The sequence below is a fragment of the Halobaculum sp. CBA1158 genome (assembly GCF_021431925.1).
In the GTDB taxonomy this organism is placed as follows: Archaea; Halobacteriota; Halobacteria; order Halobacteriales; family Haloferacaceae; genus Halobaculum.
Map to the genome: position 1 here is coordinate 113114 of NZ_CP090372.1, position 112211 is coordinate 225324.

Annotated in this window: 107 protein-coding genes and 1 pseudogene (1 of these 108 cut by a window edge); 42 read left to right on the forward strand and 66 right to left on the reverse strand. The window is 68.5% G+C overall.

Annotated features, from left to right (window positions below):
- The 6 genes from Hbl1158_RS15450 to Hbl1158_RS15475 all read left to right on the forward strand — a co-directional run.
- Window positions 1-379: the 3' end of a polysaccharide deacetylase family protein gene (locus Hbl1158_RS15450; RefSeq protein ID WP_234299770.1), read on the forward strand. The gene continues 704 nt to the left of window position 1, outside the view; 379 of the gene's 1083 nt are visible here — the last part of the coding sequence; its start codon lies off the left edge, out of view; its stop codon occupies window positions 377-379.
- A gap of 65 nt (window positions 380-444) precedes the next feature.
- On the forward strand, window positions 445-1452 hold the full coding sequence (locus tag Hbl1158_RS15455; protein ID WP_234299771.1) for a GNAT family N-acetyltransferase: 1008 nt from the start codon (window positions 445-447) through the stop codon (window positions 1450-1452).
- Window positions 1453-1456: 4 nt separating this feature from the next.
- Window positions 1457-2425: a glycosyltransferase gene (locus Hbl1158_RS15460; RefSeq protein ID WP_234299772.1), complete on the forward strand. Its 969-nt coding sequence runs from the start codon at window positions 1457-1459 to the stop codon at window positions 2423-2425.
- A gap of 110 nt (window positions 2426-2535) precedes the next feature.
- Window positions 2536-4539 (forward strand): hypothetical protein, encoded by a 2004-nt coding sequence (locus tag Hbl1158_RS15465; protein ID WP_234299773.1) that lies wholly within the window; start codon window positions 2536-2538, stop codon window positions 4537-4539.
- A gap of 3 nt (window positions 4540-4542) precedes the next feature.
- Window positions 4543-6018: a flippase gene (locus tag Hbl1158_RS15470; protein ID WP_234299774.1), complete on the forward strand. Its 1476-nt coding sequence runs from the start codon at window positions 4543-4545 to the stop codon at window positions 6016-6018.
- Window positions 6019-6082: 64 nt separating this feature from the next.
- Window positions 6083-7120: an NAD-dependent epimerase/dehydratase family protein gene (locus Hbl1158_RS15475; protein WP_234299775.1), complete on the forward strand. Its 1038-nt coding sequence runs from the start codon at window positions 6083-6085 to the stop codon at window positions 7118-7120.
- Between the two features lie 271 nt (window positions 7121-7391).
- Here the strand turns inward: Hbl1158_RS15475 and Hbl1158_RS15480 are convergent, their stop codons facing one another.
- The 3 genes from Hbl1158_RS15480 to Hbl1158_RS15490 all read right to left on the reverse strand — a co-directional run bounded on the left by Hbl1158_RS15480 (window position 7392) and on the right by Hbl1158_RS15490 (window position 10506).
- Complete coding sequence (locus tag Hbl1158_RS15480; RefSeq protein WP_234299776.1) at window positions 7392-8216, reverse strand: hypothetical protein; 825 nt, start codon at window positions 8214-8216, stop codon at window positions 7392-7394.
- A 19-nt stretch (window positions 8217-8235) separates the two neighbouring features.
- On the reverse strand, window positions 8236-9375 hold the full coding sequence (locus tag Hbl1158_RS15485) for a Gfo/Idh/MocA family oxidoreductase (RefSeq protein ID WP_234299777.1): 1140 nt from the start codon (window positions 9373-9375) through the stop codon (window positions 8236-8238).
- Window positions 9376-9495: 120 nt separating this feature from the next.
- Window positions 9496-10506, reverse strand: a complete 1011-nt coding sequence (locus Hbl1158_RS15490; RefSeq protein WP_234299778.1) for a DUF1616 domain-containing protein — start codon at window positions 10504-10506, stop codon at window positions 9496-9498.
- A gap of 245 nt (window positions 10507-10751) precedes the next feature.
- On the opposite strand from Hbl1158_RS15490, the gene Hbl1158_RS15495 reads away from it, so the two are divergent.
- On the forward strand, window positions 10752-12389 hold the full coding sequence (locus Hbl1158_RS15495) for an alkaline phosphatase family protein (protein WP_234299779.1): 1638 nt from the start codon (window positions 10752-10754) through the stop codon (window positions 12387-12389).
- A 6-nt stretch (window positions 12390-12395) separates the two neighbouring features.
- Here the strand turns inward: Hbl1158_RS15495 and Hbl1158_RS15500 are convergent, their stop codons facing one another.
- On the reverse strand, window positions 12396-13007 hold the full coding sequence (locus Hbl1158_RS15500) for a metal-dependent hydrolase (RefSeq protein WP_234299780.1): 612 nt from the start codon (window positions 13005-13007) through the stop codon (window positions 12396-12398).
- 220 nt (window positions 13008-13227) lie between these two features.
- Between Hbl1158_RS15500 and Hbl1158_RS15505 the strand changes: the two genes are divergently transcribed.
- Window positions 13228-14604 carry a right-handed parallel beta-helix repeat-containing protein gene (locus Hbl1158_RS15505; protein ID WP_234299781.1) on the forward strand — a complete coding sequence of 459 codons (1377 nt, stop codon included), beginning with the start codon at window positions 13228-13230 and terminating at the stop codon, window positions 14602-14604.
- A gap of 60 nt (window positions 14605-14664) precedes the next feature.
- On the opposite strand, the gene Hbl1158_RS15510 is transcribed toward Hbl1158_RS15505, so the two are convergent.
- From Hbl1158_RS15510 to Hbl1158_RS15525, 4 genes are all read right to left on the reverse strand, one after another.
- Entirely contained in the window at window positions 14665-15105 is a 441-nt protein-coding gene (locus Hbl1158_RS15510; RefSeq protein WP_234299782.1) for a type IV pilin N-terminal domain-containing protein, read from the reverse strand.
- A 14-nt stretch (window positions 15106-15119) separates the two neighbouring features.
- A complete protein-coding gene (locus tag Hbl1158_RS15515) occupies window positions 15120-15530 on the reverse strand; it encodes a type IV pilin N-terminal domain-containing protein (RefSeq protein WP_234299788.1) in 411 nt (136 codons plus the stop codon).
- 2 nt (window positions 15531-15532) lie between these two features.
- Window positions 15533-15934: a type IV pilin N-terminal domain-containing protein gene (locus Hbl1158_RS15520; RefSeq protein WP_234299789.1), complete on the reverse strand. Its 402-nt coding sequence runs from the start codon at window positions 15932-15934 to the stop codon at window positions 15533-15535.
- A gap of 224 nt (window positions 15935-16158) precedes the next feature.
- Entirely contained in the window at window positions 16159-19530 is a 3372-nt protein-coding gene (locus Hbl1158_RS15525) for a PKD domain-containing protein (RefSeq protein ID WP_234299783.1), read from the reverse strand.
- A gap of 173 nt (window positions 19531-19703) precedes the next feature.
- Between Hbl1158_RS15525 and Hbl1158_RS15530 the strand changes: the two genes are divergently transcribed.
- The 3 genes from Hbl1158_RS15530 to Hbl1158_RS15540 all read left to right on the forward strand — a co-directional run bounded on the left by Hbl1158_RS15530 (window position 19704) and on the right by Hbl1158_RS15540 (window position 23661).
- Window positions 19704-21032 carry a glycosyltransferase family 2 protein gene (locus tag Hbl1158_RS15530; protein WP_321169953.1) on the forward strand — a complete coding sequence of 443 codons (1329 nt, stop codon included), beginning with the start codon at window positions 19704-19706 and terminating at the stop codon, window positions 21030-21032.
- Window positions 21033-21092: 60 nt separating this feature from the next.
- Window positions 21093-22499 (forward strand): phosphoglucosamine mutase, encoded by a 1407-nt coding sequence (gene glmM / locus Hbl1158_RS15535; protein ID WP_234299564.1) that lies wholly within the window; start codon window positions 21093-21095, stop codon window positions 22497-22499.
- A gap of 85 nt (window positions 22500-22584) precedes the next feature.
- Complete coding sequence (locus Hbl1158_RS15540; protein ID WP_234299565.1) at window positions 22585-23661, forward strand: sugar phosphate nucleotidyltransferase; 1077 nt, start codon at window positions 22585-22587, stop codon at window positions 23659-23661.
- A 250-nt stretch (window positions 23662-23911) separates the two neighbouring features.
- Here the strand turns inward: Hbl1158_RS15540 and Hbl1158_RS15545 are convergent, their stop codons facing one another.
- Together Hbl1158_RS15545 and Hbl1158_RS15550 are read right to left on the reverse strand one after the other, a co-directional pair.
- Window positions 23912-24580, reverse strand: coding sequence for a hypothetical protein (locus tag Hbl1158_RS15545; protein ID WP_234299566.1), 669 nt, complete (start codon window positions 24578-24580; stop codon window positions 23912-23914).
- Between the two features lie 137 nt (window positions 24581-24717).
- A complete protein-coding gene (locus Hbl1158_RS15550; protein ID WP_234299567.1) occupies window positions 24718-25872 on the reverse strand; it encodes a glucose-1-phosphate thymidylyltransferase in 1155 nt (384 codons plus the stop codon).
- A 333-nt stretch (window positions 25873-26205) separates the two neighbouring features.
- Between Hbl1158_RS15550 and glmS the strand changes: the two genes are divergently transcribed.
- The 3 genes from glmS to Hbl1158_RS15565 all read left to right on the forward strand — a co-directional run bounded on the left by glmS (window position 26206) and on the right by Hbl1158_RS15565 (window position 29110).
- Window positions 26206-28020 (forward strand): glutamine--fructose-6-phosphate transaminase (isomerizing), encoded by a 1815-nt coding sequence (glmS, locus tag Hbl1158_RS15555; protein WP_234299568.1) that lies wholly within the window; start codon window positions 26206-26208, stop codon window positions 28018-28020.
- A gap of 174 nt (window positions 28021-28194) precedes the next feature.
- A complete protein-coding gene (locus Hbl1158_RS15560) occupies window positions 28195-28713 on the forward strand; it encodes a hypothetical protein (protein ID WP_234299569.1) in 519 nt (172 codons plus the stop codon).
- Window positions 28714-28831: 118 nt separating this feature from the next.
- Window positions 28832-29110 carry a winged helix-turn-helix domain-containing protein gene (locus Hbl1158_RS15565; protein ID WP_234299570.1) on the forward strand — a complete coding sequence of 93 codons (279 nt, stop codon included), beginning with the start codon at window positions 28832-28834 and terminating at the stop codon, window positions 29108-29110.
- 287 nt (window positions 29111-29397) lie between these two features.
- Here the strand turns inward: Hbl1158_RS15565 and Hbl1158_RS15570 are convergent, their stop codons facing one another.
- Window positions 29398-29955: a hypothetical protein gene (locus Hbl1158_RS15570; protein ID WP_234299571.1), complete on the reverse strand. Its 558-nt coding sequence runs from the start codon at window positions 29953-29955 to the stop codon at window positions 29398-29400.
- Between the two features lie 182 nt (window positions 29956-30137).
- Here Hbl1158_RS15570 and Hbl1158_RS15575 point away from each other — a divergent pair, with 182 nt between their 5' ends.
- The 3 genes from Hbl1158_RS15575 (at window position 30138) to Hbl1158_RS15580 (ending at window position 31646) form a co-directional block, all read left to right on the forward strand.
- A complete protein-coding gene (locus Hbl1158_RS15575) occupies window positions 30138-30320 on the forward strand; it encodes a hypothetical protein (RefSeq protein WP_234299572.1) in 183 nt (60 codons plus the stop codon).
- 441 nt (window positions 30321-30761) lie between these two features.
- The gene (locus tag Hbl1158_RS17205) at window positions 30762-30896 is read left to right on the forward strand and encodes a hypothetical protein (RefSeq protein WP_255764234.1); all 135 of its coding nucleotides are present in this window, start codon (window positions 30762-30764) and stop codon (window positions 30894-30896) included.
- A gap of 378 nt (window positions 30897-31274) precedes the next feature.
- Complete coding sequence (locus tag Hbl1158_RS15580; protein ID WP_234299573.1) at window positions 31275-31646, forward strand: helix-turn-helix domain-containing protein; 372 nt, start codon at window positions 31275-31277, stop codon at window positions 31644-31646.
- Window positions 31647-31724: 78 nt separating this feature from the next.
- Here the strand turns inward: Hbl1158_RS15580 and fer are convergent, their stop codons facing one another.
- The 13 genes from fer to Hbl1158_RS15645 all read right to left on the reverse strand — a co-directional run bounded on the left by fer (window position 31725) and on the right by Hbl1158_RS15645 (window position 45037).
- A complete protein-coding gene (gene fer / locus Hbl1158_RS15585) occupies window positions 31725-32483 on the reverse strand; it encodes a ferredoxin Fer (protein WP_234299574.1) in 759 nt (252 codons plus the stop codon).
- Window positions 32484-32725: 242 nt separating this feature from the next.
- Window positions 32726-33352 carry an adenylyltransferase/cytidyltransferase family protein gene (locus Hbl1158_RS15590; protein WP_234299575.1) on the reverse strand — a complete coding sequence of 209 codons (627 nt, stop codon included), beginning with the start codon at window positions 33350-33352 and terminating at the stop codon, window positions 32726-32728.
- Complete coding sequence (locus Hbl1158_RS15595) at window positions 33345-34841, reverse strand: hypothetical protein (RefSeq protein WP_234299576.1); 1497 nt, start codon at window positions 34839-34841, stop codon at window positions 33345-33347. The genes Hbl1158_RS15590 and Hbl1158_RS15595 overlap by 8 nt, the downstream gene beginning before the upstream one ends.
- Window positions 34838-36127 (reverse strand): hypothetical protein, encoded by a 1290-nt coding sequence (locus Hbl1158_RS15600; protein WP_234299577.1) that lies wholly within the window; start codon window positions 36125-36127, stop codon window positions 34838-34840. Before Hbl1158_RS15600 ends, Hbl1158_RS15595 begins: the two co-directional genes overlap by 4 nt.
- The gene (locus tag Hbl1158_RS15605; RefSeq protein WP_234299578.1) at window positions 36127-37395 is read right to left on the reverse strand and encodes an acyl-CoA dehydrogenase family protein; all 1269 of its coding nucleotides are present in this window, start codon (window positions 37393-37395) and stop codon (window positions 36127-36129) included. Before Hbl1158_RS15605 ends, Hbl1158_RS15600 begins: the two co-directional genes overlap by 1 nt.
- A 100-nt stretch (window positions 37396-37495) precedes the next feature.
- Window positions 37496-38605 (reverse strand): 3-oxoacyl-ACP synthase, encoded by a 1110-nt coding sequence (locus tag Hbl1158_RS15610; RefSeq protein ID WP_234299579.1) that lies wholly within the window; start codon window positions 38603-38605, stop codon window positions 37496-37498.
- A complete protein-coding gene (locus Hbl1158_RS15615) occupies window positions 38598-39767 on the reverse strand; it encodes a branched-chain amino acid ABC transporter permease (RefSeq protein WP_234299790.1) in 1170 nt (389 codons plus the stop codon). Before Hbl1158_RS15615 ends, Hbl1158_RS15610 begins: the two co-directional genes overlap by 8 nt.
- Window positions 39768-39948: 181 nt before the next feature.
- Window positions 39949-41013, reverse strand: a complete 1065-nt coding sequence (locus tag Hbl1158_RS15620) for a branched-chain amino acid ABC transporter permease (RefSeq protein ID WP_234299580.1) — start codon at window positions 41011-41013, stop codon at window positions 39949-39951.
- Window positions 41010-41732 carry an ABC transporter ATP-binding protein gene (locus tag Hbl1158_RS15625; RefSeq protein WP_234299581.1) on the reverse strand — a complete coding sequence of 241 codons (723 nt, stop codon included), beginning with the start codon at window positions 41730-41732 and terminating at the stop codon, window positions 41010-41012. Before Hbl1158_RS15625 ends, Hbl1158_RS15620 begins: the two co-directional genes overlap by 4 nt.
- Complete coding sequence (locus Hbl1158_RS15630; protein WP_234299582.1) at window positions 41729-42604, reverse strand: ABC transporter ATP-binding protein; 876 nt, start codon at window positions 42602-42604, stop codon at window positions 41729-41731. The genes Hbl1158_RS15625 and Hbl1158_RS15630 overlap by 4 nt, the downstream gene beginning before the upstream one ends.
- A gap of 4 nt (window positions 42605-42608) precedes the next feature.
- Window positions 42609-44039, reverse strand: coding sequence for an ABC transporter substrate-binding protein (locus Hbl1158_RS15635; protein ID WP_234299583.1), 1431 nt, complete (start codon window positions 44037-44039; stop codon window positions 42609-42611).
- A 95-nt stretch (window positions 44040-44134) separates the two neighbouring features.
- Window positions 44135-44839 carry a helix-turn-helix domain-containing protein gene (locus Hbl1158_RS15640; RefSeq protein WP_234299584.1) on the reverse strand — a complete coding sequence of 235 codons (705 nt, stop codon included), beginning with the start codon at window positions 44837-44839 and terminating at the stop codon, window positions 44135-44137.
- 57 nt (window positions 44840-44896) lie between these two features.
- Window positions 44897-45037, reverse strand: coding sequence for a hypothetical protein (locus tag Hbl1158_RS15645; protein WP_234299585.1), 141 nt, complete (start codon window positions 45035-45037; stop codon window positions 44897-44899).
- Window positions 45038-45144: 107 nt separating this feature from the next.
- Here Hbl1158_RS15645 and Hbl1158_RS15650 point away from each other — a divergent pair, with 107 nt between their 5' ends.
- Together Hbl1158_RS15650 and Hbl1158_RS15655 are read left to right on the forward strand one after the other, a co-directional pair.
- Window positions 45145-45513: a hypothetical protein gene (locus Hbl1158_RS15650; RefSeq protein WP_234299586.1), complete on the forward strand. Its 369-nt coding sequence runs from the start codon at window positions 45145-45147 to the stop codon at window positions 45511-45513.
- Window positions 45510-46079, forward strand: a complete 570-nt coding sequence (locus Hbl1158_RS15655; RefSeq protein WP_234299587.1) for a hypothetical protein — start codon at window positions 45510-45512, stop codon at window positions 46077-46079. The genes Hbl1158_RS15650 and Hbl1158_RS15655 overlap by 4 nt, the downstream gene beginning before the upstream one ends.
- A 103-nt stretch (window positions 46080-46182) precedes the next feature.
- On the opposite strand, the gene Hbl1158_RS15660 is transcribed toward Hbl1158_RS15655, so the two are convergent.
- Both Hbl1158_RS15660 and Hbl1158_RS15665 read right to left on the reverse strand, forming a co-directional pair.
- Window positions 46183-47832 carry an AMP-binding protein gene (locus Hbl1158_RS15660; RefSeq protein WP_234299588.1) on the reverse strand — a complete coding sequence of 550 codons (1650 nt, stop codon included), beginning with the start codon at window positions 47830-47832 and terminating at the stop codon, window positions 46183-46185.
- Window positions 47825-48634, reverse strand: coding sequence for an alpha/beta hydrolase (locus Hbl1158_RS15665; protein ID WP_234299589.1), 810 nt, complete (start codon window positions 48632-48634; stop codon window positions 47825-47827). The genes Hbl1158_RS15660 and Hbl1158_RS15665 overlap by 8 nt, the downstream gene beginning before the upstream one ends.
- Window positions 48635-48721: 87 nt before the next feature.
- Here Hbl1158_RS15665 and Hbl1158_RS15670 point away from each other — a divergent pair, with 87 nt between their 5' ends.
- Window positions 48722-49123 (forward strand): MaoC family dehydratase, encoded by a 402-nt coding sequence (locus Hbl1158_RS15670; RefSeq protein ID WP_234299590.1) that lies wholly within the window; start codon window positions 48722-48724, stop codon window positions 49121-49123.
- A gap of 55 nt (window positions 49124-49178) precedes the next feature.
- Here Hbl1158_RS15670 and Hbl1158_RS15675 read toward each other — a convergent pair whose 3' ends face one another.
- The gene (locus tag Hbl1158_RS15675) at window positions 49179-49448 is read right to left on the reverse strand and encodes a hypothetical protein (protein ID WP_234299591.1); all 270 of its coding nucleotides are present in this window, start codon (window positions 49446-49448) and stop codon (window positions 49179-49181) included.
- A 124-nt stretch (window positions 49449-49572) separates the two neighbouring features.
- Between Hbl1158_RS15675 and Hbl1158_RS15680 the strand changes: the two genes are divergently transcribed.
- The 3 genes from Hbl1158_RS15680 to Hbl1158_RS15685 all read left to right on the forward strand — a co-directional run bounded on the left by Hbl1158_RS15680 (window position 49573) and on the right by Hbl1158_RS15685 (window position 51017).
- Window positions 49573-49779: a cold shock domain-containing protein gene (locus tag Hbl1158_RS15680; protein ID WP_008418277.1), complete on the forward strand. Its 207-nt coding sequence runs from the start codon at window positions 49573-49575 to the stop codon at window positions 49777-49779.
- A 131-nt stretch (window positions 49780-49910) separates the two neighbouring features.
- On the forward strand, window positions 49911-50045 hold the full coding sequence (locus tag Hbl1158_RS17210; protein ID WP_255764237.1) for a hypothetical protein: 135 nt from the start codon (window positions 49911-49913) through the stop codon (window positions 50043-50045).
- Window positions 50046-50093: 48 nt separating this feature from the next.
- Window positions 50094-51017, forward strand: a complete 924-nt coding sequence (locus Hbl1158_RS15685) for a twin-arginine translocation signal domain-containing protein (protein ID WP_234299592.1) — start codon at window positions 50094-50096, stop codon at window positions 51015-51017.
- Between the two features lie 63 nt (window positions 51018-51080).
- Here Hbl1158_RS15685 and Hbl1158_RS15690 read toward each other — a convergent pair whose 3' ends face one another.
- Window positions 51081-52541 (reverse strand): DUF4147 domain-containing protein, encoded by a 1461-nt coding sequence (locus Hbl1158_RS15690; protein WP_234299593.1) that lies wholly within the window; start codon window positions 52539-52541, stop codon window positions 51081-51083.
- A 187-nt stretch (window positions 52542-52728) separates the two neighbouring features.
- Here Hbl1158_RS15690 and Hbl1158_RS15695 point away from each other — a divergent pair, with 187 nt between their 5' ends.
- On the forward strand, window positions 52729-54558 hold the full coding sequence (locus tag Hbl1158_RS15695; RefSeq protein ID WP_234299594.1) for an acyl-CoA dehydrogenase family protein: 1830 nt from the start codon (window positions 52729-52731) through the stop codon (window positions 54556-54558).
- A gap of 654 nt (window positions 54559-55212) precedes the next feature.
- Here the strand turns inward: Hbl1158_RS15695 and Hbl1158_RS15700 are convergent.
- Window positions 55213-56091 carry an SDR family NAD(P)-dependent oxidoreductase gene (locus tag Hbl1158_RS15700; RefSeq protein ID WP_234299595.1) on the reverse strand — a complete coding sequence of 293 codons (879 nt, stop codon included), beginning with the start codon at window positions 56089-56091 and terminating at the stop codon, window positions 55213-55215.
- Window positions 56092-56163: 72 nt separating this feature from the next.
- Window positions 56164-56901 (reverse strand): hypothetical protein, encoded by a 738-nt coding sequence (locus tag Hbl1158_RS15705; RefSeq protein WP_234299596.1) that lies wholly within the window; start codon window positions 56899-56901, stop codon window positions 56164-56166.
- A gap of 133 nt (window positions 56902-57034) precedes the next feature.
- On the opposite strand from Hbl1158_RS15705, the gene Hbl1158_RS15710 reads away from it, so the two are divergent.
- Window positions 57035-57313 (forward strand): hypothetical protein, encoded by a 279-nt coding sequence (locus Hbl1158_RS15710; RefSeq protein ID WP_234299791.1) that lies wholly within the window; start codon window positions 57035-57037, stop codon window positions 57311-57313.
- Window positions 57314-57337: 24 nt separating this feature from the next.
- Here the strand turns inward: Hbl1158_RS15710 and Hbl1158_RS15715 are convergent, their stop codons facing one another.
- Entirely contained in the window at window positions 57338-57889 is a 552-nt protein-coding gene (locus tag Hbl1158_RS15715; protein WP_234299597.1) for a response regulator, read from the reverse strand.
- Between the two features lie 145 nt (window positions 57890-58034).
- On the opposite strand from Hbl1158_RS15715, the gene Hbl1158_RS15720 reads away from it, so the two are divergent.
- Both Hbl1158_RS15720 and Hbl1158_RS15725 read left to right on the forward strand, forming a co-directional pair.
- Entirely contained in the window at window positions 58035-58262 is a 228-nt protein-coding gene (locus Hbl1158_RS15720; protein ID WP_234299598.1) for a hypothetical protein, read from the forward strand.
- A gap of 101 nt (window positions 58263-58363) precedes the next feature.
- Entirely contained in the window at window positions 58364-59086 is a 723-nt protein-coding gene (locus Hbl1158_RS15725) for a hypothetical protein (RefSeq protein ID WP_234299599.1), read from the forward strand.
- Between the two features lie 30 nt (window positions 59087-59116).
- Here Hbl1158_RS15725 and Hbl1158_RS15730 read toward each other — a convergent pair whose 3' ends face one another.
- The 3 genes from Hbl1158_RS15730 to Hbl1158_RS15740 form a co-directional block, all read right to left on the reverse strand.
- Window positions 59117-60127, reverse strand: coding sequence for an aldo/keto reductase (locus tag Hbl1158_RS15730; RefSeq protein WP_234299600.1), 1011 nt, complete (start codon window positions 60125-60127; stop codon window positions 59117-59119).
- 100 nt (window positions 60128-60227) lie between these two features.
- The gene (locus Hbl1158_RS15735; RefSeq protein ID WP_234299601.1) at window positions 60228-61151 is read right to left on the reverse strand and encodes a TIGR03571 family LLM class oxidoreductase; all 924 of its coding nucleotides are present in this window, start codon (window positions 61149-61151) and stop codon (window positions 60228-60230) included.
- 53 nt (window positions 61152-61204) lie between these two features.
- A complete protein-coding gene (locus Hbl1158_RS15740) occupies window positions 61205-62215 on the reverse strand; it encodes an acetamidase/formamidase family protein (protein ID WP_234299602.1) in 1011 nt (336 codons plus the stop codon).
- Window positions 62216-62363: 148 nt separating this feature from the next.
- Here Hbl1158_RS15740 and Hbl1158_RS17275 point away from each other — a divergent pair, with 148 nt between their 5' ends.
- The 3 genes and pseudogenes from Hbl1158_RS17275 (at window position 62364) to Hbl1158_RS15755 (ending at window position 64852) form a co-directional block, all read left to right on the forward strand.
- Window positions 62364-62681 carry a DUF2249 domain-containing protein gene (locus Hbl1158_RS17275; RefSeq protein WP_321169954.1) on the forward strand — a complete coding sequence of 106 codons (318 nt, stop codon included), beginning with the start codon at window positions 62364-62366 and terminating at the stop codon, window positions 62679-62681.
- Window positions 62682-62888: 207 nt separating this feature from the next.
- Window positions 62889-63121, forward strand: a pseudogene (locus tag Hbl1158_RS15750) (DUF2249 domain-containing protein).
- A gap of 204 nt (window positions 63122-63325) precedes the next feature.
- Complete coding sequence (locus Hbl1158_RS15755; RefSeq protein WP_234299603.1) at window positions 63326-64852, forward strand: amidase; 1527 nt, start codon at window positions 63326-63328, stop codon at window positions 64850-64852.
- 185 nt (window positions 64853-65037) lie between these two features.
- Here Hbl1158_RS15755 and Hbl1158_RS15760 read toward each other — a convergent pair whose 3' ends face one another.
- The 14 genes from Hbl1158_RS15760 to Hbl1158_RS15825 all read right to left on the reverse strand — a co-directional run bounded on the left by Hbl1158_RS15760 (window position 65038) and on the right by Hbl1158_RS15825 (window position 80503).
- Window positions 65038-65418, reverse strand: a complete 381-nt coding sequence (locus Hbl1158_RS15760) for a metal-dependent transcriptional regulator (protein WP_234299604.1) — start codon at window positions 65416-65418, stop codon at window positions 65038-65040.
- Between the two features lie 157 nt (window positions 65419-65575).
- Window positions 65576-66364, reverse strand: a complete 789-nt coding sequence (locus Hbl1158_RS15765) for a hypothetical protein (RefSeq protein WP_234299605.1) — start codon at window positions 66362-66364, stop codon at window positions 65576-65578.
- A gap of 215 nt (window positions 66365-66579) precedes the next feature.
- Window positions 66580-67320 (reverse strand): FAD-dependent oxidoreductase, encoded by a 741-nt coding sequence (locus Hbl1158_RS15770; protein WP_234299606.1) that lies wholly within the window; start codon window positions 67318-67320, stop codon window positions 66580-66582.
- A complete protein-coding gene (locus Hbl1158_RS15775; protein ID WP_234299607.1) occupies window positions 67310-68233 on the reverse strand; it encodes an FAD-dependent oxidoreductase in 924 nt (307 codons plus the stop codon). Before Hbl1158_RS15775 ends, Hbl1158_RS15770 begins: the two co-directional genes overlap by 11 nt.
- 175 nt (window positions 68234-68408) lie before the next feature.
- Window positions 68409-69659: an ABC transporter substrate-binding protein gene (locus Hbl1158_RS15780; RefSeq protein ID WP_234299608.1), complete on the reverse strand. Its 1251-nt coding sequence runs from the start codon at window positions 69657-69659 to the stop codon at window positions 68409-68411.
- Window positions 69660-69661: 2 nt separating this feature from the next.
- A complete protein-coding gene (locus Hbl1158_RS15785) occupies window positions 69662-70849 on the reverse strand; it encodes an ABC transporter substrate-binding protein (protein WP_234299609.1) in 1188 nt (395 codons plus the stop codon).
- 54 nt (window positions 70850-70903) lie between these two features.
- Window positions 70904-72148: an ABC transporter substrate-binding protein gene (locus Hbl1158_RS15790; protein WP_234299610.1), complete on the reverse strand. Its 1245-nt coding sequence runs from the start codon at window positions 72146-72148 to the stop codon at window positions 70904-70906.
- A gap of 56 nt (window positions 72149-72204) precedes the next feature.
- Window positions 72205-74109, reverse strand: coding sequence for an ABC transporter ATP-binding protein (locus tag Hbl1158_RS15795; RefSeq protein ID WP_234299611.1), 1905 nt, complete (start codon window positions 74107-74109; stop codon window positions 72205-72207).
- Entirely contained in the window at window positions 74109-75038 is a 930-nt protein-coding gene (locus tag Hbl1158_RS15800; protein WP_234299612.1) for an ABC transporter ATP-binding protein, read from the reverse strand. Before Hbl1158_RS15800 ends, Hbl1158_RS15795 begins: the two co-directional genes overlap by 1 nt.
- On the reverse strand, window positions 75038-76153 hold the full coding sequence (locus Hbl1158_RS15805) for an iron ABC transporter permease (RefSeq protein ID WP_234299613.1): 1116 nt from the start codon (window positions 76151-76153) through the stop codon (window positions 75038-75040). Before Hbl1158_RS15805 ends, Hbl1158_RS15800 begins: the two co-directional genes overlap by 1 nt.
- Complete coding sequence (locus tag Hbl1158_RS15810; RefSeq protein WP_234299614.1) at window positions 76154-77023, reverse strand: NAD(P)/FAD-dependent oxidoreductase; 870 nt, start codon at window positions 77021-77023, stop codon at window positions 76154-76156. It lies immediately after the preceding gene.
- Entirely contained in the window at window positions 77010-77999 is a 990-nt protein-coding gene (locus Hbl1158_RS15815; protein WP_234299615.1) for an ABC transporter substrate-binding protein, read from the reverse strand. The genes Hbl1158_RS15810 and Hbl1158_RS15815 overlap by 14 nt, the downstream gene beginning before the upstream one ends.
- A gap of 212 nt (window positions 78000-78211) precedes the next feature.
- Window positions 78212-79381, reverse strand: a complete 1170-nt coding sequence (locus Hbl1158_RS15820; RefSeq protein WP_234299616.1) for an ABC transporter substrate-binding protein — start codon at window positions 79379-79381, stop codon at window positions 78212-78214.
- Between the two features lie 111 nt (window positions 79382-79492).
- Window positions 79493-80503 (reverse strand): hypothetical protein, encoded by a 1011-nt coding sequence (locus Hbl1158_RS15825; RefSeq protein WP_234299617.1) that lies wholly within the window; start codon window positions 80501-80503, stop codon window positions 79493-79495.
- Between the two features lie 305 nt (window positions 80504-80808).
- Between Hbl1158_RS15825 and Hbl1158_RS15830 the strand changes: the two genes are divergently transcribed.
- On the forward strand, window positions 80809-81972 hold the full coding sequence (locus Hbl1158_RS15830; protein ID WP_234299618.1) for a tyrosine-type recombinase/integrase: 1164 nt from the start codon (window positions 80809-80811) through the stop codon (window positions 81970-81972).
- Between the two features lie 43 nt (window positions 81973-82015).
- On the opposite strand, the gene Hbl1158_RS15835 is transcribed toward Hbl1158_RS15830, so the two are convergent.
- Both Hbl1158_RS15835 and Hbl1158_RS15840 read right to left on the reverse strand, forming a co-directional pair.
- A complete protein-coding gene (locus Hbl1158_RS15835) occupies window positions 82016-82333 on the reverse strand; it encodes an antibiotic biosynthesis monooxygenase (protein WP_234299619.1) in 318 nt (105 codons plus the stop codon).
- 249 nt (window positions 82334-82582) lie between these two features.
- Window positions 82583-83239: a lactate utilization protein gene (locus Hbl1158_RS15840; protein ID WP_234299620.1), complete on the reverse strand. Its 657-nt coding sequence runs from the start codon at window positions 83237-83239 to the stop codon at window positions 82583-82585.
- 183 nt (window positions 83240-83422) lie between these two features.
- Between Hbl1158_RS15840 and Hbl1158_RS15845 the strand changes: the two genes are divergently transcribed.
- A complete protein-coding gene (locus Hbl1158_RS15845; protein ID WP_234299621.1) occupies window positions 83423-86341 on the forward strand; it encodes a GAF domain-containing protein in 2919 nt (972 codons plus the stop codon).
- Between the two features lie 244 nt (window positions 86342-86585).
- On the opposite strand, the gene Hbl1158_RS15850 is transcribed toward Hbl1158_RS15845, so the two are convergent.
- The 3 genes from Hbl1158_RS15850 to Hbl1158_RS15860 all read right to left on the reverse strand — a co-directional run bounded on the left by Hbl1158_RS15850 (window position 86586) and on the right by Hbl1158_RS15860 (window position 88887).
- Window positions 86586-87521 (reverse strand): EamA family transporter, encoded by a 936-nt coding sequence (locus Hbl1158_RS15850; RefSeq protein ID WP_234299622.1) that lies wholly within the window; start codon window positions 87519-87521, stop codon window positions 86586-86588.
- Between the two features lie 55 nt (window positions 87522-87576).
- Window positions 87577-88008, reverse strand: a complete 432-nt coding sequence (locus Hbl1158_RS15855; protein WP_234299623.1) for a CBS domain-containing protein — start codon at window positions 88006-88008, stop codon at window positions 87577-87579.
- Between the two features lie 162 nt (window positions 88009-88170).
- Window positions 88171-88887: a hypothetical protein gene (locus Hbl1158_RS15860; RefSeq protein WP_234299793.1), complete on the reverse strand. Its 717-nt coding sequence runs from the start codon at window positions 88885-88887 to the stop codon at window positions 88171-88173.
- A gap of 189 nt (window positions 88888-89076) precedes the next feature.
- Here Hbl1158_RS15860 and Hbl1158_RS15865 point away from each other — a divergent pair, with 189 nt between their 5' ends.
- A complete protein-coding gene (locus tag Hbl1158_RS15865; RefSeq protein ID WP_234299624.1) occupies window positions 89077-89583 on the forward strand; it encodes a hypothetical protein in 507 nt (168 codons plus the stop codon).
- A gap of 57 nt (window positions 89584-89640) precedes the next feature.
- Window positions 89641-90414: a hypothetical protein gene (locus tag Hbl1158_RS15870; RefSeq protein WP_234299625.1), complete on the forward strand. Its 774-nt coding sequence runs from the start codon at window positions 89641-89643 to the stop codon at window positions 90412-90414.
- 43 nt (window positions 90415-90457) lie between these two features.
- Here Hbl1158_RS15870 and Hbl1158_RS15875 read toward each other — a convergent pair whose 3' ends face one another.
- The 4 genes from Hbl1158_RS15875 to Hbl1158_RS15890 all read right to left on the reverse strand — a co-directional run bounded on the left by Hbl1158_RS15875 (window position 90458) and on the right by Hbl1158_RS15890 (window position 92742).
- The gene (locus Hbl1158_RS15875; RefSeq protein ID WP_234299626.1) at window positions 90458-90733 is read right to left on the reverse strand and encodes a hypothetical protein; all 276 of its coding nucleotides are present in this window, start codon (window positions 90731-90733) and stop codon (window positions 90458-90460) included.
- A 53-nt stretch (window positions 90734-90786) separates the two neighbouring features.
- Entirely contained in the window at window positions 90787-91776 is a 990-nt protein-coding gene (locus Hbl1158_RS15880; protein ID WP_234299627.1) for a ring-cleaving dioxygenase, read from the reverse strand.
- A 136-nt stretch (window positions 91777-91912) separates the two neighbouring features.
- A complete protein-coding gene (locus Hbl1158_RS15885) occupies window positions 91913-92281 on the reverse strand; it encodes a HalOD1 output domain-containing protein (protein ID WP_234299628.1) in 369 nt (122 codons plus the stop codon).
- Window positions 92278-92742, reverse strand: coding sequence for a hypothetical protein (locus Hbl1158_RS15890; protein WP_234299629.1), 465 nt, complete (start codon window positions 92740-92742; stop codon window positions 92278-92280). The genes Hbl1158_RS15885 and Hbl1158_RS15890 overlap by 4 nt, the downstream gene beginning before the upstream one ends.
- A 517-nt stretch (window positions 92743-93259) precedes the next feature.
- Here Hbl1158_RS15890 and Hbl1158_RS15895 point away from each other — a divergent pair.
- Both Hbl1158_RS15895 and Hbl1158_RS15900 read left to right on the forward strand, forming a co-directional pair.
- Window positions 93260-93559, forward strand: a complete 300-nt coding sequence (locus tag Hbl1158_RS15895; protein WP_234299630.1) for a hypothetical protein — start codon at window positions 93260-93262, stop codon at window positions 93557-93559.
- 2 nt (window positions 93560-93561) lie between these two features.
- Window positions 93562-95265, forward strand: a complete 1704-nt coding sequence (locus tag Hbl1158_RS15900; protein ID WP_234299631.1) for an NAD+ synthase — start codon at window positions 93562-93564, stop codon at window positions 95263-95265.
- 114 nt (window positions 95266-95379) lie between these two features.
- Here the strand turns inward: Hbl1158_RS15900 and Hbl1158_RS15905 are convergent, their stop codons facing one another.
- Window positions 95380-95892, reverse strand: a complete 513-nt coding sequence (locus Hbl1158_RS15905) for a TrmB family transcriptional regulator (RefSeq protein ID WP_234299632.1) — start codon at window positions 95890-95892, stop codon at window positions 95380-95382.
- Window positions 95893-96123: 231 nt separating this feature from the next.
- On the opposite strand from Hbl1158_RS15905, the gene Hbl1158_RS15910 reads away from it, so the two are divergent.
- Both Hbl1158_RS15910 and katG read left to right on the forward strand, forming a co-directional pair.
- Complete coding sequence (locus tag Hbl1158_RS15910; RefSeq protein WP_234299633.1) at window positions 96124-97689, forward strand: FAD-binding domain-containing protein; 1566 nt, start codon at window positions 96124-96126, stop codon at window positions 97687-97689.
- A gap of 335 nt (window positions 97690-98024) precedes the next feature.
- Window positions 98025-100166: a catalase/peroxidase HPI gene (gene katG / locus Hbl1158_RS15915; RefSeq protein ID WP_234299634.1), complete on the forward strand. Its 2142-nt coding sequence runs from the start codon at window positions 98025-98027 to the stop codon at window positions 100164-100166.
- A gap of 148 nt (window positions 100167-100314) precedes the next feature.
- Here the strand turns inward: katG and nth are convergent, their stop codons facing one another.
- Window positions 100315-101016, reverse strand: coding sequence for an endonuclease III (nth, locus tag Hbl1158_RS15920; protein WP_234299635.1), 702 nt, complete (start codon window positions 101014-101016; stop codon window positions 100315-100317).
- Between the two features lie 197 nt (window positions 101017-101213).
- On the opposite strand from nth, the gene Hbl1158_RS15925 reads away from it, so the two are divergent.
- Window positions 101214-102578: an MFS transporter gene (locus Hbl1158_RS15925; RefSeq protein ID WP_234299636.1), complete on the forward strand. Its 1365-nt coding sequence runs from the start codon at window positions 101214-101216 to the stop codon at window positions 102576-102578.
- Window positions 102579-102821: 243 nt separating this feature from the next.
- On the opposite strand, the gene Hbl1158_RS15930 is transcribed toward Hbl1158_RS15925, so the two are convergent.
- The 4 genes from Hbl1158_RS15930 to Hbl1158_RS15945 form a co-directional block, all read right to left on the reverse strand.
- Window positions 102822-103757 carry an alpha/beta hydrolase gene (locus tag Hbl1158_RS15930; protein WP_234299637.1) on the reverse strand — a complete coding sequence of 312 codons (936 nt, stop codon included), beginning with the start codon at window positions 103755-103757 and terminating at the stop codon, window positions 102822-102824.
- A 48-nt stretch (window positions 103758-103805) separates the two neighbouring features.
- The gene (locus tag Hbl1158_RS15935) at window positions 103806-104243 is read right to left on the reverse strand and encodes a hypothetical protein (protein ID WP_234299638.1); all 438 of its coding nucleotides are present in this window, start codon (window positions 104241-104243) and stop codon (window positions 103806-103808) included.
- Window positions 104243-105142, reverse strand: coding sequence for a ParA family protein (locus Hbl1158_RS15940; RefSeq protein WP_234299639.1), 900 nt, complete (start codon window positions 105140-105142; stop codon window positions 104243-104245). Before Hbl1158_RS15940 ends, Hbl1158_RS15935 begins: the two co-directional genes overlap by 1 nt.
- A 502-nt stretch (window positions 105143-105644) precedes the next feature.
- Window positions 105645-106226, reverse strand: coding sequence for an FAD-dependent oxidoreductase (locus Hbl1158_RS15945; protein WP_234299640.1), 582 nt, complete (start codon window positions 106224-106226; stop codon window positions 105645-105647).
- A gap of 225 nt (window positions 106227-106451) precedes the next feature.
- Between Hbl1158_RS15945 and Hbl1158_RS15950 the strand changes: the two genes are divergently transcribed.
- The gene (locus Hbl1158_RS15950; RefSeq protein ID WP_321169955.1) at window positions 106452-106790 is read left to right on the forward strand and encodes a winged helix-turn-helix domain-containing protein; all 339 of its coding nucleotides are present in this window, start codon (window positions 106452-106454) and stop codon (window positions 106788-106790) included.
- Between the two features lie 21 nt (window positions 106791-106811).
- Here Hbl1158_RS15950 and Hbl1158_RS15955 read toward each other — a convergent pair whose 3' ends face one another.
- Together Hbl1158_RS15955 and Hbl1158_RS15960 are read right to left on the reverse strand one after the other, a co-directional pair.
- Complete coding sequence (locus tag Hbl1158_RS15955; RefSeq protein ID WP_234299641.1) at window positions 106812-107264, reverse strand: peroxiredoxin; 453 nt, start codon at window positions 107262-107264, stop codon at window positions 106812-106814.
- 51 nt (window positions 107265-107315) lie between these two features.
- Window positions 107316-107678: a hypothetical protein gene (locus tag Hbl1158_RS15960; RefSeq protein ID WP_234299642.1), complete on the reverse strand. Its 363-nt coding sequence runs from the start codon at window positions 107676-107678 to the stop codon at window positions 107316-107318.
- A 459-nt stretch (window positions 107679-108137) separates the two neighbouring features.
- Here Hbl1158_RS15960 and Hbl1158_RS15965 point away from each other — a divergent pair, with 459 nt between their 5' ends.
- Both Hbl1158_RS15965 and Hbl1158_RS15970 read left to right on the forward strand, forming a co-directional pair.
- Window positions 108138-108803, forward strand: a complete 666-nt coding sequence (locus Hbl1158_RS15965; protein WP_234299643.1) for a hypothetical protein — start codon at window positions 108138-108140, stop codon at window positions 108801-108803.
- An 8-nt stretch (window positions 108804-108811) separates the two neighbouring features.
- Window positions 108812-109276 (forward strand): Hsp20/alpha crystallin family protein, encoded by a 465-nt coding sequence (locus Hbl1158_RS15970; protein WP_234299644.1) that lies wholly within the window; start codon window positions 108812-108814, stop codon window positions 109274-109276.
- Between the two features lie 798 nt (window positions 109277-110074).
- On the opposite strand, the gene Hbl1158_RS15975 is transcribed toward Hbl1158_RS15970, so the two are convergent.
- The gene (locus Hbl1158_RS15975) at window positions 110075-111343 is read right to left on the reverse strand and encodes an orc1/cdc6 family replication initiation protein (protein ID WP_234299645.1); all 1269 of its coding nucleotides are present in this window, start codon (window positions 111341-111343) and stop codon (window positions 110075-110077) included.
- Between the last annotated feature and the right edge of the window lie 868 nt (window positions 111344-112211).

Here is a 112211-nt window from a genome sequence, read left to right on the forward strand (position 1 = left end):
CAGCGACGCGGCCGGGTTCGACCACGGCCACGGCATCAGACGCCCCTTCGGCGACGAGTTCGTCGTGTTCCCGCTGACGGTCATGGAGCAGTCGCTTCCCGACCCCGGCGAGAGCTTCGAGGCGGCGTGGGAGGTCTGCTCGAGGCTGCTCGCCGAGGCGCGCGAGGAGGGTGCCGTGATGAGCGTACTGTGGCACCCGCGGCTGTTCGCGCCCGCGGAGTTCCCGGGCCATACGCGACTGTATCGGACGCTGATCCGTCGGGCGCAGGAACTGGGCGCGTGGGTCGGCGCGCCCGGTCACTTCTACGACCTGATGGCCCTCGACGAGCCGTCGACGGACGCCGGCGACGACGCGGTCGACGCCGTCGACGCGGAGTGAGGACCGGCAGTCCGCGGGCGGTACGCGCCGTATAACAATTCAGGTCGCGGGCTCCTCTCTCGCCGATGGAGATCCGACGGCTCTCGGCCGAGGAATGGGAGGACGCGCTTCCGTCCGACGGCTTCGAGGTGTTTCACACCCCCGAGGCGCTGGACGTGCTCGACGTCCACGCCCGCGGCGAACTCAGGCGCTACGGCGGCTTCAAGGGCGACCGCCCGGTGGGGCTGGCCCCGGTGTTCGTCCGCGAGCAGCCGATCGGCACGACCGCGCTGTCGCCCCCGCCGGGGTTCGGCGTCCCGCGACTCGGGCCGCTGGTGACGCCGGCGAGCCCGAAACGGCGGAAACGCGAGCGCGTCAACGGCCGCTTCACCGAGGGGTTACTCGAGGAGTTGGACGTGTCGTCGTCGACGACGCTGTTCCGGATGGTGTGCCCCACCTCCCATCCGGACCCGCGCCCCTTCGGCTGGTCCGAGCTATCCATGGACCCGTCGTTCACCTACCACCTCCCCGTCGACGGCGACACCGACGCGATCATGGCGTCGTTCTCGAAGAGCCTGCGACGGGAGATCCGCGACGCCCGCGACCTCGACGTCTCCGTCGAGGTGGGCGGCCGTGACGCCGTGCGGCGCATCTACGAGCAGGCGCGCGACCGCTACGCCGAGCAGGACCGGGGGTTCACCCACACCTGGCCGTACGTGCGCGACCTGACGGAGGCGCTGTCGGCGGTCGACCGCTGCCGGCCGTACGTCGTCCGCGACGCCGACGGCTCCTTCTGCAGCGGCATCGTCGTGCTCTACTCCAACGACGCCGCGTACTTCTGGCTCGGCGGCGCTGTCGCCACCCGCGACGGGACGAGCGTCAACGGCCTCCTCCATTGGCGGATCATCGAGGACGTCGCCGCCGGCGAGCCGCGCGAGTCGGTCGACACCTACGACCTCATGGGCGCGAACACGGAGCGGCTGTGTCGCTACAAGAGCAAGTTCGGGGCCGACCTGGTGCCGTACTACACCGTCGAGTCCGAGGGCGCGGGGATGCGCGCGGCCAAGACCGCCTACCGGCTGATGAGCAGGTGAGCACGTGCGGGTGCTCAACCTCGTCCCGACCGAACAGTCGCGGTTCTTCACGCAACAGCGCGCGACGCTGCGCGAACTGGGCGTCGAGGAGACCACGCTCGCGGTCCCCGGCCGGCGGACGTACGACGACGGCGACACAGACGGCCGAGGCTTCAGCGATTACCTCCGATTCGTCCCGTCGGTGTTTCGCCACTCGCTGGGCGAGTACGACCTCGTGCACGCGAACTACGGGCTGACGGCTCCGCACGCGCTCGCGCAGGTCCGACTCCCGGTCGTCCTCTCGCTGTGGGGCAGCGACCTCATGGGCGACTACGGCTGGCTCACCCGGCGGTGCGCCCGCCACGCCGACGCCGTCGTCGTCATGTCCGAGCGCATGGCCGCCGAACTGGACACGGACTGTCACGTCATCCCCCACGGCGTCGACCTCGAGCTGTTCCGCCCGATGCCGGTCGACGCCGCCCGCGAGGCGCTCGGGTGGCGCGACGATCCCGACGCCCACCACGTGCTGTTCCCGTACCCGCCGGCGCGGGGAGTGAAGGACTACCCGCGGGCCGAGCGCGTCGTCGACCGCGTCGCGGACGCGGTCGACGGCGACGTGCGATTCCACACGGTCACCGGGGAGCCACACGAGCGCATGCCGCTGTACATGAACGCCGCGGACGTGCTGCTCGTCACCTCCGAGCGCGAGGGGTCGCCCAACGCCGTGAAAGAGGCGCTGGCGTGCGACCTCCCGGTCGTCTCGACGGACGTGGGCGACGTGCCCGAGCGCCTCGACGGCGTCGCCCACTCGCGGGTGTGCGGCTCCGACGCGGATCTCGTCGACGGAATCGTCGCCGCGTTGCGTGCCGACGGTCGGTCGAACGGCCGGGCCGCCGCCGAGGAGGTCGGGCTGGAGGCGACGACCGCACGGCTCCGAGCGGTGTACGAGTCGGTCGTCGGCGTCGCCCGCGAGCCGGCTCTCGCGGGGCGGTGACGTGTCGACGACCGCCGCCCGAATCGGAGAGAGTCAACCGGCCGCCCCGGCGTATCCGGGCCATAACAATCCCCGGACGGACCGGAGTGCGGCCAACTGGTGAGTCACGAATGGGAACCACGACGCGCCGCGTCGCCGGGGTCGGACTGCTCGTCGGCTATCTGGGGCTGTTCGCCGCGATCCTCGTCGCTCGGTCGGCCCCGGCGACGGGGTACGAACTCTCCGTGTACGCCGCCACGCCGACGGCGACGTGGATCGGCCTCGGCGTGGCTGCCGCCGCCGGACTCTGCGTCGCGTTCGCGACGACGCCCGCGGATCGCTTCCACGGCGGCGCGCCCCTGCTGGTGGGAGCTACCGGCGTCGTCGTGTCGGCGATGCCGACGCTCCGGGGGTATCGCTACTACGGCGCTGGCGACGGGCTGACACACCTCGGGTGGGCACGCGAGATGGCCGCCGGCGCGATCTCTCCGACGGAGGTGCTGTACCCGGGGATCCACTCGACGGCGGTGGCGTTCTCGGCGGTCATGGGCGTCCCGCTGACGCGGTCGATGCAGTACGTCGTCCTGCTCGCGTTTCCGCTGGTGTTCCTGCTGACCGTGCCGCTGGCGGTTCGCGTCGTCACCGACGCGCGCCGGGCGTACGCGGTCGCGGTCGCGGCCGCGGCGCTGTTCGTGCCGATCAACAACATCAGCGTCCACCCGACGGCCCACCCGACCAGTCAGGCCATCCTCCTGGTCCCGGCGGCGGCGTACCTCGCTCTGTCGTACGTGCTGGACCCCGCGGCAGACGCGCTCGAGGCGACGACGAACGCCGACGCCGGCGACGCGGACGCGTCTGCCGAGGCGAGCACCGATCCCGACGCCGACGACCCGTCGACGCCGCGGACCGTCACGGACGGCGGCGGCTCCGTCGGCGTCACCGGCGTCGGCGTCCTGCTCGCGCTGGTGTCGGCCGCGTTCGTGCTCGTCCACCCCCAGCAGGCGCTCAACCTCGCGCTCGTGTTCCTCGCGGTGGCGCTGCTCCAGGCCGCGCTCCGCCGCCGTGACGCCGACTCGTCGATCGCGAGCCACCGGTGGCTGGGCGTCCAGACCGGGGTGCTCGTCGGATTCTTCCTGCTGTGGACCCCCCGGTTCGAACGCGCCCGCGACACGGTGGCGTTCACCCTCGGGAGCATCCTCGGTGGCGACGCCTCGGCGGGCACAGTCGTCGCCGCGAAGGCGACCTCGCTGACGGCGCTGGGAGGGAGCCTCCCGTCGCTGTTCTTCAGGCTGTTCGTCGCCGGGACGGCGCTGTCGGTCGTCGCCGGCGGCCTCGTGCTCGCGACGCTCGCGGGCCGCGTCGCCGACGACCGAACCGACGCCGCCGTCCGCTACCTCGCGACGGCGCTGGTGCCGCTTGCGGGCGTGTTCCTCGTCGTCTTCGCCATCGGTGCCGGCGACATGTACTTCCGGTATCAGGGGTTCATGATGGCGTTCGTCACCGTCCTCGGGGCCGCCGGGCTCGCGCTCGCCGCCGACCGCATCGACCGCTCGCTTCCGACGGGAGCCGGTCCCGCCGTCGTGCTCGCCGTCCTGTTGGTCCTCGCGCCGATCGCGGCCGTCGGCTATCACGCCTCGCCGTTCATGTACCAGCCGACCCCGCACGTGACGGGGAGCCAACTCGACGGCCACGCCGCCGCCTTCGAGCACCGGGAGCCGGGAGTGCCGTTCACCGGGCTCCGGGGCGGGCCGCGCCGCTACGTCGACGCCTACTACGGCACCGAGTTCGCCCGCGGCGATCTCGAGTTCCCGGGGTACGACAGCGGGATCAACGACACCACATTCACCGGCGCGAGGTACGCCGGAGAGTTCGACGAGACGCGGTACGTCGCGATCACCGAGTCGAGCCGTCAGCGCGAGACCGCGCTCTACGACGGCTTCCGATACCCCGAGCGAGGGTTCAGGGAGCTGGAGACGACGCCGACGGTGAACCGCGTGCAGTCCAGCGACGGGCTCCGCGTGTACTACGTGCGGGCGACGAACGCGACTGTGACCGACGACGCCGCGACCGACCTCGACGGTGACCGTGTCGGCGTCGCCGCCGGCGACACCGAGGCCGACACGGCGGGTGAGTGAGCGGTGGCATCGTCGTTCGTCGAGCGGATCGCACGCGGCGTCAAGGCGACGTTCGCCGCCAACGTCGTCGACATGGCCGCCAACGCGGCGCTGGTGCTCCTGTTGACGCGGGTGCTTCTCACCCCCGACCAGTTCGGCACGCTCAACTTCGCGCTGGCGGCGATGAGCGTCGTCGCCATCCTCGCGACCCTCGGCATCCCCAAGTCGGCCGGTCGGTACGTCACCCAGTTCGTCGAGTCCGACCCCGGACTCGTCCCGCACGTCGTCCGGCGATCGCTGGCGTTCCTGCTGGCGTCGTCGGCGGTCGTCGCCGTCGGCGTCGTCGCGCTCGGCCGTCCGGTCGCGACGCTCGTCGGCCAGGAGTCGCTCGTCCCGTTTCTCGGGATCGGCGCGGCCTACGTCGTCGCGACGGCGCTCACCCAGTACGTCCGCGAGCTGCTCCGGGCGTTCGGACGCGTGGAGTGGAGCGGGATCGTCCGCGTCGTCACCGGCGTCGGCCGCGTCGCTGGCGTCGTCGCGCTCGTCGGGCTGGGGTTCGGCATCGCCGGCGCGCTCGCGGGCTACGTCGTCGGCTACGCCGTCGCGGCGCTGGTCGGCGGCGGGCTCCTCTACGTTCGGCTGTATCGGACGTACGATCCCGACCCCGACCCCGAGGCCGGGCTCTCCCGCCGGATCGCCGAGTACAGCGTCCCGCTGACGGCGACTCGGGGAGCGAACGTCCTCGACAAGCGAGTCGACGTGCTCCTCGTCGGCGCGCTGCTGGACATGACGGCCGTCGGCTTCTACACCGTCGCCAAGCAGGTGTCGGACTTCGTGTCGATGCCGGCGTCGTCGTTCGGCTTCACCGTGTCGCCGGCGCTGAGCGAACAGCGCGAGCGCGGCGAGACCGACCGCGCCGCCAGGGTGTACGAGCGGTCGCTGACGTACGTCCTCCTGGCGTACGTGCCCGCGGTGACGGGGCTCGCGCTCGTGGCCGGCCCGATGGTCCGGTACGTCTTCGGGGCCGACTACCTCGGCGCTGTGCCGGTCGTCCAGGTGTACGCCGGCTTCATCCTCGTGAACGCCGTGAACAAGGTGACGAGCGACGGCCTCGATTACCTCGGTCGGGCCCGCTCGCGGGCGGTGATCAAGTCCGCGATGGCCGTCGCCAACGCGGTCCTCAACCTCATTCTCATCCCGCGGCTTGGCGTCGTCGGCGCGGCGCTGGCGACCGTGATCACCTACACCGTGTACACCGGATCGAACGTCTACTTCATCCATCAGGAGCTGTCGTTCGAACCCGGCAGGGTCGTCCGCGCGCTCGCGACCGTGTGTCTGGTGACCGTCGGGATGGCGCTGTCCGTGTGGGTCGCCCTGCCGTACGTGTCCGGGATCGCGACCCTCCTCGCCACGGTCCTACTCGGCGTCGTCGTCTGGGCCGTTCTCTCGGTCGCCGGCGGCGTCCTCGACCCCGAGGAAGTCGCCGATATCTTGGGGTGACACTCGCCGCCCGCGACGCCGCAGGCGCTCTATAACAAACCGACGAGTCGGGCACCCGGCGTGCATGGAGACGCACGAGGACGCGGCCACGGGTGCAGCCGAAGCGACAACCCACTCCGGATCCGGAACCCGAACCGGACCCGGATCTGACGCGCTCGATCCGACCGCCGCCGACCACGACCTCGAGGGTGAAACGGTACTGATAACCGGTGGAGCCGGCTTCGTCGGCAGTCACCTCGCGAGCGCGCTCGTCGACGACGCGGAGGTGCGCGTGCTCGACGACCTCTCGAACGGCGACGCCGACGCGGTGCCCGACGGCGCGACGCTGCTCGAGGGCGACCTGCTCGACGGGGACCCCTTGGAGCGCGCGACCGACGGCGTCGACGTGATCTTCCACCAGGCGGGACTGGTCAGCGTCCCGCTGTCGATCGAGCGCCCCCGCGAGAGCAACCGCGTCAACGTCGCCGGCACGCTCGCGGTGTTGGAGGCCGCCCGCCGAGAGGACGCCCGCGTCGTCGTCGCCTCCAGCGTCGCCGTCTACGGGAACCCCGAGTCGGTGCCGATCGCCGAAAGCGACCCCAAGGAGCCGACCTCGCCGTACGCGACCGACAAGCTCGCGATCGACCACTACACCAGGATATACGCCGACCTGTACGGCCTGGAGACGGTAGCGCTCCGCTACTTCAACGTCTACGGTCCCGGGCAGTCGGCCGGGGAGTACGCCGGCGTCGTGAGCACGTTTCTCGAGCAGGCGCGCTCCGGTCAGCCGCTCACCGTCGAGGGCGACGGCTCGCAGACGCGCGATTTCGTCCACGTCGCCGACGTGGTCCGAGCCAACCTCGCGGCCGCCGCGACCGAACACACCGGCGAGGCGTTCAACGTCGCCACCGGCGAGAGCGTCTCGATCCGCGACCTGGCCGACGTCGTCGTCGACGTGACCGGCGCGAGCGCCGGCGTCGTCCACGTCGACGCCCGACCCGGGGACATCGAGCGCAGTCGCGGCGACACCGAAAAGGCACGCCGACTCCTCCGGTTCGAACCGCGCGTCGACCTCCGGACGGGACTCGCCGCCCTCGCGAGTCGCCCGGCTCCGGTCCGGTGAGACCGTTCGAACGGCGCAGATAGCGCGAAAGAGAGGCGAGAAGGGCAAGAGAGGCGAGAGAGGCGAGAAAGGAAAGAGAGGAGAGAAAGGCAAGAGAGGCGGAAGAGGTGAGAGAGGCAGAAGAGTTTGTGAGGAGAGAGGCGAGAAGCCTGGCCGTCCCACGCAGCCTCTGTAACATAGACGGACGGCCACAGTAGGTAAAATAGGTAGGTAAGGTACGTAAGATAGGTAGCTTAGATAGCTATTACATCTTGTCGACTCGACGATCGGTTCAGTCGACCACCGACCCGAACGACAGCGGCGCGAGATCCGGGTGGTCGTCGCGGTCAACGACGGCGGGGTCACCCCGGACGTACGCGTCGCGCACCGCCTGCCAGTCGGCGTGTCGTCGGAGCACGCGAACCGGGATCGAGTCCAGGTCGAGCAGTTTCGCGATCGAGAGGCGGTTGCGGCCGTCCTCGAACAGGACCTCGCCGTCGCGGCCGACGTGGACGGCTATCTCGTCTTTCAGGCGCTCGGTGAGCAGTCGCGACCGCCGGTCGGAGTCGATCGGGTCGCGGCCGCCCTCGACCAGTAGCTCCGCTTGACTGCGGTAGCCCTCGTCGCGGATCGTCTCGTACAGGTCGTCGAGCCGGCGGCAGCGGCGTCGGAACTCCGCCTCGGTGCGACAGCCCCAACGGACGAGACCGCCGTCGAGTTCGTCGACGATCCGGTCGTAGAACGTCGTCTCCTCCCAGGGGACGCCGTCCTCAAAGTGCGCCCGGTACGCCCGGAACACATCGAGGTCGGCGAAGCGCTCGCGCTCGCGGTCCCAGTCGCCGCCGGCGACGACGCCCGCCTCCGCGAACTTCGCGGCGTGGAGTTCGACGCACCGCTGGATGTCGGCGGGGTCGACGCGGATCAGCCGATACGGCTCGGGAGGGGCGGCGTAGCGCAGTCGGTTACGCAGCGTTCGGGCGGCGACGACCGCCCTCGCGTAGCGGTCGCGCGCGATCAACAGCGACGACTCGACGGAGGGAACGCCCTCGGCGAGTCGCCGACCCGCGCCGCGGAGTGTCTCGTCGAGCGTGCCGATCGGTCGGGGTCCGTATGCCATCGGAATCGGCGGGGGCGCGCTACTCTGCCTCCGTCGCAACGGCGGAATCGGTCGCCTCGCTGACGCCGTCGTCGCCGGGGTCGCGGCGCTCTCGGGCCGCCTCGCGGACCTCCGACATCAGCCGGATCATCCAGCGCGACTCCGACAGCGGGACGGGCATCGCCGCCTCGTCGCCGGCCGCCAGCGCGCGCGACTCGGCGTCGTTCTGGTAGTAGTGGGCGTTGAGCAGGCGCGCGGTGTCCCAGTCGTCCGAGCGGTTCCGACGGAGGAGCGCGCGAGCGTTCGCGACCGTGTCGCGGAGGCGGTCCAGCGCGTTGTCGAGGTTGTTCGACACCTTCCCCGCGGCCGAGCCCTTGTAGTCGCGGTCGTGTTCGACGAGCGTCTGTGAGATCAGGTCCGCCGTCAGCGACTTCTCCGACCCGTGGACGATCAGTTGACGGACGGCGCGAGTGCCGCCGAGCATCGTCGTCGTGCACAGCACGTCGTCGTCGGTGACGTACTGGAGGGTCGCCCCGTCGTAGTCGAAGTCCCGGTCGTAGCGGCCCCGCAGCGCCGTCGTCGCCGAGACGTCCGCGGCCGACCGCGGATAGCCGCCGGCGCGCAGCGTGATGTAGATCGGATGAGGGAGCCCCTCCTCGAACTCGCCGCCCGAGAGTTCGAAGTTCCACGGACCGCGGTTCGGGTCGTCCGGACGGCTACACCCCGAGTATATCACCTCGACGCCCCGGACCTCGCCGCACTCGCCCGCCTCCATCGCCCGGCGGACTCGGCGGACCACGGGGTCGAAGTTGTGGTTGTGTTTCTCGGAGACGACGACGTCGCGGTCGGTGGCGTACGCCGCCAGCTCCTCGAACTCCTCGTACGTCTCGGTGATCGGTTTCTCTATCTGCACGGGGACGCCGGCGTCGACGAGCGTCTTCGCCACCGGCAGGTGCGACTGGACCGGGGTGCACACGTGCGCCCAGTCGAGCGACTCGGCGGCGATCAGGTCGTCCAGATCGGTGTACGCCGTGATCCCGTACGCCTCGGCGCGCTCGCGCGCCACCTCCTCGTCGAGGTCGCAGACCGCGACCAACTCGGTTCGAGGGTTCCGCTCCAGTCCCGACAGGTGCACGTCAGAGACGGTTCCGCCGCCGACGACGGCTGTTCGAAGGGTCATCGTCGACACGTCGCCGAGTCGACCCATTGTTAATGAGGCGATAGCCCGCCGCCCCCGGTCACACCGACCCGTTCCTCGCGGAGTGCCGCCCAGTTCCTCTCGCGAGACACCGACCCGTTCTCACGCCACGTCGACCCAGAGGTAGAGGTGCTCGGTCGCCGTCTCGGCCGACGGCGACGACGGGGCCTCGCCGCGGTGGACGAACACGCTCAATCGGAGGTCCTCGCCGATCAGGTCGGGCGCGATCGAGACGTCGCGCTCGGTCCGTTCACCGTCGGCGAGCGAGAGGTCGAACCGCGTCAGCTCGCTGCGTTCGAGCACAGTCATCGTCTCGCCCGAGTCGTCGACCTCGACCCGATCGAGCACGAGCACCACCTCGTAGTCGGCCGCCTCGCCGAGGCGGTTCTCGACGGCAACGACGAGGTCGGTCGACTCACCGGCCGACAGCGAGGCGGGGTAGTCGCCGGCGACGGGACCGTCCGCGCCGGGGGTGAGCACGGCCGCCTCCGTGTACGACTCGCCGTCGACCGGCGCGGCCAGCCCCACAGCGAGGCCGCCAACCGCCAAAAGCGCCGCGACCGCGACCGCACCGCTCAGAACCCGGTCGGCCCGGTTCGGTCCGTCCCCCTCGCCGAACGGTCGTCCGAACGTCCCGGTTCCGCGCGTCGACGGGAGGTCGTACCTGCTGCTCGCCGGGAGCCGCAGTCGCCTGACCGCGCCGGCGACGGCTCCGGCGACCACGACGCCCACGAGCGTCGCCGTGATCGAGGGTGTCGCGAGCGGAGCGCCGACGACCGCGAGACCGACGACGATCAGGGGGAGAAGCACGAGGCTGGCGACCACGGACAGCGAGCAGCGCTCCGACCAGCCGAGCCCGTCTGTCAGCGGGAGTCGCCAGGGCGTCGGCCGGTCGGCGTCGGCGGGGCGATCGCCCGGAAACAACACCGACAGGAGGGCGTATCCGGGAAGCACTCCCACGAGCGGCGTGGCCAGTAGCACCCGAAGCGGGCCGTCGACGACGCCGAGCGCGATGACCGCACCGGCGACGATAGCATACCCGATCAGGATCGGCGTGTCGATCGGCAGCGACCGGATCGCTCCGTCGCCGTCGCCCGCGGGGTCCCGTCTCATGGCGTCGCCTTCCCCGGTTCGGGGGATTGTTATGCGGTTCGTTCCCCCGCCGCGGCCGCACGACGAGACCGATCGCGTCCGACAACCGCCAACGGCGACGATACTGTCCGTGGCCCAGTTCCGTCGCCGGACATCGGGGAGACAGTAGTTCAATTCGCCGCCTAACAAAGCCCCTCCCGTGTCGGCGTCCAGACGACACGATGACTGCAACTGCCAGATTCGATCAGCGTTCGGGGGGCGACGGAATGAAACCCGACGGGGAGGCCGCGTTCGTGCTGGGGTTCGACGGCGTTCCGTGGGACCTGCTCGCCGACTGGGTCGAACAGGGGGAACTTCCGGCGTTCGCGCGACTGTTCGAGGAGGGAGCCTCGGGACCGCTTCACAGCACCACGCCGGCGTCGACGCCGCTGGCGTGGCCGTCGATCGCGACCGGACGCAGGCCCGACGGCCACGGTGTCTACTGGTTTCGGCAGTTGCAGTCGGACTACTCGCATCGGGTCGCGACCAGCGACGACGTGACCGGCCCCCGTCTGTGGGACCTCCTCGCGCCCGCGACGGTCGCGAACGTCCCGATGACGTACCCCGCGCGCCCGATCGACGGCCACCTCGTGACCGGGATGATGACCCCGGGGTCGGGCGACGGGTTCACCCACCCGCCGACGCTCGCGGAGACGCTCGCCGACGAGGTGCCGGAGTACCGGATCGGGCTCGACTGGCAGCGGTTCGACGGCGACGAGGGCGCGTTCGTCGAGGAGATCGGGTCTGTTGTCGACTCGCGCGAGCGACTCCTGGAGTACCTCCTCGGAGAGACGACGTTTCGACTGGGGTTCGTGGTGTTCACCGCGCCCGACCGACTCCAGCACCTCGTGTGGGACGAATCGGTCCTGCTGGATCACTACCGCCGCCTCGACGAGGTGCTCGCGAGGGTGCACGAGCACGTCGAGGAACGAGACGGCACGCTGCTGGTGGTCTCCGATCACGGCTTCGGGCCGATCGAGCGCGTCGTCTCGCCCAACCGCGTGCTCGAACGGGCGGGGCTGCTCGCCCGCCGCGGGAACGACGCCGGCGTCCGCGGCGTGCTCGGTCGCCTCGGCGTCGACAAGACCGCGGTCCGCGGGTGGCTCGACCGCCTCGGCATCGACGACGAGGACGTCGTCGAGCGCCTCCCCCAGGGGCTCGTCGACATGGTGGCGATGCAGGTGCCCGGAGACAACGCCGTCTACGACATCGACTACCCCGAGTCCGACGCGTTCGTCCGCGGTGACGGCTGTCTGTACGTCAATCGGACCGACCGCTTCGACCACGGTACCGTCGAGCCGACCGCCGTTCCCGAGCTGAAGCGGCAGATTGCCGATCTGTTCGAGGGAGTGACCGATCCCGAGACGGGCGAGGACGTCCTCGTCGTCCACGACGGCGACGACTGCTTCCCCGACGATCCCGAGTCGCCGGACCTCGTCGTGGAGGGGATCGAGGGCTACGAGGTGCACACGCCCCTGACCGACGGTGCCGTGTTCGACGCACGGGAGACGGCCGCGAGCCACCGCCCGGAAGGTATCCTCCTCGCGACCGGTCCCGACATCGACCCCGGCGCGCGCCTCGACGACGCGAGCGTCGTCGACGTGTTCCCCACCGTCCTGCACGCGCTCGGGGAATCGATCCCGCCGGGCGTCGACGGTGACGTGCTGCGGTCGGCGTTCGCCGACGGCTCCGACCCGGCCGAGCGGGACCTCCGCGTCGCCGACGAAATGATCGGCGATGACGCCACGACAAGAGCCGACGAGACCGGCGACAACGCGGACGAGGGCGGGGCCGACGATACGGACGAGGGCGGGACCGACGAGGCGGTCGAGGCGCGGCTTCGAGGTCTCGGCTACATCGACTGAGACCGGTCACTCGCGACCGAGGAGTCGCCGCGGGAGTTCCGTCCCGGGCGCGCCGTCGGCGACCCACAGGCCGATAGCCGCCGCGATCAGCGCGGCGTCGGCGAGGAGGTACGCCGCGCCCGCCGGCGTGGCGACGTATCCGAGGAACGCCGCGAACAGCTCCGAGACGTGGCCGATCGCGTCGGTCGGCGGCGACGACGACGCGGCGGGAACGAGCGGCCACAGCATGAACCCGACGGCCAGGTCGCCGGAGACGACCAGCGGGTATGCCACGTCGCCGAGGAGGTGCGAGACCCAGCCGATCGCGACCGCCGTCCCGAGGCCGGAGATCCCTCTCAGGCGTCCGACTCCGGCCGCGAGTCCGGCCGCCGCGAGCGCTGTGAACAGCGAGTGCCCGAGCGACCGGCCGGACGGGAGCACGCCGAGCACCCACGCCAGCGGCTTGTCGATCAGATCCGGTGCCAGCGCCGCGGCGACGACGGCGACGGCCACCGCGGTCGACTGCGGTCCGCGACCACGGACTCGCACGTAGAGCGACCAACAGAGGTACGCCACGGCGACGTGGTCCCAGGGCCACACGGTCAGCCGACGCTCGCGGTCGCGGTTCGCTCGACCCACCGATCCTCGTCGCCGACGCGCATCTGTCGTCCAACTGGAACTCCACGTCGGTTAGTTAGCGTCCGAGTAGCCCGGTTGCGGCGGGATCGAGTGCGCGACTCGGCGACGGGTCGATTCGGCGGCGACCCGCTGACGACCCGCTGCCGGTCCGGGTCAGGTCGCCGAGTACCGGAAGCCGGACGCTTACAATGTGTCGTTACCACCCGAGTAGGATCAGAGTATGACCACGAAGAGGCGATCCGAGACGGGCGGACAAGCACGGACCAGGGGGACCGCGGCGGTCGCCGTGGTCGCGGCCGTAGTCGTCGTTTGGAGCGCATCCGCAGCGGTCGTCGCACCGGCGGCGGCCGCCGACCTCCCCGGACCCGGGTCGGTGACGTACGTGAGCGACTGCGGCGAACTCGACGAGTCGGGGATGTACGTGCTCGATCGGGACGTCGAGAACGCGACCGGGGACTGCTTCCGGGTGACGGCGGACGACGTGACGCTGCTTGGGACGGGACACACCGTCGCCTCGGCCGACGGGAACGGCTCGGCGGTCGTGGCCGACGGCGTCTCCGGGCTCCACGTCGAGGGGCTGGTCGCAGCCGGCTGGTGGCACGGCGTCGCGGTCGGCGACAGCGAGGACGTACAGATCCGGGCGGTGACGGTCCGCGACGCCGGGGGCAGCGGGATCCGACTCGACGCCGCCGCCGACGCCGTCGTCGCCGGCGGGAGCGTCGCGAACGCCTCCGGGCACGGGATCGTCGTCGCCGACGGCGAACGCGTCTCCATCGTCGGCACGGCGGTCCGGGCGAACGACGGCGACGGCGTCGCCGTCCGCGACTCACGCGCGACGAGCGTCCGCAACGCGACCGTCCTCGACAACGGCGGCGTCGGCGTTCGCGTCGGAACGGTCCCGGACGAGACGCGCGCGGACGCCGGGGTCCCCTCCTGGATGGTCTCGCTGCTCGGCGACACCAACACCGGGAAGCTGTCCGGACTGTTCGCGCCCCGGGAGGCCGGCGGACCCTCGCTGGTCGTCGCGGACAGCCGCATCGCGAACAACCGCTACGAGGGCGTCGCCGTCAGCGACGCCGCCGAGGTGCGGATAGCGAACAACACGATCGTCGGCGCGACCGACGGGATCAGGCTGCGCAACGTCTCGAGCTCGACGGTCGCCGACAACCGTGTGAACGGGAGCGTCGACGACGGGATGGCGTTCTCGTCGGTGACGGGGACGAACGTCACCGGTAACGTCCTCGCGGGCAACGGTGACGACGGCGTCTACCTCGTCGGCGACGGTAACACCCTCGCGGGCAACGACGCCCGCGACAACGGCGATGACGGCTTCGACCTGCACACAGGCGTCGACAACACCCTCGACTCGAACCGCGCGGTCGGAAACGGCGACGACGGGCTGTACATCCGCGACGCCGACGGCAACGCCGCGATAGCGAACGTCCTGCTCGACAACGGCGACGACGGCCTCGACGTCCGCGACGCGACCGCGAACGCCCTCCACAACAACACCGCCTGCGGCAACGACCACTACGACATCCAGATCCGACTCGGCGTCACCGGCAACGACGTCGAGGGGAACGACCGGAGCTGCTGAGGCGTCGCTCGCGGTCCGATTTTCGAAAGAAGTCCGCCCGGATCGGCCGTCGATTCGGCCTTACGAGGGCGTTTCGCCGGTCGCCAGCGCCTGTGAGGTCTCGCCGTTGGGCGAGGTCCAGAGGACGCGCACGGTCGTACTCGGCGGTACTGCACCGGCACCGCCAGTCCCGTTGATCGTCGCGGAGCTTCCGGCAGTCACCGGCAGGGAGAACGCCGTACTGCCGCCGGTGGTGGCGTTCAACGAGACGCTTCCCGAGTTATCGGAGTCCAGCGTCGTCCCGCCCTGGTGCGTCGCCGTGACGTTGTAGTCCGACCCCGAGCCCTGCTCGTAGTCGAAATTGAAGTTCGCGTTTGGCGTGGTCTGCTGGACGCTGTTGCCCAGGCCGAGCACGAACGAGCCGATGACGGCCGCGAGGATCACGGTGATTGCGACCATCAAAATGACCCCAATGACCGGCGAGACGGCACGGTCGTCGCCGATGAGTTCTTTGAAATTCATATCGTGTCTCTCAGCTAGGGTGCGGTGTCACTCGCGAGTACCTGCGAGTTCTCTCCATTCGCGTCTGTCCAGACAACCCGGACAGTATCATCATTTCCAGGCGTGTATGAGGTTGTGGCTTGTGACCCCGCTTCGAAAGGTCCGGAGCCGAAAGACTGCGCACTACCGCCATTGACTGTCAGCTCTAAGCTGTCCTCTGCTGGGATGGTGTCACCACCGGTGTGGGTTGCGGTAACGTCACTAGCACCACTATCGTAGTCGAAGTTGAAGTTCGCGTTCGGTGCGGTCTGCTGGACGCTGTTACCCAGTCCGAGCACGAACGAGCCGATGACGGCCGCAAGGATCACGGTGATTGCGACCATCAAAATGACCCCAATGACCGGACTGACTGCCCGGTCGTCACCGAGTAGGTCGCCGACGTTCATCGTCACGAGGGCACCTCACCCTGGGCGAGCGTCTGGGAGGTCTCGCCGTTCTCGGAGGTCCAGATGACCGCGACATCGTCGCCACCGGTGACGCTATTGTGTTCAAGAGAGTCACCAGCGCTCATTCCGTCAGTCGTTGAGGCCTCTTGGGTGCCTGCAACGTTTAGCGCGACTGTCTCACCCGACGGGATCGTATCGCCACCGGTGTGCGTGGCGGTGACGCCGGTGTCGTTGTAGCTCAGGTCGTAGTTCGCGTTCGGTGCCGTCTGTTGGACGCTGTTCCCCAGGCCGAGTACGAACGAACCGATGACGGCCGCGAGGATGACGGTGATCGCCACCATCAAGATCACGCCGATGACCGGACTGACTGCCCGGTCGTCGTTCAGGAGATGTCTGATATCCATGTGTATGGTTGCTCCCACAGCGTCGACGGGGATCGATCCCACGCGTTAGTGCTGTGTTAGTCGCGATAACGGCGCGCTACCGTTTAAGCGTGGGGGCTTTCGTATTCGGAAGAAAACATCGGATTTTCCCGGTGCTTTCTGTCGATTATATCCGAAAACGATCTCTCGATTGCATTTAAACCAGACACGTTCCGGGATCGGCAATCGAGGTCAGCCGTCGCCCGTCACTCGCGTCGACGGCGCGCGCCCGCGAGGGTCGCGACGAGCGCGGCCAGCCCGGCGAGTGCGGCGAGCACGCCGAAGCCGGGAGTGGTCGTCTCGGTCGCCGTGTCGTCGCCACCGGTGTCGCCGCCGGCGTCGGGCGTCGAGTCGCCCGCGACCGTGACCGTGACGGTGTGGTTCCCGACGACCGCCCGGAACTGCCCCGGCGCGGCGATCCGTCGGGTGAACTCGACGCGGGTCGTCGCCCCGGGCTCGACCCGAACCTCGCGCGTCGCCACGGTCTCGTTGAACAGCGAGAGCCGGACCGGGATCGTGCCGGCGGCCTCGCCGTCGTTGCGGACGCGCGCGGTGAACGTCACCGCCTCGCCGACGCCGACGTCCGAGTCGTTCGCCGTCAGTCCGACGACTGAGACGTTCGGCTCCGGGGGTCGGACCGCGACGCGGAACTCCTGAGTCGTGTCGACCTCGATCGTGTAGGTTCCGGGATCCGCGAACTCGCGGGTGAACCGGACCGTCCGGCTCTCGTTGGGCGAGAGGGTGAACCGACGGATGGCGACCTCTTCGTCGTCGATCTCCAGCTCGATCGTCTTGGTCCCGGAGGCGTTCCCCTCGTTGGTCACGCTCGCGGTGACGACGACCGACTCGCCCGCGACGATCGACTCGCTGTCGATCGACGCCGTCACCGCGGTGAGGTTCGGCTCCGGATCCGGGTCGGCGTCCGACTCCCCGTCAGCGTCGTCCGTCCCCCCGGTCGCGTCGTCGCTGGAGCCGCCGCCACCGCCTCCACCACCGCTCCCGCCTCCACCGCCTCCGCCGGCGGGTGCACCGGTGTCGTCGCTGCCGCCGTCCCCGGTGTCGTCGGTGTCGTCACCACCATCGTTGCTCGAATCGTTTGAGTCGTCGGAGTCGTCAGATCCGTCCCTGTCGTCATCATCGCTCCCGGTTCCGCCGTCGTTACTGCCGTCTCCGTCGTCACCGCTGCCGTCGCCATCATCGGCGTCGGTGACGGTCACCCGTGTGTCCGCGGAGGCGACGGACTCGTTCTCCACGAGGAGGTTCAGGGTGACCGTGTAGGTACCGTTCGTCTTGTAGGCGTGTTCGACGGCGTTTCCGGTGTCGTTCGCGCCGTCGCCGAAGTCCCACCTGAGGGAGTACGGCGCTCCGTCGTCGAAGCTCGGGACCGCATCGAACCCGACCGATGTGCCGACGCCGACCTGCGTCGCGTCCGCGTCGATCTCGGGATCGGGCCGGGTCACGTTCACCGTCTCGGTCGCGGTCGCGGTCCCGTTCTGCTCGTCCGTCACGGTGACCGTGGGATCGTACTCCTCCGGTTCGTCGTAGGTGACCGTCACGGTCGATCCCACGGTCCCGTTGCCGGCGTCTCCGCCGTCGAGGTCCCACTCGTACGTCGCGTTCTCGTCGATCCCGGTCGCGTCGGCGGTCAGCGTGACCGGCGTGCTCACGGTCGCCTCCGAGGGGACCGAGAGGTCGACGTCGACCGCCGGTTCGGACCCCTCGACGACGACCGTCGCGGTCGCCGTTCCGTTCGCGCCGGCGTCTCCCTCGTCGTCGAGGACCAGCGTCACGCGAGCGGGATACTCGCCGGCCGCCGAGTACTCGTGTTCGACGACCGGCGACTCCGTGGTTCGTTCGTCCTCGCCGTCGCCGTCGACGTCCCAGGCGAACGCCTCGACGTCTCCGGTGGACGCGCTGGCGTTCAGGGTCGCCGGCTCCCCCACCTCGACGGGGGTCGTCACCGTCAACCGCGCGACCGCCTCCTCATCATCGCCGTCGTCGTCTCCGCCATCACCGTCATCACCATCATCCCCGTCGTCACCGCCGGTCACGTCGATCGCGCCGGTCGCTGTGTCGGAGGCGTCTCGGGTGTCGTTCACGACGACGGACGGTTCGTACTGGCCGGACGCGTCGTACGCGTGCTCGACGGTCGGCGAGTCGGTGACGCGGTCGACATCGCCGTCGCCCTCGAAGTCCCACGCGTACGAGTCGATCCCGACATCGTCGACCGAGTCGCTCGCGTCGAGCGTCACCGTCTCGTTTACCGACGCCTCGGTCGGCACCGAGAGGATCGCAGTCGGGGGATCGTCGGCGACCGTGATCGTCGTGCTCGCGGTGTCGCTGGCATCGCTCCCCTCTTCGCCCGTGACGGTCACCGTCACGGTCGGTTCGTACTCGCCCGTGTCCTCGTACGCGATCGTGATACTCGGGTCGGCGGTGGTGTTCTCGACGGTTCCGTCGCCGTCGACGTCCCACGCGTACGAGCCGATCTCGTCGGTCGGCTCCGAGTCGCTCGCGTCCAGCGTCACCGTCTCGTTCGGCGGGACCGACTCGGGGGCCGACAGCGACGCCGTCGGCTCGACGGTCCCGTTCGCGTCCGCGACCTCGACGGTCACGCTCGCCGTGTCCCCGTTGCCGTACGTGTCGAGGGCGGTGACCGAGACTGAGCGGTTCCCGGCCGCCTCGAAGGCGTACTCGACGGTCGGCGAATCGGTGACCCGGTCGGTCTCGCCGTCGCCGTCGAGGTCCCACTCGTAGGCGGCGACCTCGTCGTCGGGGTCGGTGGTGTCGCCGGCGTCGAGCGTCACGGACTCGTCGACCGCGGCGGTTCCGGGGGCCGACAGGGCGGCCGAGGGCGGCGTCTCGACGCAGCCGCCGGGGTGAATGAACACCCTGCGATCCAGGTCGAGCGTGTGCTCGTCGCCGTCGGCGTCGAACACGGTCCAGTCGGTCACGCGGTACTCCGGCGTGCCCGAGTAGCCCCACTCGCCCCAGGCATCGGCGTCCTCGTTGTAGCTGGGGTCGATGACGATCGGTCCCTCCAACGAGTCGAGACCGCGGTAGGCACCTCCGTCGGTGCGGTTGATCGACCACTTCCAGTCGATGCTCGCGCGTCCGTCGCTCAGGTCCCACTCGTCGTCGCGGTTGGCGTAGATGTCGTCCTGGACGGCCCACTCGCCGTCCGGAAGCCCCTCGATGTCGTAGGTGGTGGTGCTGCCGCCGTCGCCGTCGCCGAGGCGGTCGTGGAGGACGACGAGGCTCGTGTCGTCCGGTCCGGCGTACAGCAGCAGCGAGCTCTCGCCGGTGCGCTGGAACTCGGTCGTTCCGTAGGAGCTGTACGTCGACGCCGACGGCGTCGTGTTCGGATTGCGGTAGTCGTAGAACGCGGAGACGGTCCGGTCGGCGTCCGCGTACGGGTCGACCTCGTAACACGACGAGCCCTGTGCGACCGCGAACGTTCGGTCGTCACCGGCGGCCGCGCTCGCTGTGCCGGCGAGACCGACGGTGATCGAGGAGAACACCAGCAGTCCCACGACCCCCACCACGAGCGGACGTGCCGACGCGGAGTACGCTCTCATTGCGACACCGTCGCCGCGAGTCGGGCTTTGTTATGGATCCGTTTCCTGATAGGTCTGCGTGTTCGGGGTGTTCGCCCCACGCAAGCGCCGTACCGGCGGGTCGGCCAGGAGAAGGGTAACAAAACCCGACGCGCCGAGACGGACGATACGCCAGCGTTTGGCCGGTCCCCACAATGTATCGAGGACACACAGTCGGGGTGGTTATCCCGGCGTACAACGAGGAGCCGTTCGTCAGAGAGACGATCGAGACCGTGCCCGCGTTCGTCGACCGCGTCTACGTGATCGACGACGCGTCGACCGACGGCACCTGGAGCGAGATCCGCGCGGCCGCAGCGGCGGAACGCGACCGTCACGACGACCACGCCCGCAACGGCGACGCCGCCGAGCCCTTCGGCGAACGGGTGGTCGCGATCCAACACGAACGAAACCGCGGCGTCGGCGGCGCGATCAAGACCGGATACCTCCGGGCGCGCGAGGACGAACTCGCCGCGACGGCTGTGATGGGCGGCGACGGGCAGATGGACCCCGACGTGCTCGGGACGCTGTTCGACCCGATCCTCGACGGGGACGCGGACTACGTGAAGGGCAACCGCTTCCTCGGAACCCGGGACTACGGCGACATGCCGCGGTTGCGATTCGTCGGCAACGCCGTGCTCGGCGCGCTCACGCGGATAGCGAGCGGCTACTGGGCCACCGGCGACCCACAGAGCGGCTACACCGCAATCTCCCGGCGCGCGCTCCACGAGGCGGACATCGAGGAGATGTACGAGTTCTACGGCTACTGCAACGACTTACTGGTGAAGCTCAACGTCGCCGGGCTCCGGGTGGTCGACCTCCCGAGCCCGATCGTCTACGGCGACGAGGAGAGCCACATCCGGTATCGCACCTACGTCCCCAGGGTGTCGTGGATGCTGCTTCGCAACTTCCTGTGGCGGGTGCGCGAGAACTACCTCGCGTACGACTTCCACCCGCTCGTCGTCGCGTACGTCGCCGGCGCGGCCGGGTCGGGCGTCGGACTCGCGGCGCTCGTGTGGGCGGTCGCCGCCGGCGGCGGGGCCACGTCGGTGATCGGCGGCCTGCTCGCGACGGCCGTGTTCATGCTCGGCCTCCTCTCGCTGGTCGGCGCGATGGCGATGGACAAACACGTCAACGATCACCTCAACGACGTCGTCCTCCCCGACCGCGGAACGCCGGCGGGTGAGGCCGTCGGCGACGACCGGGGCGGTCGCGGCGACCGCGGGGATCCCACCGACCGCGGCGACGCGGTCGCCGCCGGCCGAGGGTCCACGCGGCCCGCGATCCCCCGGTACGGGACCGAAACCTTCGAGTCCGGCAGCGGCCGGCTCGATGCCACCGCCCGGGGTGACGACTCCGAACGGCCCGATCGCGGCGATCGGCCCGACGACACCGGTCGCCCCGAGTCGAACGGCGCGAGCGCGGAGTCGAACGGCGCGGCGGCGGGGACGGACGCCGATTCGGACGCCGAGGCCGACGCTCGATAGCGTCCTCGTTCCCTCGATAGCCGGGCGATAACAAATCCCCGTCGGGGCGGCCGTCACCACATGTTCGGAACGAGCGGCATCAGGGGGCCGATCGGCGAGACAGTCACCGCGGAACTCGCCCTGGACGTGGGACGGGCCGTCGCCTCCGAGGGGGCCGACCGCGTCGTCGTGGGTCGCGATACCCGCGAGACTGGACCGGCGCTCGTCGACGCGCTCTCGGCGGGACTGCGCGAGTGCGGATCCGACGTGGTGTCGCTGGGCGAGGTGCCGACACCGACGGTCGCACGAGCCGTCGAGTGGTACGACGCGGACGCCGGCGTCACGGTCACGGCCTCACACAACCCCGCGAGTGACAACGGGCTGAAACTCTGGACCGACGACGGCGCGGCGTACGTCGGAACGCGACAGGAGGGCGTCGCCGACCGGATCCGACAGGGTCGCTACGACTTCGTCGCGTGGGACGAGTACGGCGACCGGACCCGCGGTCGCGACGCGCGAACGCGACACGTCCGAGCCGTCGTCGACGCCGTCGCAGCCGAGTACGTCGCGAACCGCGACGGAGCCGACCGGGGCGGTGGGACCGGTGCTGGCGGCGACGCGGTCGACCTGGGACTCGACGTGGTCGTCGACGCGGGCAACGGAAGCGGTCGGATCACCGCCCGCGCGCTGCGGCGACTGGGCTGCTCGGTCGAGACGATCGCCGCCGAGCCCGACGGGACGTTCCCGAGTCGTCCGAGCGAACCGACCGCCGAGAACTGCGAGACGCTCCGGCGGGTGGTCGCGGCGACGGACGCGGACCTAGGGATCGCCCACGACGGCGACGCCGACCGGATGCGAGCGGTCGACGGCCTCGGGGAGTTCCTCGCGGGCGACACCCTGCTGGCGCTGTTCGCCCGCGACGCCGCCGACGCCGGCGAGCGCGTCGCCGTCCCGATCGACACGAGCATCGCCGTCGACACGACGCTGGAGGCGATCGGCGCGTCGACGACCCACACCCGCGTCGGCGACGGCCACGTCGCAGAGCGCACCCGCGAGTCCGACGTGGTGTTCGGGGGCGAGCCCAGCGGGGCGTGGATCTGGCCCGACCTGACGCGGTGTCCCGACGGGACGCTCGCGGCCGCGAAGCTCGCCGAGTTAGTCGCCCGTCGCGGTCCCCTCGACCGCCTCGCGGCCGGCGTCGAGACGGTTCCCCTGCGGCGGACAAACGTCGAGACCGACGCCAAGCGCGAGGTCGTCGAACACGTCGCCGAGCGGGTCGGCGACCGGTACGCGAACGTGACGACCGTCGACGGCGTCCGCGTCGACGTCGACGCCGGCTGGTTCCTCGTACGCGCAAGCGGCACCCAGCCGCTCGTTCGCGTCACCGCCGAGGCGGGCGTCGACTCGGAGATGGAGTCGCTGTTCGAGACGGCGACCGGTCTCGTCGAGGAGGCGCGCGAGGCCGTCGCGCCCGCCGCCTCGGACTGACCCGGGCGTCGGTCGCCGGCTATCGGTCGGCTCGCGTGGTTGTCTGCTTATAACAAGGGGCGCGCCCGTGGTGTCGAAATTCGTCATGCACGCTGTGATACTCGCGGCCGGTCGCGGCTCGCGGATGCGCCCGCTGTCGGTCGTGACGCCGAAACCGATGCTCCCGGTCGGTGACCGACCGCTCGTCGCACACGTCGCCGACGCCGCCGTCGAGGCGGGGGCAGACGACCTCGTGTTCGTCGTCGGCGAGCGCGACGGCCACCTGAGTCAGTACTTCGGCGAGTCCTATCGCGGACTCCCGGTCACCTACGCCGTCCAGGAGACGCCCGCCGGCACAGCCGACGCCGTGCGCTGTGCGACGGAGCACGTCCACGGCCGCTTCGCCGTCCTCAACGGCGACAACCTCTTCGAGCCTGCGGCGATCGCACGGCTGTTCGACCGGCAGGCCGCCGTCCTCGCCCACCGCGTCGACGACCCGCACGAGTACGGAGTCCTCTCGACCGCGCCCGTGGAGAGCGACGCCGCCGACGACGCCCCCGTGGTGACGGGGATCGTCGAGAAGCCGGACGAGCCGCCGACGACGCTGGCGAACGCCGGCGCGTACGTGTTCCCGGCGTCGATGGGCGACGCCTTCGACGTGCCCGAGAGCAGTCGCGGCGAGCGCGAGATCACCGACGCCGTCGGGACGCTGATCGACCGCCACACGGTGCGGGCCGTCGAGACCGACCGCTGGCTCGACGTGGCGCGTCCGAGCGACTTCGTCAGGGCCAACGAACTGGTGCTGGAGGACGGCGACGCCATCGTCGACGGCGACGACTGGGGTGACGGCGTGTACGTCGCCCCCGGCGCGACCGTGGCCCCGGACGCGGCGGTGGAGGGACCGGCGATGATCGGGGCCGATGCGACCGTGGCCTCGGGCGCTGTGATCCGCGGCCCCGCAGTCATCGGCGGCGGCGCGACCGTCGGCGCTGGCGCGGAGCTGACCCGGTCGGTGCTGTTCCCAGGCGCGAGCGTCGGCCCGCGGGTGCTGCTGTTCGGGGTCGTGCTCGGTCCGCGGTGTGACCTCTCGACGGGCGCGTGCGTCACCGGCAGCGTCGACGCCGACGAGACCACCTCCGTCGTGGCAACCCACCGCGCGCTCGACCGACCGCTGGCGTACTGAGTCGTCGCCGCGATCCGGCGTCCAGCGTCGGTCGCGGACAGAAACCCGAAGGAGCTCTTGCGGAGTATCCGGCCGAGAAAACCGAGACGGCGAAACCGGGACGGCGAACCCTGAACGGAGTCGGGACTCCGACCGTCGAGCACAGACCGTCGAGTACAGACCATCAGGTCGTCTCGCGACGCGACTCGTCGGGAGAACGGTTCGGCCACCGTCGCCGAGTCGAGAAGCTACGACGCCGTTCGTCGGACGATCACTCGCCTTCGGTCTCGGCTTCTGTCGAGGTCGCCGTCGGCACGCTCATCCCGCGGCAGGTGTACAGAACGCCCGCGAGGAAGGTAAACACGACCAGGCTCGCGATCAGGTAGTAGCCGAGCAGTTGCGTCGTCGCGAACAGCGCGCCCATTCCCAGGGTCGCTCCGGCGTACGGCCGCGGATCGACCGACTCGGACTCGGTCGCGGTGTCGTCGCCGTCGACAGCATCCCCGTCGGCCGACTCGTCTTCCTCCTCCAGATACTCGAACAGCGGATCAGCCTCCGCCTGTAACTCCACCCGGCCCCTGTTGCGGTTGAAGTCGACGACGCTCGCGTCGTCCATCTTCGGGAGGTGACACTGGTACAGTCCGATGTACACGCGCTTGCGCTGTTGGGCACCCAGCTCCTGGACCGTGCAGTCGTTCTCGATGGCGGCGATGTGCTCGGCGAGTTCGCCGATGGTCGTCTCGCCGTCGACCGCGTCGAGATGGGAGAGAACGAGCCGGCGACGCTGGTTCTTCAGGATCTCGAAGGTGACGTCGAGCGGGAGCGGCTCGGGCTCGCGCTCCTCCGATGGCGTCTCAACGGTGTTCGGTTCGTCTGTCTCGTCGTCCGCGTTCGGCGGATCGGTACGTCCGGTCGTCTGTGCTTGGGTTGCCTTGGCCATGATGTGTCGTGTTGTACGTCTCGTTCAACTGCTGTTCTCCTCGTCCGTCGATACCCCGGCCCGTCCCGTCGCGTTCAGCCGTATCCGGCGTGATGTAGCGACATCGGCAACCCGACCGCATAGGTTCGTCCGACCGCTCACTCCCGCTCACCCCCGATATCCGTGAAGACCGTGCTCCCCGGTCGCGTCGTCGCCCCCGGTGCGACGACCGTCCCCACGTTGAGTCGCGTTCCGATGCCGAGTTTCGCCCCCTCGCCGACGACGACACCGAACTTCCGTCGCGCCGTCGACACCCGCGACCCGGCGTGTCCCAGCCGGACCGGACGCTCGTCGTGACGGAGGTTCGCCACCAGCGACCCCGCCCCTACGTTCGCGTCCGGCCCGACGACGCTGTCGCCCACGTAGCTCAGGTGCGGCAGCTTCGCGTTCGACAGTAGGATACTGTTTTTCACTTCCACGGCAGCCCCTATATTCACATCAATTGAAATATAACTGTTTCCCCGGACATAACAGTTCGGCCCTATATTCGCACCGGGCATAACGAGGGCCGGTCCCTCGACGACGGCACCGGGTCCGAGCGTCGCGCCCTCGCGGACCGCGACCGGTCCGGAGACCTCGGCGTCGGGGTGAACGTCGCCAGCGAGGTCGCGCTCGATCCCGTCGAAGCCGTCGTCGGGGTCGTCGGTGCCGGCGAGGAGCCACTCGGTCGCATCGAGCAGCTCCCAGGGCCGCCGCACGTCGGCGACTCGATCGCACTCGACGCGGTCGAGGCCGCCCTCGCCGGCGAGGTCGCGTGCGACCGCCAGCGCCGCCGTCGGCGGGCGACCGCGGAGGGCGTCAGCGGGGACCGCGACGGGTCTGGGCTCGGGCCCGTAGAGAGGGTCGAACGGCTCACTCGGCCGCGTCACCACGGCCGGTCGCCGGCGGACGGCCGCCTCCAACGCCGCGGGATCGACGACCGTCGTCGACGGGACACACACGATCCTGTCGTGATCTCCCGTCCGATCGCCGTCGGGAGCCTCGTCGGTGACCGTATCACCGGCATCGGCGACGACGGTATCGGCCGCGGCGTCGCCGTCAAGGCGGAGGCTACGGTCCGGATGTCGCCGCCGTAGGCCCCTCCGAACCGCGGGGGTGAGGCCGTCGCCGACCAGTTCGGTCGCGCCCGCGGCGATCAGCGCGTCGGCCGCGCGAACCGCACAAGCGACGCCCGCTACCGGTAGATCCGCCGCCGACATCGACGGCGCGTACGGCGCTTCGGCCCCATCGCGGTGTGTAAGTACCCCGAGCATACCCGACTCCATCTGGAGAACACGGAGACATTGTTATAGGGTTGATATGCGCGGTTAGGAGACGGTATCTGCCGTCGACCGTTCGATCCGCGTTCTCTCTCGTGTCGTATTTTCGCGTATGACGGCCGCTATCCTTCGATATCGCGATGTAACAGCCTAATAACAATGCCCGGATGGCGGGATTGGCGCACGTTACCCCGGACGCTATCCGTTCGGCTCAACCATGACCTGTACACGCCAGCACGCCGGACCGACGGCACGACGCGAGAGGGCCAGCACGTCGAATGATCGGAGAGACAGCAGACGAGATCGGCCGACTGCGGGTGGGTCCTGATGTGCGGTATCACCGCCTGCGCGGGCAGCGACGACGTTGTCGATGCCGTGCTTACCGGGCTGAAGAACCTGGAATACCGCGGTTACGACTCCGCCGGCGTCGCCACCCTAACCGAGGAGGGGATCGGCGTCCACAAGCGCGAGGGCGGCATCGACCGGCTCGTCGACGTCGTCGACGACTCGATCGCCGGACGACTCGGGATCGGCCACACCCGGTGGAGCACCCACGGCGCGCCGACCGACGAGAACGCCCACCCGCACACGGACTGCACCGGCTCGGTCGCGGTCGTCCACAACGGGATCATCGAGAACTACGACGAACTCCGCGGCGAACTGTCCGCCGCCGGACACCTGTTCACGAGCGAGACCGACACCGAGGTCGTCCCCCACCTCATCGAGGCCGAACTGGCCGCGGGCCACGAGCCCGAGGCCGCGTTCAGGCGTGCGATCGATCGACTGGAGGGGAGCTACGCCATCGCGGCGCTGATCGACGGGACCGACGCGATCCTCGCGACCCGGCGGGGCTCGCCGCTGGTGCTCGGCGTCGACGGCGACCGCCGGTTCCTCGCCAGCGACGTGCCGTCGTTCCTGGAGTTCACCTCGCGGGTCGTCTACCTGCACGACGGCGACGTCGTCCGGCTGGCCACCGACGGCCACGAGGTCACGGACGCCGACGGCGACCCCGTCGATCGAGGGATCGACACCGTCGACTGGGGCTCGGAGGACGCCGAGCGCGACGGCTACGACCATTACATGCGCAAGGAGATCAGCGAGCAGCCGGACGCGCTCGAACGCGCCGTCCGCGGCCGGATCGCCGACGACGACCGTGACGTGGTGCTCGAGGACTTCCCGCCGGGAACGTTCGACGGGATCTCGGAGGTCCACTTCCTGTCGTGCGGGACCTCCCACCACGCTTCGCTGTACGCACGCCAACTGCTCTGCGACAGGGGCGTTCCGGCCCACGCGTTCACCGCCGGGGAGTACGCCACCACGCCCGCCCCCGTCTCGGAGGAGACGCTCGTCGTGGCGGTGACCCAGAGCGGCGAGACCGCCGACACCCTGGCGTCGCTGCGTCACGCTGACGCCGCCGGCGCGCGCACGCTCGCTGTGACGAACGTGGTCGGCTCGACGGCCGCCCGGGAGGCCGACGACGCGCTGTTCATCCGGGCGGGCCCGGAGATCGGCGTCGCGGCGACCAAGACGTTCTCCTCGCAGGTGGCCGTGCTCGCGCTGCTGGTCGAGCGGCTGACCGAGGACGTCACCGGAACCCCGAGCGACGACCGCGAGGGGATGCTGTCGGCGCTCCGGGCGCTTCCCTCCCACGTGGGTCGGGTGCTCGAGGAGTCGACGGCCGCGTCGCTGGCGGGACGCTACGGCGAGGCCGACGGGCGCTTCTTCATCGGACGCGGCGTCGCCTACCCGGTCGCCCGCGAGGGCGCGCTGAAATTCAAGGAGATCACCTACGAGCACGCCGAGGGATTCGCCGCGGGAGAGCTGAAACACGGCCCGCTGGCGCTGGTCACCCGCGATACCCCGGTGTTCGCGGTGTTCTCCGGCCGCCACGACACGAAGACGCTGAACAACGTCGAGGAGGTCCGGTCGCGCGGCGCGCCCGTCGTCGCCGTCGCGAGCGAGCGCAACGACCGGGTGCTCGAGTCCGTCGACGAGTGCCTCGCGGTCCCGGAGACCCACCCGGACCTGCTGGGCGTGCTGGCGAACGTGCAGCTCCAGCTCGTGTCCTACCACGTCGCGGACCTGCTCGACCGGTCGATAGACAAGCCCCGGAACCTGGCAAAGAGCGTGACAGTAGAGTGATACTACTCGACCGCACTCTGCTGGCCTCCGACTCCCCGGATCGACGACGGAGCGGTCGCGCACGCCTTCGACCGCCGCCCCCCGGGCGACGGTCCTCCCGTGCGCGTCCGCTCCGTCCGGGTGCGATGGCCCCGGCTCACCCGGGGTGGTGAGTACGCGGAGTATCCCGAGCAGATGTCGACATCAGACCCACACACGCTGAGCAGGGACGAGGTATACGACATCCTGAGCAACGCACGACGACGGTTCGTCATCTACTACCTACGGGACCGGGGCGAGCCCGTGAAGCTCGGGGAGCTGTCCGACCGCGTGGCGGCATGGGAGAACGACGTTCCGGTGGAGGAGCTCACCGACCAGCAGGTCAAGCGAGTGTACGTCTCGCTGTACCAGACGCACATCCCGAAGCTCGAGGACACGGGCATCGTCGAGTACGACGCCGACACCGGCGTCGTCCGACTCACCTCGCAGGTGTCGGACCTCGACGCGTATCTCCCCGACGAGGACGAGGGGTCGATCCCCTGGCAGGGGATCTACCTCACGCTCGCGGTCGTCGGCCTCGCCGTCTACGGGGTCGCCACCGCCGCACAGGGGGCGATCCCGCAGTCGGTTCTCAACGCCGTCGGCCTCCTCGTGTTCGTCTCCTTCGGGGCGGTCGTGATCGCGCAGTACCTGTACGAACGGAGGAACCGATGACACGAACCGACCACACGAACCGCGGACCCGACGAGCGGAACGGGGGGAGCGCCGGGAGGCGAAACAGCGAGAACACCGGGTGGCGAGGCGACGGCAGCGCCGGGTCGGGTGATCGCGCGTGACGACCGACTGGGACGTGATCGGCTACGTCATCAGCTCCGACCACAGGGTCGCGGTCCTCGGACGGCTCGCCGAGGGCCCGGCGACACCGACCCGCGTCGCCGACGACGTGGAGCTGTCGGTGTCCCACGTCTCGCGGGCGATCGGCTCCCTCCGGGAGAAGGAACTCGTCGAACTGCTCGTCCCCGAGGACCGGCGCAAGGGTCGAGTCTACGGGATCACCTCGAAGGGCGAGGAGGTCTGGAACGACATCCGTGCGAAGGATCTCGCGGAGTGAGCGGACGAGGGGGACGGCGTGGTGACCGGGCGGCGCGCGCCGCCGTTCGGGTTCGCGTTTTTTGCTTAGACGCCGTGGGGACAGTCCCGTCGCTCGCGGTCGCGAAAACGGGGGAGGAGAGGAGCAGGTGTTGGATGCCAGGGGAATGGGAATGGGGCCGTGCTGTGTCTCCCCCGGGCGTCGCTACGCGCCGGTCCCCCTTTGTTAGTCTGTGTTCTTCCTGATACGTCGATCGCGCAATATCACCCTACCCGGACCGAGCGCCCGCGCTCGCGACGGTCGACGTGTCAGCTTCCTATTACTCCCGCGACGACGACGGCGTTGTGGACGGCGAACCCGAAGTTACAGGCACAGCCGACGCCGTAACAGGCGATCCGGCCGGCGTGTCGGTGGTCCGGGGACTCAGGGCTGTCCGAGCCGGCCGGGCGGTCGTCGACGGCGGGCGTGGAGAGCCGAACGCCGCCCTCGATGACCGCGGCCGTGACGGCGACCGTGAGCGCGCCGAGGACGACGAGCCCGGGAAGCGTGCCGAGTTCCGTCATCGCCGCGGCGGCGACGGGGTTGCGTTCGCGGATCGCGGGGTCGCTGGCGAGTCCGACGAGCGTCGTCGCAACGTCGGCGGTCTTGGCGAGCGCGAGCGCCACGACGCCGCCAACAGCGATGCCGTCGAGTCCGACGTCGACGACGCCGTCGCCGTCGGCGGCGCGGTCCGCGTGAGTCGGAGTATCGCCGGATCCGCCGGCGGCGACACCGCTCGGTTCGACGGCGGCGTCCGCCGATCCGACACCCGGAGCGTCCCTCGGATCGTCCGCTCGTACGGAGTCGCCGGCGTCTGCTGGCTGCATCGCTCTCGGACTCGGCCGGTCCGCGGTTCGTTATTCACGTCGTTCGCCTCGAGAAGGGGAGGGGAGTGGCCGCGGAAACGCGGTCTCGACAGGGCCCGCGAGGGGCGGTGATCGACGCGAAACGGGCGTCTGAGACCGGTTTGGAATTAACTAACAAAGGTGTCGGGGCTCCCGCTCCCGATATGGCCACGGCGAGCCGACCCGACTCGATCGACACGACCGCGGAAGCGGAGACGCTCGGAGCGTGTCCTTCCTGCGGGACGCGGATCCCGACGTACTGTCACCTGATCAGCTACCGGCAGCGCGGGTGGCCGACGATGTTCGCGGAGTGCGACGACTGCGGTGCGGTCGTTCACCCGCGGTAGTTCGGCGTCGACCGGGACTATCGACCGGATAACGATACGGACACGCGCCGCCGGTGCGATCGCAATGCGACGGAACATCCTCGTGTACGCAGTACTGGCGACGATCGCGCTCGGGATCGCGGGCGGACTCGAACGGTGGACCCGTCCCGACCTCGCGGACGAGTACGACGACTGAGACGACTTCGGCGGCCGATCGGCGATTCGAACCCGACCCCTCATTTTCCGGCGGCTCCGGACCGACGGCGCGGCGAGTTCGCGCTCGACCGCGCCACGGGTAAGCCGACGGTACGTGAGTCTCACGCGTTCGACGGCGTCGGCGCGTTCCAGTCGAGATGGAACCGGCGAATTCTCGACCGAGAGCCTCCAAAACGGCGATTTATTAGTATCCTACCCGATTGTATCCGCGATATTACTTTATCCGGCATCGGAGTATGGAGCGACGTGCCGAACTGGATCACAGACGAGGAGCAAGAACGGATACAGAAGTTCGCGGCGACGCCGCGATACAGGCGCGGACCGCACTTCCTCGAGCCGGACGAGGGCGAAACGGACGGGAACGACGACGACGAGTCGTAGACGCGGCGCTGAATCGGCGGCGGAGACGCCGTCGGATCCGGGGCCGAGCTGTCACCGCGATCGGCGGCCGACGCGGCGAGATCGCGATTTGTCGGACTCGGTTAGCAGCGATCCCGATCGGCAGCGATCCCGATCGACCGAAACCCCGGGAACGTATTCTCGCGAGGCCGTACCGACCAGCGACGACCGCGCGTCTATCGTCGGCCGACGAAAGCCGAACGGAACACACCGAAACCCCAGGGTACCGCGGTTGTACGGGTGTATAACTAACGGGCCTCTCGGCCGACTCCGTCGTATGTGGCACGCCACCGCGACGCCGCACCGCCACCCCACCGTTCCGGCTCCGATCGTCACGACCGCGACGCGGGGAGGTGGGGCATGACCCGCTCGACCGCCTCCGAACCGGCCGGGAGTATCGACGCCCCGGTCGTCAGCGCCACCCCAAGGGAGGCCGCACGCCTGTTCGACGCGCTCGACAGCGAGGCGTGTCGAACGGTCGTGCGCGCTCTCGAGGACGGGCCGATGACCGCGAAGGAACTCCAGCAGACCGGCGACATCCCCCTGTCGACGGTGTACCGCTGCGTCAACGAACTGGTCGACACGCCGCTGGTCGAGGAGACGACCCGGGTGAGCGAGGGAGGACACCACGCCAGCGAGTACTCCCGACCGGTCGAGGCGCTCGTCGTCGCGCTCGACGACGAGTCCGCGTTCCGCGGATCGGAGGAGTCGGTGCTCAGATTGACCCTTTGAGCGGGACGGAACGGCGTCGACCGGGGACCGAGTCGGGGATCGGAGTACTCGGACCGTGACGGGCGTCTGCCGGCGCGATCAGTCGTCGGCTCTCGCGCGCTCGAACCGGTCTGCGGGGAGTCGGAGGTCGTCGAGCCCCGGCAGGTGCTTGACGTTGTAGACGACGCGCATGTCGCCGGTCACGGGTCGACCGATACACGACAGCCGGAACCCGTCATCGACCATCTCCTCCGAGAGGATGTTGTCGACGGTGGCGTCGAGTTCGCCCTCGACGACCGCGACGGCGCAGTTCGCGCACGCGCCGCCGCGGCAGGCGTACGGCCACGCGTACCCGCGGTTCTCGGCGGCCTCGAGCAGCGTCTCTCCCGACTCCGCGAGGAACTTCCCGTAGTCGTCGGGGTGGAGGTCAGCGGCGGCGGCCTTCTCGAACAGGTCCGGATCGTCGATCGACCAGCCGTGGTCGGACAGCACCTCGTAGTTCAGGTACTCGATACGCGAGCCGCCGGGCGTGCGCGTCGCCGGGTCCGCGTCGTCGTCGCGACCGTCTCCGCCCGCTCCGCCGGGCGCGCGCGATCCGGGCGCATCGGCGTCGCCGCCGGCGGTCGGACCCTCGGGAGTGGCGGCGTCGGCACTCGGGGCGTCGCCGTCGGCGGCCTCCAGCGGAGGCGACGCCTCGCCCGCCAGTATCGCCTCGTAGGCCCCGCGGACGCGACGGAACTCCTCGACGGAGCCGCCGCGGTCGGGATGCGCCTCCTTCACCCGGCGACGGTAGGCCCGCTCGACCTCCGTATCGTCCGCGTCGGCGTCGACCCCCAGTACGTCGTACGGAGAAGCCACGAACGGTCGTAGGGGCGAGCGCGTTAAATGCCCTGTTGTCGGGGAAGGCTCGAGAACGCCGCGGGTGACGCGAGAACGCGACGGCCGAACGCTCGTTCGGATGCCCCCTCGTCGGAGCCGATGGCCGGACGATCTCGGGGGTGATCGAGGAGCCCGAGGGACTATCGAGGTGGTTGCGGGCTGTTCGGAGGACGCGTACCGGGGCGCGTTCACGACCGCTTCTGACTCCTCTCCGGGCGCGTTCACTCCTCGTACAGCGATCGGACGCGTGAGACGCCGTCGAGGTCGTCGATCACGGCGGCGACGGGGGCCGGAACCGACGTGCGCCACCCGTCACCCTCACCGGTATCATGGTCGTCGGCGCGTCCGCCGGCGGCCATCGCCTCCCGGATCGCGGTCCCGCTGACGGTCCGCTCGGCCGCGGTCGTGTGAACGGTCCGCCCGTGCTCGCGGAGGCGGTCCACCTTGATCTCGTGCCAGTCCTCGAGCACGCGCACGAGGTGGAGCGCGTCGACGGGGGCGTAGTGCTCCCACAGCTCCGGCCGGTTGATCGGGAACGGGAGGACGCGTACCGGAACCCCGAGGTCGACCGCCGACAGCGCCGCCGTCACCATCCGGTGGCGCTCGTGATAGCGGAAGGGGTTGTTCCGCGGGTCGTCGCGGTCCGGGTCCGCCGACTCGCTCCTGACGTGTGCGGGGTCGGCGTTGGTGACCCCGACGAGCAGTTCGTCGCACTCGCCCGCGGCCCACTCGCAGTACGCGAGGTGGCCGTCGTGGAACGGCTGGAACCGCCCGTGGACGTGGCCGACGACGCGGTCCACGTCGAGCCGGTCGGACGCGGCGTCCCCCGGGACCCCGCCCTCACGCATCCGCGTCACCACCGTCCGTTCCGACCGGGTCGATCGACGGCCACCGCGAAGCGGCCTCGACCGCCGCCGTGAGGTCCCCGGCGGTGGCGTCGACGACGGGCGCGTCGCCGGCGACGGGATCGCCGGTCGCGGCGGCGTCAACGACCGCGCCGATCCGACGGGGGTCGGCCCCCTCGACGGCGTGGAGTCGGTCGGCGACCCGATCGAGTACCCTCGGGGTCGCGACGACCGCCAGCGGGCCGTTCGTCTCGACGGTCGCGTCCGGGACCGTCCAGTCGGTCGCCGAGGCGGCACCGTCGAGCAGCGGGAGCCGATCGAGTCGCAGCGACCGCCCGGTCCCGGCGGCCAGCCGGCCGATCCCCGCGATCCCTTCGCCCGAAACGTCGGTGACGCGGGCGACGTGCTCGGCGGGATCGAACGACTCCCTTGGGGCCGGGCGAAACGCCGACAGCGCCGTCGCTTCCGGGCGGGTGTCGCGTCCGAGCCGCGTCAGCCCTCGCGCTTCGAGTCCCTCGTCGCCCCGGGCGACGCCGCGCGCGAAACACGCCAGGCCGCCGAGGGGCCGGGTCACGAGCACCTCACACCCCACCGGGAGCGAGCGACTGTTCCGCCCCGCGACGTCCGCCGGCCGGTCGCCCCGGGCGGAGGCGCTCGCGCCGAAGAACCACCCGTCGCCGTCGTGGGCCAGCACAGCCGCGGCCCGGACCGTCACGTCGCTCGGCAGGCCCGATCGGTACCACTCCCGCACGCGGTCCGGATCGGGCGTCTCGTCGCGGGGAGTCGCCACGAGCGGACGTACCGATCGGTCGGTCGTCGCGCCGACGGCGTGTGCGTCGTTGAGGGCGTTCAACGCCGCGATCCGGGCGGATTCCGCCGGGGAGATCCCGGGAAACGCGCGGACCGCGTCGACGTTCGCGGCGACGGCGGCGGCACCGTCACCGGCGGCCGATTCGACCGGGGACTCGGCGGCGACACCAGTGGCCGCGTCCCTCGCGATACCGTCCGCGGTCCCGCCCGCCTCGGCCCGGGCGCGGCGGTGTTCGAACCACACCGTCCCGCCGGTCGCCCCCGGCACCTGCACCGCGTGGCCCTTCCCGATCCGGACCGGGGGACCGTCGAGTCCGGCGTACGCCGTCGCCAGCGCGTCTCCCAGTCGGTCCGGGTCCGCCAGGTCGCCGCCGAGGAACGCGCACGCGACCGTCGTCACCGGGCGCTCGCGGTCGTCGCCGCCGAAGGGCGTCCGCGGCCGCGTGCCGTCGAGCGCGACCGCGTCCGTCTCGCGCTCGAACGCCGTCGCCGGCGGGGTGGCAGAGGCGGGGATCACGGCCGCGTCGGCGTCGGGGCCCAGCGAGACGGTGGTGTCCGCGAGCGCGTCAGCGACCCGCGCTCGTGCGGGCAACACCACCCGTTCCAGCGGCGTCTTCCCCGCGCACCCGCACCGCGCCGGGTCGACGCCGTCGCGTCCGTCGACACCGTCGACCGTCGTCACGGCTCCTCACCCCACAGCGGTCGCACGTCCGTCACGGGGTAGTCCCGGACCGCCGGCGTTCGGCGCAGGCCGTCGAGCACGACCCGGTCGGCGGCCGCGCGTGCGACCCGAAGGAGGTCGCGTCCGCCGACGCCGCGGAGCGCCCCGGTCGCCGCCGGGCGCTCGCCGACGGCCTCCACGTCGTCCGTGCGGACGGAGTCGGCGACCATCGTCACGGGCACGGGCTCGCCCGAGTGAACCACGTCCTCGGTGCTCGGCGTGGTGTGGTCGGCGGTGACGACCGTGACGAGTTCGTCGTCCGCGAGCGCCCGGTCGACGACGGCCGTCAGCGAGTCGTCGATCGCTTCGATCTCGTCGCGCTTGGCGGCGGGGCCGGCCGCGTGCGACACCTCGTCTGGCTCCGGGTAGTGGACGTGGAGGAACTCCCGCTCCGCGAGGGCGTCGAGCGCGCGTTCGGCGCGCGCCGGGTAGCCGTCGGGGGGCGACTCGTGGGCCAGACCGACCGTGCGCGCCAGCCCCGTCAACACCGGCTTGGGCGTCACGCTCGCGCCGTCGAGGCCGTGACGCTCCGCGAACGGCTCCGGGTCCGTCGGCGTCGCCGCCCACTTCGAGAGCACCACGTCCGCCGGACCGGGGTCGTCGGCCAGCGCCTCGCGCGTGTGACGCGTGTAGCGGCGTAACGCGGTCGCGGTCCGCTTCGCGGCCGCCGGGTCCGTCGCGTCCGCGACCGGTTCGCTCGCGATGACCGGAAGCCCCTCGGCGAACGGGTCCACGTCCGTCACGGCGGGCGACACCACCTCGTCCGCAGTAATCGTGACTAACGCCCGGTTCTTCCAGGTGTATTCGACCGATACGGATCCGGAACCGATCGCCGGTACCGAGACCGATTCCACGCCGGGAGCCGCCGCGAGTGTGGCGTAGTCGGCGGCGGCCTCGGAGAGGTGCCGGTCCGCGACCGTCCCGTCCGCGTGCAGCGACGCGAACGAGGCCGAGCAGACGACGCTCCCGGGGTCGGGATCGAGTCCGAACCCGCGCGCCTCCAGCACCCCCCGACCCGGGAGTTCGTCGGGGTCGTACCCGAACAGCCTGGCGTGTGCGAGGTCGCTGGAGAGGGGGACGCCCGGCTCGGCGACGTGCATCGTCCCGTTGATCCCGGCGCTCGCGAGTCGGTCGAGGTTGGGCGTGTCGGCCGCCTCCAGAGGAGTTCGGCCTCCGAGCGCCGGCGCGGGCCGATCGGCCGCGCCGTCGAGCAGCAACAGGAGGATCCGGCGGTCCGTCCCGCGCATCACTCCAGGCCGAGCGTCTTCGCGATGGTCCGCTTCTGCACCTCCGTCGTCCCCGCGGGGATCCGGAGGTTCCTGGCGACCCGGAACACGCGCTCGACCCCGCCGGCGCGCATCAGCCCGTAGCCGCCCAACACCTGGATCGCGCGGTCCGCCCAGTCGAACAGCAGGTCCTCGGGGTAGTACTTCAGCATCGAGAGCTTCCGGCGAGCGGTTTCCGGCTGGTCGAGGTCCGAGAGGTTCGCCTCGGCGTCGTACGCCCCCAGCAGCGAGGTCCCGAACTCGCGCAGGGCGTGTATCTCGGTCGCGGTCTCGACGATCGGCCATTGCACCGCCTGATTGGTGCCGATCGGCTCGCCGAACGTCTCGCGCTCTTTCGCGTAGGTGAGCATCCGGTCGAGGAGGTACCGCCCCATCCCGGCGCACATCCCGGCGCGGCCGGCGCGACGCCAGTTCACCCACGACAGCGCCAGCGGGAGGCCGTCGCCGACCTCGCCGACGAGCTGGTCGCCGTCGACCCGGCAGTCGCGGAGGTGGACGTCCGAGGTGATGCCGTCCATCATGATGTTGAGGTTCGGCTGACCCACCTCGTACCCGGAGTTGTCGGTGTCGACGAGGAACATCCCCATCGTCTCGTGGGCCGGGCCGTCGGCGTCCTCCACCTTCGCGAGGATCTGCGCGGTGTCGGCGAACGGGCCGTTCGTGATGTAGCGCTTGTCGCCGTTGAGCACCCAGCCGTCGCCGTCGCGCTCGGCGGTCGTCGAGATGGCGGTCACGTCCGACCCCGCCCCGGGTTCGGTGATGCCGATGCAGGCCGTCTTGCGGCCGTTCACGAGGGGTTCGAGCCACTCCTCGCGCTGGTCCTCGTCGAGGTGGAGCAGGGCCGGCGACGGCCCCTCGGTCCACGCCATCATCGAGCGGGCGACGCTCGACCCGTGGCCGGTGCCGTAGCGGAAGACGGCCTCCTGCACGTAGAAGTGCTCGCGGTTCGACAGGCCGCCGCCGCCGACCTCCTCGGGGAGGTGAAGCGCGTACAGCCCCTCGTCGGCGCTCCGCCTGCGGATCTCCGCTTGCATCGCTCGGGTCTCGGGCTTCATGAGGCCGTCGTCGTCGAGGTAGTCGAGCGGACCGCCGATGTCGTCGGCGTGTTCCTCCTCGTACGGGAGGACCTCCTCCTCGATGAACGAGACGACGCGGTCGACGACCGGCCGCACGTCGTCGGGAACCGTGTACTCACCGACGAGCGCGTCGTCCTCCGGAAACGTAGCCATACGCTAGCGGTTCACATACGGCCGAATAAGTGTTGGCTCGACCCGGAGCGCTTACCGGATCTCCGTCGACCGCTCCGGAGCGCAGCCGGCAGTTCCCCGTTCAGTCGTCGGTCCACTCGAGCACGGTCGCGGCCCACGTGTAGCCCGTGCCGGCCGCGAGCAACAGGACCACGTCGCCGTCGCCGACGCGGTCGCGGTCGAGGCCCGCTCGCAGCGCCAGCGCCTGGTCGGCGCTCTGGACGTGGCCGTAGTCGTCGAGGTAGTAGCTCTCGTCCTCGTCGACGCCGAGTTCGCCGCGGAGGTACTCGTGGAACGAGCGCTTCATGTGGGTGAGCGCGAGGAAGTCGACGGCGTCGCGGTCGTAGCCGGAGGCCGCCAGCGCGTCGTCGGCGACCGAGAGGAACGCGGGCGCGGACACGTCCGCGAGTCGCTCCTTCATGTCGTCGGGGTCGGGCACGGTCAGGGTGTGCTCGCCGGCGTCGACGGTCTCTCGACTCGGCGGCCGTGCGGACCCACCGGCCGGCATCACCACGTCGCGTGAGAAGCTCCCGTCGGTGGTCGCCGCGGATTCGCGGACGAGCGCGCGAGTGCGGTCGGCGGCCGGTTCCGCCTCCAGCACGGTCGCGGCCGCGCCCGAGCCGAAGTTGAACATGAAGCTCGCGTCCTCGTCGCCGTAGTCGACGAGGTCCTCCTCGCGGCTCGCCGTGACGAGGAGGGCCGTGTCGATGTCGCCGACGCGGAGCTGTGCTGCGGTGTGGCGGATCGCGACGGGCGCGCCCGCACACAGCGTGTACGACTCGTGGGCGTACGCGTCGCTCGCACCCAGGCGCTCGCACACGTCGGCGGCCGCCGACCAGACGACGTGGTCCTTGTACTCGCTGCCGTGGTAGAGCACGAGGTCGAGGTCGGCGGCGTCGACGCCGGCGTCCGCCAGCGCCTCGCGGCCGGCGGCGACGCACATGTCCGAGACGTGGTCGTCGTCGGGCGGGCACACGCGCTTCTCGCGCAGTCCCATCTTCTCGACGATCACGTCCTCCGGGATCCCGCTTTCCGCGGCGATCGCCTCGCCGGTCAGCACCTCGCTCGGCACGTACGTCGCGAGCCCTGTGAGTGCGACCGTCCGCCCCGGCGACCCCCTCGCGTCGGAGAGCTGAGGGGCGTCGCCTGCGCCGGTGGCCTTGTCGCCGGCGACGGCGTCGCCCTCACTCATTCAGCCACCTCCGGACGTGTCGCGGGACGGCCTTCGCGAGCGTGCCGCCCATGCGGTCGCGGGCCGTGCCCAGCAGCCCGTTCGGGACGTAGAGGACGAACAGCACGAACACGAGGCCGACGTACAGCGCGGCGTGGCCGTTGAGGAACGTGTCGATCGCCTCCGCGACCGTGAGGCCGTTGTACAGCTCCGTCGCCAGCGTCGCGTCTCCGACGTTCGCCCGGAGGTACGGCAGCAGGCCGCCGCCGCCGCCCTCTTTCGAGAGGAATTCGCGGACCGTCTCGTCGAAGAGGTGGCCGAATAGCGGGCCGGCGATGGTGCCGAAGCCGCCGATGATCGACGCGAGCAGGGCGTCGCCGGCGACGAGGAAGTAGAAGCCGTTCTCGGGCGTCACCGACCGCCGGAAGCCCGCGAACAGCGCCCCGGCGACGCCCGCGAAGAAGCCCGAGACGACGAACGCCGCGAGCTTGTACGCGTAGGTGTTGTACCCGACCGCGCGGGCGCGCTCCTCGTTCTCGCGGATCGCGATCAGGGTTCGCCCGAACGGCGAGTGGACGAGCCGCTGCAGCGCGAAGTAGCACACGAGCACGACCGCGCCGATCGCGTAGAACGACACCTCCGTCGGCGACAGGTCGATGAAGCCGAACAGCCCCTCGATGGTGTCGCCGGTGAGCTGTCCGATCGCGACCGAGAGCCCGTCGACACCGGGAACACCGATCCTGAAGCCATCCAGCGATCCCGTGACTGCGACGCCGTCGCGGGGGGCCGAGGAGACGAAGTCCCAGTCGCGGACGAACACGTACAGCACCTGCGAGAAGCCTAACGTGATCATCGCGAAGTAGACGCCCGACAGCCGGAAGGAGACGCTCCCGATCGCGAGCGCGACGACCGCGGCGGCCAGTCCCGCGAGCACGATCAGCAGCATGAACGGCGTCTCAGGGCCGAGCATCGGGATCTTCCCGTTGGCCGCGAGCACGACGAGGTACGCGCCCGTGCCGTAGAACGCCGCGTGGCCGAACGAGAGGTAGCCCGTGTAGCCGCTGATGAAGTCGAACGACATCGCGAACAGCCCGAAGAACAACACGACGACGAGCGTCTCGATGCGCGGCAGGAGAGCGACGAACTCGGCGGACAGCCCGGAGTTCACGAGCACCGAGTACACGCCCGGGTACGCCGCGAACACGAACACGACCGCGAGGTGGACCAGGTGGTCGCGCGCGTACGTGAGCGGCCACGCCTCGTCGGTGGCGACCGCTTCTGACGCGGGAGTCGTCGCTTCCGCGGTCTCCGTAGCGTCGGCCGCCGCGACCGCCTCGGCGGAATCGGGGTCGGAATCGGGGTCGCTAATGGCCCCCCACCTCCGAGACGCCGTACAGACCCTGCGGCTTCACGATCAGCGTGATCACGAGCACGAGGAACACGACCATCTCCGGCAGGCCGGTGAAGTCGATGAAGTTCTGGAACCACCACGTCATCGACGAGTCGACCATGCCGACGATCACGGCGGCGACGATCGTGCCCCGGAAGGTGCCGAGGCCGCCGACGATCACGACGACGAACGCCGGCAGCAGCGTCTCCGCCGCCAGCGGGACCGACGCCCCCCACGAGGGGTCCCAGGCGAGCAGCACGCCCGCCGCGCCGGCGATTCCCGTCCCGAGCGCGAAGACGACGGTGAACACGCGGCGCACGTCGACGCCGAGCGCCGACAGCATCTCGCTGTCCTCGCCGCCCGCCCGCACGAACAGTCCGTACCTGGTTCGGGTGAGGAACAGGTGGACGCCGACGACGGTCAGGACGCCGAAGGCGATCTGGAACAGCTCCAGGCCGCTGGCGGAGACGCCGCCGACGCCGATCGAGGCGGCGAGGAACTGCGGCTTGGTGCCGAGCACGTCCTGCCACACGGTCGACGGCTGGAGCCCGTAGAACAACACGAGGATCCGCGCGATCTCGTCGAGCACCAGGGTTAGCCCGAAGGTGAGCAGGATCTGATACAGCGGTGGCCGGTCGTAGATCGGCCTGATAAGCCCGATCTCCACCCCGCCGCCCAGCGCCGCGAGCAGGCCGAACGCGACGACGACGGCGACGCCGAACGCCAGCAAACGGGCGGCCCCGCCGCTGGACTGGCCGACGACCGCGACGAGCACGAGCCCGCCGATGTACGCGCCGAGCATCGTGAGCGATCCGTGTGCGAAGTTCAGCACGCCCATGAGTCCGAACACGAGCGTCAGTCCGGCGGCGATCATCACGTAGAGGCTCGCCTCGGCGACGCCCCGCACGAACACCTCCGCGAGCGTCGACGGCGAGAGGAACTCGAACAGCGCGTCCGCGAACTGCAACGGGAGCGCGGACGGCGACGGAACCGCAAGCGTCGACGCCGCGAGCGACGGCACGGCAGCGGCGACGCTCATGCCGACAGGTACCTCCTGAGTCGCTCGCCGTCGGGACTCACGTCCGCTGTGTCGCCGTCGTCGACGACCGTGCCGTGATCGAGGACGTAGAAGCGGTCGGCCACGTCAAGCGCCAGCGGGAGGTTCTGCTCGACGAGCAGCATCGTCGTGTCGGTGGCGGCCTCCGTCAGGGCCTCGGCGACCGCCTCGACGATCAGCGGCGCGAGCCCCTCGCTGGGCTCGTCCACCAACAGCAGGTCGTTGTCGCCGACGAGCCCGCGGGCGATCGCGAGCATCTGCTGTTGGCCGCCCGAAAGGTCGGCGGCGTTCGCCTCCCGGCGCTCGCGCAGGTCGGGGAACGTCTCGAACGCGAGGTCGAGCCCCGCCTCCGCGTCGTCGGCGTCCGGCACGGCGACGCGGACGTTCTCCTCGACCGAGAGCTGCCCGAACATCCGGCGGTCCTCCGGGATCCACCCGACGCCGCGGGCGGCGACCTCGTGGGTGTCGCGGCCGACGACCTCCTCGCCACGCAGACGGATCGACCCCTCTCGCGGCGGCGTCAACTGGAGGATCGACCGGATCGTCGTCGTCTTTCCGACGCCGTTTCGGCCCATCAGCGCGACCACCTCGCCCTCGTGCACCTCGAGGTCGACCCCCTCGAGCACGTGGCTGTCGCCGTAGTACGTCTGGATCCCCTCGACGGCGAGCAGCGGTTCGCCGTCGTCGGCGTCGACACTCACGCGGGCTCACCCCCGTCGCCGCCGGAGTCGGCGGCCGCGTCGCCTCCGGCGGTGTCGTCGCTGCCGGCGTCGCCGCCGGCGGGCGACCCCGATCCGGGCTCGTAGCCGCCGAGGTACGCCTTCTGGACCTCGGGATCGTCGCGGACGGCGGCCGGTTCGTCGTCGGCGATGACCGCGCCCTGATTGAGCACGACGACGCGGTCGGACACCTCCATCACGATGTCCATGTTGTGCTCGACCAGGAGCACGGCGTGGTCGGTCGCCACGTCCTCGATGAGGTCGACCACGCGGTCGACGCTCTCGGAGGAGACGCCGGCGTTGGGCTCGTCGAGCAACAGCACGTCCGGGTCGCCCGCGAGCGCGACGGCCACTTCCAGTTGACGCTTCGCACCGTGAGAGAGGGCGGAGGCCGGTTTTTCCGCGCGGTCCGCGAGATCGACCCTGTCGAGGATCGCGTACGCCTCCTCGACGTGCTCGTCGAGGCGACCCGCGTTGCGCCAGAAGTTCCGCCCGTCGCCGGCGGCGGCCTGGGCGGCCACGCGGACGTTCTCGAGCACGGTCGAGCCGGCAAAGACGTTCGTCACCTGATAGGATCGGTGGACGCCGAGCTGTGCGATCGCGTGGGGATCCGCGTCCGTGATGTCGAGCCAGCCGTCCTCGTCGTCGGCCGCCGCGCGCGCGGCGTCCGTCCGTATCTCGACGGTCCCCTCTGTGGGCTCGAGCACCCCCGTCAGGAGGTTGAAGAACGTCGTCTTGCCAGCGCCGTTGGGGCCGATGAGCGAGCACAGTTCATCGCCGCCCAGTTCGAAGTCCACGTCGTCGACCGCTGTGAGGCCGCCGAACCGCTTGGTGAGGCCTCTCGTGTGCAGCATCGACTTACAGCGAGCAGTTCATCCCGTCGTCGTCGGCCGGGATGGTCGTCTCGTCGGCCCCGATGCGCGCGACGGGCTCGCTGGGCTGGACTGGCGCGCCCCACGAGTCGCTCCACTCGTCGGCTGTGGGGACGACGTTCGCGACTGTCATCTCCGAGCGTGCCTGGTTATTGTACTCCTGGAACGTGTACGCGTCAGACCCCTTCGGCGTGTCGGCGACGGTCATCCCGCGCATCTCGGCGGCGATGTCCGCACCCTCGGTCGACCCGCTCCCCTCAACGCCCTGCACGATGGCGGAAGCGGCCGTGAACGTCCCCGAGGTGAACAGGTCCGGGACCTTCCCGTAGGCGTTCACGTAGCCGTCGACGAACGCCGAGTTGATCTCGTTGTCGTACTGGTTCCAGTGGTAGCGCGTCGTGAACGGGCCGATCCCGGCCCCCGCCAGCTTCTCCTCGGTGAGCGGCTCGCCGAGTTGGTTCTGGAGCAGGCCGCCGACGACGTTGTTGGTGATCTCGGTCGCGAAGCCGCCGAAGACGGTGTAGTCGTAGTCGCCGTTGAGGTACGACGTGAACAGGTTCGGCAGCGTCGCGACGGTGAAGCCGCCGACGATCCCCTCCGCGCCGGCCTCGGCGGCGTTGTCGAGCAGGCCCTCCCACTCGCTGTACCCCTGCGGGACGAAGCGCTTGCCGACGATCTCGACGCCCTCCGCCTCCAGGACCGCCTCGTAGTTGTTGACGACCGCACGGCCGAACGAGTAGTCAGCGCCGAACAGGAACACCCGCGAGACGTCCGATTCCCGGGCGACGTAGCGACCCCCGGATCGCGCGTCCATCGCCGTGTTCTCGGAGGCGCGGAAGATCTGCTCGCCGCAGGTCGCGGACTCCGCCGTCGACGACGCCGACGCCGCCGGCCCGATCATGTACGGGACGCCGGCCTGTTTCGCGACCGTCTCGGAAACCCGGTTGGCCGCCCCCGAAGAGGCGCAGCCGAACAGCATGTCCACGTCCTCGTTCGTCACGAGGTTCGTCGCCAGCGACTGCGCCGTGTCGGCGGAGAACTGCGAGTCACGGATCAGCAGTTCGTAGTCCACGTCGCCGACGGTGACCGTCTGGCTCCCCGTCTCCGCCTCCACCGACGGCGACGCGCCGGCCTTGTAGGCGAGCCCGGAGGAGAACCCCCACAGCGCCTGTTGGCCGTAGTACTGCAGGTCGCCGGAGATCGGCTGCATCACGCCGATCTTCACCGTCCCGGACGCCCCGCCTGAACCGCCTGTCGTCGTGCCTTCCATATCGTCGCTCGCCTCCGTGTCGGCCTGCGTGTCGGTCGATCCCTCGGTCTCGGTTCCGTCGCCGCCGCCCGAGCAGCCGGCGAGCGCGGCGATCCCGGACGCGCCGAGCGCCGCCAGCGTCCTGCGTCGTGTGATACGCTTGCTCATACGGATGGATACTGCGACCTATCCGGCAAGAACTGCGGGGTTAACATGTGAACGAGCCGGCGGTCGTCGGCGCGATCGCGGTGGCGACTCCTTCCTCACTCCTCCAACTCGGACATCGCGTCGACGACGCGCTGGAGCATCTTGCGCTGGCCGCGCCGGAGGTTCTTCGAGACGGCCGGTTTGGACACGTCGAACTCCTCGGCGAGCGTCCCCAGCGTCGCCGATCGCGGGCTCTCGAAGTAGCCCTCCGAAGCGGCCGTCTCCAGCGTCTCCCGCTCCACGTCCGAGAGGTCCTTACAGCCCTCGATGAGCGTCATCGCCGCGCCGGCGTTCTGGATGAAGCCCTGAAGCTCCGGGAGGTCGGGCTCGTCGCGCTCGAGCACCTCGTACTCGTTGTCGCGGTCGAGCCGCGAGAGCGTGCCGTCCGCCTCGCCGCGGTCGTCGAAGCCGACGTGCCACAGCTCCGAGCCGTCGGCGATGTAGAACGGACCGGTGATGTAGCCGCCGCCGTCCCGGACCGTCTCCATGGCCGCGGTCTCGTCGATGACCGATCGGATGTGGGCCACGCCCCCGGTCTTCGAGAGCAGTTTGTATTCGCGCAGGCCCTCGTGGTCGCGAAGCTCCCGGAGCCCGTTCCCGAGCACCTCGCGGTCCTCTCCCTCGACGACCATCCGCGTCTCCAGGGAGTCCGTCGCCGTGTCGAACTCCCAGTGGACCGCCGAGAACGCCAGGTCGTGCTCCTCTGTGGCGTGGATGAACGGGCAGTCGTACTGCTCCATGTCCAGCGTGACGTCGATCATGGTGCCCCCGATGGTACTGGCAAATCTCTCCTTCACCTACATAATCGTTTGTGTTGGTCAGGAGGTAGTGTTCAGAGAAGCCGATTCCACGCGAACGCGAACGATCCCGCCGTCGAGCGAGCCGCACTCATCGACGAGACCACCGATGAACTCGCGGAGATCGAGCAGGTCGCAACGCTCGACAAGGAACTGAACCACAGGACGACGGCTGAGACTGGCAGGACGGCCCGGTCAGGGCTCCGATGTGTACGCTCTGTGCAAACGCCGAAACGGTTATCAATTTATGTGCAGAACTTGCACATAGAATGAGCGCAAGCGACGATCCGCGACGGGTCCACTTCCAGTCGCCGGAGTATCTCGTCGACCGGCTGGACGCGATTGCGGAGCTCTTCGACACGGATCGGACGGATCTGCTCGTCGAGGCGATTCGCGAGTACATCGAAAATACGGCCGATAGCGAGACGTTCCAGAAACTCGTCGCGACGAAGTACTACGACGACCAGCTCGAGTTCGAGACGGTCAAGCAGCTGATCGGCGCTGAGACCGCCCAGCGCCTCCGTCTTCTCAAAGCGGATCTCGAGGACGAACCACTCGATCTCGCTGCCCCTGACGACAGCGACGTTTACGATAGCGACGCGACGGCGGTCGAGCCCGCAGCCGACGACGAGCGATGAGCGGCCGGCAGTTGCGAACGGTCGTCGCCGACACCAGCGCGCTCGTCAGTCTCGCGGTCCCCCGAGCCGACGCGGCCGCCGATACTGACACCCCCGACCCGTTTCAGTACCTCCTCACGTCGTGTGACGTATTCGTACCACCAGAAGTGGTCGCGGAACTCCGTGACATCACGCAGTACCAGGACATCCACGCCGCGGCTGCGAACAACGTCCTCGCGGCCCGCGACTACTACACGGTTGAGGGTCCCTACGAGCGTGAGGATACGCCGGACACCCGACCGACGTTCGGGCTCGACGACGGCGAAACCGACGGTATCGTCCTCGCGAACGCGCTCGGCGTGGACGGGTTTCTCACCGACGAGTTCGGCGGGACGAACTTCCCACTCATCCACGCCGTACTGCAGGGCCCACGGATCGTCCCGACGCCGCGGCTTATCGTCGACTACGCCCGCAACGGCCATCTCAGTCACGAGGCGGCTCGAACGCTGATCACGACGATTCGCCCGCATCGGAACTGGGAGAACAGTCCGTACGTCACGCAGTTGCTCTACCGTCTCGAAGCGTAACCGGCCTCCCAGGTAGCGACGGCGAACGCCCAACGCCGGCGACGACTACGCAGACGAGGATCGTCGAACCGCACGGTGGCGGTCAGAACGAGTCGATCCCCGTCTACTCGTCGACGAAGCGCTCGCGGACGGCCTCGCGGTCGATCTTCGAGGGGCCCGAGTACGGGAACTCGTCGACGAACGCAAGGTGTCTCGGGTGTTTGAACCGCGCGATTCGGCCGTCGAGGAACTCGGTGAGCCCGTCGATCGTCAGCGACTCGTCGCCCTCGACGACCGCCTTCCCGACCGTTCCCCAGGTGTCGTCGGGGACCGGGACGACGACCGCCTCGCGGACGTCCGGGTGATCGGTGAGGACGTTCTCGACCTCGGCGGGAAAGACGTTCTCGCCGCCGCTGACGTACATGTTCTTCTTGCGGCCCTCGATGTGGTAGTAGCCCTCGTCGTCCACGCGCGCGAGGTCGCCCGTGGACACCCACCCGTCGCCGAAGGTGGCCGCCGACTCCTCGGGGGCCTCGAGGTACCCGTCGGCCGCCGCCGGACTCGACAGCTCCAGTTCGCCCACGTCGCCCGGGGAGACGGGGTCGCCGCCGTCGTCGACGATCCGGGCTGAGACGTGCGGCGCGGGCACGCCGACCGCCTCGGCCTTCTCGCGGGGCCAGTCGTCGGGCATCGCGAAGTTGTTCGGTCCGCACTCGGTGAGGCCGTACCCCTGCGAGAGGTCGACGCCGCGGTCCCACCACGCCGAGAGCACCGACCGCCGACAGGGGCCCCCTCCAGACTTGGCGAACCGAAGCGACGAGAGGTCGGCGTCGGCCCAGTCGTCGTGATCGCTCATCATCCGAAGGACCGCCGGCACCGCCACGAGCACGCTCGCGTCCCGACGGTCGACGATTTCGAGCACCCGCCCGGGGTCGAACTCGCGAGCGACGACGACCGTCGCGCCCATGTGGAACAGCGGCACGGTGAGGACGTTCCAGCCGCCGGTGTGGAACATCGGGAACGGCATGGGCGCGAGGTCGTCCGCGCGCAGCCCCCACGCCGCGATGGTCGTCATCGAGTTCCAGTACACCGCCCGATGGGGGATCACCGTCTCCTTGGGCGTCCCGGTCGACCCCCCGGTGTGAAGCAGGAGGTGCGGATCCGACAGCGACGCGTCGCCGCCGACGGCGACTCCCATAGCCCCATCGACTCCGGCGGCCCCGTCGACTCCCGCGGCCCCGTCGACTCCGGCGAGCGCGTCGTCGTAGCCGCGGCCGCCGAGGTCGTCGACCGCGCGGGCGACGCGCTCGGCGTCGTCGCCGGCGACGAGGATCGGGGCGTCGCCGGCCGCCGCGCGGTCCAGGCCGGCGGCCGCGTCGTCGGCGACGCCCGCGCCGACGAGCACCGCCGCGGGGTCGACGGTGTCGATCAGTTCCGCCAGTTCCGGCGGCGCGAGCCGGTGCGACAGCGGCGCGAGCGCCGCCCCGATCTTCCCGGTCGCGAAGAACAGGTCCACCAGCGCCGGCCGGTTGCGCGAGAGCGCGACAACCCGGTCGCCGTGGCCGACCCCGAGGTCGACGAGCAGGCGGGCCGTCCGCTCAGCCCGCTCGTCGAGGTCGGCGTAGGTGTACTCCGTCCCCGTCGTCGCGTCGACGAGCCCCACTCGGTCGGGAGAGAGTCGCGCGCGACGACCCGACCAGTCGCCCACCCAGTCGGGGGCCGCGCCGGCGATCCCCGACCCGGCCGGCGGGTCGGTCCGCTCGCCCTCAGACATCGGCGAGGAACGAGGCGATCCGGTCGTTCACGCGCGCCGCGTCCTCGATGAAAAAGAGGTGCGAGCCGCCCTCGACGAACTCGGACTCGGCGTCGGGGATGGCCGACGCGAGGAGTTCGCCGTTCTCGACCGGGAGCACTCGGTCCGCGGTGCCGTGTGCGACCAGCGTCGGGAGCGTCAGGTCCGCGAGGTCGTCGCCGGCGTCGAACGCCCGGACCGCGGCCGCCTGCGCCTCGCGAGCGCGGGGCGGCGCGTCGGAGTCGAGTCGCCAGTCGACGATCCGCTCGATCAGGCCCTCGTTCGCCTCGATGAACCCGTCGCTCACGGCCGGTTCCATCTTGTATCGGATCGCCTCGCGCTCGTCGGCGTCGTCCGGCACAGAGAACATCCGCTCCAGCGTCGCGTCCGGCGTCGGGACGGCGTCGGGACCGCCCGGCGAGGTGCAAAGCAGCGTCAGCGACGCGGCGCGGTCGTCCCGCAGCGCGAACCGCTGGGCGACCATTCCGCCCATCGACGCGCCGACGACGTGGGCCGACTCGACGCCCGCCTCGTCGAGGACGGCCCCCAGATCGCCTGCCATGTCGTCGATGCTGTACGGCCCCTCGGGGACGTCCGACTCGCCGGTCCCTCGGTTGTCCCAGACGATCACGTGGTAGTCGTCCGCGAGGGCGTCGGCCTGCCAGTTCCACATCCAGCGGCCGTAGCCGAGCCCCTCACAGAGGACGACCGTCTCGGCGTCGGTCGGGTCGCGACCCCGTCGTTCGTAGGCGACGGCGACGCCGTCGTTGTCCGCGGTAAGCACGTGGATCGGATGTCGGTGTGGGACCTTCAACGGGGCGCTTCACATGTTAACCCCCGACGCTTTCGTCCCCCGACGCCACCCGCGAGTATGCCAGTCGCGACCGTCGGCGACGACGCCGAGGCGAGCATCGACGTGACGACCGAATCGATCGACGCCTACGCCGAGCTAACCGGCGACCGCAACCCGATCCACCTCGACGACGACTACGCCGCCGAGACGATGTTCGGCGGGCGGATCGCCCACGGGATGCTCGGCGCGGGGGTCGTCAGCGCCGCCCTCGCACGCCTCCCCGGAGATATCATCTATCTCTCCCAGGAGTCGTCGTTCGAGGCACCCGTCCGCCCCGGCGACACGGTCGTCGCCGAGGCGACCGTCCTCGAGGCGCTCGAGGGCGACCGCATCCGCGTCGGGACGGTCGCGACCGTCGACGGCGAGGTCGTCATCGACGGCGAGGCGACCGTGCTCTCGGTTCCCCACGAAACGGAGTGACCGATCGGGCCGGTTTCGATGTGGGGAGTTCCGACCGCCCTCTCACGACTGCCGTTCAGGTGGACGCGTGTTCACGCGTCCACCCAGGGTCGTGGCCGGAGCAGTCGATGAGATCGAAGCGACACGCCGGACAGTAGTCGGGGATGACAGATTCGCTTCGGGGAACGTACACCGCGCCGCCGCACTTCACGCACGCATCCGCGACGATGGTCGCGCAGTCCGCACAGATGTTGAAGTCGTCGGCCGTGAGGTCGCGCAGCGGTTCGAGTTGTTTATCGAGGAGATACTCGTCGATGACCGTCTGGCAGTTCTGGCACGGTTTCATGGCGGTGCGTATCACTCCTCGCGACCGCTCGGTAAGTATCTGCGCCCCCGGAACCCATGTTGAGGGTCGTGGTACCTCGACTCGCGGAAGTGTTATCGGTGGTCTGGGCGTACGTATGTTCGTAATGGCAAACGGTAAGGTTGACTTCTTCAACGACACTGGCGGCTACGGTTTCATTTCGACTGACGACGGCGACCTCGACGACGACGAGGACGTGTTCTTCCACATGGAGGACGTCGGCGGCGAGGACCTGACGGAGGGGACGGAGGTCGAGTTCGACATCGAGTCCTCACCGAAGGGACCCCGCGCGGCCAACGTCGTTCGGCAGTAACGCCGAGACGCACTCGTCGCTCGCAGCGACACCCGACGGTTTCGATTTTTTATCCGACGACACGTAGCAGCCGACGGTCCGCGACCGATTCGGAGCCGCCGTCATCGAGACCGGGTCGACACGCGCGATGTGTGCGAGGACGACTGGACCGCGATCGATCGGGTAGCGAGATCGGAAGTAGTCGAGAGCTGAACTGTCCGGGCGAGGTGTTCCACGAGGACATCTGGGACGAGATCCCGACAGATCGGCTCCAGTACACCGATTGATACACGAACGATAAGAGCTTTGTAGTAATGGTGGAAGTACGTTGATATATGCCAAGTAGACGAGACGTGCTGAAGGGCGGTGCGGCGGTCGGCGCGGCGTCTGTGACGGGCCTGTCGGGCTGTCTGGGCGGCGTCCTCGGCGGCGGATCGAGCAACTTCCAGAACTGGCTCATCGACCCGTACCTGCTGCCGGGCCAACCCGAGCGATACCCGGTCGTGTCGCTGTCGCCGTCGTCGCTGGAGGAGCACTCCGGCGAGTTCGACGGCGACGAGTGGGACCAGATCCGCACCTTCGCGGTCCAGCGCTACCAGTTCACGCGGCTGTACGCCGACGAGGTCGATCGATTAACCCTGGGCGGCGGCGGCTATCAGGGCGGCGGATTCGAGGTCACACAGGGCGGCTTCGACGGCGAATCCGTTGGCGAGGACCTCACGCGGGCGGAGTTCCGCGAGCTCCAGGAGTATCAAAGCTACAGCGTGTACGAGCGCGACCAGGACCGCCAGCTCGGGATCGGGATCGACGGCGGCACCATGGCCGCCGCGAGCAGCTTCGGCGACGCGGACGCGATCCGCGTGTTGGAGGACCTCATCGACGTACAGCGCGGCGAGGTACGCAGTTACTCGGAGGTCAACGACACCTTCGGCGGGCTGATGGACGCCTCCACTCCCGGCGACGTGTTCACCGCGCGGATCACCGGAGATCCGGCCGACGAGACCGACGCCGAGAGCGGGCAGTTCCGGAACCAGGTCGGACAGTCGACGAGCGCGAGCGTCAACGGCGAGGACAGTGACCTCGAACTGGTGTTGACGTTCCTCAGCGACCGCGACCCCCGCGAGCGCGACCTCGAGGAGTGGACGCTCAACGATCGCTTCGACCTCTGGCGCGACATCGAGATATCGGTCGACGGCGCGAGCGCCACCGTCTCGGGGTCGGTTCCGACGCGCGACGTGTTCTCCGCGATCAACTTCTGAGGTCGGGGGCCAACGGCGGCGGCAGGCCGTCGGACCGTCGCCGACACCCCCTCCTCACACGGCTCACTCCTCGACGACGAGGACCCTGAGGTCGTCGACGTTCGTCCCGGTCGGTCCGGTGATCACGAGCCCGCCGGCCTCCCGAAAATAGCCGACTGCGTCGTTGTCGTCCAGCGCCGCGAGGGCCGCCTCCGCGTCGGCGACGCTATCGGGCGTCACGAGCGCGCCCGCGGCGTCGGTACTGCCGTCGCGACCGTCGGTGTCGACCGCGAGGAACGCGCAGTCGCCGTCCCGATCCGACAGCGGCGAGCGCCGGTCGACGAGGTCGACCCCGGCCGCCAGGGCGCACTCGGCGTTCGGGCCGCCCTCGCCGTCGCCGGCGACCGTGACCGTCGTTTCGCCACCCGAGAGGAGGACCGCCGGCGGGGCGACCGGGTCGCCAGCGGTCGCGACCTCCTCGGCGATCCCGACGTGGAAGGTCCCGCACTCGCGGGCCTCCCCGCGGAGGCGACTCGACACCACGAGCGCGTCGTAGCCGCGGTCGCGGGCGACCCCGGCGGCCGCGTCGATCGCCGTCCGCCCGTCCGCGAGCACGTGGGTCGAGACGCGCGCGAACGCCGGGTCCTCCGCCCCCGGCGTCTCCGGGGTCTCGCCGCGAGCGCCCGATTCGAGGCGCGCTCGGACCGACTGCGGCGCGTCGACGCCGTGGCGGTCGAGCACCGCCAGCGCGTCCGCGAACTCCGTCGGGTCCGGGGAGACCGGGCCGCTCCCGATCACAGCGGGATCGTCGCCCACCACGTCGCTGAACAGCAGGCCGACGACCGTCGCCGGGGCGGCCGCGCTCGCGAGTCGACCGCCCTTCACCCGCGAGAGATGTTTTCGGACCGCGTTGACCCCGTCGATGTCGACGCCGGCCGAGAGCAGCGCGTCGGTCGTCTCCCGAAGATCAGGGAGGTCGACGCCCGCCGCGGGTGCCGCAAGCAGCGCGCTCGCGCCGCCGGTGACGACTGTGAGCACGAGCGTTCGCTCGTCGGCTCCCTCCGCCAGTTCCAGCACGCGTTCGCCGCCCGCGACGCTCCCCGGCGTCGGCACGGGATGCCCGCCGGCGACGCGGTCGATCGGGTCGGACGACCCGTCTCCCCCCGGCCCGTCCGGTTCCGCCTCGTCTCCGACGGCCCCCGGAACCACGACGACCCCGTCGTCGAGGCGGTCGCCGAGCAGGTCCACGAGCGCGTCGGCGACGCCGCCGGCCGCCTTCCCCCCGCCGACGACGAGCACCTCGTCGTGGTCGCCGAGGTCGTACGTCGCGTCGGCGACCCGGAGCGCGTCGCCCTCGAGCGCGACCGACTCCCGGATCACGGCCTCGGGCATGGCGGCCTCGATACCGGCGCGGAGACACGCGAGCGCCGTCCGAACCGCGGGGCCCGAGCGGTCCACGGGGGAGTCCTCGCCGGGGTCGCCGGCGACCCTCCCGAGGAGCGCTTCGGGGGGCGGAAGGTCGTCCCCCCGGGCGTCGTCCGTCATACCGGGGGCGACGCTGGGGACGGGGTTAACTCCGACGCCCGCGGGAGCGACGCGACTTCCCGATAGTGACACGACCGCGGCGGCGACATGACCCCGACAACGACACCACCTCGACGGCGACGATGACTCCGACGGCGACGTGGCATCCGACGGCAACGTTGATACGATCGCGACCGAGTCGTGAGATATGTCATCTAGTCCCATCGACTACGGTCGCCTCGACGCCGGCCGCGAGTGCAACTACTGGGCGATGGATCCGACCCTCCGGACGGCCGCGGCGCGGGCGTACCCCGACGGCGAGTTCGAGTGGGCCGAGCCCCTCCTGTCGTCGTTCGGCGACGCCTGCGGCCACGGGATCGCCGAGCGCTCCGACCGGATCGACCGCCACCCGCCGGAGCTTCACACCTACGACGCCGACGGCGAGGTGGTCAACCGCGTCGAGTACCACCCGGACCAACACGAGTCCGAGCACGTCGTCTACGGGGAGTTCCGGCTCACTCACGACGCCTTCCACGCGCCGCCGGGGCGCGAGGAGCCCGCGAGCCTCACGCACACGCTCGCGATGCAGGCGCTGTTGTCGTACTGCGACGTCGGCTTCTGCTGTCCGGCGTCGATGACGACGGGCGCGGCGCTGGTGTTGGATCGGGCCGACCACGACCGCGGGGAGTACCTCCGGCGACTCACCAGCGCCGACCCCGACGAGCACGTCGAGGGCGCGATGTTCCTCACCGAGAAGCAGGGCGGCAGCGACGTGGGGGCCAACGAGGTGACCGCCGAACGCGTCGCCGGCGACGAGTACGCGATCCGCGGCGAGAAGTGGTTCTGCTCGAACGTCGACGCGCAGGGGGCGCTCGTGCTCGCACGGACGCCCGACGCCCCGGCGGGGACCGACGGGCTGTCGCTGTTTCTCGTCCCCCACGAGGTCGACGGCGAGCCGAACGCGAAGCTGGTGCGGCGACTGAAGGACAAACTCGGCACGCTGTCGGTGCCGACCGGCGAGATCGAGTTCCGCGGCGCGACCGGCTACCTGATCGGCGAGGAGGGCGACGGCTTCCGGCTGATGGCCGAGATGATGAACTACGAGCGGCTGACGAACGCCACGGGCGCGGTCGGCGTGATGGGCCGGGCGCTGCTGGAGGCGAAGGTGCACGCGGCGAACCGCGAGGCGTTCGGCAGCCGGCTCGACGAGCACGCGCTCATGCGGCGCGACCTCGCCGAGATGACCGTCGAGTACGAGGGCGCTGCGACGTTCGCCTTCGAGGCCGCCCGCTGGTACAACGCCCACGAGCGCGGCGAGGGTGACGACCGCGACGGCGACAGAAACGGCGACGACGTCGATCGGGCGTTCAAGCTCATGCGCCTGCTGGTGCCGATCGCGAAGTACCGCACCGCCCGCGACTCGGTGGGGATCGCCTCCTACTGCATGGAGGTGCTCGGCGGCGACGGCTACGTCCGCGAGCACGTCACCCCGCGTCTGCTCCGGGACACGCAGGTCCTCCCGATCTGGGAGGGGGCCTCGAACGTCATCTCGCTGGACGTGCTCCGTGTGCTGGAGCGCGAGCGCGCCCACGAGGCGTTCGTTCCCTACGTCGCGGACCTCCTCGACGTGGACGACGACCGCCTCGCCGACCTAGCCGGAGAGGTCGACGACGCGTTCGGCGAGTTACAGACCGCGCTGGCGACGCTCGCGACCGAGGACGCCGAGTACGCGCAGTACCACGCCAAGGAGCTCGCGAACCTGATCTACGACGTGACGACCGCGGCGCTGTTGCTCGATCGCGCCGACGACGCGCTGGCGGGCGACGACGCCGAGGGGTCCGCCGGGGGCGGCCCGGACGCCCGCCCCGCGCTCGTCGCCGAGGCGTTCGTCGCCGAGCACCTCCGGACCGAGCAGGCTCGTGGGATCGCCTCCGGCGAGTCGCCGTGTGACGAACACTTCGACGCGCTGGCGCGGTATGCGAGCATCGACCCGGCGGAAGTCGACCTTGGAGCGTCGCCGGCGGCGGCCGACGACTGAATCGGAGGGCTCTGTTGAAATGGCATTTTTATGATTCTTTATCGGATGAAATAGCCGTTAGGTGGGAGTGCGTATTCATCGAACTCTGTGGAATTCTAGAAAGTACAGATTCCAACTTGGTATTGACAAGACATTTAATTACTCCAAGGTAACACCGAATATGAATCGTAGGACACTAATAAAGGGTGTTGTCGGCTGTTCCGTCTTTTCATCGGGGTGTTTAGGATTTATTAGCGAGCCGTTTTCTCTCTCGATTTTTAATCGAACCGATATTTCACGTCGGGTTTCTCTGGAGCTCACTTCCGACAAAACAGCAGAGTCAGTATTATCAGAACAATTCGTTATGGAGCCCGACACGGCAGAATATCCCGATATTGAATTGCGAAGCGGAGTCACGCACGAATTCTCACTAGAGGTTGAAGACGGAGAGAGATTAGAACTACCAATCAGTCCATCCACTACGTCTCTCGAAGTAGAGATCGAGCAAGGTGGGAGCTTAGATTATCAAGCGGCCGTCTCGTGACCGCTGATCCGAGAAAAATAGACAAAGCGACTTGGTCGGTATCTGCTCTATATTGAGCGATTGAGACTGTGAGAAGCTGTCAGATTCGGTGTGCTTCTACAGAGTCACACAAGAAGCCAACCGAAACGCCGTCACGGCCAATCTGGATCGACGCCCACGAGGTCGGCGCTGGCGGTCCACAGTCGCGCGCGGATCCCCGGGTCGGCGGCCTCGCTCGCGGGGGACGCGGGCTCGCCGTCGACGACGTACGCGCCGGTCGTCTCGCCGAATCGCTCGTCGGTGACGAGCCGGCACACCCGCCCGGCGGCGTCCTCGACGGTCGTCCCGACGCCCGGGATGAGACCCGCGACGCGGACCGCGAGGCGCGTCCGAAGGGGAGCGTCCCGGAACAGCCCCGTGGACGGGACGAACCCCGGATGCACGCAGTTGGCCGTGACCCCGGCGTCGTCGGGGATCCGATCCGCGAGTTCGAGCGTGAACGCGATGGTCGCGAGCTTCGACCGGGCGTACGCCGCCAGCGCGTCGTACTCCCGGGTGAGCTGGAGATCGTCGAGTGCCAGCGTCGCGCGTCGGTGCACGTCCGAGGCGGTCACGACGACCCGCGCGGGAGCCGACGCCGCGAGCATGTCGAACAGTTCGTGAGTCAGCAGGTACGGCGCGAGGTGGTTCACCGCGAGCGTGAGTTCGATACCGTCGGCCGTCTCCGTGCGGGCGTCGACCGACAGCCCGGCGTTGTGAACGAGCGCGTCGATCCGGTCGTACGCGTCGCGAAGCTCCGCCGCGAGGTCGCGCACGGCCGATTTCGTCGCCAGGTCCGCCCGATGGAACCATACCTCCCCGGAGGTGTCGCCGGCGTCAGCGTCGGCGACGTCCGCGCCGCGCTCCCGGTCGCGGCCGACGACCGCGACGGTCGCGCCGCCCGCGGCGAGATTCCTCGCGGCGACGCGGCCGATCCCGCTCGTTCCGCCGGTCAGGACCACGACGCGGTCGTCGGTGGCGTGTTCGGTCACGGCTCTTCGGTCGGTTCGGCCGGATGCGACGAGGAGGTTTCGGTCGGCCGTCTGGATGCGCCCGGGGTGTCGCTATCGCCCCCCGTCTATCGCCTCGATCGCGAGGTCGAACCCCCAGTCGGCGCTCGCCTCCGGGTCGCCGATGGTCCCGTCGTCGTAGGCGGCGTATCTCGCCTCGAACCGGAACTCGCCGGTCGGGAAACAGCTCCCGTCTACGGGCGCGTCCGGCAGGGCGTACAGCCCGACGAAGGCGGTGAGCGTACCGCCTGCGGGGATCTCGACGGTGCCGTACTCGGCCGTCTGGACGGGCTGTGAGTCGAGCCGCCAACAGCCCGCGTCGGCGAGTTCGAGTTCCGGGGTCGCGCGGTCGGGCTCCCCGTCGGTTGAGCGGTCGGAGTGGGGGAGCCACACGAGCGCGGCGTCCTCGGCGTACGTGTACTGAAACACGACGTTCCGGTACTCGCCGATCGTGACGGCCGCGTCGGTCGTGTTCTCCACGTCGACTCGGAGCACGACCGGTGACCCCTCGGTGACGTACGGGTCCGCGAGCGACACGCGCGGAGCGACCGGGAGGTCGGGCGCGTCGTCGACGGACGCCACGGTCGCCTCGTGGGTCGCGTCGGCGGGGCGCGCGCGGTCCGACGGGGCGGTGTCGGTGCCGTCGTCCGCCGGATCGTCGTCCGCCGGATCGTCGTCCGCCGAGCCCGGCGTGTCGGACGGTATCCCCGGGCCGCCGGAGCCGGTACAGCCCGCCAGTCCCGCGAGCGCGACGACCCCGCCCGCGCGGAGGAGGGTCCGTCTGGAGTGCATACCCGTCGATCCGGCGGCTCGGGTAGTAAGCCGTGCGGAGAGTCAAAGCGGCGTTTGTTCCTTCGCGGGTCGCCGACTGCGACACGCCCTTACCCCCCGGCGACGAACCGCGGGCGTGACCGAGACCGAGACGATGCGGGCGCTCGTCCTCCACGTGGTGTCGCCCGCGGACCTCGACGACGGCGGGCTGACGCCCGCGGTCCGCGAGCGCGCGGGGTCGGGATACGTGCTGGTGTGTCGCCGCGGCGGCCGGCCGTCGTGGCTCGACAGGCTGCGGGCGTTCCTGGCGCGCGAGCCGATAGACGCCGTGACCGTCGTCGCCGACGAGCCGGCCGAGGAGGGCGACGAGCTCACCCTTCACCTGGAGGCGACTGAGACGCCCGGCGTCTACGAGGAAGTGCGGCGGGAGTGACTCGGCGGCCGCGTCGCGACCGACTCAGGAGAGCTTCGCGAGGTCGGCGAACGCGCCGCGGGTGTCGATCCTGTCGAGGGTGGCGTCGATCCGTTCGCGGACCTCCTCCAACTCGACACACAGCTCCTCGTACTCGTCGGTGTCGTCAGCGTCTCCGACCTCCAGGGCCGCCTTTTTCGAGGCGAGCGCGAAGAACTCCTGGCTGTGCTCGTCGTAGGCCGCCCGCTCGAGCAGCGTCTCGATGAGCCCCAACAGCTCCGGCTTGTCGACCGGCTTGACCCGGTAGTCGTCGAACGGCATGTCGACGATGTCGACGGTCGGCTCGACGGCCGTGAGCATCGCGACCTGTGGCTCGATCCCGTTCGAGCGAATCTCTCTGAGCACCTCCTCGCCGCGCATGTCCGGCATCCGTCGATCGAGCAACACAACGTCGACGGCGTCGCTCACGACCTCGAGCGCCTCCTCACCGGAGGTCGCAGTCAGGACTCGATACGCCCCGCCGAGATAGTTCGCGTACAGGTCGACGAGCGCCGACTCGTCGTCCACGAGGAGGACGGTCTCGTGCTCGTCGGTCATGATGAGAAGTCACGACCGGAACAGGTCATGTTTGGGGGTCACGTCGTCGGCATAAATATCTAGCACTCCAAATATCGATCGTGAGTTCTGCGTCGCGTTCCCGGGCCGCCCGGAGATTCATTACGGTTCGCGCGTACGCCGAGGCATGGACATCGATACCGAGGAGTTGCTCACCTCGCTGACGAAGCGGGAGGACAACGAGGCGATCAAGTCGTACCAGAACACGGTCGCAGTCGCGTGTCCGGCCTGCGAGGAGCCGTTCGACGACCTCGTCGTCTGCAAGCAGAACCCGACGAGCCTCGACCTCTCGAAGCGGTTGGACCTGTGCGTCGGCGTCGACGACGGTCAGGCGTACATCTTCACGCACGGATAGCCGCCGTCGCCAGCGAGCGGCTGTCGGCTCGCCGACCCGCTCAACGTCGCGAGGGCGGACGACACCGCGCCCGTTATGCCCGCGGCGCGCCGAGGCGAACCGTGACCGAGTGGCCCCCGACCGATCCGACGGACGCCGACGCCGTCGCCGAGCGACGCGACGACCTCGTCGCGGCGGTCCGCGAGCACGCCGGCCGCATCGCCTACCGGCTGTCGAGACTGGAAGGCGGCGACTACGGCAGTCGCGAGTTCTCGACCGACGGGGGCGTCTGGACCGTGAAGTACGAGGGCGGCGACCTGGAGTACCTCCGGTTCTCGCCCCGCGGCGGCGACGACGTGTACGCCGTCTCGACGAAACACCCGCCCGAGCCGACGGCGCTGGCGACCGCGCTCGACGACTACGACGCGTTCGTCCGAGCGTTCAACGACCACGTCGCGGGCGCGGCGGGCGTCCTCGACGACGTGTCCGTCGAGTTCCCGGAACCGGCGTCGGCCGAGCGCGCCGTCGCCGAGCGCGACCGCGTGCTCGATGCGATCCACGACGTGTGCGACCGGATCGCCGGCGAGCTTCACCGGTACGAGGGCGGCGAGTACGGCACCTTCACCACCCGGGTCGACGGCGACCGCTGGGAACTCAACTGGGACCGCGAGGGGGTGTCGTATCTCCGAGTCGGGGGCGAAGGCGGCGTCTACCTCCTCTCGCAGTACGCGGCCCCGTCGGCGACGGACGTGCGCCGGTACGCGCCGAACGTTCGAGGGCTCGTCGCGGCGTACAACGACCACGTCGCGGACCTGGAGGCGGACCTGGCGCGCGTCGAGCTGTGAGGACGCGGACGGACCGTGACCCGGCCGAGCTCAGAGGCCGGCGTAGGGGCCGCCCTTCGCCTCGGTGAGCCGGTCGACCTGCTCGTCGGAGAGGTCGATCGTCGCGGCCGCGAGGTTCTCCTCCAACTGGTCGACGGTCCGTGCGCCGACGATCGGCGCTGTGACGCCGTCGCGGTGAGAGAGCCACGCGAGAGCGGTCTGTGCAGGCGAGGCGTCGACCTCGTCGGCGACGGCGTCGAGTTCGTCGTGCACGTCGAAGTTCTCCTCGGTGAGGTACGCCTCCTCGAAGCGGCCGGACTCGGCGGCGCGCGACTCGCCGGTGAGACCGTCCTCGCGGTCGTACTTCCCGGTGAGGAAGCCCTGGCCCAGCGGGCTCCACGGACAGACGGCGAGCCCCTCGTCGCGGGCCATCTCCAGGTAGTCTCCTTCGATCTCCCGGTCGACGAGGTTGTACCGCGGCTGTAGCACCGAGAACGGCTCCCAGCCCTCGTCGCGGGCGATCTGGTTGGCGCGGGCGATCTTCCAGGCGTCCGGGCGCAGCGTCGACGCGCCGAGGTAGTGGACCTTCCCCGACTCGACGAGGCCGTTCAGCGTCCGCAGCAGCTCCCGGGTGTTCGTCGAGTCGTCCCAGCGGTGGATGTACAGCACGTCGACGTAGTCGGTGCCGAGCCGGTCGAGCAGGGCGTCGATCCGGTGGCGGATGTTCTTTCGGTTCGTTCCCCAGCTGTTGGGGTCGTCGTCGCGGATCTGCCAGAAGATCTTCGAGGCGACGGTGTAGCGCTCGCGGTCGCGGTCGGCGAGCCAGTCGCCGATCCAGCGCTCGCTCTTGCCGCCGCCGTACACGTCGGCGGTGTCGATGTATCGGCCGCCCGCCTCAGCGTACGCGTCGAGCAGTTCGTGGGCGCGCTTCTCGCCGATCTCGACGTTCCCCTCCTCGGTCTCCTTGCCGAATCGCCAGGTGCCGAACTGGAGTTCGCTCGTCTGGATACCGGTGTCGCCGAACTGGACGAACTCGAGGTCGATGTCGTCGGTGTCGGTCATCGATCGGTCGTTCGTCGCTTCCGGGGAAAAGGGTTCAGCAATCGGCACGCTGTGGAGGCGGCGACGCCGACGCGGGCGCGACGCTCACAGGCGGTCGATCTCACAGGCGGTCGATCACGTCGTCCGCGAACCGTTCGAGCCCGGCCTCGGGGTCGTCGCCGCCGCCGGGCGAGACGAGCACGTGGTCGACGCCGAGGCGGTCGAGCGACCGGAAGTACTCGACGAACCACTCCGCGCCGGCGCGGTAGCCGAGGTGTCGCGGCTCCGGTTCGGCGTCCGGGTCGGCCGCCAGTTCCGTCCGCACGGCCATCGCGTACGGCGCGTCGCCGGCGACCGCACGCCAGTCCTCGAGATACGACTCCAGCGTCGACTCCGGGAGGTGATAGAAGAACCAGCCGTCGCCGTGCTCGGCGATCCAGTCGAGTTCCTGTCGCGCGAATCCGGTCGGGAGGACCGGGATCGATCCCGCCGCCGGCTTCGGCACCGTGTCGAGGTCGCCGTCGAGTCGGCCCCAGTCGCCGGCCGCCTCGGGGAACGACTCGCTCCAGGCGGTTCGCAGGAGCGCGACCGACTCGCGGAAGCGCTCGCCGCGCCCGTCGGCGTCGACGCCGAAGGCGGGGAACTCGGGGTCGCGATCCCCCGTCGCCGCCCCCAGCACGAACCGACCGCCGGAGATCCGGTCGAGGCTCGCGGCGCTCTTTGCGACGTGCAGCGGATGGCGGAGCGGGAGAACGACGCTCGCTGTGCCGAGGGCGACCTCGTCGGTGTGGGCGGCGGCGTATCCCAGCCACGTCCAGGGGTCGAACGTCTGACCGGCGTCGCCGAACCGCGGCCAGTACAGCGGCACGTCGCGGGCCCACAGTCCGGCGTACCCGAGCGACTCTGCGCGGGCGGCGAGGCGCATCTCCTCCTCGGGATCGGGACGCTCCTCGCGCGCGCCGGTCAGCGGGAAGCCCGTCCCGAACGTGAGGTCGTCGCCGCCGAACAGCCGGTCGTAGCCCGGGTGGTCATCGAGGTCGGCCACGCCGAAGGGTGGCGGCCGAGGCGGTTTGTCGGCTCCGGTCGCGGCGATCCGGCTCAGTCGTCGCCGACGAGCACCGACTCCGGGAGGTACGCCGTCACCGTCCAGTTTGGCGCGTCGACCACCTGGCTGACCTTCAGGTCGACCGCCACCGACGCCAGCACGTACGCGTCGGCCCGCGAGAACCCCCGGCGCTCGTGGAGGTGGGCGATCGTCCCCCGGATCGCCTCGCGGGCGGCCTCCATCAGGTCCGAGTCGACCCCGCAGGTGGCGTGCATCGGCTCGTCGCGTCCGGTCGGCGTGAACGGTCCGGTCGTGTCGAGTTCCGGACGGTCGATCGGCCGGTCGCGGACCACGTCGAGGCGCGCCGTGGCCGACATCGGGGCCTCGATCCCGGTGAGACACACCTCGCCGTCGCCCTGGGCGGCGTGGCAGTCGCCCAGCGAGAACAGCCCGCCGGCGACCTCGACCGGGAGGAACAGCGTCGCCCCCGCGGTGAGGTGTTTCACGTCGAGGTTGCCGCCGACGCGGCGCGGCGGGGTCGTGGAGTGAGCGCCGTCCGCCGCGGGCGCGACGCCGAGGTTCCCGGGGAACGGCGCGATCGGGACCGCCACCTCGGGGGCGTCGTCGGCCGCGAACTCGGCGACCGGCACGCCGTCGCGGGTCGCGTCGAGGTCCCACTCGCGGACGTGGGCGTCGGGGAACTCCTCGGGCAGCAGTCCGGCCTCGCGCTCCGGCTGCGGGACGGCCGTGAGTCCCCAGCCCTCGTGCTCGAACGCGAGCAGGTCGACCCGGAGCGTGTCGCCCGGTTCGACGCCCTCGACCGCGACCGGACCCACCAGCGGGTGGCCGGGCGCGTCGACGGCCAACACGTCCTCGACCGTCGCCGGCGGCCGCGCCTGTCCGTCGTACGCGTCCCGACAGTCGAAGCGGACGACAGTCCCGGGGTCGACCGTCGCGACCGGGTCGCGGGCGCTGTCCCAGTCGTAGTGGACGTGGGCGTCCGCGTCCTCGAGGCGAACGTCCGGGTCGGGAACGTCGTCGACGGCGAATCGGCGATCCGGCATGTCAACGATTCCACCGTGCGAGCCGATAACGGTACCGTCCGCGACAAGCGATCTCGTTGCGGGCGCGTCCCGGTGGCGGACCCGCCTCGCCGGACGGACGAACATCATCGGGTGAACCACCAACGGGTCCACCGTACTGGGATCGATCATGGCATCCGTTGACGCCGACGGCGACCGCGACCGCGACGCCGACAGCGACGCCGGCCGAAACGCCGACAGCGACCGCGACGCAGACCCCGACCGCGACGCGGCCGAGACGACCGTGCTCGACGTGCGGGAGATCGACGCCCCGCCGTTCGAACCCATCATGACCGCCCTGGGCGACCTCGGCCCCGGTGAGACGCTCGTGATCGTCAACAGTTTCGAGCCCGAACCGCTGTACGAGCAACTCGACCGGCGGGGGTTCAGCCACGGCACGACGCAGATCGGTCCCGACGAGTGGCGGGTCGCGGTCGAACGCGAGTGACCGGTCGCGGCCCAATGCGGGTGACAGTTCCCGATCGGACGCGAGTGACCGATCGCGGCCCAATGCGGGTGACAGTTCCCGATCGGACGCGAGTGACCGATCGCGGCCGAACACGAGTCACAAATCGCGGCCGAACGCCAGCCGCCGCCGGCCGCGAAAGATGTTCGGGGTGAACGATACCCCGCCGACGGACGGAGGGTCGAGCGCATGCCAGCCGAGACCATCGACGTGCGAGACCTGCCGCCGGCGAAGCGCCACCCGACCATCCACGACGCGTTCGCCGACCTCGACGCGGCGAGTCGCTGAAACTGGTCAACGACCACGACCCGCAGCCGCTGTTTTACGAGTTCCAGGCCGAGGTCGACGACTTCGACGCCGAGGGGTACGAGGTCGAACAGCGCGGTCCCGGCGAGTTCGTCGCCGAACTGCCCAAGAAGTAGGCGTCTCCCCGTCTCTCACCTCCGCATCTCGTTCTCCTCCGCATCTCTTCCCCGTCCGCGGTTCCCGGTGGACGGCCCTGGGACGGTGTCAGAACCGTGATCGAAACTCCCGGAACGGGTTGTGGCGTGCGGATTGATCGGTTCCCGTACCCGACTTCGCCGACGACTAGCTATTTGTGAGCACGCCTCAATGGGTCGGTTGACATGTCCGAGTCACCACCCAATGTGCGGTCGCCGACCCCCGAGGAGATCCGCGAGTTGGCCGAGCAACACCACATGTCGCTGTCCGACGACGAGGTCGAGGACTTCGCGGCGATCATCGACGGGATGATGGACGGCTACGAGCGGATCGACCAGCTGTCGGCTCCCGCGCCGGAGGTGAAATACCACACCCGCGATCCGGGGTACGAACCCGACGCCGAGGAGGACCCCCTCAACGCGTTCGTCCGGAAGTGCGAGGTGCAGGGTGCCGACGACGGTCCCCTGTCGGGGTACGAGGTCGGGCTGAAGGACTCCGTCTCGCTCGCGGGCGTCGAGATGACGCTCGGCTCGAAGCTGTTCGACGGATACGTCCCCTCGATCGACGCGACGATCGTCACGCGAATGCTCGACGCGGGCGCGACGATCACGGGGAAGCTCAACATGGAGGACATGGCCCTGTCCGGCAGCGGCGAACTCTCCGCGACCGGGCCGGTGTACAACCCCCGCGACGACGACTACGTCGCCGGAGGCTCCTCCAGCGGGAGCGCGGCGGCCGTCGCCGCGGGCGACGTGGACGTGGCGATCGGGGGCGACCAGGGCGGATCGGTCCGGATCCCGGCGTCGTGGAGCGGCATCGTCGGTCACAAGCCCACCCACGGCCTCGTTCCCTACACCGGCGTCGCCGGCCTGGGGCGGTCGTTCGATCACGTCGGGCCGATGGGGTCCTCCGTCGAGGACTGCGCGCTGCTGCTCGACGTGCTCGCGGGCGCGGACGGACTCGACCCCCGGCAGGGCCACGTCCCCACGCAGGAGTACGCGGCGTCGCTGGGGAGCGATCCCGAGGCGTTCACCGTCGGCGTCCTCGAGGAGGGCTTCGGGCACGAGCAAAGCGAGTCGGGCGTCGACGAGACCGTCCGGTCCGCCCTCGACGCGTTCGAGGCGGCCGGTGCCGAGGTGACCGACGTCTCGGTCCCGATGCACCTCGACGGCCTGCCGATCTGGAACGCGATCGGCCTCGAGGAGATCACGGCGACGGTGAACGCGGAGTGCGTCGGCCACTACGGAAAGGGGTTCTACGACACGCAGTTCGCCGACGCGTTCGGTCGCGCTCGCCGCGCGCAGGCTGACGACTACCTGACGACGATGAAGCTCACCCTGATCGCCGGACAGTACCTCTCGGACGAGTACCGCGGGCACTACCACGCGAAGGGACAGAACCTCGCGCGGAAGCTGACGGCCGCCTACGACGACGCCCTCGCGGACGTGGACGTGCTCGCGATGCCGACGACCCCGCAGACCGCACACGAGGTCGACCGCGACATCTCGCGCGTCGAGGCGATCGACCGAGCGCTGAACATGCTCCCGAACACGGCCCCGTTCGACAACACCGGCCACCCGGCGATCAGCGTTCCCGCCGGGGAGACCGACGGGCTCCCGGTCGGAGTCATGTTCGTCGCCGACACCTTCGACGACGCGATCGCGCTCGCGAGCGCTCACGCCTTCGAGCGGCACGTCGACGCCGGAATCTGAACGGACCGCCGCGATAGTTTTCTTCGTTCGTAATACGCGTGGCCCTCAGTACGTTCGGGAAGTCGCCGTCTGCGAGCGACTGTTGAATTCCGCCCGCGTCTCGACTCCGACCGGTGCGATCGGCTCGATCGAGATCCTCGAACCGAGTTCACGACCCCGCCGATCGTCCTCGGGTGCGATTTGGGTTACTGATCGCCCTCCGACCGCGGGTTCCCGATCGGCAACACAGTCGTGAGTCGCTCTGCCACGCTCGGGTCGATCACGCCGGCCAGTTCCATCGCCTCCGACTCGTGAGTCTCCAACTCGAGCACGCTCCGAAAGAACCACGACAGCGTCACGTACGAGTCGTGGAGCGCTTCCGCCCGGTCGCGGCCCGCTGGGGTGAGCGTCGCCCCGTCGTACGGTTCGTACACCACCAGCCCCTGGTCGTCAAGCCGATGAAGCATCTCCGTCGCCGACGCTTGGGATCTCGCCAGCCGGTCGGCCACGGCTCCGGACGAGGCCGGAGCCCCGGTCTGCTGCGATTCGATGTACACGGCCAGGAGGTACTGGTCTGCGCTACTCATCTCGTCTTAGCCCCGTCTGCTGTCTCCTGCGGTGACGAATCGGCGCGTCGGTCGACTTCGTCCCGGTCTCTCCGCCCTCGGCATCGGGCCCACGGATCGAGATCGATACCCGTGCCCACGCGTGTGCTCGCCGTCGCTGAGGCCTGTTGCCCATCGGTTAGGCCCTCCGGACTAACTGGTCTCGCACGGCCGATTGACATGATCGACACGTCTCATCGAGGGTTGTCACCGTCGCCAGCACCGGATGGTCGACGGGAAGCTCCTGGTAGAGATACGGGACGAGGCGTCGGTGGCGGATGCCAGCGTCGAACCCGTCGTTCGTCGTCCCTCGGAGAAACGCCTGTCGCTCGCGGGCCACGTCCTCACAGCGGTCGCGATGGCTGGCTAGCGTCTCGTGGCGCTGTTTGAGCGCGTCGAACCCCCGGTCGGTCAGCGGCGTCTCGTTCGCCTCGACGATCCACGCCACGATGTCGTCGACCGTCGCGGCTGCGTCCGCAAGCTGTTCCGTCTCTCGACCGAGCGCCGTCTGCAAGGCCGCGGTCTCCGACCGCCGTGACCGCGCTTCCGCAACCACCATCCGCTTGAGGTCGGGAGTCAGCGAGGCGTCCGTCGTCGGTGCGAGTGCTACTGCGATCGTATCGGTGAACTCCTCGCGGATCGTCTCCAGAAGCGGTTCGGAGCCGTCGGTGTCGGCGACGCTGTGGGGAGGGATCGTCTCGGCGAAGGCGTTCCGCACCGTGCGACAGCGATCAGTACTGACTGTATCTGCCGTGAGGTGAGTGGTTCCGACGACTGCGGCACTTCCCGCCGATGCCGACGTCCGCTCGGTCTCCAGGCCCCGTACTCGACGGATGAAGGTCTCGTAGGCGTCCAGCCTCGCGTCGGCGGCCTCTTGCTCGGTCCGAACGCGGGCCTGCGCGTGCTCGATGTGGGTGTCGATGGTCATGGTACGCGTCCCGGTCGGACCGCGGTTTCCACGTCTCCCGCGCCCGTATCGGAGAGCGTCTCGAGGACGCCACCCGCGACGCGGACCGGCCGGTCATCCGTACGGCCGCGGACGACGCGATACGGACCGTCATCGGCTACCAGGCCTCCGATCTGTTCTCTGCTGTCGATGAGTGTGGGGCCGACCATGGCGGGGTTATGTGGTGTCTCGAACGGCTACTCGTCGCTGAGAGTCGGGTGGGTGACCTGCTCGTCGGGATGCGGTTCGGCGAAGCGGTCGCGCATCGTCTCCAGCGACCGCAGTTCCAGCGCGCGTCGGTCGTCGTCGTCGATCTCCTCACAGCCGGGCGGGAGGTCGCGCCCTCGGTCCGTGAAGTACCCCTCCGGTGCGACCCAGTCGTGGTAGAACGGGCGCTCGTCGTCCTCGAGGATGGCCACGCCGACCTCCGCGCCGTGTCCGGCACAGACGATCGCCTGGTGGGGCTTTTCGGCGAGCCGGCCGGCCGCGTACAGGCCCTCGACACCCGTTCGACCGCGCTCGTCGGTGTCGATGAACGCCTTCCCGCGGTCGATGATGCCGACGCCGTCGACGCCATCGAGATAGTCGACCGTGTTCTTCGTCGCCGCGACGACGTATTCGGCGTGGTACCGGTCCCCGCCTTCGGTCTCGACCGTGAACCCCGTTTCGTCGTCGTTCTCTTCGAGGCGGACGACCGTGTCCTCGACGCGCTCACAGCCGGCCGCTTCGGCCTGTTCACCGAGCAGGTCGAGCAACTGACGGGCGTTGACGCCGGCGGGGAAGCCGGGGAAGTTCTCGAGATGTGCGTTGCGTCGGAGGATCGACTCGCCCGAATCGACGACGAGGGTGTCCAGCCCGTGACGGGCCGTGAAGACGGCCGCCGAGAGGCCGGCGACGCCGCCGCCGACTATCGTGGTATCGTAGCGTTCAGTTTGCATGTGTGGTGTCCGTCCCTTCGAGTTCGGTTACGTGTTCCCGAATCAGATCGTCGTCGACGTGTTCGAGCAGTTCCCGCTGTCCCGCGCGGTCTCGTTGCCGCCGTTCGTCCTCGTCGAGACACCGACCGAGGAACTCCGCCTTCAGGTCCTCGCGTGCGGCCGCGATGGCCTCCGAGTCGAGGTCGTGGTCGGCCGGGAGCATCTCTCGATCGAACCACTCGTCGACGTGCTCGTCCCAGCCCTCGCCACCGTAGCGGCCGTCGTGGACGACCCAGTCGACGTAGCGCTCGCCGACCGCCGGCCAGTAGCGCTCGCTCATGTGGTCGCGGGCGAGTGTCAGACCGACCCGCGAACCGTGTCCGGCGTTGATCCCGACTTGATGGGCGGTCTCGTCGCTCATCCACCCGGCGACGTACAGTCCGTCCACCGCCGTTCTGCCGTCGTCGGTCGGGACGAACAGGTCGTCGGCGTCGGCCTCCACGTCCTCCGACTCGTCGAGTGCCTCGGCGACCGGCGCGAGCACGGTCTCGTCGTATGCGGCCGCGACGACGACTCGTTCGGCGAGACACTCCCGTTCGGCCGTTTCGACGAGGAACGCGCCCTCGTTCTCGTGCGGTCGAACCGCCGTGACGCGGTCGTCGACGACCTCCACACCCTCGTGGGTGGCGTGCGCTCGACCCAGGTCGAGGAATCTGTTCGGGCTGATCCCGCCCGGGAAGCCGAGGTAGTTCTCGACGTGTGCACACTGCGTGATCGCCGCCTTCCCGCCGTCGAACACCGTCGTGTCGAGGCCGTAGCGGGCGACGAACACGGCGGCCGCGAGGCCGGAGGCCCCACCGCCGACGACCGCGACGTCGTGTTCGATCGGGGAGTCCGGGTCGGTCGCGGGCGTCCGTGTGGGTTTGGTGGTCATGCTATCGACGGAGTGGTACCGGCCGTTCCGCCGTGATGAACGGCTCCTCGTTTGCCGCCGACAGACCGATTCCACCGCACTCGAGACGACAGACCTGAACCGTCGGTGGATCCGGGATCCCGTACTCCGAGGGAGCACCGAACGAATCCGCGATGACCCACTCCCGGGCTCGCATTCACAGATCACCCGCGATGATATCTCGTACCCGCTGTCGGTCGAACAGCTGGTTCTCTTCGGGCACCTCCGGGAAGGCCTCGGGGTCGAACGTGCCGAACTCCTCGGGATACAGCTGCTGGGCCTTCATTTCGGTCTGTAGGAGGTTGACGATCGGGCCCTGCTCGCCGTACGCGCCGGGGTAGACGTTCCCCTCCGTGACTGCGGTGAGTTCGCTCCCGACGGAATCGTCCTCCATCGGCGTCACATACTGGTCCCGAAACGCCTCCGCGGAGAACGAATCGGTATCGCCCGTCGTCCCGATCCCCCAGTGAACGATGATGATCTCGGGATCGATGTCGAGCAGGCGCTCGTAGTCGATCTGACCGCCCTCCTCCAGGTCCTGTGAGAAGGCGCTCTTCACGTCGAGATCCCGGTACGGCTTCATCTCGTACCCCTCGTCTTTCGTGTTCAGCGGGTAGAACTGCCCGGCGTTCGGGTCGGAACCGCCGTTGATCAGTCCGACTTCCGGTCGCTCGCTCTCGGGCGGAAGTCGGTCCGTGATCTCCGTCTGGACCTCCTCGTGGACCTCGGCGAACGCCTCGTAGCGCTCGCGCTCTTGGAAGAGGTCGGCGAGCCGGTCGAACGCCTCATACAGCGTGTACAGCTTGTAGTCGTGGAACTCTCGCCGGCGTCGCGAGTTGTTCCCGAAGAACGGGGCGACGGTGTCGTTGATCTCTTTGGTGTCCGACTGGTCCCACGAGCCGTCCCAGCCGGTCCCGTGGAGGTAGTTCGGATCGATGAGGAACACGTCCGGGTCGAGCTCGTAGAAGCTCTCCTTGTCCCAGCCTCCTTCGGACCACATCGACGGAAGGTCGCCCTGTGGGGGAACGTCGAGACCGAACGGCTCGAAAAAGAACCCCGGGATCATGTTGCCGGCGGTGAGGAAGCCGTCGCGCTGTCCGAGCGCGAACGCCATGTCCGCCCACGCGCCGTTGTAGACGGCGTACGTCTCGGGCACTTCTTCGAAGGTCAGACAACCGGCCGGTTCGATACAGGCCTCGTAGCTGGTCGTCTCGGGGCCATCCGTCGTTGTGCCCCCATCCGCATCGCTCGTCTCGGCGTCGGCGGTGTCCGAACCACCGTCGTCGAGGTCGTTCTCGGCGTCACCGCCCGTACAGCCGGCGAGCAGTCCGCCGACAGCGACGGTCCCGGCTGACTTGATCGTGTCTCTGCGCGTCGGTTCCCCGCGCCGAGTCCTCTCGCCGCTCATTATCAGATATCTCCGTTGACGATGTCCGCGACGCGCTGAGCGTCGAACAACTCACCGAGCCCGGCCACGTCGCCCGGCTCCGGTGCCTGTCCGAACAGCTCCGGGTAGATCTGTCTCGCCGACAGCTCGACCTGGAAGAGGTTCATGATCGGGCCCTGTAGCGCGGACCCGGTCGCGTAGATGCGGTCGTTCTGTACCGCGGTCAGCTCCCGTCCGACGGGGTGTTCGTCGAGTGCGAAGAACGCCTCCGTCCGCTCTCGCATCTCCTCGGTTCCGTTCGTCCAGTCGAAGTTGTGGAGGAGCACGTCTGGGTCGACCTCCAGCATTCCCTCCATATCGTAGGCTCCCTCGTAGTTCTCGGCGTATGTCTTGTCGCTGTCCGCGAACGCGTCCCGCGCGCGAAGCGGTCGCGTGTGCGCCTTTCCGAACCCCGGACCGTTCAGCCGATACGGGGAGAACGACTCCTCGTCCGGGTTGTACACGACCAGCCCGACGACCGGGCGCTCCTCTTCCGGCGGCAGCTCGGCGTAGATGGAGTCCAGCATCTCGTCGCGGACCTCCGTGAGCGCCTCACTCCTGCTCTCGACTTGGTACACCTCCGCGAACGCGTCGAGGAGCTCCCACAGCGAGTAGAACTCGTAGGAGTCGCGACACCACTCCGGCGGCTCGCCGTGTGCCCGACTGAACCGATTGGCGAAAAAGGGCCCGACGTTCTCCTCGAGTTCCTCGAAGTCCTCGCGGTCCAACCCGGAGTCGAACGAGGTGAACCGACACGGATCGACGTGGTGGACGTCGCCGTCGAGTTCGTAGAACTGCTCTTTGTCGAGTCCGCTGTCCCACAGTCCCGGGAGGTCGTCGACGTCGACCGAGACGCCGGGGAGCGCCTCGACGTACCCGGTGTAGTACCCGTCCGAGAACCCGAGCGAAGCGATCGCGTCCTGCTGGCCGAGCGCGACCAGATGGTCCGCCCACTGCGGGTCGTAGACGACGGCCCGCTCCGGGACCGACTCGAAGGTGACCTCGCCCATCGGCTCCATCGTCACCGAGTAGGACTGATCCTCGGCGTCCTCCGTCTCCCCGTCCGTCGTCTCGTCTTCGGTCGAGGTGTTCCCCTCGGGGGCGTCGCCAGCGCCGTCGCCGGTACAGCCGGCGAGCAGGCCGCCGCCCACGACCGCGCCGCCGTATTTCATATAGTCTCTCCGTGTCGGTGCTTCCGTCGTGCTGGTGTTGTTATCGCTCATTGTTCAGATATCCCCGTTGATGATGTCCGCAAGCCGCTGGCGGTCGAACAGGCGGTGCTCCTCCGGGAGCGGCTCGGTCAGGCGATCGTACGGCGGCTCCGCGTAGGGATGTTCACCGAAGAGGTCCGGGTACAGCACCTTCGCAAACAATTCTGTCTGGAAGAGACGACCGACCGGTCCCTGCACCCCGCCGTGGATCGGGTAGATCCGATCCTCTTCGACGGCGGTCACTTGACTTGCAACGGGATCGTCTTGTAGTGATCCGACCATCAGCTCGTAATCTCGCTCCGGATCGCGGAGGTTCCCGAGGCCGCCGTGATAAATAATCACCTCTGGATCAACATCTAAGAGGAGTTCGAAGTCAGCCTGGAAATTGATACCTTCTTTCCCTTCGTGGTAACCGGAAAAGGCGCTATGATTCTCGATCTCAAGGTCTCGGAACGGTCCGTACTGCGCGCCAGGGAGTCCCAGTTCCCAGACAAATACTGTCTGTCCGTCATCCCAAAAGTTCGTGTTCATATACGCCACCGATGGACGCTCGGAAACCGGCGGAAGCTCGTTACGAATCTCGTCGACCAACTCGGTGTGGAATTCTGAGAGGGCTTCGGCGTTCGGTTGCTCTTGGAACGCCTGTGCGACCCTCTGGAATCCCTCGAACAAGTCGTAGTACACACCCCCCTCGTAATCAGGTCGCCGCAGGTACGACCCGTAGAAGGGGCCGAGGTTCTCTTCGAGCTCTCCGATATCGGAGTCTTCGAGACCGAACCGATTCTTCGCGTTTCGGTGATCGAGGATGTGAATATCGGCATCCCACTCGTAGAACGGTTCTTTCCCTTCGACCCCAACCGAATTCTCAACGGAACTCGAATCGAAGGAGACGCCAGGAAGCTGTTCCAGATACTCGGCCGGGTAGCGGTCCGGGATTGCGGTCGCGAGCAGGTTCTCGGTTCGGTCTAGCGCGATGAGCATGTCAGTCACGGTCTGCTCGTAGGTGACGATTGACTCTGGCACCTCCTCGAACGTGTAGCAGCCGTTGGGCTCGATACAGGCTTCGTAGGAAGTTTGCCTTTCTTCCTCGGTCGGTGTGTCTGTGTCCTGATCGGTTCCGGATTCAGTCTCGGTCGGTGTCGCTCCGGAATCCGACTGACCCGCACAGCCGGCGAGCAGGCTCCCGCCGACGACCGTCCCGCCGTACTTCATGTAGTCACGCCGCGTCGGTGCCTCATGTTCACTAGCGTCGTCTGCCATACGTTTTAGGCCCACCTAAAAATACAAAAAGCTACCGAAACGGCGGATCCCGAGATTCACCGCTCGACAGCGGACTCCGCCGTCCGTTCCAGGAACTCCTCGGGCAGCGACTCGATCTCGCCGGCCTGCACGCCCCAGAGGTTCGCGTACAGTCCATCGGCGGCCAGTAGCTCCTCGTGGCTACCACGTTCGACCACCTCGCCGTCGTCCAGCACGACGATGGTGTCGGCGTCCTTCACCGTCGAGAGCTGGTGGGCGATCACCAGCGTCGTCCGGTCGGCCGCCAGCCGGTCGAGCGACCGCTGGATCAGGTACTCCGTCTCCGTGTCGACCGCGCTCGTCGCTTCGTCGAGCAGCAGGATCTCGGGATCCTGTAACACCGTCCGGGCGATGGCGATTCGCTGGCGCTGCCCGCCCGAGAGTTTCACGCCGCGCTCGCCGACCCGCGTATCGTAGCCCTCCGAGAGCCCCTGGATGAAGCCGTGGGCCTCCGCCGCCTCCGCCGCGGCGACGACATCCTCGCGGTCGGCATCGAACCGGCCGTAGCGGATGTTCTCGGCGACTGTCCCGTCGAACAGGAACGTGTCCTGGCTCACGTAGCCGATCGAGGAACGGAGGTCCGTGAGTCGCACGTCCCGTACGTCGTGGCCGTCGACCCGGACGGCACCGTCGCTCACATCGTACAGCCGCAGGAGCAGTTTGGCGACCGTGGACTTCCCAGCCCCGGTCGGGCCGACGATGGCAACCGTCTCGCCCGAACCGGCCTCGATGTCGACGCCGTTGAGCACCGTCTCGCCGTCGTCGTAGGCGAAGGTCACGTCGTCGTACTCCACGCGGCCTTCGACATCTTCCAGCGCGATGGCGTTCGGCGCGTCCTCGATGCGGACGGGCACGTCCATCAGCCCGCAGATACGCTTGCCCGACGCCTTAGCGTTCTCGTACCAGTCGACGATGCTCGACAGCTGGGCCATCGGCCCGGTCAGCCGCTGGGTGAGCAGCATGAACACGACGAAATCGCCGGTCGTCAACTCCCCCGAAAAGAACAGCGGCGGCCCGGAGAACACCCACAGGCCGCCGAGGACGAACGTCGCGAGCAGCGCCGCGCCCGTGATGAGTTCCATCCCCGGCCGGTAGAAGTAGCTCAGCTTCAACACGTCCATGTTCGCGTCGAAGACGTCCCGCGAGACGCGGCGCACGCGGTCGTTCTCGTACTCCTCGGTGCTCGTGGTCTTGACGAGTTCGATCCCGCTGAGGCCGTTCTCGATGCGGGTGTTGAGGTCCCCGATGGTCTCACGGTGACGGGTGTACCGCGGTTCGATGACGCGCATGAACCACCAGGTGAACCCGACCAGCAGCGGCACCGCGCCGAGCGTCACCAGCGCGAGCTGGCGGTTCGTGTACAGCAACGCCGTCGTCACGCCGACGACGATCACGCCGATCCGGACCGAGTCGCCCAGCGCGTTGTCGAAGAACGTTTCCAGGTTCGACGTGTCGTTGTTGAGGATGGACATCACCTCCCCCGTCTCCTTGTTGTCGAAGAAGGTCATGTCCAGGCGCTGCATCTTCTCGTAGGCGTCGACCCGGATCGCGTACATCACGCCGTGGGCGAAGTAGTTGATCGCGACGCCACGCACCCACTGGAGAAGCGCACCCCCGAGCAGCGCAGCGGCGACGACGCCCGTCGAGAACCAGAACTGCGCCTCCTGTCCGATCGGGAGCCACGCGTCGGGCACGAGCGGCAGCGCGTACGCGCTCTCCTGGGTGAACACCGCGTCGATGGTCGTCCCGAGGACGATCGGCGTCACGAGCACCGTCCCGTACGCGAGTACGCTCGTGACCAGGCCGATCGTGAGCCACAGCGCGTGGTCGGGCGTATAGGCGCGGAACAGTCGCCAGAGCGGGCGCTCGACTTGCTCGCGGTAGGCGTCCAGTTCGGTCTCGAACTCGTCGCTGGCGGCCATCAGCCGTCCCCGCCGTCAGCCTGGGCGACACGTTCAGTCGGCCGCTTCCGTTCGTCATCGTCGTGGCGAGGCCGGAGTGGTTCGATACGGGGCCCACGCGGAGTCAGGTCAACCTCCGCGTCGATCTCGAACACGTCACCAAGCAACTCCTCGGTGACGACCTCCTCGGGCGTCCCGCGCGCCTGAATCGCGCCCTCCTTGAGTGCGACCATCTCGTCGGCGAGCCGCGCGGCCTGCTGGATGTCGTGGAGAACGACGACGACGGTGATGTCGCTTTCCTCACGCAGCGTCTCGATGATCTCCATCACTTCGAGCTGGTGGTGGAGGTCGAGGAACGTGGTCGGCTCGTCCAGGAGGAGGACGTCGGTGTCCTGGGCGAGCACCATCGCGATCCACGCCAGCTGTTTCTGCCCGCCGCTGAGGCTCCCGACCTCGCGGTCGCACAGGTGCTGACAGCCGGCAAGCTCCATGGCTCGCTCGACGGCCTCCTCGTCCTCGTCGGTGGCGCTCTCGAAGAACCCGCGGTGCGGGTAGCGACCGTGGTAGACGAGGTCCTCGACGGTGATGCTGTTCGGCGACGTGCTCTCCTGGGAGAGCAGCCCCATCGTTCGCGCGAGTTCCTTCTTGTCGAACGTCTCGATCGCCCGGCCGTCGACGAGCACCGAGCCGGCGTCGGGTGCGAGCTGGTCGGCCAGCCCCTTCAGGAGCGTGCTCTTGCCGGAGCCGTTCGGGCCGATCAGCGCCGTGACCGCACCCGGTTTGGCCGTGATCGACTCGCCGTCGATGATGGGCCCGTCGCTACTGGGGTACGAGAGGACGAGCTCCTCGCCGTCGAGGCTGCCGTCGCTTTCGCTGCCGGACTGCTCGTTGTCCGCCCTCGCTGAACCGCTCCCGTTCGTCCGTGGATCCGTGGTCTGGTCCTGTGACATCAGATTTCACCCATCTTGTCCTGCTTGCGCATCAGGTACAGGAAGTATGGGCCGCCGACCAGTCCCGTGACGATACCCACGGGGATCTGGACGGGATTGAGCGCGAGTCTGGCTCCCACGTCGGCGGCGACCATCAGCGCCGGACCGGCGAACACGCAGCCGATGACGAGCTTCTTGTAGTCGCTGCCGACGATGTTGCGCACCATGTGCGGGACGATGAGGCCGACGAAGCCGACGATACCCGCGACGGCGATGCTCGCGGCCGCCGCCAGGACGGCAACGCCCGAGAGCGCGAACCGTACCTTCTCGACGCTCATCCCGAGCGAACTCGCGGTCTGCTCGCCGAGCAGGAGCACGTTCAGCTGGCGGGAACTCACGAGCGCGAGTCCCATCGCCACGATGGTCCACGGGAGTGCCATCCGGACCTGTTCCCAGTCGGTGCCCGTGAGCGAGCCGGTGGTCCACGCGATGGCCGACTGGACGACGCCGATGTCGTCGGCGAAGAAGAACAGCGCCGTCTGGACGCTGCCGAAGACGGTGCCGACGATGACGCCCGCCAGCACCAGCCGGACGGGGCTGGTCCCGTTCTTCCACGCGATGGCGTAGACGATCAGGAACGCGATCGCCCCGCCGATGGAGGCGATGATCGGGAGGAACGCCGACAGCCCCGAGAACACGACCAGGGTCAGCAGGATCATCAGCCCGGCACCGGAGGAGACGCCGAGGATGAACGGACTGGCGAGTTCGTTGCGGGTGACCGCCTGGAAGATGGCACCCGAGACGGCGAGGTTCATCCCGACCAGCGCGCCGACGAACACCCGCGGCAGCCGGATGTTCCAGACGATGAGGCTGCGTTTGTTCATCTCGGGCACCTCACCGCCGAGGATCCACGCCTCCCAGGCTTCCGTGTTGAATATGACCTGCGGATTGAAGACGGCCTGCCAGGCCTCGACGATGGTCATCGAGAACGCACCGAAGCTCACCTGTACGAGGCCGCCGCCGACGATGACCGCGAGACTGCCGACGATGAGCGTGAACAGCGAGCCGTCGAACCAGCCGAACCACTGCTCGCGCCAGCCGCGTGTGTCGGCGTCGGATGCGGTTTCAGTCGCCATCTATTCGCTCACCTCTGGGGTGTCGAGATCGGACGCATAGTCACGGATGAGTTCGTCGTCGACGTGGTCGAGAAGCCGACGATGCGCTCGCTCTGTACGCCGTTCGACCTCGGCGTCGTCGATCTGCCACTCCTGTTGTTCCGTGGCGAGCTCGCGGGCTTTGCGCCGGACGAACTCGTCGTCCAGCTCGTCGGGAGCCGACTCGATGGTGTACTCGGCGCTGCGTTCGAGCCAGTCGTCGCCGGCGTAGCGACCCTGCTGGACCACCCAGTCGGTGTGGTCGGCAGCGGCCTCCCACAGTCCCTCTTCGACCCGGCGGTAGTCGGTGACGACGGCCAACCCGACGCGAGCCCCGTGTCCGACGGCGACGGCGATCTGGCTCTCGACGCCGGCGGTCGGGCCGGCGAGCCACAGGCCGTCGACGGGCGTCTCGCCCCGCTCGCCCGCGAGGTCCGGGTCGAGCCACGTCTCGCCGCCGTCCGAGAGGAAGTACTCACCGAGGACCTCTTCGAGGTAGTTCACGTCGTAGGTCGATGCGGCGACGACGCGGTCGGCCGTGTACGCGTCGTCCTGCGTCTCGACGCGGAAACCGTCGCCCGTCTCGGCGATGTCGGTCGCCATGTCGTCGGCGACGGTCGCGCCGACGCGTTCGGCGTGCGCCTGGCTCATCGCGTAGAACGTCTCCACGTCGATGCCGCCCGGGAAACCCAGGTAGTTCTCGATGAACGCACATTGCTGGATCGAGGAGTTCCCGCGATCCAGCACGAGCGTGTCGAGCCCATACCGAGCGGTGAAGACGGCCGTCGAGCAGCCTGCCGGGCCGCCGCCGATGACGACGACGTCGTACTCGGTGGTCTCAGAAGTTCCCATTGATGATGTCTGCAACGCGCTGGCGGTCGAACAGCTGTTCACTCTCGGGCGTCTCACCCAGCCCGCGCCACTCGCCGAACTGCTCGGGGTAGATCTGCTTGGCCGTCATCTCCGTCTGGAACAGCGTGTACAACGGGCCCTGGAACCCGGTCGCGCCGTTGTACACTCGACCGTTCGAGAAGGCGGTCACCTCCGCGGCGACCGACCCGTCTTCGGGGTCACGGATCGGCGGGATCCGATCCGGGAACTGCAGACCCAACGCCTGAATGAACACGTCCGGGTCGACCTCGAGCATCGCCTCCATGTCGTACTGGACGCCGAAGCCCTCGTACTGCGGATGCTCCGCGAAGGCGTTCCGGGGCTGTAGCGGTCTGATATGTGCTCGGGCGAACCCCGGGTTGGTGATGGTCGGCTGGCCGTAGAACGTTCCGTCGAAGTGGACGGAGAGTGCGACGCGCGGGCGCTCGCTCTCGGGCGGGAGATTCGACTGGATCTCGGCGACCATCTCGTCGTAGACCCCTTCTAGTGCGGCAGCGCGGTCGGGGACCTGGTACAGCTCCGCGAACTTCCGAGTGAGCTCCCAGATCGAGTAGTACTGGTAGGACTCGTCTCCGGTGTAGTTGCGATAGGCGCTGTACCGGTTCGCGAAGTAGGGGCTGATCTGATCTCGAAGCGTTTCGACATCGGATTCTTCGAATCCGTCCCAGGTAGTAGCCAGTCGGAGGGGATCGAGATGGTGGACGTCGGCGTCGAGTTCGAAGAACGTCTCGACGCTCATGTTGTCGCTCAGCGTCGTCAGTCCCTCCGAATCGAACGAGACGTCCGGGAGCTGGTCGTAGAATTCGGTGATGATGTTCCCGGGTCGGCCGTGGGCGATCAGCCGGTCGTCCTGTCCGAGCGCGACCAGCATATCCGCCCACTGGTCGTCGAAGCTCACGGCCGTCTCCGGAACGGAGTCGAACTCAACCGACCCCATCGGTGACATCGAAACCGAGTAGCTCTCATCTTCCGGCGTCGACGTGTCGGTCGCGGTTGACTCTTCGACTTCCGTGTCGGTCGGCGTTGATCCCCCGTCGCTTTGTCCCCCACAGCCGGCTAGCAACCCACCGCCGACGACCGTCCCGCCGTACTTTATGTAGTCCCGCCGCGTCGGAACCTCGCTCGTATTAGTATCGTTGTCGCTCATAGTCAGATATCCCCATTGACGATCTCCGAGACGCGCTGACGGTCGAACAGCTGTTCTTCCTCAGGAATCTCGCCGACGCCAGGATACTCGCCGAAGGTCTCGGGATAGAGGTACTTCGCGGTCAGTTCGCTGTAGAACAGGTACGCGACCGGACCGGCGTACGGCGTCCCACCGGGGTAGAAGGCGTCGTTCTGGATGGCGGTGAGATCCTGGGCACCCGGCTCGTTCTCGACGCTCTCGACGATACCCTCGTGGCTGACTCCGTCGATTTCGGGGTAAAACAGCGAGGACCCTTGGATCAGGATATCGGGGTCGATCTCCAGCATCGTCTCCATATCGACGGTGCCCCCGAACTCGAATGGAACGTCGTCGCCGTACGTCTCGCGAATGGCGCTCTTCGAGCCGACGTTCCGGTAGTGGCGGGTTCCGTAGCCGCCCTGTTCGATGTCGTACGTGTAGAAGTTCCCGTCGAAGTAGCTGACCTGCATCACCGTCGGCCGCTCGCTCTCCGGCGGGAGGTCGGCCTGAATCGTCTCGGTCAGCTCCTCGTCGACCTGTCTGAGTGCCTCGAATCGCTCCTGCTCCCCGAGCGCCTGCGCGAACTTCTCGTACAGTTCGTACAGCGTGTAGTACTCGTACGGCCGGTCACCCTCGTACCCCCTGTCGACGCTGTAGCGGTTCGCGAAGAACGGTGCGACGTTCTGTCGGAGCTCCTCGATATCGGTCTCGTCCAACCCTTCGAGCGTCGGCGCTCGGTAGGGGTCCATCGCGATGAGGTCCGGCCCAATCTCGTAGATGAGTTCCTTGTCGACCTGCTCGCCGACGAAGCTCTGGATCTGTTCGGTCTCGAAGGAGACGCCCGGCAGCGACTCGTGGAGCGTGAACCACGTTCCGCCGGGGTCGTCGAACCCGGCCACGGCGTCCCCGTGGCCGAGTTCGTACGCCATGTGGAGCCACTGCCGGTCGTACGCGATCATGCGCTCCGGTGGAGCGTCGAACTCGACGGTGCCGACCGGCGACATCGTCACCGAGTAGCTCTCGTCTTCCGGCGTCGGTGTCTCGGTATCGGATGGCTCGTCGGCCTCCGTATCGGTCGGTGTCGATCCGGAATCGGACTGCCCCGCACACCCGGCGAGCAGTCCCCCGCCGACGACCGCCCCACCGTATTTCACGCAGTCCCTGCGCGTCGGTCCCGCTTGTGGTGCACCGTCTTTCGACATGAGGTTTAGGCTTGCCTAACGGGTATTAAAGCACTCGATTTTTAGGCTAACCTGAAGCGTCGGTTAGCGAGGTGCGCCGCACCGTGGGCACATCGGTGGGCCGGCCTCCGGAAGTTCGAGCCCGCAGTACGGGCACGCCTCGCCGTCCGGACTCGTCATCGCCTCGACGACCGCCTCGGTGCCGGAACGGAGTGACGCGAGCGTACCGACCGCTCGTTTCTCGTCGCCACCGGCCGTGTCCTCCCGCGCGTCCCGGAGGAATGCCACTCGCGGGGCCACGAACTCGGCGGCGTCCTCGTCGTCGATATCGATAGCGTCCGGAGACGAGACGCGCTCGCCGTCGACGCGGCGCAGTAGCCCTACCGCTTCGGCGGCCCGTCCGCGAACGTACGGGTCCTCACCCTCGTCCGTGAGCCGACTCACGAGTGCATCGCGGGCTGAAGCGAGCTTCGCGGGGTGCTCACAACCCACGGCCGTCAGCGCCGTACAGAGGTGGTAGCGAACGAGTACTTCGTCGTCGACGAGGTGCTCGGCGAGCGACTCCACCTGGTGACGGAGCCGACTCGGGTCGCCGAGTGCGACGCACTCCAGGGCTTTCGCCAACTTCTCTTTGACCTCCGCTTCGTCGAACGACAGCCCGATGCGGAAGTCGGCTAAGATCGCTGGGTCGCTGACCGCCTCTGGGTGCTCGCGACCAATGTAGCCGAGCGCCTCGGCACAGCGAGCTCGAACGTAATAGAACTCCTCGTCGTCGGCCAGCCGGTCGGCGAGGGGGTCGATCGCCGGGAGAGCGACCGCGGGCTCGGTCTCAGCGAGCGAGACGAACAGTTTTGCGGTAGTCAGCCTGACCGCCCGGTCGTCGTCGGTCAGAAACATCGAGAGCGGGCCGACGAGGTCTTCGGCAGTACGCGGTCGCTCCGCGACGACGTCCCGAACCGCCCGCAGCGTCCGCTTGCGAGTCTCCGTCTCAGCCGCGCAGAGCCGGTCGAGACATGCCGCAGTCTCCTCGACCCTCTCCGTTTCGAGGAGTTCGGGCAGGCGGTCGGCCGGTGGCGACTCGTTTGGTTCGCTCATCGACTCAGCGGATATGTGAGCCGGTTTCGCGTTCGGTCGCTTCAATCCGGTGGTTTAGCGGAGGGATCACGAACCGACAGAGATTCCACCCCGAGACTGGCTTTTCTCCCGAAGCTGTGGATCGTCGGAAGGCGATGGTTAGATATAGCGCTATGCAATTTACGCACAACAAAAGTTCGGAGTATATGCCGATAGTACGCGCGAGAAACGCTGAAACCCCAGAATCCCGTCTTTCACGATCCACATTAGCTTACTCAACTAAGCACAAGTGGTTTGAAGTGGGGCCGCGCCCTCGGTGGAGCCGAATGGGTACGACGGGATCAGACCGGGCGGGGCGTGTCCGTCCGTGCACGACGCTGTCCGACGCGTTCGACGCGTTCGTCGCAAGCGTGAGCAAGGGCGACTCGGGACGCCATCGCGGGGAAGTCGAGCGCGTCGTCGGCGCGTTCGTCGAGCGCGTCCGGGACCGCGGCGTCAGGGAGGTCGCTGATCTCGGCGTCCGTCACCTCGAAGAGTACGCGGGGTACCTCGCTCGGCGGGCGTGGGCCCGGGAGGAGGACCCGAATGCCGGGATCACCGGGCGGACCGCCCACCAGTACTACGCGCTCGTCCGGTCGTTCTGCACGTACCTCGTCGAGCGCGACGCCCTGGAGTCCAACCCCGCGAAGTCGACCGTCGCGACGGACGCCCTCCCCGAGGAATCGGTGGGCGTCCGCGACGACGGCCGGCGACAGTTCTGGAGCAGCGAGACGCGCGAGGCGATCGTCCGATGGATGGACTGGCGGACCGAGGACGCACTCGACAACGAGTGGCTCGACGCGGAGCGCGCGACCCGCGACCGCGCGCTCGTCGCCGTGCTCGCCTACTCCGGGGCCCGCGGGGCCGAACTCTTTCGAGACCCGCAGAACGACCGTCGACGGGGACTCCGATGGCGCGACGTGGACCTCGACGCCGGCGTCCTCCGCGTGTACGGGAAGACCCAGGAGTGGCAGCAGTCGCCGCTGTTGAACCCGGGAGTCGAGCGACTACGCGCGCACCGTCGCCGACAGGATCCGCCGAGCGAGGAGTGGCCCGTGTTCCCGACCGCCCACCTCCCGAGTCTGTACGACGTGGTCCGGAGGAGCGACGGCGTCGACGAGGAGCCGACGAAGGACACAGTCGGATCGCTGCTGCGCGAGCACGACCTGGTTCCGCCGGCGATCTCGACGACCGGCGCGCGGACGCTCCTCAAGCGCCTGTCGGCGGAGAGCGGGGTCACGCAGGACGGCGAGGCGTTGCTCCCGCACGGTGCTCGGCGCGGACTCGGCGACGAGCTGTACGACACGAGCGCGGAGTTGGCACAGGAGGTGCTCCGACACCAATCGGTCGAAACCACGCACGCGAGCTATCGCGACGACGACGTGGAGCGACTTCGGGAGGCCGCAGAAGACGCCCTCGGTGGTCCTCCGTCCGCCGAGAGGGAGCGGTGATCCGGACCGCGACTCTGTCGCACGTTCCGCGGTCGGTGACGGCTCAGTACGTCTCGACCTCGCGTAGTTCGTAGTGGCGTGCCCGGTCGTCGTAGCGAGCGAGGACCTCGCGGGCCTCCGGCGGGACGTGTGCGGACTCGTAGTCCTCGCCCGCGAACCGTTTGACTGCATCGAGGGACTCGAATCGCATGGCCGTGACGAACTCGACGTCGTCCTCGCGAGCGCGCCGGAGCACGCGGACCCCGCGGTAGCCCTCGATGTCCTGCTCGGCGAACTCGGGGAGGATCCGTTCTCGGAGTCGTCGCTCGTACTCGTCGGCGTCTTCCGGAGTCGCCCACCCGTGCCAGATGCGTTCGATCATGTTGCGGCGGGATCGGGTTCCCGTCTTCGATGCATAGGTCCTCCGCCGGGGGCCCGGGTTCCGCGACCGTTCCGGTGAGCGATGTCCGACCGGTCCCTCTACCGGCCCGTGATCGCGTCACATAGCGACGACCACGGTCGAAGCACGCGACGGCGGGGTCGAAGCGCGCGACGGAGACGAACGCACGGACGCGGAACGACTCGCCGGGACGGTCGGGGGATCAACGGGAAGGCGATCGGTCAGATCCGATCAGTAGCCGAGCTGCTCGCGGACGAGGACGACCGTGGTCCGACCGGATTCGAGTTCCTGCCGGAAGATCAGCTGCTTGGCGATGGCTGAGTCGACGCCGTACGCCTCCTTCGCGCGCTCGTTCTCGAGCGGGTAGGCGACCGACTCGAGCCGGTCGAGCGCGTCGTCCAGCGTCGGGACGATCTTGTTCACGCCGCTGACGATGACGACGTTGCCGGCGGCGAACGGGTACGCCCCGATGCGGCTTCCCGATCGGTCAGCGGCGACGAGCGCGCCCGTCTCGGCGATCGCGTTGACGCCGCCGAGGAAGTAGTCGGCCGTTTGCGCCTCTCGGCGAGCGGCCTGACGCTCCTCGTCGTCGTCGATGCTCCAGATCTCGTCCGGGAGGCTCTCCCAGCCGTGATCGCCGTCGCTCAGGTACTCGTCGAAGCCGATCTCCTCGAGCGTCGTCGAGTGACCGTTCATCACCGACGCGCCGGCGGGGACGATCGACTGCACCTCGGCGAGCGCCTCGTCGGCCGAGTCGACGACGACGACCTCGAAGCCGTTCGCCTCCAGGTTCGCGACGGTCTCATCGACGGTCTCCTCGTCGGCAAGTCGGTCAAGCGATTCGTCGATCTCAGTATCGTCTGCGTAGTCTGATTTCTGTTGGGACATGTGGATCTCGTGTGGCTTCTGCGGAGTATGATATTCGCCGGCGACCGATAAGCGCTCGCGGACACCGATGTCCCGGAGTGACAACGGTGTTACCGTCCCCGGGAGATACCGTCGTCCGCGAGGAGCCGCCGTCCGGTCAGGAGAACGTATATATGGGTCGGCAGGTATCCCCGGATATCCGACATGGCCGAACCGATCCGGGTGTTACACGTCGACGACGAGGCGGAGTTCGCCGAACTCGCCGCGACGTATCTCGAGCGCTACGACGAGGACATCGCCGTCGAGACTGCCTCGAGCGCCGAGGAGGGGCTCGACCGGATCGAAACCGAGCGGTTCGACTGCGTGATCTCCGATTACGACATGCCCGGGACGAACGGGATCGAGTTCCTCCGGGCCGTCCGCGACGATCGCCCCGATCTCCCGTTCGTCCTCTACACCGGGAAGGGGAGCGAGGAGGTCGCGAGCGAGGCGATCGCCGCCGGCGCGAGCGACTACCTCCAGAAGGACACCGGCACGGAACAGTACGAACTACTCGCGAACCGCGTTCGCAACACGGTCGACCGCCACCGCGCCGACCGCCGGGCGGCCGAGTCCGCTCGCATCCGCCGGCTCGTCTCCGCGATCAACGCGGCGCTGGTTCGCGCCACCTCCCGCGAGGCGGCAGAGCGCCGCGTCTGTGAGACCGTCGTCGACACCGACCCGTACGCGCTCGCGTGGATCCGCGGGCCCGACCCGGACGATCACACCGTCAGAGCGGTCGCTGGAGGCGACGGCGACCGCGCAGGCGACGACGCCGCGATCGCCGACCGCGAACCCGGCGCGCGGGCCCTCGACCGACGGGAGGTAGTCGTCGACGACGACATCGCCGCCGGCGAGGCGATCCCCTGGCGCGAGACGGCACTCGAGCGGGGCTACCGGGGGGCGGCCGCGATCCCTCTGGAGCACGAGGAGACGCTGTTCGGCGCGCTCGTGGTCTACGCCGACCGACCGAACGCGTTCGACCCCGAGGAACGCGAGCTGCTGGCCGAACTCGGCGACAACGTCGCACACGCCATCCACTCGTTCGACGTGCGCGACCGGCTCCACGACGAGCGCGACCGCAGGCAGGCGCTGTTCGAGAACGCGCCGAGTCCGGTCGTCGAGGGCGACATCAGGCGCGGCGGCGACGACCACCGGATCGCCGACGTGAATCGGGCCTTCGAGGAGACGTTCGGGATGGCCGCCGAGGAACTCGTCGGCTCGGACATCGACGACGTGATCGTTCCCGAGGACGACGAGGTACACCCCGAGTTCCGCGAGCGCGTCGCCGAGGGCGAGGCGATCATCAGGGAGGTCGAACGCTCGACCGCCGACGGCCGTCGGCTGTTCATCGCGTCCGTGATCCCCCGTGGCGTCCGCGACGGCCGAGCGGACGGCTGGTACGCCTGGTACATCGATATCACCGAACGCCGCGAGCGCGAGCGGGCGATCGAGTCGCTTCACGACGTGACGGCGGCGTTGCTGGAGGCGACGACCGCTGAATCCGTCGCCGAGATCGTCGTCGACGCCGTCCGCCGCATCCTCGATCTCCCGTACACCGGCGTCCACCTGCACGACCCCGAGGCGGGCGGACTGGTCCCCGCCGCGTGGACCGACGAGACCGAGGCCGTGATCGGCACGCCGCCGACGTTCTCGGTCGACGAGGGACGCGCCGGCGAGTGCTATCGGGCGGGCGAGCCGCGGGTGTACGAGGAGATCACGGAGTCGCCGGGACCGTACAACCCCGACACGCCGATCGAAAGCGAGATCCTGGTGCCGCTCGGGGACCACGGCATGCTGCTCGTCGGCTCGCCCGAGCGCGACGCCTTCGGCGAGGTGGACCTGTCGCTGGCGAGACTCCTCGCGGGCCACGCGACGGCTGTGCTCCACCGGATCGAGCGCGAGCGCGTGCTCGAACAGTTGCAGTCGCGGACGCGGTCGCTGATGGCGGCCGACGACGCCGACTCGATCGCCGACATCGCTGTCGAGACCGCCTCGGAGGTACTCGGCGCGGATCTGAGCGGCGTCCACCTGACGTGCGACGACGGGCGGCGACTGGAGTTGGCTACCTCCGCCGACAGCGTCGCCGAGGAGTTCGACGAACTCCCCGGCTACGATCGAGACGACGAGGACGACCTCACCGGCGAGGTGGTGTGGGACGCCTTCGACAGCGGCGAGGCGCGGATCATCCACGACGTGCGCGACCGGTCGAGACTGGCCGAGCAGACGCCCAGCAGGAGCGTGATCATCCACCCGTTGGGCGATCACGGCGTGTTCATCGTCTCGTCGATCGAGCCGAACGCCTTCGACGAGACCGACGCGGCGTTCGTGGAGATCGTCGCCGCGTCGGTCACCGCGGCCCTCGACCGAGTCGCGCGCGAGGAGGAGCTCCGGGAGCGAAACGAACGGCTGGACGAGTTCGCGAGCCTCGTCTCACACGACCTTCGCAACCCGCTCGATATCGTGCAGGGCCGGATCACTCTCGCCCGTGAGGAGACCGAAAACGACCACCTCGACCACGCGGAGCGCGCCCTCGACCGGGCGATGTCGCTGCTCGAGGAGTCGCTCTCGTTCGCACGGTCGGGACACACCGAGGCCGCTCTCGAGCGCGTCGACCTCGCGACGGCGGCCGCCGAGTCGTGGACGAACGTCGCGACGGGGGAGGCGACGCTGTCGGTCGAAGTCGACCGGACCGTTCGAGCCGACCCGAACAAGCTCAAACAGCTCTTCGAGAACCTCTTCGGCAACGCCGTTCGCCACGGCGGCGACGCCGTCCGGGTCGCCGTCGAGGGGCTCGCGGACGGCTTCGCGGTCGTCGACGACGGACCCGGGTTCGCGGAGGCGGACCGCGATCTGGTGTTCGACGCGGGGTACACGACCGCCGACGACGGCACCGGGTTCGGGATGTACATCGTCGGCCAGATCGCGGAGGCCCACGGCTGGCGCGTCGCCGTCGCGGACGCCGACGACGGCGCGCGGATCGAGGTCACCGGCGACGGCCTCGCGGGAGTGCCCGGCGGTGGAGCCGGTCAGGGGCGTTCAAAGCGGTCCGACGAGCGCCGGAGCTCCGAGAACGAACAGTAGCATCGCGACCGCTCCGCCGGCGACCAACGGCGTGTTCTCCATCGATTTCTCGTGGATCGACTGATAAAGTCGTTTCCGACCGCGAACGACGTCAGGGAGCGTCGACGGCGACGACAGTAGCTAAACTAGCTAAAATAGTTACCTATTGTAGATTGTTTGAAATAGGATCTCGACCACCCGAGCGTTCGATCGAGCGACCGTTCACACCCGTGACTGCGACGCCGCCGGATCAGGTCGTCTCCCTTCACTCGCGATCCGGCGCGCCACGGCCGGTCAGGCGGTGGATCTCGCCCGCGACGGCCCGGCGTTTCACCAGCAGAAAGCCCGCGAATATCAGGCCGAAGCCGCCGGCCGTCCCCGCGGTCGGGATCTCGTTCAGGAACGCCCACCCCGACAGCGCCGCGAACACCGGTGCGACGTACGAGACGAGGTTGATCTCGATGGGGCCCAGTCGGTCGAGCAGTTCGAAGTAGACGAGAAATCCGAGCGCGCTGGCGGCGATCGAGAGGTACGCGAGCGCGGCGACCGACTCGAGCGACACGGTGACCGCGGTCGTCGACTCCCCGAGCCCGACCGAGACGACGTGCATGAGCACCGCGCCGAGGAGCATCGCCCACGCCTCCAGGGTCTCGATCGGCAGGTCGGAGTCGACGCGTCGCGAGAGAACGCTCCCGAGCGCGAACGCAGCGGCCGCGCCCAGAATGAGAAGCGTGGGGACCGCGTCGCTCGCGAGGAGGTTCCCGGGTTCGAGTTCCGACAGCACGGCCACGCCGACGAGTCCGAGCGCGAGTCCGACGATCCCCACAGGAGTGAGCCGCTCCCCGGGGAGGAACACGCGCGCGAAGCCGGTCGTGAGGATCGGACTGAGGCTCACGACCACCGCCGCGGCGGCGCTGGTCACGCCGGGGTCGGTCTGGCCGATGAACAACAGGGCGTGGTACGCCGCGATGATCAAGAGCGCGCCGACGGCCACGTCGGCCCAGTCGGCTCGGCTCCGCGGGACGGGCGCGTCGGTCGCGTACGCGGCGTAGGCGAGCATCACGAGCCCGGCGATGTCGTACCGGACCGCCGCGAACAACACCGGCGGGACGTACTCCAGTCCCGCGTTGATCGCCATGAACGCCGAGCCCCAGACGGCCGCGAGAAGCACGAACAGCCCGAGCGTCCGATACCGTGTCATACCGGGTGTGCACCGCGGGCGCGTCTGAACGTTTCGTCTTCGTCGAGGACGGGCGTCAGCCGTCCCCGGACTCCCAGCGGTCGGACATGGCGTCGAGCTGATGCGCCTCCTTGATGAAGTCGCTGTGGTGGGCGACGATGTCGCTTCGGGTGAGAATACCCACGAGGTCGGTGCCGTCGACGACGGGGAGCTTCTTCACGTCGCGTTCGACCATCCGGGCGACGGCCGTGCGAACGGTCGCGCTCTCGGCGACCGTGATCAGTGGATGGCTGGCGACCGGACGGATCGGTATCTCTCCCAGCGGTTCGCCCGTGATCGCACCGGCCCGGAGCACGTCCGTCTCTGTGACGATCGCGACCGGGTCGCCGCCGGTCGTGACCAGGACGCTCCCGATACCCTCATCGAGCATCCGCTTTGCGGCGGTCGCGATCGTCTCGTCGGCGTCGCACGTGACGACCTCTCGCGTCATCACCTCGCGCACGAGCATGCCGGGGGAAGCGTCGGCGAACGAGGAAGGTGTATCGCTCGTGGCGGCCGGCGAAGGCGGAGATCGAGTTCGGACGGGGAGCCCCCGACGATCAGTCGATCGGCGGTGTGAGGAGGCCGACCGGAATCGGAGCGGCGGCCACCGCGCCGCCGCCCACCTCGCTCAGAAGCCGCCGTAGCGGAGATACACCATGTCGGCGATGAGCAGGAGTTGGAACAGGCCCTGCACGAGCCCGAGTTTCGCGTTCTGTTGCCCGACCGCGGCGATGACCGACGCGTCGGGGTTCGGGGAGATCATCTCGCGATACATCCGGAGTTCGCCCGGGAGCAGGAAGCCGAAGCCCTGGACCGATAGCACCGTGACGATCCCGAGTGCGACCGCGATCACGGGCGTCGTCATCTCGAACGATCCGATCGTCGCCGCGACCCACGCCAGCGACCCGACGGTCGCGACCGCGAAGACGGCCTGCCACCGTCGGTCCCCGAAGGCGTTCATCCGCCAGCCGAACACCAGCAGGATCGGGATCGCGTTCGCCGCGGTGAACAGCGCCAGCCACGGCTCGGCGTGCGGGAACGCTCCGATCCGTTGAGCCAGCGTGATCCCGGCGGCGATGGTGGTGAACGCCAGCGCCGGGAGGAGGAAGGCGGTCTTCGGCGTGAGTCGCTCGAAGACGGCCGCGCTCTGTTCGTCGTCGAGGCCGCCGATGACGGGGCCGAGCACGGCTCCGATGAACAGGTCGATCCCCGTCCAGAGGACGCCGGCCATGACGTGAACGTACGTGTGCACCTGGAGCGACGCGACCGTGACAGCGTAGCCGAGCGCGACCAGCGGGATCGCGACGACTGCGACCGCGAAGGCGGGGTTGCTCCGGCGCGCCAACCCCCCGACGACGCCGTGAACCGTATTCGTTGACATGTGCCGGAGACGTGAAGTGTCGCTCACAAAAGCGTACCGGGGCGGAGTCGGCTCGCGTCGGGTCCGACCGACCTCACCCTCGGTCGCGCACCGTGTTTCGCTGAGTGATAGCCGGCGGGAAATCGTTATATGACAGTTGGCCAACGAGCGCGTATGGCGTCCTCGGACGGCGACCGATCGCCGGTCACCGAGCGGGAGCAGTCACCGCTCACCGCCGACGAGAAGCGGGAGATGATCCGAGAGCTCGACCGGACGGTGCGGTACGGCTCGACGGGGCTGGAGACGAGCACGTGGGCGACGCTCGCGGGCTGTACGGCGACGTTCGTGCTCGCCGGCGACGACCGGATCGCGATCCGGCTTCGGTACGACGAGTCGTCGCTTCCGGGTCCGGTGACCGTCGAGGGCGACGCGGACGGTCGTTCCTCGAGTGCGTCGAACGCGGGACCTCCGACCCGGTTCATCGACCTGTCGCCGGCTCACGAGGCGGTGTACGAGGACCTGACCGACGTGGCCGGCCGCGCCGTCGACCCCTACGCCGTCACGGTTCCGGACAGCCCCCTGGCGCGCCGCGCCCGCGACGGAACCGTGACGTTCGACGCGACGCTCGAACGGCTCACCGGCGAGGCGTCCGCGGAGCCGCGAACCTTCGAGTGGGGCTGACGTCGACCCGAGCCGACGAGGACAGCAACCAAACGACCGGACAGGAGTGATCACGACATGACGAACCCCTTCGAACTGGACGACACCACACCCGATCGCCCGACCGATGACGGCGGCACGGCACCCGATGAGAGCACCGACGGGGACGCGACCGCCGGCGCGAGCGAGGAGACGAACGACCGCACGGGAGCCGGCTCGACCACCGGCGATCGGGGAGGGTCGGGCTCCCGAGCGCGAGAGAACCGTCCCGCTCGAGGCGACAGCGACGAGCAGCGGACGACGGGGACCGATCGAACGGGGTCGGCGAGGGACGGCCGACTCGGTCGGTACGTCGCCGGCGACGAGGAGGTGGAGATCGTCTCGCGCGGGTCGACCCGGCTGTTCGCCGTGACCGACAGACGCCTCCTCGACATCTCGAAGGGGGAGACGACCGCCGGCCGGCCGGCCGAGTTCGTGCAGACGACGCTGTTCAGCAACGTCGCGAGGGGAAACCTCTCGCTCAGGGAGTCGATCACCGAGATCAACTGGCTGCAACGGATCGTCGCGGGCTTCCTCGTGTTGATAGCGCTGAGCGTGTTCGCGGTCGCGGTGGAGGTGAACTCGGGAGACATCACCGCCGTGCTCGTTCTCGGAGGCCTGATCACGCTCGCCCTCGCCGCCTGGCTCTGGCTGACGTCGACGACGGAATCCCCCGGCGGTATCGTGATCGAGTTGTACCACGACACCCCACGCGAGGACTCGATGGTGAGCTACACGCTCCCCGAGGACCAGAAGGAGACCGCCAGGGCCGTGATTCGAATGGTCGGGGCCGCGGACGACGCCGCCAGGTGATACCGACGGGCGGGACGAGGGTCCCGTCAGCGGGCAACGGGAGCTACTCCTTGATCTCGGTCATGTCGCCGTCGAGGCCGCCGCGGTCCGCGCTGCCGCCGCCCGACGCCGTCGCGTCGCGTCCGCGCGTTCGCTGATAGAGCGCACCCAAGAGCGCGAATATCACGACGTTCCAGGCCAGCGTCGAGAGAAGCGCGACCGGACTCTCGACCAGGTACGTCAGCGGAACGAGCGAGCCCTGCATGACGATCGGCTGGAGATATCCGACGACCACCGCGACGACACCGACGGTTGCGCCGAGCGTGACGCCCTGATTCATCACGGTGGGTCGTTCGTATCGCGGAACATAAATGTTCGTCAGGGTGACGCGTCTCAGTCGTCCGCCTCGGCGGTGTCGGTCCGCGGGACGGTCACGTCGGGGAGTCCGGCCTCGATCTGCTCGCGACGGTCCTCGAACGGTCCGGGCAACACCAGCCGACCGCCGAGGTCGTCGAGAGGCTCGTCGCTGTCGTAGCCGGGGTCGCTCGTCGCGAGTTCGAACAGCACGCCGTTGTGCTCGCGGAAGTACACCGAGCGGAACCAGTGGCGGTCGATCTGCTGGGTCGGGGAGAGCCCCTCCCCCTGCACCGCCGACCGCATCGCCGACTGGTCCTCGTCGGTCGGCGTCTGGAAGGCGACGTGATGGACCGTGCCGTGGCCCTGGCGGCCGGCTCGGATCGTCGGCAGCACGTCGACGTACCGTCCGACCGTGCCGGAGGCGGCGAATCGGGTGCGCTCGTCGCCCGCCTCGTCGCCGGGGGACTCCTCGGTGCCGACCCGCTCCAGCCCCATGGTCTCGAGCAGCTCCATCGTCGCCTCCGGGTTCCCGAGCCACAGCGTCACCGAGTGGAACCCCCGGATCGCGTGCTCGGCGGGGACGAACTCGGTCCACGGGACCGTGGGGTCGTCCTCGGGGATCTCGACGGCGACCAGTTCGACCGGAAGGCCGTCCGGGTCCCGGAACGGGAGGACCGTCTCGCCGAAGCGTTCGAGCCGGTCGTCGTAGTCGACGCCGTAGTCGTCGAAGCGGTCCTCCCAGTAGTCGAGACTCCCCTGGGGGACGCGGAACGCGGTCCGGGACACCTGTCCCGAGCCGACCGTCCCCTGCGAGAGATCCTCCCACGGGAAGAACGTCATACTCGTCCCGGGGGTCCCCTCCGCGTCGGCGAAGAAGAAGTGGTACGTGCCGGGGTCGTCCTGGTTGATCGATCGCTTGACGAGCCTGAGTCCGAGCGTCTCGACCCAGAAGTCCATGTTTCGCTGCGGATCGCCCGCGACGCAGGTGACGTGATGAATTCCCGGAGTCGGCGTGATGTCGGCCATGCGATCGGGGAGGAGCGCCGGGGACTTGAGTCCGCGCTGACGTGAGTGTTACCGGGTCGAAAGGCAACTGGTCAGGCTCGGTCGCGGTCGGTCGGCGTTACGGTCGCGGTCGGTGGTCGCGGTCGCAGGTCCCGAGTCAGTCGCTCGCGGGTCGCCCGTCCCCCGGTTCGTACACGTCGATGGTACCGGCCGTTCGGACGACGACCACGTACGGATCGACGGTGAACCGGACGGTCCCGTTCGCCTGCGAGCGGGCCGAGCCCCCACCGTCGACGAATCGCTCCAGGGCGTCCAGGTCGATCAGGTCGTGTACCACCGGAGTGGTCACCTCGTGAGGGTCGACGCCCTCGGCGTCGGCGAGCGCGAACACGATCGCTGTGACGATATCGTCCTCGTCCGAGCGGTAGCGCCTGCGCGCGAGGTGAGCCCACTCCTCCGCCTCGGTCCGGGTCGCGGGGGCCGCCCCTCCCGACTTCGGATCGTCCCCCGGTTGATCCTCGCTCATCGCCCGGAGGAGTCGGCCGGGTCGGGGGAATCAGCGGCGTCCGTCTCGGCGGTAGCGGCGTCGTCGACCGCGGCGCGGACGGCGGAAATCGCCTCCACGACCGGAGTGAGGTGCTCGCCCGGCGCGACGGTCTCGGACCCCTGATCGTAGTCGACGACGTTCAGTTCGTCCAGCTTCGGCACGTGCCCGTGGTACAGCGCGGCGTAGACGCGCTCCCACTCGTAGTTCGTCACCGCCGCCTCCGGGACGTCCTGTTCGCGGCTCGCGAGCGCCATGGCGGCGTCCGCGAGCGACATGGGGAGGTCGTCGGTCTCGGTCTCATCGAGCAGGCGACACAGCTCCCGTCGGCGGGCGTGACACGCGGCCTCGAACACGATGCTCTCGCTCGGTTCCTCCCTCGCCCGAAGGGACGGAGACGATCGCGGGCGATCGGCCCCGTTCTCCGACCCGTCTCCGGTCATGCGCGGACCGACGCACTCATCCGTATAAATACTGCCGGCGTGCTGCCTGAGACGCCGCAGCGACGTTCACACGGGAGAACAGCGGTTCGCGAGACTCTCAGCGTTTCGGCGACCACGCGGTGTCCGCCGATCACCGCGAGGTGGGGAATGAGTTGCGTTGATAGATTCGGACAAACACAAATCGATTTCGAGAAAGTTCGTCTACCTGCATTGTCTTGCCCCTAATAGTGTACTAATAGTATAGAGAATAGCCGCGAGGACTAGGTTGTTGTACGAAACTGTTTAGGTGCTTGGTAGTTCGGTTGAGGACATGAGAGAAGAAAACGAACGTGGCAGCCAATCCGATTTAGTGAATCGAATAGACTGTAGTTTCGAAATGAGTAGTTAGATCAGAGTAGAAGATGAGAAACTATTGGACGAATGGTGCAGAGTCCATCGGCGGACCGCGCCGTTCGACAGAGCACACGAACGTAACTTCGATCGCGACTGCGACCGCAACGCCGACCGACCCCTCCCAATGAGCGACGAGAAATCCACCACGACCGACGAATCGCCCCCATTCGATCCCACCGCCGTCACCGGCGCGCTGCCGGATGGATCCGAACCGCTCACGCCGGCGTACGACGACTCCGACCGGTACGCCAGGCTGGAACTGGCCGACGACTCGGTGATCGTGTACGACCGCGAGCGGACGGACGCGTGGATCCAGTCGGACACGGCTCGGTCGCTCCCCGTCGCCCCGGCCGATGTCGCGGACGGCGCGTCCCCCCTCGACGACGCCGTGACGACCGACCGCAGCGATTCCGGAGGTGACTGACGGTGGCGGTCGGGCGGGCACGCGAGGGGTCCCGCGAAGACATCGACCCGCGGTGGACGCCCGAGGAGCTCCGCGACCGGGCGTCGGCGCTGCTGCGGTCGGTCGTCGACGACGCCGACGCGTCGGGCGTCGTCGTCGGACTCTCGGGCGGCGTCGACTCCTCGACGACCGCGGCGCTGGCGGTCGACGCCCTCGGCGCGGACGCCGTGACGGGGCTGCTGCTCCCCAGCGACGGCTCGGTGGAGGAGAACCTCGCGGACGCCCGCGAGGTGGCGACCGACCTCGGGATCGACCATGCGACCGTGTCACTGACGCCGGCCGTCGAGGTGTTCAAGCGCCACGTGGCTCCCCGGATCGCTCCCAGGGGCGACGAGTACGCCGCCGGCAACTTCTCGGCGCGACTGCGGATGGCGTGTCTGTACTTCGTCGCGAACGTCGAGGATCGGATCGTCGTCGGGACGAGCAATCGCACCGAGCGACTGCTCGGCTACTTCACCAAACACGGCGACGGCGCGGCCGACGTGGCTCCGCTCGGCGAGTACGACAAAACCGAGGTGCGGGCGCTGGCGGAGCACCTCGGCGTTCCGTCGGGGATCGTCGAGAAGTCGCCGACTGCGGGGTTCTGGGAGGGACAGACCGACGAGGAAGAGTTGGGAGCCGGCTACGACACCCTCGATCGGGCGTTGCGCGCGATCGTCGATCGCGGGGAGAGTCCGACAGACGCCGACAGCGAGCCGTCATCCGCCGGACTCGACGTGGACCCGACGGTCGTCGACACGCAGCTGGACCGCCTCCGCGCGTCGGCGCACAAGCGTTCGCGGCCGCCGACGCCGTCGCGGACCGTCCGCGACCCCGGCTCTCAGCCCCGGTTCGCGACCGATCCCGAAGCGTCCGCGGCGGTCGCCGACGCTGTGGCCGGGTTCGTCCGCGAGCGCGTCGCGGCCGCGGGGGCCGAGGGCGTCGTCGTCAACGTGAGCGGAGGGCTCGACTCCAGCGTCGCGTGTGCGGTCGCGAGCGAGGGGCTCGGCCCCGATCGGGTGATCGGGCTCCACCTCCCGTGTCACATGGCCGACGACATGGGGACGCCGGATCCGGGTGACCTCGCGACCGACCTGGGAATCGACTACGCCCGCGTGAACGTCCGCCCGCTCGTCAGCGAACTCGAGGCGGCGATGCCGGCCGAGCTGTCGAACCGTGCCGGCACCCGAGAGCTGGGAAACCTCGTCGCTCGCGTTCGGATGGCGTGTGCGTACTACGTCGCCAACACGACCGACAGACTGGTGCTCGGAACGAACAACCGAACCGAGCGACTGCTCGGCTACTTCACCAAACACGGCGACGGCGGCGTCGACATCCAGCCGTTGGCGGGGATGTACAAGACCGAGGTCCGGGCGCTCGGGCGGTCGCTCGGGCTCCCGGACCCCGTGATCGATCAGGAGCCCACGGCGGGGTTCGAGATCGGCCGAACCGACGAGGACGCGCTCGGCGCGGACTACGACACGATCGACGCCGTGCTCGCGCGACTCGTCGACCGGGACGAGGGGATCGCCCGCACGGCGTCGGCGCTCGGCGTCGACGAGGCGACGGTCCGCCGCTTCGCGCGACTCCACGCGGAGACGGGGCACAAGCGCTCGCGCCCGCCGACGACCGAGAACGACCGGGGCGACGACAGGTACTTCCACGAACTGGAACTGAAGTTCGAGTGACCCGACCGGAGCGCGGTGGACTGGTGAGAGCGACTGTGGTTGGGTGGTGAGAGCGACTGCCGGGGGGCTTGTGGGAGCAACTGGCGGGGGCGACAGCCCGGGAGGACGGCGGGGCTACCGTCGCAGCGGGGCTTCCATCCGCGCGACGTCGAGGTTGAGTTCGTTCCTGCTCTCGTCGATCGCTTCGACCTGACCCGCCAGCACCAGCGCCGAGTTCGGCGTCGGACCGACGACTACCGGGTCGCCCACGTCGAATCGGGCGACCGACCCGCGAAAGGAGACGCGAGCGCGACACTTCTCGGGATGGTGGACGTTGACGAAGTCGATCTCCTCGATCGCCACGTCGATGCGGTCGTAGTCGTGTGCGAGTCCGAGCGTCTCGCCGTCGTCGTCGCGGTCGCGGTCGAGCGCCTCGAACGCCCGCTCGGTCGGAACGTACCCCCCGTCCGATCCGGGAACTCCCTCCACGAGGTCGAGCGACTTCATCATCTGCATGAGGTTCCGGATCGTTCCGACGTGGCGGTCGCACACCTCGGCGATCTCCGTCGCCGGCATCGGGGACTCGGTGGATTCGTAGCCGTTGACGAGGGTGTTGAGGATCTCCCGCTGACTGCTGGTCAGGTCCATCTGCGTCTATCGGGGGTTCGATGTGGACGTTCATATACGTTTGGCTCGTATCATTTTCTCGCGTATTATCGCGTGTGCGTTTTTCGAAGCCGGTAGTGACTCTTCGATCGTCGCCCGTATCGCGCTCGAAATGAAGAATTCGGGGACTCACCGATATCATCGGGAGCCCGTCCGGGTCGGAGCGCCTCCGGCGGGGAGAACGGTTATGCGTCGGCAGTCGCTTCACCGTCCATGCGCGAGGCGACGGCCGCCGGCGACGGCGTCCCGGAACCGCCGTCGGTCGACGACGGCGACGCCTGCGTCGTCTGGCACCGCCGGCACCTCCGCGTTCAGGATCACCCCGCGGTCACGTACGCGACCCGCGAGTACGACACGGTCTGCCCGCTGTTCGTGTTCGACCCGCACTTCTACGGCGACTCGGCGCTGGCGTGTGACGCCCGCCGACACTTCCTCCACGAGTCCCTGTCCGACCTCGCGGACGCCTACGCCGACCGCGACGTGGACCTCGTGTTCGCCCGGAGCGACCCGCTCGACGCCCTCGCGGCGTTCGTCGACCGCGGGTGGGAGGTCGTCGCGACCGCGGACGCGACGAGCCGGTACGGGGCTCGACGGGACGACCGCGCCGCCGACGCCCTCGACGTGACGTTCGTCGACGACGACGGGCTTCGCCGCGGCGTCGACGACCCCCGTGACGGCTGGGCCGACCACGTCGAGTCGTACCTCCGGGACGAGCCGACCGCCCCCCATCCGTCGGGCTTCGGGGACCACGGCGTCGACTCCGCCGCGAGCGTCGAGGGAATCGAGGAGCGATACGACGTGACGCCGGAGAAGTCGTCGGTCCCCACAGGCGGCCGGGAGGCGGCGCTCGCGCGGTTGGAGCGGTTCCTCGACCGGATCCACGAGTACCCTGGCTCCATCTCCGCGCCGTCGGCCGCCGAGACGGGGACGAGCAGGCTCTCGCCGTACCTCCGGTTCGGCTGTCTGTCGGTGCGGGAGGTGTTCCGCCGACTGGAGCGCGACGCGCCGGAGGGTCGCGGGAAGGAGATGTTTCGCGACCGGCTCTACTGGAACCGCCATTACACCCAGAAGCTCGTCGACTGGCCGGGGTGGACGGACCGCGCGGTCAACCCCGTCTTCCGCGGCCTGAACCGGAGCCGCCGCGACGACGAACTGATCGCGGCGTGGCGCGAGGGGCTGACGGGCTTCCCGCTCGTGGACGCCTCGATGCGGTGCCTGCGGGAGACGGGCTGGCTCAACTTCCGGATGCGGGCGATGTGCGCGTCCGTGTTCGGGTTCCTGCTGGAACAGCCGTGGTGGATCGGCGCGGACCACTTCTACGAGCATCTGATCGACGCCGACCCGGCGATCAACTACACGCAATGGCAGTACCAGACCGGACTCACCGGCGTCGGAGCCGTGCGCGTGTACGACCCCCGCAAGCAGGTCCGCGAACACGACCCCGACGGCGAGTTCGTCCGGCGGTGGGTCCCGGAACTCGCCGACGTTCCCGACGAGTACCTCGACGCGCCCGACCGGATGCCGTTGGCGCTCCAGGAGGAGGTCGGCGTCCGAATCGGCGAGGACTACCCCCGTCCGGTCGTCGACTTCGAGGCGAAACGGGCGGCCGCACGCGAGCGGTTCGGAGCCCTCGCCGACCGCGCGAGTGAAGCCGCGAGCGACCCGACGGTTCGGCGGCGGCTCTCGCTCTCGCGACGCGGGCGTGCGGACGACGGCGACGGCGACGCCCACGAGGACGGACCGGCGGCCGGCCAGTCCAGCCTCGACGCCTTCGAGTGAGCCGCGGCCCCGGCTCGCGGCCCGATCTCACGACCCCGCCTCGCGATCCCGAACCGCGACTCGGCGTCGTCGGGGGCGAGCGTCCTGCGCGTCGCATACCGGAGGGTTCGACCGCGACGGGAGGAGACCCGACCGCGGATTTGCACGGCGCTTGGACCGACTGACCGCGTCGGTTCAGACGCCGCGCTGCCGTCGTCGAGCGTTGTCAATTCCGGCACGTGAACCGTATATGAGCGGGATAAACGTTTTTGGATACGGTAGATACATTGGGTAGCTACGAAGGATTCCTTATCGAATGGACAAGCCTAATAGGGAAACGCGACGAAGATCGACTGATGAGTAAATCAAATCAGGACTGGTGGCCCGAACAGGTGGACCTGTCCATCCTCGACCAGAACGCCCGCGACAGCGGTCCGCTGGGCGAGGAGTTCGACTACGCGGCGGCGTTCGAGGAGCTCGACCTCGACGAGGTGAAGGCGGACATCGAGGAGGTCCTGACGACCTCGCAGGACTGGTGGCCGGCCGACTACGGCAACTACGGCCCGCTGATGATCCGGATGGCGTGGCACAGCGCCGGGACGTACCGGACCGCCGACGGGCGCGGCGGTGCCGCCGGCGGCCGACAGCGGTTCGCGCCGATCAACAGCTGGCCCGACAACGCGAACCTCGACAAGGCTCGCCGCCTGCTGTGGCCGGTCAAACAGAAGTACGGCCGGAACCTCTCGTGGGCCGACCTGATGGTCCTGGCGGGCAACGTCGCGATCGAGACGATGGGCTTCAAAACGTTCGGCTTCGCGGGCGGGCGAGAGGACTCCTTCGAGCCTGACGACGCCGTCGACTGGGGGCCCGAGAAGGAGATGGACACCCAGGAGCGCTTCGACGCGGCCGGCGAGATCCAGGAGGGACTCGGCGCGTCGGTGATGGGGCTCATCTACGTGAACCCCGAGGGACCGGACGGCCAGCCCGACCCGATGGCGTCGGCGAAGAACATCCGACAGACGTTCGACCGGATGGCGATGAACGACGAGGAGACGGCCGCGCTCATCGCCGGCGGTCACACGTTCGGGAAGGTCCACGGTGCCGACGACCCCGACGAGAACCTCGGACCCGAGCCGGAGGCCGCGCCCATCGAGGCGCAGGGCTTCGGCTGGGAGAACGACCACGGCTCCGGCAAGGGCGGGGACACGATCACCAGCGGCATCGAGGGCCCCTGGACCCAGTCGCCCACCGAGTGGGACATGGGCTATCTCAACAACCTCCTCGAGTACGAGTGGGAGCCCGAGAAGGGCCCCGGCGGCGCGTGGCAGTGGACCCCCACCGACGAGTCACTCCACGGGAGCGCCCCGGATGCCCACGACCCCGACGAGTCGGTGACGCCGATGATGCTCACGACCGACATCGCGCTGAAGCGCGATCCGGACTACCGAGAGGTCATCGAGCGCTTCCAGGACAACCCCATGGCGTTCGGGACGGCCTTCGCGAAGGCCTGGTACAAGCTGACTCACCGCGACATGGGTCCCCCCGAGCGGTTCCTCGGCCCTGAGGTCCCCGACGAGGAGATGCTGTGGCAGGACCCGCTTCCCGACGCCGACTACGACCTGATCGACGAGGAGGAGGCCGCCTCGCTGAAAGAGGAGATCCTCGACACCCATCTGAGCGTCTCCCAGCTGGCGAAGACCGCCTGGGCGGCGGCGTCGACGTACCGCGACAGCGACAAGCGCGGCGGCGCGAACGGCGCGCGGATCCGGCTGGAGCCCCAGCGGAGCTGGGAGGTGAACGAGCCGGCGCAGTTGGAGGCCGTGCTCGAGACCCTAGAGGACATCCAGACCGAGTTCAACGACTCCCGGTCGGACGACACGCGCGTCTCGTTGGCCGACCTGATCGTCCTGGGCGGGAACGCGGCCGTCGAACGGGCCGCCGCCGAGGCCGGCTACGACGTGGAGGTGCCGTTCGATCCCGGACGCACCGACGCCACGGCCGATCAGACCGACGTGGAGTCGTTCGAGGCGCTCAAGCCGAAGGCCGACGGCTTCCGCAACTACCGCAGCGACGAGGCCGAGCGCCGCGCGGAGGACCTGCTGGTCGACAAGGCCGACCTGCTGGACCTGTCGCCCGAGGAGATGACCGTCCTCGTCGGCGGGATGCGCGCGCTGGGCGCGACGTACCAGGACTCCAACCTGGGCGTCCTCACCGACGAGCCCGGGACCCTCACGAACGACTACTTCGTGAACCTGCTCGGCATGGACACCGAGTGGGAGCCGGTCTCGGACTCTCGTGAGGTGTTCGAGGCCGTCGACCGCGAGACGGGCGAGGTGAAGTGGGAGGCAACCCGCTTCGATCTCATCTTCGGCTCGAACGCCCGCCTGCGCGCCATCAGCGAGGTGTACGCCGGCGAGGACGGCGAAGAGGAGTTCGTCCACGACTTCGTGGACGCCTGGAGCACGGTCATGCGGGCCGACCGCTACGACCTGAAGTGACCGGCCGAACCGAGTCGCGGGCGACGACGCGTCTGAGATAGGTCGCGGCCGCTCGCGACCGCGTTTTCGAAAGACTCCAGGATCCGTCGACAGCAGTCGTCGGAGCGCGTCGCCGCGACCGCCCGGCGGTCAGTACCGCCAGCGCGACTCAGCAGCCCTCGCAGTCGCAGTACGCGTCACAGACTGGGTTGTCGCAGTCGGGGGACCGCGCCGAGCAGTACGTCCGGCCGTGTTCGATGAGGAGGACGTGCAGCGGGTAGGTCAGTTCGTCGGGGACGAGTTCGTCGAGCAGGTCGTGCGTCCGGGCGTTCGAGGTCGATTCGGGAACGAGCCCGAACCGCTTCGAGACGCGCTCGACGTGGGTGTCGACGGCCATCGTCGGCTTGCCGAAGTGGAAGTTGAGGACGACGCTCGCGGTCTTCGGGCCGACCCCCTTGATATCGGTGAGCCAGGACTTCGCCTCGTCGGTCGCCATCGCGTCGAGGAACGCCAGCGAGTACGCGCCGCCGGTCTCCTCGCGGATCGCCGCCAGCGCCCGCTGGATCCGGGCCGCCTTCGTGTCGGCCAGTCCGGCGACGCGGATAGTCTCGGCCAGTTCGTCGGGCGAGGCCTCCTCGATCGCTCGGAAGTCGTCGTACGTCGAGAAGAGCTGCTCGGCGGCGCGATCGGTGTTCTCGTCGGCGACGTTCTGCGAGAGGATCGTCGTGAGGAGCTGTCGGACGCCCTCACCGGGGGCTGCCTCGGCGTCGGCTCCGTGGGCCTCCTCGTCGACCGACCCGTGGAGGTCGGTCAAGTCCCCGTGAAGTTCGCGAACGGCCGCTTCGTCCCACTGATCGGCGTGGCTCGACATGGGTCTCGTTCGGGGCGTCGACGGCTTCAACCCCGCGGCCGGAGGTCGTTTCGGACGGACGTTCTCAGACGGTCGTCCCCCCGTTTTATCGCCCGGGCGCACCCGCCGGGTCGTATGAGGGAACGTCAGCGACCGGCATCGGACGTCGCGTCCGACCGGCGCGACGACGTGCCGGACGCCCGCTGGAGGCGGCAGGAATGAGCCGATCGGAGGAGACCGCCGACTCGCACGGTCCGAACGCGCTGGAGACGTTCCGTCGGTTCTTCGCGCTCGAGCGCGACGTGCTGGTGCTGTCGCTGTCGATGTTCGCGTTCAGCCTGGGCTTTCAGATGACGAACCGCTTCCTCCCGGAGTATCTAGTCGCGCTGGGTGCCTCGGGGTTCGTCGTGGGGCTGTACGGGACCGTCGGCAACGTCATCTCGGCTGTGTACCCGTACCCCGGCGGGGCGCTCTCCGACCGGATCGGCTCGCGATACGCGCTGACGTTGTTCGGACTGGTGTCGACGCTGGGGTTCGGCGTCTGGCTCGTCGCGCCGGGGATCGGCGCGATCGCGGTCGGGGGCATGACCGTCCACCCGTGGATCTGGATCTTCGTCGGCCTGCTGCTCGCGCAGGCGTGGAAGTCGTTCGGGCTGGGCGCGACGTTCGCGGTCGTCAAGCAGGCGACCGACCCCTCGCGGCTGGCGGCGGGGTTCGCCAGCACAGAGACGTTCCGCCGGACTGCCTTCATGATCGGCCCGGTGCTCGCGGCCGTCCTCATCGGCGTCCACCCCGCGTTTACCGTGAGCTTCCAGTACGTGCTCGGGGTGGCGGTCGTCTTCGGTGCCGTCGGGACGGTCGCACAGCACCTCCTCTACGACGCCAGCGAGGACTCCCTCGGTGACTCCTTCGAAGGGCTCGACCAGATCAAGCGGGACCTCCGAGACATGCCGGACCCGCTGCGCCCGCTGCTGGTCGGCGACACGCTCGTCCGATTCGCCAACGGGATGGTGTACGTCTTCTTCGTGCTGGTGATCACGCAGTTCTACGAGGTCGGCTTCGACGCGACGATCCCGGTCGCCGGCGAGTCGATAGCCGTCGGCCTCTCGCCTGAGGCGTTCTTCGGCTACCTGTTGGGCGTCGAGATGGCCGTCGCTCTCGTGTCGATGGCACCGGCGGCGAAGGTCGCCGAACGCGTCGGCCTGAAGCCCGTCGTCGCGCTGGGGTTCGCCGTCTACGCCGTGTTCCCGGTCGTGTTGATCGCCGGACCCGAACTGCTCGCACCCGTCCTCTCGCTCCAGTGGGTGATGGTGCTCGTGTTCGCGTTCTCGGGCCTCCGGTTCGCGGGCCTCCCGTCGCACAAGGCGCTCATCGTCGGCCCCGCCGAGTCGGGGGCCGGCGGCCGCGTCACGGGCACCTACTACCTGCTTCGGAACGCGATCGTCGTCCCCAGCGCGGCGCTCGGCGGCTACCTCTGGGAGTTCGTCAGTCCCGAGGTGGCGTTCACGATCGCCGCCGTCTTCGGGGTGCTCGGGACGGGGTACTTCCTCGCGTTCGGGACGGAGTTCGATGCCTACGCGTGAACTGGGCGTCTCGGAGCGTCACGAGTGACGCCGTACAGGATCGGGGGTCGGCATCGATGAATTCGGTCGTGGCTGAACGCGCCGGTATCGGTATCGGAAACCCCGTTGATAAATTAAATATCGCGATATACACGACGGCCGAACCCCGAACAGATCGGGACCGATCAGACAGCAACGGTGTCAGTCGTTCCCAGCAGGAGGACGGCGCTGTTCGTTCGGTGCGATTCCCCGACACCGGTCGCGTCACTCGTCGCGAAGCGCTCCCGCGAGATCGTCGGCAGCGGCCGCGATAGACGTCCGAGCCCGGTCGACGCCCTGGAGCGTCATGAATCCGTGAACCATGTCCTCGTAGTTGACGTAGTTCGTGTCGACGCCGTCCCGAACCAACTGCTCGGCGTAGGCTCTCCCGCCGTCGCGGAGCGGGTCGAACCCCGCCGTGATCACGGTCGCAGGCGGGACGCCGGAGAGGTCACAGGCGTTCGACGGGTCCGCGTAGGGGTTCCGTTCGTGTACGTCGCTGTCGTAGTAGCACGTTCGGAACCACCGGAGGTCGGCTTCGTCGAGGACGATCCCCGCGTGATCTCGCACGGACTGGTGGTCCTCGTCGATTCCGATCCCGGGGTACACGAGAAGCTGATACGCGATCTCGGGGCCGTCGCGCTCGGCGGCCATGAGCGCGGCGACGGCGGCGAGGGTTCCGCCGGCGGAGTCACCGGCGACGGCCAAGGTGCCGTTTCCGCCGGTCGCGTCCGGGTTCGCCGCCGCCCATTCGACGGCCGCGTAGGCGTCCTCGACGGCCGCGGGGAAGGGGTGTTCGGGCGCGAGGCGGTAGTCGATCGACAGCACGTTACAGCCGCTTTCCCGGACGAGGTGTCGACACAGCCAATCGTGGGTGGCGATGCTCCCGAGGACGAATCCCCCGCCGTGCAGGAACACGACCGTCGGGACGGGGCCGTCCGCCTCGGGTCGATACAGCCGGGCGTCGACGTCGCCCGCGGGGCCCGGGATCGTCCGGTCGACGACGCTCCCGACGCTCGGCGGGTTTCGATTCTGAACCCGAGTCACGACACGACTGACCGCTCGAAGGATCTTGAGTCCGATTCGGCTGTGCGGTATGGGTATCCAGGACTGGCGTCGCACCGCCGCTTCGGCCTGCGGGTCTATCTCGTCCGCTTCCATGCGTCTCTGTTCGTCGTGACGTGACAAAGTACATACCGGTATCGCGGTTCAGTTGGCGTCCGAGTCGACGCCGCGCTCGGCGAGGACGCGCCGTGCGACCTCGTCGGCGTGCTCCGACAGCACGCGGAGTGCGGCGTCGTGGAGTTCCCGTTTGGGAACGTCGCGGACGTCGTTACGTCGGAGCGTCGACTCCACCTCGATCGCGAGCGCGTCCTCGAACGTGTCCCAGGCCCCCTGCCTGGCGTACAGCGGTCGCTGCTTCGCCTCGTCGAACTCGAACGCCGGCGTCGCCGGATCGGCGGTGTCGACGGACCCGTCGCTATCGGAACCGTCGCCGCCCGCGTCTCGGTCGTCCGTACCGCCCTCGTCGTCACTCGTCGCGGCGGGGGTCGCGTCCGAGGAGATCTCCGACGACGTGTCCTCGGAGGCCGCCGCTCTGGCGTCCGCTTCCTCCTGCTCGGCCCTGTCGAGGTCGTCGAACGCCATTAGTGAGTCACCTCGCGCTCGCCACGTTCGCGTTCGATGCCGCCGCGTTCGACGATGCGCGCGAGTTCGTCGTAGTGCGATAGCTGGTCGCACGCGCCGTCGTAGTCGCGAAGCGGCAGTCCGGCGTCGTTGGCGTCGTCGATCGCCGAGCGATACCGGATCCCGGGCAGCGGACCGTCGTAGCTCCCGGCGTCGATGGCGGCCCAGTCCTCGTCGGAGAGTCGACAGAACTCCGGGACGACCGAGTCGGCTATCTCCATCGAGTTGATCTCGCGCAACAGCGCTCGATCGCGACGGTCCTGATCGAGGCGCTGGGACAGTCCGGACGGGACGACCGCCAGGATGTCCAACTCGAAGTACTGGCGCGCCTCTTTCACGAGGCGGTTGACGGTGTTGTGAATCCCGGAGTCGTAGCCAGTTTCGGGGCGGACCGGAATGATCAGGTTGTTGGTCGCGTACAGCGCGTTCTCGTTGAGTTTCCCCTGATTCGCCGGGCAGTCGACGACGATGTAGTCGTACTCCTCGCCCAACAGCGGCTCGATGAGGCGAGCGTTCAGCCGGGTCGACCCCCCCATCGCGTTCTTCAACTGCGTTTGGACGTCCTCCAGGTCCCGATGTGCGGGGAACAGATCGAGCCCGTCGACGACGCTCACGATCGCGTCGGTGGGGTCGCCCTCCTCCAGCAGCACCTCGTGGACGTGGTTGGTGTCGGCCTCGTACGCGTCAGTGAAGCCGAGGTTCTGCGTCATGTGGCCGTTGTCGTCGAGGTCGACGACGAGCGCCGACTCGTTTCTGTGTGCGAGTTCGCGTGCGAGGTTGATCGCCGTCGTCGTCTTGGCGAATCCTCCCTTGAGCACGCCGACGGCGACCGCGCGAGGTTCGAGTTCGTGGTCTGTCATTGTCTCGTCGACGTCGGCTCGGAGCGGGACGGGTGAGGTAGCTACCTTCGCTACGTCACCTATCGAAGCTTAGGTAGCGATTTTTTGTGGGCCGAAGGCAGGTTTCGGCGATCGATCCCGGTCGTACACCGACGGTTGGAACCGTCTACCGCCCCATCACACAAGAAGGTACGCAAGACATCTGAGCCAGCAAACTCAACTAAACTACCTAAGGTAGCTGAGGCAGATACCTTAGGTGAACAATCTCTCTTCTTCGGCTAGTAGATAGTGGGAGCGCTGGAAGTGAGCTTCCGGCAACTGCGTTCTATACCGCCAATAGCTGCAATAGCTACGACTACTACAGTAGTTACAATATCTACAGTAGCTGCGATAGCCACGATAGGTACCATGGATACATGCCTAACCTACGATAGGTAGCGCTCGAGTCGAGAGCATCCACCGGAAAACCGACCGAACGACGAAAGTCGCCTCCGTAGAGAGAGCCAGAACGAGTGTCGCCCGGCTACTCGTCGCTCATTCCGCCGAAGACGCCGTCCGCGTCCGCGGGCACGTCGAAGTCGTGGTAGTGTTCGCCCATCTCCTTCGACAGGATGTTGAGCGCCGCAGCCGCCCCGTCGCCGGCGGAGATAACCGCCTGCCACTCCTCGGCGCGCACCATCGCGCCGGTCGCGTACGCGTCGTCGACGCTGGTCTCCATGTCGACGCCGACGTCGACAACGTCGCCCTCGAACTCACAACCGAGCGACTCTGCCAAGTCCCGATTCGCGCCCGTCGCGAGCACGAGGTACGACCCCTCGACCGATTCGTCGTCGCTGTCTACCCGAAAGCCGTCGTCGGTCGTCGCCACGTCGGTCGCCTCGGTTCCCTGTCGGCGATCGACGCCGAAGCTATCGACCTGTTGCCGAAGCGTTTCGAGGAAGGCCGACCCGTCCTGTGAGCCGATGCCCGGGTAGTTGAACAGGTGCGCCTTGTGCATCCACGTCCCGTCGGTGTCGAACACGGTCGCGTCGAGCCCGTTCTTCTGTGCGAACAGCGCCGCGGTCAGGCCGGCGGGGCCGCCGCCGACGATAACAACGTCAGTCACGATCGTTGAGACATCGCGAGCGGCAATAAGCGTGCGGTCACCAGAACCGCCGACGCCGCGAGAGCCGATACGGGGGGAGTCGAACGATCGAGCAGGCGGTGACACGCGGGTAACTGGGTGACGTGGACGCCCGGAAACGGGTAAGTCGACTCCACTCGTAGAACGCATCGAGTCCGCCGTCACCCGACCGAAGTCGGACGTGTCGGCGGCGGTTCTCGCTGACCAATGACGGGACAATACACGCGTTCGACCGACGCCGAGGAGGGACAGAGCGAGCCGCACGCGATGGGCCGCGAGGACGGCGACGACGAGGCCTTTTCGGAGTTGCCGCCGAGCGCGAAGCTCGTCCACTTCGTGCTGACGCGGGAGGACGAGCGAACCCAAACGCAACTCGTCGAGGAGACGGCGCTGTCGACCCGGACCGTTCGAACCGCGCTCAATCGGCTCGAGGACGCCGGACTCGTCGACGAGTCCGTCTGCTTGCGTGACGCGCGAAAGCGAGTGTACACCCTCACCGGACGGGAGGGCGGCAGCGTCGAATCCGAGGCGGAAGTCGAAGCGTGATCGAAGGCGGGGCCGTCGGCGTCAGTCGTCGGCGACGTGTTCGGATCTCGTGTCCGTCAACACCGAACGAGCGTGCCCGGACGGATCCGCCAGTTCCGGATCGTAGACGGCGGCGACCTCGCCGTCCGCGAGGACGAACGTCCGCCGGTCGGTGTACCCCTCGTCGGTGTCGAGACCGAAGGCGTCCGCGATCTCCCCGTCAGGATCCGCCAGGAGGTCGAACGTGAGTCCCTCCTCGTCGGCGAACCCCGCGTGGCTCTCGACGTCGTCCATCGAGACGCCGTAGACCGTGATCCCAGCCTCGCGGAACTCCGGGAGCGCGTCCTCGAAGTCGTTTGCCTCGATGGTACACCCGCCAGTGAAGTCCTTCGGATAGAAGTAGACGACCGTCGGATCCTCGAACGACGGAGTCACCGACTCGCCGTGTTGGTTGCGCGCTGTCACCGCCGGTGCCGCGTCGCCAGGTTTGATCATAAACGTGCCTGAGTCGCCGGCCAAATAATCGATCCGGGATCGGAACCCGGTTCACGCCCTGGAATCGTCGACTCCGTCCGTTGGGACAGTTTCATCGTCGCTGCCGGACTCACCCCGCTCGCTGTCGCGGCGTCGTCGTCTCTCACCGTCCGGATGGGGGAGTGACTCCCGGTGGAGGTGGTACCACTCCGCGAGCGTTCCCCTGGTCCCTTTCGTTTCGATCGTCACCGATCCATCGAACCCCCACTCGGCGCTGTCGGCGTCCTCGTCGAACGCCAGCGGGACCTCGACTCTGAGGTCGTCGGCTTCCAGTTCGATTCCGCCCTCGCGCTCGATTCCCTCGTCGAGCACGAGTTCCAGCACGTTCAACCAGCGTTTCGGGACTCTGCGCGACGCCGGTGGATCCTCGGTCATGTACCGGTGTACGTGCTCCGGGTACCTGTCGGTTTCCGTCGTTCTGAGTGCACGCGGGGGGGAGGCGTAACCGATCGCGACGGATTCCGTGGGTCTACGGGCCCACCGCGTGACGAAAACAGGTCAGTTCACGGAAACGAAGGCGCGCCCTACGACACGTACGGCGGGGTTAGTACGGTTGCAGTGCGAATTTCGGCGGTTGGATAAGGTGCCCCGTTGGACTGAGTAGGAAGCCCCGTAGCAGCTCGCGCGGGCGACTAACAAAATGCCAGTACCGCGAGAGGTAGAACGCTCCGAACACCGGAGCAAACGCGGATGTTGACACCGGGCGGCGGATCGGCATCAACCGGACGCGCCTGATCCATCGGCACACACGACGCGCCGGTACGCCGACCACCCGGTGACGACGAACGCGTGGGGGAACCACAGGTGAACCAGCAACCGCAACAGCAACCGCAAATGAACCAGCAACCACAACAGCAACCGCAGGGGTACAGCAGTCTTGGGACGATCGGACGGGAACAGCCGACCTCACAGGGGTCACAGGTCGGACAGCGACAGTTCGGACAGCCGCAGTTCGAGCAGTCGCAGTTCGGCCAGCCCGAAAGCGGCGCGAGCCAGTCGATCAGCGCCGTCGGCAACCACCCGAACACGGGCCACCAACAGGTCGGACAGGTGAATCCAGGACAACCGAGTCAGAGCGCGTCGCAGTCGCCGCCCGCGAGCGGGACGTTCCAATCGACGTCACAGACGCAATCGCCGCAGACGGGGATCGAACAGAACGGACAGCAGATCGCGTCGGTGTTACAGGAGCTGGAACGCGTGCTCGACCGGGCGAACGGACACGCGCTCAGGAACGGAAATCCGCGACTCGCACGGATGACCGAGGACCTTGGGGAGATGACCGAAACGGAGCGGAAGCTGATCCTCAGGGAGTCACCGTACGCCGAGTCGTTCCGACAGGCCGTCGTCGGGAGCCTCCAACAGGCTGTACAGGAGTTGCGACAGCAACCGACGGAGGATCCCACCGTTCAGGAGGTTATCACTCGGGTCCAGCAGGCCGCCGAGGCACTTCAGAACGGATCGGTCGAGATCGGACAACAGCCACAACAGCTGTCGTGGTAACGAGATCCGTGGCTACGTTCCCATTCGACCAGGAGTCCGACGGGCCACACGGGGTCGACGCCGCACCGTCACAGTCGACGGGCGTCGATCCGTACAGCTCGCGGACGGCGGTCACGACCGGTGAACAGGCCGGCGTTCTCGGACCGACGACGGCGTACCCGGACGTCGATATCGTCAACGGCACCGACGAGATCGTCGCCTACGTCGACCTCCCGGGGTTCGAACGCGACGACATCCGCGTCAGGATCGATCAACAGACGCTCGTCCTCGACGCACACCGTGAGGGCGAACTGGACGAGTCCGACGCGGTGTATCTCCGCGAACGACCCACGCAGGTCGAGCGAGTGGTTCACCTCCCGGCCGCGGTCAGAGCCGGGGGTGCTGAGGCAGAACTCACGGACGGCGTCTGCGTGATATCGCTGCCGAAGGCCGCCGCCGATCGGTACGAGGAGATTCGGATCCAGTCCGACTGATCGCTCCGGACCATTTCGGACTGATCTGAACAGATCTGACCGAAGTGGGCCCGGACGGATGCGGCGACACGAGGCCGTTCGGACCGACATCGACCCCACGATGTCCGCTGTTCTCGCGGTCGACAGCGACGGCGGGTGAGAACGGCGGACACGGTGGGGTCCGAGCGACGAGAGTCACCCGACGGGTCGGCCGGCACGAATCCCGCCAGGACCGATCGAGTTCGGCGGGCGTGACCGACGACGGGATCGCTCCGATCCGAACGATCGACCCGCTGCGAGAGTACCGACACCACCACGTCCGCTGTTCGAGCGTGAGAAACCGAGGACTATCGACCGAGTTACCCCGAGAGGGACGGTCCACACACCACCATGTCCGCTGTTGTCTACGAATATGGCCGGAGGCGAGAGTGTGTACGGGAGTACTGTGTTACTGAGTGCACGACAACTGGCGGCGTTGCACCACCGCAGCGTGACCTTCGATTCCGTCGTATCCGTTCTGGCACCGACACGGGAAATCCGGGAGCACCCACTCGGATACAAGAACCACCAGCATGTGTGAACTACTAGCGAGAGGTCGAAGGAGGCACCGGGGCACCATCACGTCCGCCGTCGTTGCCGCGTGGGTTCGATCATCGTGTAGATCTGATCATCGTGTAGGTCCGATCATCGTGTAGGTCCGATCATCACGAAGAGACCATCGTCGCAAGGACTCGATCGTCGCGCGAAATCGATGTTCCGTTACCCGTTCGAACTTCCGTTACCCGTTCGAACTCCGAGGGGCGTGGCTTCCGAAGTTGGTCAGTCGTTGGTTCCGAAGTCGGTCACCCTCGCGTCGGTGAGGTCGTTGGCGGAGTCTTCGATGAGGAAGTCCTGCACCGACTGGTGGACGCCGACGTCCTCGACCGTGTCAGACATCGCGTCGAGCAGGAGGTCCACGTCCATGTCGAGGGCGTACTCGCGGTACGTTCCGCCGCGTCTGCCCTCGTTGCGTTCGGTGACGGAGATGATGCCGAGCATCGCCAGCTCCGAGAGGTGATCGCGCATCCGACGCGGAACGAGCGGGTCGCGGTCGGCGGTCTCGGCGAATCGAGTGTATCGCGGGCGAACGTCTCGCGACCTGACGGGAGCCTCGCCCTCGAGATCGAGCGTGAGCAGCGCGTACAACACGAGATGGCCGTGTTGGGTCAATCCGGTTATCCCCTCCTTGATCCGCCCGCGTTCGAGGGCGCGTCGACCGCGATCGACGTGGGACTCGGTGACGTGTTCGGTGTCGTCATCGCGCGCGAGGTCCCCTGCCTTCATCAACAGGTCTATCGACTGGCGGGCGTCGCCCGCGTCCTTCGCGCCGTAGGCGGCACACAGCGGGATGACGCCGGGATCGAGCACGCCCTCGTGGAACGCGACCTCCACACGCTGTTCGAGGATCTTCTGGAGGTCGGTCGCATCGTACGCCGGGAAGTGAATCTCCTGTTCACACAACGACGACCGGACCTTGGGCGAGAGGTCGTCGCGAAACGAGAAGTCGTTGGAGATACCGACGATCCCGATCTTGGCCGTCGAGAGGTTACCGTTCGCACGTGCACGCGGGAGTTGATAGAGAATCGAGTCGTCCTCCACGTGGTCGACCTCGTCGAGGACGATGAGGATCGTCCCACCGCACTCGTCGAGTTCGGTCCACAACATCTCGTAGACGCTGGCACGGGGATAACCGGTGGTGGAAATTTGCTCGGTGTCATCCCGAAACTCGTTGACGAGGCGGGTAGCAACCTGGTACGACGAGGTGAGACCGTCGCAGTTGAGCGCGGTGACGGTGAGCTCGATGTCGTCGTACTGGGCGGCGTCCTGCTGGAGGTGATCGAGCAGGTATCGCGTCGCCGCGGTCTTCCCGACCCCGGTCTTCCCGTACAAGAAGACGTTGTTCGGCTGTTCCCCGTTGATTACCGGTTGAAGCGCCGCACGATAGGTGTCGAGTTCCTCGTCACGGCCGACCAGCTGCTCGGGTTGGTAGTCCTCTCGAAGGGCGTCGCGGTCGCGGTAAATATCGGTATCCCGCTCGAACATCCCCATAGTCAGTTACCTGCTACTGTGCGTCGTAGAACATAAAGCCACCGCGTCCGGAGTGTCCGCTGTTTCCGCTGTTCTTCACACACTTAAATGACGGGTGGAACACACCCCCTCCACTATGTCCGCTGTTGTGAGCGAAACAACCCCCCTCCCCCTCAGGATGCTCGATACAGCTATTTATGTTGCACAAGATTTAAATACACACGAAGAGAGCTAGTCCGTACGGCTGCAACCACAATTTAAATCCCCATATCGATGGGGAAATTAACACCCGACAGCTACCCTCCAGACACCTTTAGACGAGAACAGCGGACAATGTGGGGGGAGAGAGGTACGGGTACGATCTACGTGGATACGCTCTTCGGTATCTCCGATTTACCGGGCTAGGCCTCCGACAAACACCGTCTGACCGGATCGCCCTTCTCTCGGACTCGTGCTCGACACCACGATGTCCGCAGTAATGCCGCTCGTCCTCGTGAAGAACAGCGGACATTGTGGTGTGTCCCGTTCACTCGTCGTACGAGGATTCGGTGTATCCACGCTTATCGTCGCCTGTGGCGTTCCTCCCAGCCGGAAACGACGCTCTATCGATCCCGGAAGGCCGGAACAACCGCGGACATGGTGGGGGTACAAACGGAGCCGATACGCGTCAGTTCCGACCGACCATCGAACCCTCTCCGCTCGGGCATCGGACGGCTCCGAGGTTTCCCGCCACTCTTCCATCGAACGCAACGGTCTCCGAATGTGACCGAGATTAGCGATCTCGGTATCCATTCCTCCATCGCTATCGTCGCGATGGCAGTACCGTCGCTACTCAGCACTTTCCTACTCTCAGCCTCCTACTATCATTCTCCTACTATCACTCTCACCC

Bases quoted from the DNA above. Each gene is read 5' to 3' on its own strand.
- Hbl1158_RS15455 (WP_234299771.1), top strand. From the start codon at position 445: ATGGAGATCCGACGGCTCTCGGCCGAGGAATGGGAGGACGCGCTTCCG.
- Hbl1158_RS15465 (WP_234299773.1), top strand. From the start codon at position 2,536: ATGGGAACCACGACGCGCCGCGTCGCCGGGGTCGGACTGCTCGTCGGC.
- Hbl1158_RS15475 (WP_234299775.1), top strand. From the start codon at position 6,083: ATGGAGACGCACGAGGACGCGGCCACGGGTGCAGCCGAAGCGACAACC.
- Hbl1158_RS15480 (WP_234299776.1), bottom strand. From the start codon at position 8,216: ATGGCATACGGACCCCGACCGATCGGCACGCTCGACGAGACACTCCGC.
- Hbl1158_RS15485 (WP_234299777.1), bottom strand. From the start codon at position 9,375: ATGACCCTTCGAACAGCCGTCGTCGGCGGCGGAACCGTCTCTGACGTG.
- Hbl1158_RS15490 (WP_234299778.1), bottom strand. From the start codon at position 10,506: ATGAGACGGGACCCCGCGGGCGACGGCGACGGAGCGATCCGGTCGCTG.
- Hbl1158_RS15495 (WP_234299779.1), top strand. From the start codon at position 10,752: ATGAAACCCGACGGGGAGGCCGCGTTCGTGCTGGGGTTCGACGGCGTT.
- Hbl1158_RS15505 (WP_234299781.1), top strand. From the start codon at position 13,228: ATGACCACGAAGAGGCGATCCGAGACGGGCGGACAAGCACGGACCAGG.
- Hbl1158_RS15510 (WP_234299782.1), bottom strand. From the start codon at position 15,105: ATGAATTTCAAAGAACTCATCGGCGACGACCGTGCCGTCTCGCCGGTC.
- Hbl1158_RS15515 (WP_234299788.1), bottom strand. From the start codon at position 15,530: ATGAACGTCGGCGACCTACTCGGTGACGACCGGGCAGTCAGTCCGGTC.
- Hbl1158_RS15520 (WP_234299789.1), bottom strand. From the start codon at position 15,934: ATGGATATCAGACATCTCCTGAACGACGACCGGGCAGTCAGTCCGGTC.
- Hbl1158_RS15525 (WP_234299783.1), bottom strand. From the start codon at position 19,530: ATGAGAGCGTACTCCGCGTCGGCACGTCCGCTCGTGGTGGGGGTCGTG.
- Hbl1158_RS15530 (WP_321169953.1), top strand. From the start codon at position 19,704: ATGTATCGAGGACACACAGTCGGGGTGGTTATCCCGGCGTACAACGAG.
- glmM (WP_234299564.1), top strand. From the start codon at position 21,093: ATGTTCGGAACGAGCGGCATCAGGGGGCCGATCGGCGAGACAGTCACC.
- Hbl1158_RS15540 (WP_234299565.1), top strand. From the start codon at position 22,585: ATGCACGCTGTGATACTCGCGGCCGGTCGCGGCTCGCGGATGCGCCCG.
- Hbl1158_RS15545 (WP_234299566.1), bottom strand. From the start codon at position 24,580: ATGGCCAAGGCAACCCAAGCACAGACGACCGGACGTACCGATCCGCCG.
- Hbl1158_RS15550 (WP_234299567.1), bottom strand. From the start codon at position 25,872: ATGCTCGGGGTACTTACACACCGCGATGGGGCCGAAGCGCCGTACGCG.
- glmS (WP_234299568.1), top strand. From the start codon at position 26,206: ATGTGCGGTATCACCGCCTGCGCGGGCAGCGACGACGTTGTCGATGCC.
- Hbl1158_RS15560 (WP_234299569.1), top strand. From the start codon at position 28,195: ATGTCGACATCAGACCCACACACGCTGAGCAGGGACGAGGTATACGAC.
- Hbl1158_RS15570 (WP_234299571.1), bottom strand. From the start codon at position 29,955: ATGCAGCCAGCAGACGCCGGCGACTCCGTACGAGCGGACGATCCGAGG.
- Hbl1158_RS15575 (WP_234299572.1), top strand. From the start codon at position 30,138: ATGGCCACGGCGAGCCGACCCGACTCGATCGACACGACCGCGGAAGCG.
- Hbl1158_RS15580 (WP_234299573.1), top strand. From the start codon at position 31,275: ATGACCCGCTCGACCGCCTCCGAACCGGCCGGGAGTATCGACGCCCCG.
- Hbl1158_RS15590 (WP_234299575.1), bottom strand. From the start codon at position 33,352: ATGCGTGAGGGCGGGGTCCCGGGGGACGCCGCGTCCGACCGGCTCGAC.
- Hbl1158_RS15600 (WP_234299577.1), bottom strand. From the start codon at position 36,127: ATGCGCGGGACGGACCGCCGGATCCTCCTGTTGCTGCTCGACGGCGCG.
- Hbl1158_RS15605 (WP_234299578.1), bottom strand. From the start codon at position 37,395: ATGGCTACGTTTCCGGAGGACGACGCGCTCGTCGGTGAGTACACGGTT.
- Hbl1158_RS15610 (WP_234299579.1), bottom strand. From the start codon at position 38,605: ATGAGTGAGGGCGACGCCGTCGCCGGCGACAAGGCCACCGGCGCAGGC.
- Hbl1158_RS15620 (WP_234299580.1), bottom strand. From the start codon at position 41,013: ATGAGCGTCGCCGCTGCCGTGCCGTCGCTCGCGGCGTCGACGCTTGCG.
- Hbl1158_RS15630 (WP_234299582.1), bottom strand. From the start codon at position 42,604: ATGCTGCACACGAGAGGCCTCACCAAGCGGTTCGGCGGCCTCACAGCG.
- Hbl1158_RS15635 (WP_234299583.1), bottom strand. From the start codon at position 44,039: ATGAGCAAGCGTATCACACGACGCAGGACGCTGGCGGCGCTCGGCGCG.
- Hbl1158_RS15640 (WP_234299584.1), bottom strand. From the start codon at position 44,839: ATGATCGACGTCACGCTGGACATGGAGCAGTACGACTGCCCGTTCATC.
- Hbl1158_RS15650 (WP_234299586.1), top strand. From the start codon at position 45,145: ATGAGCGCAAGCGACGATCCGCGACGGGTCCACTTCCAGTCGCCGGAG.
- Hbl1158_RS15655 (WP_234299587.1), top strand. From the start codon at position 45,510: ATGAGCGGCCGGCAGTTGCGAACGGTCGTCGCCGACACCAGCGCGCTC.
- Hbl1158_RS15660 (WP_234299588.1), bottom strand. From the start codon at position 47,832: ATGTCTGAGGGCGAGCGGACCGACCCGCCGGCCGGGTCGGGGATCGCC.
- Hbl1158_RS15670 (WP_234299590.1), top strand. From the start codon at position 48,722: ATGCCAGTCGCGACCGTCGGCGACGACGCCGAGGCGAGCATCGACGTG.
- Hbl1158_RS15675 (WP_234299591.1), bottom strand. From the start codon at position 49,448: ATGAAACCGTGCCAGAACTGCCAGACGGTCATCGACGAGTATCTCCTC.
- Hbl1158_RS15680 (WP_008418277.1), top strand. From the start codon at position 49,573: ATGGCAAACGGTAAGGTTGACTTCTTCAACGACACTGGCGGCTACGGT.
- Hbl1158_RS15685 (WP_234299592.1), top strand. From the start codon at position 50,094: ATGCCAAGTAGACGAGACGTGCTGAAGGGCGGTGCGGCGGTCGGCGCG.
- Hbl1158_RS15690 (WP_234299593.1), bottom strand. From the start codon at position 52,541: ATGACGGACGACGCCCGGGGGGACGACCTTCCGCCCCCCGAAGCGCTC.
- Hbl1158_RS15695 (WP_234299594.1), top strand. From the start codon at position 52,729: ATGTCATCTAGTCCCATCGACTACGGTCGCCTCGACGCCGGCCGCGAG.
- Hbl1158_RS15705 (WP_234299596.1), bottom strand. From the start codon at position 56,901: ATGCACTCCAGACGGACCCTCCTCCGCGCGGGCGGGGTCGTCGCGCTC.
- Hbl1158_RS15710 (WP_234299791.1), top strand. From the start codon at position 57,035: ATGCGGGCGCTCGTCCTCCACGTGGTGTCGCCCGCGGACCTCGACGAC.
- Hbl1158_RS15715 (WP_234299597.1), bottom strand. From the start codon at position 57,889: ATGACCGACGAGCACGAGACCGTCCTCCTCGTGGACGACGAGTCGGCG.
- Hbl1158_RS15720 (WP_234299598.1), top strand. From the start codon at position 58,035: ATGGACATCGATACCGAGGAGTTGCTCACCTCGCTGACGAAGCGGGAG.
- Hbl1158_RS15730 (WP_234299600.1), bottom strand. From the start codon at position 60,127: ATGACCGACACCGACGACATCGACCTCGAGTTCGTCCAGTTCGGCGAC.
- Hbl1158_RS15740 (WP_234299602.1), bottom strand. From the start codon at position 62,215: ATGCCGGATCGCCGATTCGCCGTCGACGACGTTCCCGACCCGGACGTT.
- Hbl1158_RS17275 (WP_321169954.1), top strand. From the start codon at position 62,364: ATGGCATCCGTTGACGCCGACGGCGACCGCGACCGCGACGCCGACAGC.
- Hbl1158_RS15755 (WP_234299603.1), top strand. From the start codon at position 63,326: ATGTCCGAGTCACCACCCAATGTGCGGTCGCCGACCCCCGAGGAGATC.
- Hbl1158_RS15760 (WP_234299604.1), bottom strand. From the start codon at position 65,418: ATGAGTAGCGCAGACCAGTACCTCCTGGCCGTGTACATCGAATCGCAG.
- Hbl1158_RS15765 (WP_234299605.1), bottom strand. From the start codon at position 66,364: ATGACCATCGACACCCACATCGAGCACGCGCAGGCCCGCGTTCGGACC.
- Hbl1158_RS15770 (WP_234299606.1), bottom strand. From the start codon at position 67,320: ATGCAAACTGAACGCTACGATACCACGATAGTCGGCGGCGGCGTCGCC.
- Hbl1158_RS15775 (WP_234299607.1), bottom strand. From the start codon at position 68,233: ATGACCACCAAACCCACACGGACGCCCGCGACCGACCCGGACTCCCCG.
- Hbl1158_RS15780 (WP_234299608.1), bottom strand. From the start codon at position 69,659: ATGAGCGGCGAGAGGACTCGGCGCGGGGAACCGACGCGCAGAGACACG.
- Hbl1158_RS15785 (WP_234299609.1), bottom strand. From the start codon at position 70,849: ATGAAATACGGCGGCGCGGTCGTGGGCGGCGGCCTGCTCGCCGGCTGT.
- Hbl1158_RS15790 (WP_234299610.1), bottom strand. From the start codon at position 72,148: ATGGCAGACGACGCTAGTGAACATGAGGCACCGACGCGGCGTGACTAC.
- Hbl1158_RS15795 (WP_234299611.1), bottom strand. From the start codon at position 74,109: ATGGCCGCCAGCGACGAGTTCGAGACCGAACTGGACGCCTACCGCGAG.
- Hbl1158_RS15800 (WP_234299612.1), bottom strand. From the start codon at position 75,038: ATGTCACAGGACCAGACCACGGATCCACGGACGAACGGGAGCGGTTCA.
- Hbl1158_RS15805 (WP_234299613.1), bottom strand. From the start codon at position 76,153: ATGGCGACTGAAACCGCATCCGACGCCGACACACGCGGCTGGCGCGAG.
- Hbl1158_RS15810 (WP_234299614.1), bottom strand. From the start codon at position 77,023: ATGGGAACTTCTGAGACCACCGAGTACGACGTCGTCGTCATCGGCGGC.
- Hbl1158_RS15815 (WP_234299615.1), bottom strand. From the start codon at position 77,999: ATGGGGTCGGTTGAGTTCGACTCCGTTCCGGAGACGGCCGTGAGCTTC.
- Hbl1158_RS15825 (WP_234299617.1), bottom strand. From the start codon at position 80,503: ATGAGCGAACCAAACGAGTCGCCACCGGCCGACCGCCTGCCCGAACTC.
- Hbl1158_RS15830 (WP_234299618.1), top strand. From the start codon at position 80,809: ATGGGTACGACGGGATCAGACCGGGCGGGGCGTGTCCGTCCGTGCACG.
- Hbl1158_RS15835 (WP_234299619.1), bottom strand. From the start codon at position 82,333: ATGATCGAACGCATCTGGCACGGGTGGGCGACTCCGGAAGACGCCGAC.
- Hbl1158_RS15840 (WP_234299620.1), bottom strand. From the start codon at position 83,239: ATGTCCCAACAGAAATCAGACTACGCAGACGATACTGAGATCGACGAA.
- Hbl1158_RS15845 (WP_234299621.1), top strand. From the start codon at position 83,423: ATGGCCGAACCGATCCGGGTGTTACACGTCGACGACGAGGCGGAGTTC.
- Hbl1158_RS15850 (WP_234299622.1), bottom strand. From the start codon at position 87,521: ATGACACGGTATCGGACGCTCGGGCTGTTCGTGCTTCTCGCGGCCGTC.
- Hbl1158_RS15855 (WP_234299623.1), bottom strand. From the start codon at position 88,008: ATGCTCGTGCGCGAGGTGATGACGCGAGAGGTCGTCACGTGCGACGCC.
- Hbl1158_RS15865 (WP_234299624.1), top strand. From the start codon at position 89,077: ATGGCGTCCTCGGACGGCGACCGATCGCCGGTCACCGAGCGGGAGCAG.
- Hbl1158_RS15870 (WP_234299625.1), top strand. From the start codon at position 89,641: ATGACGAACCCCTTCGAACTGGACGACACCACACCCGATCGCCCGACC.
- Hbl1158_RS15875 (WP_234299626.1), bottom strand. From the start codon at position 90,733: ATGAATCAGGGCGTCACGCTCGGCGCAACCGTCGGTGTCGTCGCGGTG.
- Hbl1158_RS15880 (WP_234299627.1), bottom strand. From the start codon at position 91,776: ATGGCCGACATCACGCCGACTCCGGGAATTCATCACGTCACCTGCGTC.
- Hbl1158_RS15885 (WP_234299628.1), bottom strand. From the start codon at position 92,281: ATGAGCGAGGATCAACCGGGGGACGATCCGAAGTCGGGAGGGGCGGCC.
- Hbl1158_RS15890 (WP_234299629.1), bottom strand. From the start codon at position 92,742: ATGACCGGAGACGGGTCGGAGAACGGGGCCGATCGCCCGCGATCGTCT.
- Hbl1158_RS15895 (WP_234299630.1), top strand. From the start codon at position 93,260: ATGAGCGACGAGAAATCCACCACGACCGACGAATCGCCCCCATTCGAT.
- Hbl1158_RS15905 (WP_234299632.1), bottom strand. From the start codon at position 95,892: ATGGACCTGACCAGCAGTCAGCGGGAGATCCTCAACACCCTCGTCAAC.
- Hbl1158_RS15910 (WP_234299633.1), top strand. From the start codon at position 96,124: ATGCGCGAGGCGACGGCCGCCGGCGACGGCGTCCCGGAACCGCCGTCG.
- katG (WP_234299634.1), top strand. From the start codon at position 98,025: ATGAGTAAATCAAATCAGGACTGGTGGCCCGAACAGGTGGACCTGTCC.
- nth (WP_234299635.1), bottom strand. From the start codon at position 101,016: ATGTCGAGCCACGCCGATCAGTGGGACGAAGCGGCCGTTCGCGAACTT.
- Hbl1158_RS15925 (WP_234299636.1), top strand. From the start codon at position 101,214: ATGAGCCGATCGGAGGAGACCGCCGACTCGCACGGTCCGAACGCGCTG.
- Hbl1158_RS15930 (WP_234299637.1), bottom strand. From the start codon at position 103,757: ATGGAAGCGGACGAGATAGACCCGCAGGCCGAAGCGGCGGTGCGACGC.
- Hbl1158_RS15935 (WP_234299638.1), bottom strand. From the start codon at position 104,243: ATGGCGTTCGACGACCTCGACAGGGCCGAGCAGGAGGAAGCGGACGCC.
- Hbl1158_RS15940 (WP_234299639.1), bottom strand. From the start codon at position 105,142: ATGACAGACCACGAACTCGAACCTCGCGCGGTCGCCGTCGGCGTGCTC.
- Hbl1158_RS15950 (WP_321169955.1), top strand. From the start codon at position 106,452: ATGACGGGACAATACACGCGTTCGACCGACGCCGAGGAGGGACAGAGC.
- Hbl1158_RS15955 (WP_234299641.1), bottom strand. From the start codon at position 107,264: ATGATCAAACCTGGCGACGCGGCACCGGCGGTGACAGCGCGCAACCAA.
- Hbl1158_RS15960 (WP_234299642.1), bottom strand. From the start codon at position 107,678: ATGACCGAGGATCCACCGGCGTCGCGCAGAGTCCCGAAACGCTGGTTG.
- Hbl1158_RS15965 (WP_234299643.1), top strand. From the start codon at position 108,138: ATGAACCAGCAACCACAACAGCAACCGCAGGGGTACAGCAGTCTTGGG.
- Hbl1158_RS15975 (WP_234299645.1), bottom strand. From the start codon at position 111,343: ATGGGGATGTTCGAGCGGGATACCGATATTTACCGCGACCGCGACGCC.